89 protein-coding genes, 4 tRNA genes, 3 rRNA genes and 1 pseudogene (2 of these 97 running past the window's edge) are annotated in these 115,343 nt (G+C 58.9%); 50 read left to right on the plus strand and 47 right to left on the minus strand.

Annotation, left to right across the window (positions count from 1 at the left end; genetic code table 11):
* The 11 genes from HER32_RS04995 to HER32_RS05045 all read right to left on the minus strand — a co-directional run.
* Nucleotides 1-757, minus strand: partial view of a RagB/SusD family nutrient uptake outer membrane protein gene (locus HER32_RS04995; RefSeq protein WP_168680983.1) — the 5' portion only. The gene continues 734 nt to the left of window position 1, outside the view; only the first 757 of its 1,491 coding nucleotides appear in the window; its start codon is at nucleotides 755-757; its stop codon lies off the left edge, out of view.
* Nucleotides 758-787: 30 nt separating this feature from the next.
* Entirely contained in the window at nucleotides 788-3,961 is a 3,174-nt protein-coding gene (locus HER32_RS05000; protein ID WP_168680985.1) for a SusC/RagA family TonB-linked outer membrane protein, read from the minus strand.
* A gap of 606 nt (nucleotides 3,962-4,567) precedes the next feature.
* Complete coding sequence (locus HER32_RS05005; RefSeq protein ID WP_168680987.1) at nucleotides 4,568-6,562, minus strand: 7TM diverse intracellular signaling domain-containing protein; 1,995 nt, start codon at nucleotides 6,560-6,562, stop codon at nucleotides 4,568-4,570.
* Between the two features lie 81 nt (nucleotides 6,563-6,643).
* On the minus strand, nucleotides 6,644-8,476 hold the full coding sequence (locus HER32_RS05010; RefSeq protein ID WP_168680989.1) for a cellulase family glycosylhydrolase: 1,833 nt from the start codon (nucleotides 8,474-8,476) through the stop codon (nucleotides 6,644-6,646).
* Between the two features lie 460 nt (nucleotides 8,477-8,936).
* Nucleotides 8,937-9,872: a 1,4-dihydroxy-2-naphthoate polyprenyltransferase gene (locus HER32_RS05015; RefSeq protein WP_149072732.1), complete on the minus strand. Its 936-nt coding sequence runs from the start codon at nucleotides 9,870-9,872 to the stop codon at nucleotides 8,937-8,939.
* A 27-nt stretch (nucleotides 9,873-9,899) separates the two neighbouring features.
* The gene (locus tag HER32_RS05020) at nucleotides 9,900-10,571 is read right to left on the minus strand and encodes an HAD family hydrolase (protein ID WP_168680991.1); all 672 of its coding nucleotides are present in this window, start codon (nucleotides 10,569-10,571) and stop codon (nucleotides 9,900-9,902) included.
* A gap of 58 nt (nucleotides 10,572-10,629) precedes the next feature.
* Entirely contained in the window at nucleotides 10,630-11,133 is a 504-nt protein-coding gene (locus tag HER32_RS05025) for a glutathione peroxidase (protein ID WP_232066389.1), read from the minus strand.
* Between the two features lie 215 nt (nucleotides 11,134-11,348).
* A complete protein-coding gene (locus HER32_RS05030) occupies nucleotides 11,349-11,930 on the minus strand; it encodes a TIGR00730 family Rossman fold protein (RefSeq protein WP_168680993.1) in 582 nt (193 codons plus the stop codon).
* 140 nt (nucleotides 11,931-12,070) lie between these two features.
* Nucleotides 12,071-13,864 (minus strand): arginine--tRNA ligase, encoded by a 1,794-nt coding sequence (gene argS, locus HER32_RS05035; RefSeq protein ID WP_168680995.1) that lies wholly within the window; start codon nucleotides 13,862-13,864, stop codon nucleotides 12,071-12,073.
* A gap of 268 nt (nucleotides 13,865-14,132) precedes the next feature.
* Nucleotides 14,133-14,573 (minus strand): YbaY family lipoprotein, encoded by a 441-nt coding sequence (locus HER32_RS05040; RefSeq protein ID WP_168680997.1) that lies wholly within the window; start codon nucleotides 14,571-14,573, stop codon nucleotides 14,133-14,135.
* A gap of 109 nt (nucleotides 14,574-14,682) precedes the next feature.
* The gene (locus tag HER32_RS05045) at nucleotides 14,683-15,657 is read right to left on the minus strand and encodes an arginase (RefSeq protein WP_149072726.1); all 975 of its coding nucleotides are present in this window, start codon (nucleotides 15,655-15,657) and stop codon (nucleotides 14,683-14,685) included.
* Nucleotides 15,658-15,942: 285 nt separating this feature from the next.
* Here HER32_RS05045 and HER32_RS05050 point away from each other — a divergent pair, with 285 nt between their 5' ends.
* Both HER32_RS05050 and HER32_RS05055 read left to right on the plus strand, forming a co-directional pair.
* A complete protein-coding gene (locus HER32_RS05050) occupies nucleotides 15,943-17,346 on the plus strand; it encodes an arginine decarboxylase (RefSeq protein WP_168680999.1) in 1,404 nt (467 codons plus the stop codon).
* A gap of 91 nt (nucleotides 17,347-17,437) precedes the next feature.
* Nucleotides 17,438-17,590: a hypothetical protein gene (locus HER32_RS05055; protein WP_168681001.1), complete on the plus strand. Its 153-nt coding sequence runs from the start codon at nucleotides 17,438-17,440 to the stop codon at nucleotides 17,588-17,590.
* A 416-nt stretch (nucleotides 17,591-18,006) separates the two neighbouring features.
* Here HER32_RS05055 and HER32_RS05060 read toward each other — a convergent pair whose 3' ends face one another.
* Nucleotides 18,007-18,552 carry a D-glycero-alpha-D-manno-heptose-1,7-bisphosphate 7-phosphatase gene (locus HER32_RS05060; protein WP_168681003.1) on the minus strand — a complete coding sequence of 182 codons (546 nt, stop codon included), beginning with the start codon at nucleotides 18,550-18,552 and terminating at the stop codon, nucleotides 18,007-18,009.
* A gap of 67 nt (nucleotides 18,553-18,619) precedes the next feature.
* On the opposite strand from HER32_RS05060, the gene hemG reads away from it, so the two are divergent.
* The 3 genes from hemG to HER32_RS05075 all read left to right on the plus strand — a co-directional run bounded on the left by hemG (nucleotide 18,620) and on the right by HER32_RS05075 (nucleotide 21,775).
* On the plus strand, nucleotides 18,620-19,972 hold the full coding sequence (gene hemG, locus HER32_RS05065) for a protoporphyrinogen oxidase (protein ID WP_168681005.1): 1,353 nt from the start codon (nucleotides 18,620-18,622) through the stop codon (nucleotides 19,970-19,972).
* An 18-nt stretch (nucleotides 19,973-19,990) separates the two neighbouring features.
* Nucleotides 19,991-20,785, plus strand: coding sequence for a polyprenol monophosphomannose synthase (locus HER32_RS05070; RefSeq protein ID WP_168681007.1), 795 nt, complete (start codon nucleotides 19,991-19,993; stop codon nucleotides 20,783-20,785).
* A 63-nt stretch (nucleotides 20,786-20,848) separates the two neighbouring features.
* On the plus strand, nucleotides 20,849-21,775 hold the full coding sequence (locus HER32_RS05075) for a TerC family protein (RefSeq protein WP_168681009.1): 927 nt from the start codon (nucleotides 20,849-20,851) through the stop codon (nucleotides 21,773-21,775).
* An 81-nt stretch (nucleotides 21,776-21,856) separates the two neighbouring features.
* Here HER32_RS05075 and HER32_RS05080 read toward each other — a convergent pair whose 3' ends face one another.
* A complete protein-coding gene (locus HER32_RS05080; RefSeq protein WP_168681011.1) occupies nucleotides 21,857-23,992 on the minus strand; it encodes a biosynthetic peptidoglycan transglycosylase in 2,136 nt (711 codons plus the stop codon).
* A 159-nt stretch (nucleotides 23,993-24,151) separates the two neighbouring features.
* Between HER32_RS05080 and purB the strand changes: the two genes are divergently transcribed.
* From purB to HER32_RS05130, 10 genes are all read left to right on the plus strand, one after another.
* Entirely contained in the window at nucleotides 24,152-25,516 is a 1,365-nt protein-coding gene (purB, locus tag HER32_RS05085) for an adenylosuccinate lyase (RefSeq protein ID WP_168681013.1), read from the plus strand.
* 218 nt (nucleotides 25,517-25,734) lie between these two features.
* Nucleotides 25,735-26,841, plus strand: a complete 1,107-nt coding sequence (locus tag HER32_RS05090) for a glycosyltransferase family 9 protein (protein ID WP_149072718.1) — start codon at nucleotides 25,735-25,737, stop codon at nucleotides 26,839-26,841.
* Nucleotides 26,842-27,176: 335 nt separating this feature from the next.
* Nucleotides 27,177-27,659, plus strand: coding sequence for a hypothetical protein (locus tag HER32_RS05095; protein WP_168681015.1), 483 nt, complete (start codon nucleotides 27,177-27,179; stop codon nucleotides 27,657-27,659).
* A 246-nt stretch (nucleotides 27,660-27,905) separates the two neighbouring features.
* Entirely contained in the window at nucleotides 27,906-28,853 is a 948-nt protein-coding gene (locus HER32_RS05100) for a heavy metal-binding domain-containing protein (RefSeq protein ID WP_149072716.1), read from the plus strand.
* A 25-nt stretch (nucleotides 28,854-28,878) separates the two neighbouring features.
* A complete protein-coding gene (locus tag HER32_RS05105) occupies nucleotides 28,879-29,619 on the plus strand; it encodes a DUF305 domain-containing protein (RefSeq protein ID WP_168681017.1) in 741 nt (246 codons plus the stop codon).
* Nucleotides 29,620-29,686: 67 nt separating this feature from the next.
* Nucleotides 29,687-30,238: a heavy metal-binding domain-containing protein gene (locus HER32_RS05110; protein WP_149072714.1), complete on the plus strand. Its 552-nt coding sequence runs from the start codon at nucleotides 29,687-29,689 to the stop codon at nucleotides 30,236-30,238.
* Nucleotides 30,239-30,307: 69 nt separating this feature from the next.
* Nucleotides 30,308-31,549, plus strand: coding sequence for a TolC family protein (locus HER32_RS05115; protein WP_149072713.1), 1,242 nt, complete (start codon nucleotides 30,308-30,310; stop codon nucleotides 31,547-31,549).
* A gap of 12 nt (nucleotides 31,550-31,561) precedes the next feature.
* The gene (locus HER32_RS05120) at nucleotides 31,562-32,167 is read left to right on the plus strand and encodes a hypothetical protein (RefSeq protein WP_168681019.1); all 606 of its coding nucleotides are present in this window, start codon (nucleotides 31,562-31,564) and stop codon (nucleotides 32,165-32,167) included.
* Complete coding sequence (locus HER32_RS05125) at nucleotides 32,151-33,296, plus strand: efflux RND transporter periplasmic adaptor subunit (RefSeq protein WP_168681021.1); 1,146 nt, start codon at nucleotides 32,151-32,153, stop codon at nucleotides 33,294-33,296. Before HER32_RS05120 ends, HER32_RS05125 begins: the two co-directional genes overlap by 17 nt.
* A 106-nt stretch (nucleotides 33,297-33,402) precedes the next feature.
* Nucleotides 33,403-36,693, plus strand: coding sequence for an efflux RND transporter permease subunit (locus HER32_RS05130; protein ID WP_168681023.1), 3,291 nt, complete (start codon nucleotides 33,403-33,405; stop codon nucleotides 36,691-36,693).
* A gap of 152 nt (nucleotides 36,694-36,845) precedes the next feature.
* Here the strand turns inward: HER32_RS05130 and HER32_RS05135 are convergent, their stop codons facing one another.
* From HER32_RS05135 to HER32_RS05200, 15 genes and pseudogenes are all read right to left on the minus strand, one after another.
* Entirely contained in the window at nucleotides 36,846-37,970 is a 1,125-nt protein-coding gene (locus HER32_RS05135) for a glycosyltransferase (RefSeq protein WP_168681025.1), read from the minus strand.
* Between the two features lie 134 nt (nucleotides 37,971-38,104).
* Complete coding sequence (locus tag HER32_RS05140) at nucleotides 38,105-39,055, minus strand: glycosyltransferase family 2 protein (RefSeq protein WP_317169655.1); 951 nt, start codon at nucleotides 39,053-39,055, stop codon at nucleotides 38,105-38,107.
* Nucleotides 39,056-39,086: 31 nt separating this feature from the next.
* Nucleotides 39,087-39,617, minus strand: coding sequence for a DUF4199 domain-containing protein (locus tag HER32_RS05145; RefSeq protein ID WP_149072707.1), 531 nt, complete (start codon nucleotides 39,615-39,617; stop codon nucleotides 39,087-39,089).
* 51 nt (nucleotides 39,618-39,668) lie between these two features.
* On the minus strand, nucleotides 39,669-40,193 hold the full coding sequence (locus tag HER32_RS05150; RefSeq protein WP_168681027.1) for a DUF4199 domain-containing protein: 525 nt from the start codon (nucleotides 40,191-40,193) through the stop codon (nucleotides 39,669-39,671).
* Nucleotides 40,194-40,239: 46 nt separating this feature from the next.
* Nucleotides 40,240-41,361, minus strand: coding sequence for a hypothetical protein (locus HER32_RS20185; RefSeq protein WP_232066391.1), 1,122 nt, complete (start codon nucleotides 41,359-41,361; stop codon nucleotides 40,240-40,242).
* 753 nt (nucleotides 41,362-42,114) lie between these two features.
* Nucleotides 42,115-42,291 (minus strand): annotated as a pseudogene (locus HER32_RS20395) (BatA domain-containing protein); the annotation flags it as partial.
* A gap of 269 nt (nucleotides 42,292-42,560) precedes the next feature.
* Nucleotides 42,561-42,672: ribosomal RNA gene (rrf, locus tag HER32_RS05160) — 5S ribosomal RNA — on the minus strand.
* An 82-nt stretch (nucleotides 42,673-42,754) separates the two neighbouring features.
* A 23S ribosomal RNA gene (locus tag HER32_RS05165) occupies nucleotides 42,755-45,662 on the minus strand.
* A 194-nt stretch (nucleotides 45,663-45,856) separates the two neighbouring features.
* Nucleotides 45,857-45,933, minus strand: a tRNA-Ala gene (locus HER32_RS05170).
* A gap of 39 nt (nucleotides 45,934-45,972) precedes the next feature.
* Nucleotides 45,973-46,046 (minus strand) — tRNA-Ile (locus HER32_RS05175).
* Between the two features lie 140 nt (nucleotides 46,047-46,186).
* A 16S ribosomal RNA gene (locus HER32_RS05180) occupies nucleotides 46,187-47,701 on the minus strand.
* Together the 16S, 23S and 5S rRNA genes with 2 tRNA genes alongside form the textbook arrangement of a ribosomal RNA operon.
* 861 nt (nucleotides 47,702-48,562) lie before the next feature.
* The gene (locus tag HER32_RS05185; protein ID WP_149072982.1) at nucleotides 48,563-49,834 is read right to left on the minus strand and encodes an adenylosuccinate synthase; all 1,272 of its coding nucleotides are present in this window, start codon (nucleotides 49,832-49,834) and stop codon (nucleotides 48,563-48,565) included.
* A complete protein-coding gene (locus HER32_RS05190) occupies nucleotides 49,834-50,181 on the minus strand; it encodes an STAS domain-containing protein (RefSeq protein WP_149072981.1) in 348 nt (115 codons plus the stop codon). The genes HER32_RS05185 and HER32_RS05190 overlap by 1 nt, the downstream gene beginning before the upstream one ends.
* Nucleotides 50,178-50,651: a Fur family transcriptional regulator gene (locus tag HER32_RS05195; RefSeq protein WP_149072980.1), complete on the minus strand. Its 474-nt coding sequence runs from the start codon at nucleotides 50,649-50,651 to the stop codon at nucleotides 50,178-50,180. Before HER32_RS05195 ends, HER32_RS05190 begins: the two co-directional genes overlap by 4 nt.
* Nucleotides 50,652-50,789: 138 nt before the next feature.
* Entirely contained in the window at nucleotides 50,790-52,997 is a 2,208-nt protein-coding gene (locus HER32_RS05200) for a RelA/SpoT family protein (protein ID WP_168681030.1), read from the minus strand.
* Between the two features lie 257 nt (nucleotides 52,998-53,254).
* Between HER32_RS05200 and HER32_RS05205 the strand changes: the two genes are divergently transcribed.
* The 5 genes from HER32_RS05205 (at nucleotide 53,255) to HER32_RS05225 (ending at nucleotide 58,380) form a co-directional block, all read left to right on the plus strand.
* Nucleotides 53,255-53,336: transfer RNA gene (locus tag HER32_RS05205), tRNA-Leu, on the plus strand.
* Between the two features lie 161 nt (nucleotides 53,337-53,497).
* Nucleotides 53,498-54,829, plus strand: a complete 1,332-nt coding sequence (gene tig / locus HER32_RS05210; protein WP_168681032.1) for a trigger factor — start codon at nucleotides 53,498-53,500, stop codon at nucleotides 54,827-54,829.
* A gap of 178 nt (nucleotides 54,830-55,007) precedes the next feature.
* Complete coding sequence (locus HER32_RS05215) at nucleotides 55,008-55,715, plus strand: ClpP family protease (RefSeq protein ID WP_149072773.1); 708 nt, start codon at nucleotides 55,008-55,010, stop codon at nucleotides 55,713-55,715.
* Between the two features lie 309 nt (nucleotides 55,716-56,024).
* Nucleotides 56,025-57,248, plus strand: coding sequence for an ATP-dependent Clp protease ATP-binding subunit ClpX (clpX, locus tag HER32_RS05220; protein ID WP_149072772.1), 1,224 nt, complete (start codon nucleotides 56,025-56,027; stop codon nucleotides 57,246-57,248).
* A 181-nt stretch (nucleotides 57,249-57,429) separates the two neighbouring features.
* Nucleotides 57,430-58,380, plus strand: coding sequence for an aldo/keto reductase (locus HER32_RS05225; protein WP_168681034.1), 951 nt, complete (start codon nucleotides 57,430-57,432; stop codon nucleotides 58,378-58,380).
* Between the two features lie 78 nt (nucleotides 58,381-58,458).
* On the opposite strand, the gene HER32_RS05230 is transcribed toward HER32_RS05225, so the two are convergent.
* Entirely contained in the window at nucleotides 58,459-59,463 is a 1,005-nt protein-coding gene (locus HER32_RS05230) for a transglutaminase-like domain-containing protein (protein ID WP_232066393.1), read from the minus strand.
* A 168-nt stretch (nucleotides 59,464-59,631) separates the two neighbouring features.
* On the opposite strand from HER32_RS05230, the gene HER32_RS05235 reads away from it, so the two are divergent.
* The 4 genes from HER32_RS05235 to HER32_RS05250 all read left to right on the plus strand — a co-directional run bounded on the left by HER32_RS05235 (nucleotide 59,632) and on the right by HER32_RS05250 (nucleotide 63,555).
* Nucleotides 59,632-60,342: a DUF421 domain-containing protein gene (locus HER32_RS05235; protein WP_149072770.1), complete on the plus strand. Its 711-nt coding sequence runs from the start codon at nucleotides 59,632-59,634 to the stop codon at nucleotides 60,340-60,342.
* 33 nt (nucleotides 60,343-60,375) lie between these two features.
* Nucleotides 60,376-60,765, plus strand: coding sequence for a VOC family protein (locus HER32_RS05240; RefSeq protein WP_168681036.1), 390 nt, complete (start codon nucleotides 60,376-60,378; stop codon nucleotides 60,763-60,765).
* Between the two features lie 202 nt (nucleotides 60,766-60,967).
* Nucleotides 60,968-62,869 (plus strand): phosphoglycerate dehydrogenase, encoded by a 1,902-nt coding sequence (serA, locus tag HER32_RS05245; protein ID WP_197748874.1) that lies wholly within the window; start codon nucleotides 60,968-60,970, stop codon nucleotides 62,867-62,869.
* A gap of 185 nt (nucleotides 62,870-63,054) precedes the next feature.
* Nucleotides 63,055-63,555: an FG-GAP repeat protein gene (locus HER32_RS05250; RefSeq protein WP_168681038.1), complete on the plus strand. Its 501-nt coding sequence runs from the start codon at nucleotides 63,055-63,057 to the stop codon at nucleotides 63,553-63,555.
* Here HER32_RS05250 and HER32_RS05255 read toward each other — a convergent pair.
* The gene (locus HER32_RS05255) at nucleotides 63,552-64,904 is read right to left on the minus strand and encodes a D-alanyl-D-alanine carboxypeptidase/D-alanyl-D-alanine-endopeptidase (protein ID WP_168681040.1); all 1,353 of its coding nucleotides are present in this window, start codon (nucleotides 64,902-64,904) and stop codon (nucleotides 63,552-63,554) included. The genes HER32_RS05250 and HER32_RS05255 overlap by 4 nt on opposite strands.
* Before the next feature lie 456 nt (nucleotides 64,905-65,360).
* Between HER32_RS05255 and HER32_RS05260 the strand changes: the two genes are divergently transcribed.
* Nucleotides 65,361-66,800 carry a Gfo/Idh/MocA family protein gene (locus HER32_RS05260; protein WP_168683221.1) on the plus strand — a complete coding sequence of 480 codons (1,440 nt, stop codon included), beginning with the start codon at nucleotides 65,361-65,363 and terminating at the stop codon, nucleotides 66,798-66,800.
* Between the two features lie 209 nt (nucleotides 66,801-67,009).
* On the opposite strand, the gene HER32_RS05265 is transcribed toward HER32_RS05260, so the two are convergent.
* A complete protein-coding gene (locus HER32_RS05265; RefSeq protein WP_168681042.1) occupies nucleotides 67,010-67,444 on the minus strand; it encodes an SMI1/KNR4 family protein in 435 nt (144 codons plus the stop codon).
* 344 nt (nucleotides 67,445-67,788) lie between these two features.
* On the opposite strand from HER32_RS05265, the gene HER32_RS05270 reads away from it, so the two are divergent.
* From HER32_RS05270 to HER32_RS05280, 3 genes are all read left to right on the plus strand, one after another.
* Nucleotides 67,789-69,432 (plus strand): CTP synthase, encoded by a 1,644-nt coding sequence (locus tag HER32_RS05270; protein WP_168681044.1) that lies wholly within the window; start codon nucleotides 67,789-67,791, stop codon nucleotides 69,430-69,432.
* 384 nt (nucleotides 69,433-69,816) lie between these two features.
* Nucleotides 69,817-71,631 carry a membrane protein insertase YidC gene (gene yidC, locus HER32_RS05275; protein WP_168681046.1) on the plus strand — a complete coding sequence of 605 codons (1,815 nt, stop codon included), beginning with the start codon at nucleotides 69,817-69,819 and terminating at the stop codon, nucleotides 71,629-71,631.
* Between the two features lie 183 nt (nucleotides 71,632-71,814).
* Nucleotides 71,815-72,303, plus strand: coding sequence for a DUF6438 domain-containing protein (locus HER32_RS05280; protein WP_168681048.1), 489 nt, complete (start codon nucleotides 71,815-71,817; stop codon nucleotides 72,301-72,303).
* A 75-nt stretch (nucleotides 72,304-72,378) separates the two neighbouring features.
* Here HER32_RS05280 and HER32_RS05285 read toward each other — a convergent pair whose 3' ends face one another.
* Nucleotides 72,379-74,046 carry an ABC transporter substrate-binding protein gene (locus HER32_RS05285; RefSeq protein ID WP_149072760.1) on the minus strand — a complete coding sequence of 556 codons (1,668 nt, stop codon included), beginning with the start codon at nucleotides 74,044-74,046 and terminating at the stop codon, nucleotides 72,379-72,381.
* An 87-nt stretch (nucleotides 74,047-74,133) separates the two neighbouring features.
* Between HER32_RS05285 and HER32_RS05290 the strand changes: the two genes are divergently transcribed.
* From HER32_RS05290 to lepB, 7 genes are all read left to right on the plus strand, one after another.
* Nucleotides 74,134-74,814 (plus strand): metal-dependent hydrolase, encoded by a 681-nt coding sequence (locus HER32_RS05290; protein WP_149072759.1) that lies wholly within the window; start codon nucleotides 74,134-74,136, stop codon nucleotides 74,812-74,814.
* Between the two features lie 96 nt (nucleotides 74,815-74,910).
* Complete coding sequence (locus HER32_RS05295) at nucleotides 74,911-75,717, plus strand: ParA family protein (RefSeq protein ID WP_149072758.1); 807 nt, start codon at nucleotides 74,911-74,913, stop codon at nucleotides 75,715-75,717.
* 247 nt (nucleotides 75,718-75,964) lie between these two features.
* The gene (locus HER32_RS05300) at nucleotides 75,965-77,545 is read left to right on the plus strand and encodes a PA14 domain-containing protein (protein WP_168681050.1); all 1,581 of its coding nucleotides are present in this window, start codon (nucleotides 75,965-75,967) and stop codon (nucleotides 77,543-77,545) included.
* A gap of 193 nt (nucleotides 77,546-77,738) precedes the next feature.
* Nucleotides 77,739-78,689 (plus strand): ParB/RepB/Spo0J family partition protein, encoded by a 951-nt coding sequence (locus HER32_RS05305; protein ID WP_168681052.1) that lies wholly within the window; start codon nucleotides 77,739-77,741, stop codon nucleotides 78,687-78,689.
* Between the two features lie 16 nt (nucleotides 78,690-78,705).
* The gene (locus tag HER32_RS05310; RefSeq protein ID WP_168681054.1) at nucleotides 78,706-79,344 is read left to right on the plus strand and encodes a DUF5683 domain-containing protein; all 639 of its coding nucleotides are present in this window, start codon (nucleotides 78,706-78,708) and stop codon (nucleotides 79,342-79,344) included.
* Nucleotides 79,345-79,347: 3 nt separating this feature from the next.
* Nucleotides 79,348-80,067: a 4-hydroxy-tetrahydrodipicolinate reductase gene (dapB, locus tag HER32_RS05315; RefSeq protein WP_149072754.1), complete on the plus strand. Its 720-nt coding sequence runs from the start codon at nucleotides 79,348-79,350 to the stop codon at nucleotides 80,065-80,067.
* Between the two features lie 165 nt (nucleotides 80,068-80,232).
* On the plus strand, nucleotides 80,233-81,402 hold the full coding sequence (lepB, locus tag HER32_RS05320) for a signal peptidase I (RefSeq protein WP_168681056.1): 1,170 nt from the start codon (nucleotides 80,233-80,235) through the stop codon (nucleotides 81,400-81,402).
* 269 nt (nucleotides 81,403-81,671) lie between these two features.
* On the opposite strand, the gene HER32_RS05325 is transcribed toward lepB, so the two are convergent.
* Nucleotides 81,672-82,337: a uracil-DNA glycosylase gene (locus HER32_RS05325; RefSeq protein ID WP_168681058.1), complete on the minus strand. Its 666-nt coding sequence runs from the start codon at nucleotides 82,335-82,337 to the stop codon at nucleotides 81,672-81,674.
* A 111-nt stretch (nucleotides 82,338-82,448) separates the two neighbouring features.
* Here HER32_RS05325 and apaG point away from each other — a divergent pair, with 111 nt between their 5' ends.
* Both apaG and HER32_RS05335 read left to right on the plus strand, forming a co-directional pair.
* Nucleotides 82,449-82,835 (plus strand): Co2+/Mg2+ efflux protein ApaG, encoded by a 387-nt coding sequence (gene apaG / locus HER32_RS05330; protein WP_149072751.1) that lies wholly within the window; start codon nucleotides 82,449-82,451, stop codon nucleotides 82,833-82,835.
* 91 nt (nucleotides 82,836-82,926) lie between these two features.
* Nucleotides 82,927-83,757: an O-methyltransferase gene (locus HER32_RS05335; RefSeq protein ID WP_168681060.1), complete on the plus strand. Its 831-nt coding sequence runs from the start codon at nucleotides 82,927-82,929 to the stop codon at nucleotides 83,755-83,757.
* 175 nt (nucleotides 83,758-83,932) lie between these two features.
* Here the strand turns inward: HER32_RS05335 and kdsA are convergent, their stop codons facing one another.
* Nucleotides 83,933-84,757 (minus strand): 3-deoxy-8-phosphooctulonate synthase, encoded by an 825-nt coding sequence (gene kdsA / locus HER32_RS05340; RefSeq protein ID WP_149072749.1) that lies wholly within the window; start codon nucleotides 84,755-84,757, stop codon nucleotides 83,933-83,935.
* Nucleotides 84,758-84,790: 33 nt separating this feature from the next.
* Nucleotides 84,791-85,393: a methyltransferase domain-containing protein gene (locus HER32_RS05345; protein ID WP_168681062.1), complete on the minus strand. Its 603-nt coding sequence runs from the start codon at nucleotides 85,391-85,393 to the stop codon at nucleotides 84,791-84,793.
* Nucleotides 85,394-85,503: 110 nt separating this feature from the next.
* Here HER32_RS05345 and HER32_RS05350 point away from each other — a divergent pair, with 110 nt between their 5' ends.
* Complete coding sequence (locus HER32_RS05350; RefSeq protein WP_149072747.1) at nucleotides 85,504-86,451, plus strand: hypothetical protein; 948 nt, start codon at nucleotides 85,504-85,506, stop codon at nucleotides 86,449-86,451.
* 279 nt (nucleotides 86,452-86,730) lie between these two features.
* Here the strand turns inward: HER32_RS05350 and cphA are convergent, their stop codons facing one another.
* The 7 genes from cphA to HER32_RS05385 form a co-directional block, all read right to left on the minus strand.
* Nucleotides 86,731-89,364, minus strand: coding sequence for a cyanophycin synthetase (gene cphA / locus HER32_RS05355; protein ID WP_168681064.1), 2,634 nt, complete (start codon nucleotides 89,362-89,364; stop codon nucleotides 86,731-86,733).
* Between the two features lie 254 nt (nucleotides 89,365-89,618).
* A tRNA-Cys gene (locus HER32_RS05360) sits at nucleotides 89,619-89,689 on the minus strand.
* Between the two features lie 153 nt (nucleotides 89,690-89,842).
* Nucleotides 89,843-91,924 (minus strand): 30S ribosomal protein S1, encoded by a 2,082-nt coding sequence (gene rpsA, locus HER32_RS05365; RefSeq protein WP_232066394.1) that lies wholly within the window; start codon nucleotides 91,922-91,924, stop codon nucleotides 89,843-89,845.
* A 244-nt stretch (nucleotides 91,925-92,168) separates the two neighbouring features.
* Entirely contained in the window at nucleotides 92,169-92,981 is an 813-nt protein-coding gene (locus HER32_RS05370) for a helix-turn-helix transcriptional regulator (RefSeq protein WP_168681066.1), read from the minus strand.
* Nucleotides 92,982-93,418: 437 nt separating this feature from the next.
* On the minus strand, nucleotides 93,419-93,973 hold the full coding sequence (locus tag HER32_RS05375; protein WP_168681068.1) for a cupin domain-containing protein: 555 nt from the start codon (nucleotides 93,971-93,973) through the stop codon (nucleotides 93,419-93,421).
* 196 nt (nucleotides 93,974-94,169) lie between these two features.
* The gene (locus HER32_RS05380) at nucleotides 94,170-95,234 is read right to left on the minus strand and encodes a fatty acid desaturase family protein (protein WP_168681070.1); all 1,065 of its coding nucleotides are present in this window, start codon (nucleotides 95,232-95,234) and stop codon (nucleotides 94,170-94,172) included.
* Between the two features lie 213 nt (nucleotides 95,235-95,447).
* Nucleotides 95,448-96,686 carry a DUF3298 and DUF4163 domain-containing protein gene (locus HER32_RS05385; RefSeq protein WP_168681071.1) on the minus strand — a complete coding sequence of 413 codons (1,239 nt, stop codon included), beginning with the start codon at nucleotides 96,684-96,686 and terminating at the stop codon, nucleotides 95,448-95,450.
* 142 nt (nucleotides 96,687-96,828) lie between these two features.
* Between HER32_RS05385 and HER32_RS05390 the strand changes: the two genes are divergently transcribed.
* On the plus strand, nucleotides 96,829-97,698 hold the full coding sequence (locus tag HER32_RS05390; RefSeq protein WP_168681072.1) for an alpha/beta fold hydrolase: 870 nt from the start codon (nucleotides 96,829-96,831) through the stop codon (nucleotides 97,696-97,698).
* Between the two features lie 172 nt (nucleotides 97,699-97,870).
* Here the strand turns inward: HER32_RS05390 and HER32_RS05395 are convergent, their stop codons facing one another.
* From HER32_RS05395 to tsaD, 5 genes are all read right to left on the minus strand, one after another.
* On the minus strand, nucleotides 97,871-98,365 hold the full coding sequence (locus tag HER32_RS05395) for an HNH endonuclease (protein WP_149071384.1): 495 nt from the start codon (nucleotides 98,363-98,365) through the stop codon (nucleotides 97,871-97,873).
* 226 nt (nucleotides 98,366-98,591) lie between these two features.
* Entirely contained in the window at nucleotides 98,592-99,395 is an 804-nt protein-coding gene (locus HER32_RS05400) for a C40 family peptidase (RefSeq protein WP_232066395.1), read from the minus strand.
* A gap of 142 nt (nucleotides 99,396-99,537) precedes the next feature.
* Nucleotides 99,538-100,011 carry an SsrA-binding protein SmpB gene (gene smpB, locus HER32_RS05405; RefSeq protein ID WP_168681076.1) on the minus strand — a complete coding sequence of 158 codons (474 nt, stop codon included), beginning with the start codon at nucleotides 100,009-100,011 and terminating at the stop codon, nucleotides 99,538-99,540.
* Between the two features lie 56 nt (nucleotides 100,012-100,067).
* Nucleotides 100,068-100,493 carry a thioesterase family protein gene (locus HER32_RS05410; protein ID WP_168681078.1) on the minus strand — a complete coding sequence of 142 codons (426 nt, stop codon included), beginning with the start codon at nucleotides 100,491-100,493 and terminating at the stop codon, nucleotides 100,068-100,070.
* Nucleotides 100,494-100,608: 115 nt separating this feature from the next.
* Nucleotides 100,609-101,610 (minus strand): tRNA (adenosine(37)-N6)-threonylcarbamoyltransferase complex transferase subunit TsaD, encoded by a 1,002-nt coding sequence (tsaD, locus tag HER32_RS05415; RefSeq protein ID WP_168681080.1) that lies wholly within the window; start codon nucleotides 101,608-101,610, stop codon nucleotides 100,609-100,611.
* A 293-nt stretch (nucleotides 101,611-101,903) separates the two neighbouring features.
* On the opposite strand from tsaD, the gene HER32_RS05420 reads away from it, so the two are divergent.
* From HER32_RS05420 to HER32_RS05470, 11 genes are all read left to right on the plus strand, one after another.
* Nucleotides 101,904-106,487 (plus strand): translocation/assembly module TamB domain-containing protein, encoded by a 4,584-nt coding sequence (locus HER32_RS05420; protein ID WP_168681082.1) that lies wholly within the window; start codon nucleotides 101,904-101,906, stop codon nucleotides 106,485-106,487.
* 226 nt (nucleotides 106,488-106,713) lie between these two features.
* Nucleotides 106,714-107,607, plus strand: a complete 894-nt coding sequence (locus HER32_RS05425; protein WP_149071380.1) for a cell division protein FtsX — start codon at nucleotides 106,714-106,716, stop codon at nucleotides 107,605-107,607.
* A 79-nt stretch (nucleotides 107,608-107,686) separates the two neighbouring features.
* Complete coding sequence (locus HER32_RS05430; protein ID WP_149071379.1) at nucleotides 107,687-108,007, plus strand: DUF3098 domain-containing protein; 321 nt, start codon at nucleotides 107,687-107,689, stop codon at nucleotides 108,005-108,007.
* Nucleotides 108,008-108,811: an undecaprenyl-diphosphate phosphatase gene (locus HER32_RS05435; protein ID WP_149071378.1), complete on the plus strand. Its 804-nt coding sequence runs from the start codon at nucleotides 108,008-108,010 to the stop codon at nucleotides 108,809-108,811.
* A complete protein-coding gene (gene truB / locus HER32_RS05440; protein WP_168681084.1) occupies nucleotides 108,808-109,701 on the plus strand; it encodes a tRNA pseudouridine(55) synthase TruB in 894 nt (297 codons plus the stop codon). Before HER32_RS05435 ends, truB begins: the two co-directional genes overlap by 4 nt.
* Before the next feature lie 77 nt (nucleotides 109,702-109,778).
* Nucleotides 109,779-110,711: a DUF2268 domain-containing putative Zn-dependent protease gene (locus HER32_RS05445; protein WP_168681086.1), complete on the plus strand. Its 933-nt coding sequence runs from the start codon at nucleotides 109,779-109,781 to the stop codon at nucleotides 110,709-110,711.
* A gap of 18 nt (nucleotides 110,712-110,729) precedes the next feature.
* Nucleotides 110,730-111,683: a bifunctional riboflavin kinase/FAD synthetase gene (locus tag HER32_RS05450; protein WP_149071375.1), complete on the plus strand. Its 954-nt coding sequence runs from the start codon at nucleotides 110,730-110,732 to the stop codon at nucleotides 111,681-111,683.
* 114 nt (nucleotides 111,684-111,797) lie between these two features.
* Entirely contained in the window at nucleotides 111,798-112,496 is a 699-nt protein-coding gene (locus HER32_RS05455; protein WP_168681088.1) for a CoA transferase subunit A, read from the plus strand.
* A 118-nt stretch (nucleotides 112,497-112,614) separates the two neighbouring features.
* Nucleotides 112,615-113,271 carry a CoA transferase subunit B gene (locus HER32_RS05460; protein ID WP_168681090.1) on the plus strand — a complete coding sequence of 219 codons (657 nt, stop codon included), beginning with the start codon at nucleotides 112,615-112,617 and terminating at the stop codon, nucleotides 113,269-113,271.
* A 210-nt stretch (nucleotides 113,272-113,481) separates the two neighbouring features.
* A complete protein-coding gene (locus HER32_RS05465; protein WP_149071393.1) occupies nucleotides 113,482-115,104 on the plus strand; it encodes a bifunctional GNAT family N-acetyltransferase/carbon-nitrogen hydrolase family protein in 1,623 nt (540 codons plus the stop codon).
* Between the two features lie 139 nt (nucleotides 115,105-115,243).
* Nucleotides 115,244-115,343 carry the start of an RDD family protein gene (locus HER32_RS05470; RefSeq protein ID WP_149071372.1) on the plus strand. 335 nt of this gene lie beyond the right edge of the window, so only the first 100 of its 435 coding nucleotides appear in the window; the start codon lies at nucleotides 115,244-115,246; its stop codon lies beyond the right edge, outside the window.

Here is a 115,343-nt window from a genome sequence, read left to right on the forward strand (position 1 = left end):
CCCACAGCGTTTTGCCGCTGGAGTTGATGACGGAGCGGGCCTGCGTGGCCGCGTCGGCCAGCTTGCCGCGCGTCAGGTATACCTTCGCCAGCAGCCCCGTAGCCGACCATTTGGTGGCGCGGCCGATGTCCGCGGCGCTGTGCGAGGGCGGCAGCTTGGTAATGGCGTCCTTCAGATCGGCTTCGATCTGGGCGTATACCTGATCTACCGGCGTACGCGGAATGTTTACCTCGGCCAGCGTTTTGGGCAGCTTGGTCAACAGGGGCACATCCCCGTAGAGACGTACCAGGTCGAAGTAGTACTTGGCCCGCAGGAAAGCGGCCTCGCCGAGGCAGCGCTGCTGAACGGCCGGATTAATGGCGGTTATAGCCGGCACTTTTTCCAGCACGATGTTGGCGCGGCCGATGCCTACGAAGCAGGAGCCCCAGAGGCGGTTAACCAGCGGGTTGGTGGTGGCAATGTTGAAGTTATCCAGCTGCTGGTACTCGAAACCGTCCTGGCCGCCGCCCCCACCCGTGGTAGACAGGTCCGACATAATGTCGCCAAATCCCCAGAGGGCCGCGTTGTACTGCCCCGTCGTCAGCAGCTCGCCGTAGGCCGCGTTGGTGGCCTGAATGGCATCCGTCTCGGTTTTGTAGAAGTTTGCTTCGGTCACGCTGTCGTTGGGAGCCTCCGACAGGAAGTCTTTACCACAGCTGCTGAGCAGCCCCAGCGTGAGTAGCCAGGCCCCGCAAGTGTATTTTGTGATGGTTGCCATCGTCTTGTGTAGTAGCTAGTAAGGGGGGAATTAGAAACCGAAGTTGATGCCAGCCAAGAACGTTCTCGGCTGCGGATAGATTCCGAGGTCAACGCCGCGCGAACCAACCTCGGGGTCAAACCCGGTGTACTTGGTCAGCGTCAGCAGGTTTTGAGCCGAGGCATATACGCGCAACTGCTTGGCACTGAGGCGACCCATGATGGACTCGGGCAGGGTGTAGCCCAGCGTCAGCACTTTGATGCGCATGTAGGAGCCATCCTCCAGGAAGTACGACGACACGCGCAGGTTACGGTTGGGGTCGGAGTTAGCGCCGCTATAGGCGCGGGGCACGTCGTTGCTGGTGCCGGGGCCCGTCCAGCGGCCGAGCACGCGGGTGCTGCCGTTGCTGCTGTTGTACAGGGCGCTTTCCAGGATAACGCGGTTGTCGTTGTAGATCTTGTTGCCCTGGGAGCCTTGCAGGAACACGTTCAGGTCGAAGCCCATCCACGTAACCGTGTTGTTCAGGCCGTACGTGAACTTGGGGTTCGGATTGCCAATGAACGTGCGGTCTTTGTCGTCGATGACCTTGTCGCCGTTCACGTCCTTGAAGCGGATGTCGCCGGGGGCCGCGCCGGGCTGGGTGGCGTGGCTGGCCACGTCTTCCGGCGTCTGGAACAGGCCGTCGGCCACGAAGCCGTAGAAGGAGCCGAAGGCTACGCCTTCGTCGTAGCGCAGAATGTTGCCACTCAAGCCGGCCAGGTCGCTGTAAGGCTCCCCTGCCCCCAGCTTCTCGAGCTTGGTTTTGTAGGCCGTGAGCGTGAGGTTGGACGTCCAGTTCAGGCCCCGACCCGCGTTCTGTACGTTGCGGGAGGTCAGGGCAAAGTCGATGCCGCGGTTGTAGGCCGAAGCAGCGTTGCGCCGTACCGACTCGTAGGTACCGGATACCAGCGACACGGGCACGCCCGCAATCAGGTTGGGCGAGTTCCGGTTGTAGAGGTCGATGATGGCCTCGAAGCGGTTATCGAGGAAGCCTACGTCCACCCCGACGTTAATCTGGTCGTTAGTCTCCCAGCGGAGTTCTGGGTTCGACAAGCGGGTGGGTGCCGCGCCGTTCTGCGGGCTTTGCACTGCTCCCAGGGGGTAGCTGATGTTAGGGTTAACGACGAACAGGTACTGGAAGCGGTCTGCGTTGTTGGGGTTGCCTACCCGGCCGTAACCGGCGCGCAGCTTCAGGTTGCTGATCACGCGGTTGTCCTTCATGAAGTCCTCTTCCGAGATACGCCAGCCGGCCGAAACGCCGGGGAAGAAGCCGAACTGCTTGCCGGGTGCGAAGGCGCTGGAGCCGTCGTAGCGGGCAACGGCCTGGAACAGGTACTTACCGGCAAACTCGTAATTGAGGCGACCGAAGTAACTGGCCAGGTGCGAAGGTACCTGGATGCGACCTGCCGTGGAGCCAAACAGGGGGTCGCGGGGACCCGAGTTAATACCCTGCAGGTCGTTGCGTGCGTAGTTCCGGCGGTAGGCCTCTACGTTGCTGTAGTTGAACTCCTGAGCCGACTGCCCCAGCAGCACCGTTACCTGGTGCTTGTCGCCAAACAGGTGGTCGTAGTTGAGGGTGTTTTCAATCAGGTAGCTGGGCGCGTAAGAGGCAGTTGCCGAGGCCCCAGACGTAGCCTGGGCGTAGCGCGTGGTAAACGTTTCAGGTGTGCCGTCAGGCTTCGTCACTATCAGGACGGGTACGCCGGGCCGGAAGGCGTTGTACTGGTCGAAGATAAAGTCGGCGCCCACGTTGGTGCGGAAGCGCAAACCTTTGATGGGTTCCAGCTCGGCGAAGAACGTGGTGAGGGCCCGGTTGCGCTTGAAGCGCTGGTTAGTAATGGTAGCCGAGGCCAGTGGGTTTTCCTCAATGAAGTTGTCCTGCGTAGCCCGGGGCTCGTAGTAGTAGCCGTCGGGGCGGTACACTGGGATGATTGCGGGAATCCGAATGGCCTGCTGCACCGTGCCGTAGTTACCGCTATTGGAGGTAATCTGCCGGTCGTTGAGGTGAGTGAGCGAGATGCTGTTGCCAATCTTCAGAATGCGGTTCACTTGTAGGTCGCCGTTGGCCCGCAGCGTAAACCGCTCGAAGTCCGAGCCCACGATGGTACCATCCTGCTGGAAGTAGCTACCCGAAACGGCAAACCGGGCAACGTCGCTACCGCCCGTAGCCGATAGTGAGTAGTTCTGGATGGCCGCACGACGGAACACCTCGTCCTGCCAGTCGGTACCCTCGCCCAAGGCCGCCGGATTCTTCAACCGGTCTACCACGATCGGCTCGCCGGCTGCCAGGCGCCCCTCATTGTTGATAACGGCATACTCCTCGGCGTTGAGCAGGCTGAGCTTGCGCCACACCTGCTGCACCCCGCGGTAGGCATCTAGGTTGATGCTGGACACGCCGGCTTTGCCGCGCTTGGTGGTGATAATAACTACCCCGTTGGCTGCGCGCACCCCGTAAATGGCGGTGGCCGAAGCATCTTTCAGGATGTCAATGGTTTCAATGTCGTTGGGGCTGATGGCGTTCAGCTGGTTTTCGCCGCCTTCCGGCAACGGGAAACCGTCTACTACATACAGGGGGTTGTTGTTGCCCGCCGACGTAATACCACGCACCCGTACCGACGTACCGGCGGCCCCACCCGGGGCGCCCCCGTTGGAGGTAACCGTTACACCAGCTGCCCGGCCCTGCAGGGCTTGCGTAGCATCGGCTACGGGCTGGGAAGCAATTTCCCTGGCCGTTACGGAAGCTACGGCGCCTGTTACGCTGGTACGCTCCTGCGTACCATAGCCCACTACCACTACCTCACTCAGCGCCTGGGTGTCTTCCATGAGCGTCACGTTCAGGCTGGTAGAGCCTCCCGCGGGCATGGTCACCTCTCTCCGCACGAACCCAACAAAGCTGAACACCAGCGTGCTGTTTTCGGGTGCCGTAATCAGGTAGGTGCCATCGGAATTGGTGGTGGTACCCATGGTAGTACCCTTCACAACCACCGTAACGCCGGGTAGTGGGGTACCATTTTCCTGTAATACCTTACCGGATACCGTTACATCGGCTAAACGGGAAGGAAAAGTGGCGGCCAGCGGAGCTGACAGCCCTGGGCTGCCCACCGCCGATAGTGCCAGAGCCGGCCACCCTAGAACGGTCAGAAACGCCGCCCTCTGAAGTAGTTGTGCGTAAGAGTGTTGGGTCATGAAGGTAGGTTTTGGGAAGGGTAAGTTCAGGAGGAATTTAGGCCAATGAACACTCCGTTCAGCCAGCCATGGATCAAGTCATTGCAGCTACCCGCCATCGATTGCGGGCCATCAGGAGAGCAGAGGGAAAGCAGATAGTAAAGCTTCCCGCGGGTACCATACTTGGCGTTGTCTCCGCTGAACAGCAGGCCCTACTCTTCCTATTTCTTGGAACTACCAGCTGATAGGCAGCGGACAGTGTGTAAACCAGAAGATAGCGTAGTGGCGGCCGGAAGAAACAGGTGCGGAGCGCTGAGAGAGTGGGTCAAATATTCAGTGATTGTTTGGCAAATGCAAGCGTCAAAACCCGCCCAAAACGCTCCAAATGAGGTTTTTTACCTTACAACACAAAAAACCGTTACGCTTACAACACACGCTTAGCCCACACTTATATAGCCTGTATAGCCTGCAAATGCCTTTTATTCGTCCAAGTATACTCGGCTAAAAAACAACAAAAAAAATGCGGGCTTAGCCCGCATTTTCTATCTTTTTTTCCTCCGTTCCATTTTGATCGGGCACAACTACCCTAAACCCGAGTAAGTAATTACTTACCTAAGCAGCCCAGCCTTAGTCCTGCTCTTCTTCCACAGGCACCGTATCATCCAGTAGTACGTGGGTCCAGCCCTCGTTTTCGTCGTAGTCGGGGGCCTGGCGACGGCGCTGCATAGCCTCCAACACCTTCTGCATAAAGCTCCAGCAGGTTGCTTGGCGCAGCTCCAGCACGCGGGAAAGCTCCTGGGAAGAGTACGTGCCCTTGTGCGTATGAATCAGGAAGACAGCGTACAATGCCTTCACGATAGAGAACTTACACTTCTGGAAAAGCGTGTAGGCCGTGGCCGACTCGACGTAGCGGCAGCGGGTGCACCGCCGGGAATGCGGCTCCCGCCCGTCGCAGTACTTTTCGTGCCCGCATTTACGGCAACGGTACCCATGCGCCCACTTCAAGTCAGCCAGGTACACCAGGCAGGCCTCTTTATCAGGATAAATCCGGCTGAACTCCCCGAAATCAACTTCCTTGGAAAGCACCCGGGCAGTCTGCGTCTGGTGTAAGTCGCGCTGCAGGTCGGTATTGAGCTTCTCGATGGCAGCCGACTGCAAAGCCAGCAGGCCATTGGCCTGCAGCAGCTCCCGGTTTTGGGCCACAATCGTTTCGCTTTGCTGGCGCAGCTCCTCGGTGCGTTTGGCGACCAGCTCTTCTAGCTCAGTATTGAGCTGATCCTTCAGTTCCTGGTTTTGGCGAAGCTGCTCTACCAATTGGTCCTGGGCCTGGTGACGTTTGCGGAGCTGCTTTACCAGCTTTTCCTGGGCCCGGATAGTGGCATCCTTAATGGCTTTGATTTTGTCACCTAACGCGTACGACAGCACCGCTACCTCGAGAATGAGGGCCATGTTCATGCTGTAGACGGTGAAAGCGTTGGTAAAGAAGTTGATACCCAGCTTACGCGTAATCAGGAAAAGGACGCTGATAGCCACTAAGGCGTGGGCCAGCAGAAAATAGCGTGCCGGCCGAAAGCCTTTCCAGTATACCTGCAGGGCAGCATAGTAAATCATGCCATAAGGCAGCAGGTACAGCCAAAAGCCGAAGCCTGTTTCCAAGAATAGCATGTCCAACAGCAGCAGGCCCACGCTTGTCAGCACTACCAGGCGGGTGAGCCGGTCGTAGCGCGGGAGCTGCTGGGGCGCATCCAGAAACATGCGGGCATAGTAGCTGAACGTAAGCAGCAGCAGTACCGGTGTGCCCGTATTCACCAGGGAGTTCAGCCAGGGCCAGTTGGGCCAAAGAAATTGAAAGCCCAGACCGTCTTCTGACAGAAACAGCAGGCTGCAGCTCAGCACATAAAGCACATACCGCAGGTATGTCTGCTCACCAATGAAGAGGTAGATGCACAGATTGTACACCACCATAATAAACAGAATGCCATAGAAGCCACCCAGCAGGCCATATTCCGTTTGGGTGTGGGCCGCCAGCAGCTGCTCATTCCGCACCCGCGACAGGAAGCTGGTTTTGGAAGAGGATTTAAACTTCAGGTAGTACGTCTGCGTCTGGCTTGGGGGCAGCGGCAGCGGAAACAAATAGTTTTTGTAAGGATACTGGCGAGAGGCAAACGGCAGATTGGCCCCCGTCTGTATACTGTCGTAGGTGCCGGTGCCGTTGGGCCGGTAAAACGTTAAGGCCCCAATGTGGGAGTCGAAAGTTTCCAGGTACCAGTGCTGCCCGGCCCCACGGTTGGTGTTGTACAGGGTCACGCGCATCCAATAAGTAGAACTGGTGTTGCGGATGGCCCGACTATCCGGATGCAGCGCATTGAAGCGGCTACTCCAAGGCTCCTGGCTTACCTGGTTTACGGTAAGCGTATTGGAGGCATCTTCCAGAATACTGTAGAATCCGGGGTCGATGAACAGCTCCCCCAGTCCCTTCTGCAGGCGCAGGGTATCTTCGCGGCTTACCGGCGGGGCAGCCTGGACGCGCACTAGGCCACTGCCCAGCAGCATTCCTAAAACGACCAGGAGCCGGGCGGTAAACGAGGACTGGTAAAACCAAGTGTACATAGTGGGAATCATAAGAGGCACCCAATTTACTAAACCCAACGTTGTTGCCACTGCGGCCGGGCACTGCCAGCCGGGCGGATAAACCGCTCCCGCCTATTGCATCGTTCCGGAAACGGGCGCAGAGGCCTTGGGCAATGGTACCCGCTCAAACAGCACCCAACTGATGCGGGCACCGGGTTCTTTGGTTACCAGACGTAACTGGTGGGCGCCAGCGGGCAGGTTTTTGGCAGGCAGCGTTAGCGTTGTCCAGACGTCGCCGGGACCCGTGGGCGGCACCACCAGCTCGGCCAGCGGCTGTCCATCCAGCAGCAGCTGGAGCCGGGCCACTGTAGCCGTAGCATTGGCCACCCGCGCCTGCAGCTGGCAGAAGCCCGGCTGCGTCACCTCAACCGAGTATTGCACCCACTCGTTGGGTTCCAGCATGTCTACGGCCACGTTATGGGCTTTGGGGTCGGCCACCGGGCTTATGTCCACGCCATCGTTGCGATACTGACGGCCCTGGTTCCAGCTTTCCGGCTGCCCAAACTCCGTGCGCTGCGCGTAGGTGTCATGGTAAGCTGAGCCGGCCCGGCCCATGTCGTAGTCGGCGGCAACCAGGCGGCCGGGCAGTTGCTGCGGGGCAAAGGCCCGCCCCCCTTCCGCCGGCCGCAGCAGGGCCTGTACTACATCCCAGTTCACCTTGCTGTGCCTGACCTGAACATTGCGCAGCAGGGTCTTACGACCCGCCGAGGTCAGAATGCTGCCGTAGGCAGGCACGGAGAAGATGCCCGTAGTGGCATCTACCCGCTTAATGTTCCAGTGGCACCAACCAATGCCCAGGTTATTCAGCTCCGTTACGGCGGCGGCAAACCACTCGTTGGCATTTTCCCCCGTCTCCCCTACCCATACCGGCACCTGCCACTTGTCGCGGAAAGCGGCCAGATTCTGGAACGTGTTGATTTGATTGGGGTTTGGGTCGCTGGATGTGGGTTCGTTGCTGCACCAGTAGCGGTGCGCGTTGTAAACCAGATTGGTCCGCAGCGGCTCGGGGAGCTTATCCGGGGTGAGGTTTGTGTATTCGTTGCCGTAGCCATTTCCTTCCAGCATCAGCAAGTGCTGGTCGTTCTGGCTCCGGACGGCCTCCAGCAGGCGCACGTAGAGGGCGCGCAGTTCCTGGTTGTCGGCGCTCAGGCCGTTCTGCGGGGTTAAGCCGTGCGGCTCATTGATCAGGTCGTAGAAGGCAATGCTGGCGTTTTGCCGGTAGCGGGCCGCCAGCTGCTTCCAGAGCTGTACGGTAGCATCCTGGTACACCAGCCGGCCTTTTGCATCCCGGCGCTTCCAAAGGTCCAGGGGCACTAGGTTGTCGTTGATGTTGCGGTCGACGCCCTGGCCGCCGGGAGCGGCGTGCAGGTCGAGTACGACGTAGAGGTTGCGGGCCTGGCACCAGCGGAGCACCTCATCCAGGTGCCGGAAGCCCTCCAAGCTCTGACCGGTAAATAACAGTCCCCGGTCATTCCAGGCCGCCAGGGAATCGGCGTAGGCTGTAAGCTGCCCGGGATCCTGCAAGGCTTTGTAGCGTAACCGGCGCTGAGTAGAGGTCAGGAACAGATCATAGTGAAAAGGCACGCGCACGCAGTTAAAGCCCTGATCTGCCAGGAAGTCAATGTCGGCCTTGGTCACAAAGTTTTTCCGGTACTGGCGGTAGAAATCCTCTACTTGCTGCACCGGCATAGTGCGCAGCAAAGCTGCCTGTATTTGCCCCTGGGAGTTCAGAGAACCGGTGCGGAGAATGTAGCTTTCCTGTAGCAGCCACCCGCCCACATTTACGCCGCGCAATACTACTTTATCGCCCCGCCCATTTACCATATCGGGGCCCTGGGCCCGCAACAGTTGCCCTGCGGCGGGCCGGGCCCCGAGGCTCAGCAGCCCGCCCAGCAGTAAGGCCACGCTACCGCGAGCCACCGGGCTCCACCTGCTTATCTTAATCATAATACTGCCTCTCTCCGAGGATATAGTTTTCCCAACCCGACGCCGGCGGCGCCCAGGACTGGAAAAAGACCAGGAATACGGGGAGACTCCTAAAGGTTACTTAATCGATTGCAGGATACTGGAAAAAATACGCACCCAGTATCCCACAAGTCGGCAAGCAGCCGAAAGGCAGCAGATCAAAATAAAGCTTCGTGTGCGGAAAAAGCAAATCTATATCCGCGTTTGCGGCCCGATAGCACGGGTTTACGCTTACTACCCACCCCGCAGCTATACTGTTAGCCCACACGCAAACTACCCGTCAGGCTACTGACGGCAGGCAATATGGCCTGCCCGGGCGCTTTCCATACCGGCCAAAAAAACAATGTGTGGACCGACAAAAAAATGTGGCCACTCAGCCATCCGCAGGAAGGCAAGGAGGTTACAGCAACTGCCCTACCCCAAACAGTAAGGTAAACACGAGGGTAGTCAACGCCATTTGCTTTAGCAGAGGGTCTAGTTCCCGGGAGTTCTGACGCTGCCACACCTGCCAGGCATTACGCAGCAGTAGCGGTGCGGCGGCCACAAACAGCCACTGCCACGGCGAATGGTACGTAAGCGCCACGTATACTACTGCGCAGCCAAAGCCCAGCAGCAACAGCAGCCAGTGGTAACGGCGGGCATGGCGTGCCCCTAGGCGCACGGGGATGGTAATCTTGCCTGCCAGTTCATCTGAGCGAATATCCCGGATGTTGTTCACGTTGAGCACGGCCGTTGCGAAACAGCCCAGCGCAGCTGCCGGGAGTAGTACTGGCCAAGGCAAGGTACGTACCTGCAGAAAATACGTACCACACACGCCCACCAAGCCGAAGAAGATAAACACCGACAGGTCGCCAAGGCCCGCGTATCCGTAAGGCCTGGCACCAGCCGTGTAGTTTACGGCCGCCCAGATAGCAGCCAGTCCCAGCAACAAAAACGCGCCCGAAATCCAGAGGCCGGCCGTGCCCAGGGCTACCCAGAGCAACGCCAGCCCACTCAGCAAAGAAAGTACTCCGAACACGGTCATGCCGCGCTTCATCTGCGCCGGGCTGATGGCGCCACTTTGCACGGCCCGCAGCGGGCCCTCCCGGTGGACGCTGTCGGCCCCGTTCTGAGAGTCGCCGTAGTCGTTGGCCAGGTTACTCAGAATCTGCAGCAGTACGGTAGTCAGCGCGGCCAGGCCTACCACCGAGCCCCGGAACTGCCCGGTGCTGGCAGCCAGAAAGCCCCCCGCCATGATGCTGGCCAGCGCCAAAGGCAAGGTCCGGGGTCGAAAAGCAGAAAGCCAGGCTTTGGCAGGTGTACCCGAAACAGCGGAAGCAGAAGAAGGAGAGGTCATGAAAAATGAAACTGCAACGGGGGCTTGCTAGGGCATCAGCGCGGGCTGTAGGGCCGCCACTTTGGAGGCCGACAACTCGTTGAAATGCTCAATTACCAGGTCGGCTTGGCTTAAGTCCTGCAAATTGGAATGCTCACTGCGGTAGCCAATGCAGAAAAGCCCGGCGGCTTTGGCCGCCGCCACGCCGTTGGTTGAGTCCTCAATGACCACGCACTCCGCCTTTGGCCCGGTTGCCAGGCTGGCGGCGTGTTCAAAAATAGCGGGGTCGGGTTTGGAGCGGGTAAACTCCTCCCCGCTCACTAAGTGCGCGAAGTAGGAACCCAGATTGAACCGGCGCATCACCCGGTCGATGGTAGAGCGGGAAGCCGAGGAAGCCAGAATCAGCTGCATTCCGTGGGCATGCAGGTCTTCAATCAGGGCATGTACCCCAGCCAGCAGTTCCAGGCCCGGCTGCTCATCAAAAGCCTGGTTGAACCGGGCCCGCTTGGCCAGCACCAGCTCTTCCACCGCATGAGGCAGCGCAAAGCGTTGCTGAAGCTGCTGGTACACGTTTTTGGTAGAAGCGCCCGTGAACTGAGCGTACTCCTCATCCGTCAGGGTGAAACCGAGGTCGGCGAAGTGCTGAAAGTAGGCATAGCGGTGGACGGGCTCCGTATCGACGATAACCCCGTCCATATCAAAAATGACAGTACGAATCATGTAAGGTGCAGACTGGCCGGCGGTGTGCTACGGCAATGCACGGCCAGATAAGGAAAAGCTACTTTAGAATGGCGGCCACCAGCTCGTCGCTCATGGGCTTTACTTTGGACGGGTAGAAGGCTACTACCTGCCCCTGCTCATTCACTAAGTACTTGCAGAAATTCCAGGTGGGAGCGTCACTCACGGCGCCGTTTTTCGACTTATCGGCCAGAAAGCGGTACAAAGGAGCCGTGTCGTCGCCGGTTACGGATACTTTGGCAAACAGCGGGAAGCTTACCCCGTAGTTTTTCTCGCAGAAGGTGGCAATCTGCTCGTTGGTGCCGGGTTCCTGCCCGCCAAAGTTATTGGCCGGAAACCCTAGCACCACCACCCGGTCGCTGTACTTGTTGTAGAGCTCCTCCAGCTCTTTGTACTGTGGGGTGTAGCCGCACTCCGAAGCCGTGTTCACGATCAGCAGCTTTTTGCCGCGGTACTGGCTAAGCTGCAAGGGCTTACCCTCAATGGTTTGTACCGTGAAATCGTAAACGGAGCCAGGGGTGGCGGTTTCGGTGGTAGGGTTCATGGGAGCGTCTGCCGGTTTCTGAGAAGAGGTGGAAGATGACAGCCCGCAGGCGGCCAACGAGAGCAATAGGACGGGTAGAGTAAATTTCATACAAGAACGGTGGAGAGGGCGGATGTGTGTTGCAGCCGCTAAGATACTACCCCTGGCAGGGTGCCGGCTGCATTACCCGAAGATAAGGCTTTTCTCTCTACCCAAGTCTTTACCAGCCAGCTAGGTTAGCTGGTACGCGGCGTAAGCCATTTTTCTACATCGATAGGCTGCCAGCGGTCCATCTGATCCAATAGTGTGGCAGGGTCGGCAGCTTGCAGGAGCTGGCTCCGGTTTTCGCGGCGCAGCAGCTCCTCGTCGGCCATATGGTCGAGGGCGCGGAGCAGGTGGTCGTAGTAGCCAGCCACGTTGAGCACAGCTACGGGCTTCTTGTGCAAACCCAGCTGCCCCCAGGTAAGCACCTCAAACAGCTCTTCCAGCGTGCCGTAGCCCCCGGGCATGGCCACGAAGCCCTCGGCTAACTCGGCCATTTTCAGTTTCCGCTCGTGCATACTGGTTACCACGTGCAGCTGCGTGAGGCCGGTATGAGCCAGCTCCTTATCGGCCAGGAAATCGGGAATCACGCCTATGGCCTGTCCGCCGTGCTCCAGCACGCTGTCGGCAATGGTGCCCATCAGCCCTACGCGGCCACCCCCGTACACCAGGGTCAGGTTACGCTCGGCCAGGATGCGCCCCATCAGCCGGGCTTGGTCGGTAAACAATTGGTTGCTGCCACTGCTGGCGCCACAATACACGGCTACACTTTTCATCTTCGGTGATTAGGGAGAAGCAAAACCAGACCATGCGCCGGCCCGCTGCTCTCCGTTACATAAACAAACAATAAGTCCCTGGCGTGAGGTTTACGCCAAGGACTTATTCGGTCAAAATTCACTGCTCGGCCGGTGCTAAACTACATCCGCTCCGGCACCTCAATGCCCAGCAGGCCCATGCTGGCTTTGATGGCCTGCGCCGTCTGAGCCGACAGGGCCACCCGGAAGGCCTTTTTGGCAGCGTCGTTTTCGCGGAAGACTTCTACTTCGGTGTACACCCGGTTATAGGCCTTAGCTACGTCGTAGGCGTACTGCGCTACCACGGCAGGCGACTGGGTGCGGGCGGCTTCGGCTACCACGGCGGCGTAGCGGGCCAGCTCCTGCACCAACTCCCGCTCGGTAGCATGCAGCTCGGTGATGCTAGCCAGCGGGGCGTCTTCGGCAATGCCCAGCTCCGCGGCTTTGCGCCGGATGGCGGAAATACGGGCGTGCGAGTACTGAATGAACGGCCCCGTGTGCCCTTCCAGGCTCACCGACTCCTCGGGGTTGAAGAGCATACGCTTCTTGGGGTCTACTTTGAGCAGGTAATACTTCAGCGCACCCAGCCCCAGCATGTGGTAGAGCCGCGCCGCTTCCTGCTCGGTGAGGCCTTCGGTTTTGCCTTTCTCCAGGGTGGCCGCCTTGGCCGCTTCCACTACTTCGCGCACCAGCTCATCGGCGTCCACCACGGTGCCTTCCCGGCTTTTCATCTTGCCCGAGGGCAGATCTACCATGCCGTAGCTAAGATGGTAGATGGCGTCGGCGTAGGGCTTGCCCAGCTTTTTCAGCACGGCCTTCAGCACCTGCATGTGGTAGTTCTGCTCGTCGGCAATGACGTACACGCTCAGGTCGTAGTGGAAATCCTGGTACTTGAGCTCGGCCGTGCCCAAGTCCTGGGTCATGTACACGGAGGTGCCGTCGGCGCGGAGCAGCAGCTTCTCGTCGAGGCCTTCTTCCTTCAGGTCTACCCACACCGAGCCATCTTCCTTGCGGAAGAACACACCCTTCTGCAGGCCTTCCTCTACCCGCTCCTTGCCTAGCAGGTAGGTGCCCGACTCGTAGTAGTACTTGTCAAAATCGACACCGATGGTTTGGTAGGTTTCATTGAAACCCTCGTACACCCAGCCATTCATCTGCTTCCACAGGCTCACCACTTCTTCGTCGCCGGCTTCCCAGGCGCGCAGCATGTCCTGGGCTTCCAGCATCATGGGAGCCTGGCGCTTGGCTACCTCCGGCAGTACACCTTCGGCTTCGAGTTGCTTGATTTGCTCCCGATAGTGCTTCTCAAACAGCACGTAGTACTTACCGGCCAGATGGTCGCCCTTGATGCCGGCACTCTGCGGGGTTTCGCCCTGCCCGTAGTGCTGGTAGGCCAGCATCGACTTGCAGATGTGAATGCCCCGGTCGTTGACGAGGTTGGCTTTGGTAACGGTAGCGCCGGTAGCCTTCAGAATCTCAGCCACGGAGTACCCCAGGAAGTTGTTGCGTAGGTGGCCCAGGTGCAGGGGCTTGTTGGTGTTGGGCGAGGAGTATTCCACCACCACGTTCTGGGGGCCGCCCGTGGCTACCGGCGTGCCCGCCGGCAGCTGCCGGAGCTGGTCGAATACCTTCACCCACTCGGCATCGGCAATTTCAAGGTTCAGAAAGCCTTTCACCACGTTGTAGCCTTGCACGAGCGGGGCATTGGCTACCAGCCACTCCCCTACTGCCTGGCCTATCTGCTCGGGGCCCTTGCCGAGCGTTTTGGTGAAGGGAAACGTGACCAGGGTAAACTGGCCGGCAAACTCCTTGCGCGTGGGCTGCAACGTGAGCTGGCTGGCGGGTACTTCCTGACCGAAAACATGTTGAATGGCTGCCCCCAGGGCGGCTTTGAGCGTTTGTTCGAGTTGTTGCACGGAAAAAGCGAAATGCGAAGATGAAGCGGGGCCGCCAGCAGGTCAGTCCCCCCGAAAAAGTAGCAAGCAGACCAAGCGTAACCCGCGGCCACCGGGCACCGGAGCAATCCGGCCGGGGGCGCAGCTTACGCTAGAATCGTCGTTGGAGCTGAATTTGGGGGCGTGGCTTCATGAGAGGATGGGCAGCGACGGACGTTGGCTGCTGCCGTCGCAAAGGTAGAAAGCCCAGCCGGATGGCCGCCAAAAAGTTGCAGCTGAGCCCCGCAGGCTAGCGGCTGGCCCGGCGCAGCATGAGCTGCACTTGCTTGGGGTTGCCCCGCGTGAGCACCGGGTAAGCTACATCGGTGCGGAACATCAGCTGCCCGGCGTCCTCAATCCGGGCTTCTACCGCGTAGGTCATGTTTTCCTGAATGCGGCTGGGGTCGAAGCGCAGCACAAAATCCAGGGGTACCTGCCGGCCCTGGGGCCGCAGCGTAACCGAGTCGATAACGGTAGCCGCCACGCCCGGCTGGGACACATCCTGCAGCTGCAGCCGCACGACAGCCGTGGGCGACAGGGCCATCCGCTCCCGGTACGTTACGGTGCCGGTAATGGAGTCCTTGGCCACCGCCGCAGTAGGCTTGCCGCCGCTGCCGGCCGCGGGCGGCATGGTCGTGCAGGAAGCCAACAATAGCAGGGCGAACAAGGACAAGAGCAGGCAGTTTTTCATGGAGACAACCAGTAGGCGGATACAGCCGCAGCGCTAGGCACGAATGTATCCGCTTTTTCCTGTTTGCCAAGAAATCAAGCTTCTGACTAAGCCGGGCCAGCTAGTTTATTTAGCGGCTCACGACTTCCTCCAGCCGCAGGCGCCGCTGAATGGCGTCGGTGGCGGCTTCCAGAATATCAAAGGCATTGGTAGCCATGGTATTCTCCGAGTCCAGGGTGGGGTTGATTTCCACCATCTCAAAGCACACCACCCGGTCGTTGTCGAGCAGGGCACGGCACAGGCTGATGGCTTCTTCCACGTTGAGGCCTTCTTCTACGGGGGTGCCGGTGCCTTTCGAGAAGCGGGAGTCCAGGGAGTCCACATCGAAGCTCACGTACACCATGTCGCAAAAGCGCAGCCGCTCATAGATTTCGCGGGCCACGCGGCGGGTGCCTTTGGCTTTTACTTCGTCGAGCTTATAGTTTTTGATGCCGAGCCGCTCGATGATGGCGTTTTCCTCGGCCTCCGTATCGCGCACCACCACGTACACCAGGTGGTCGGGGGTGATTTTGGGGCCTGGTTCGCCCAGATTCTTCAGGCGCTGCCAGAAAAACTCGGTTTCGGGCTCGGGCTGGTTGCGCTGGCACTGGCGGTTATCATCGCCCAGGCTGATGGCCAGCGGCATGCCGTGCATGTTGCCGGAGGGCGTAGTATACGGCGAGTGAATGTCGGCGTGGGCATCTACCCACACTACGCCCAGGGTTTTGTGGGGATAAGCCGCCTTGATGCCCGCAATGGTGGCGGAGGCGTTGCTATGGTCGCCGGCCAAGACCAGCGGAAACTCCCCAAAGCGCAGGGTTTGCTCCACCGCGCCGGCAATGCCCTTCTGCACGGTATAAATGGAGTCGATGTGCTTGGCCTTCGGAAAATGGGTTTTGTCGAAGAGCACGTGGTTCAGGTCCGGCACTTGCACGGAGTTGAACCGACGGAAGTAATCGGAGCCCTTGTTGAGGCAGGCTACCTTCAGGGCATCAATGCCCAGACTGGCACCACGGGTTCCGGCGCCGAGTTCGGACCGTACTTCCAGAAGCTTAATGCGTCGCATATTACATTGGCAGGAAAGAGGTTAGGTGGTTTAGATGCTTGCCGATTGAGCGGGTGGGGTCCTCTCAGGCTTGACGCGCGCGGACCTTCCGGCGCAACCAACGAACAAAGCACAACCAAAACCCCGCAGGCGGGGTATCTTTGCCCACGCAAGATAATAGGGTCTTGGGGTCTTAGGGTCTTGGGGGCTTGGATAATTGTAGAGCTTTCCGGCTCCACCCTATTCAACACCCTATTCAACACCCTGAATCTAAGACCCCAAGACCCCAAGACCCCAAGACCCCACATGGATACTTACCACGACCTGATTTCCCAGACCTTTGATTTTCCCACCGAGGAGTTCCGCGTAGAGCAAAACGAGCTGCGCTTCCACGACATCGACCTGATGGCCCTGGTGGAAAAGCACGGCACTCCCCTGCGCCTGACGTACCTGCCCAAGATTTCTTCTCAGATCCAGCGCGCCAAGGAGTGGTTCCGGGTGGGCATCGAGAAAACCGGTTACCAGGGCAAGTACTCCTACGCCTACTGCACCAAAGCTTCGCACTTTAGCTTTGTAGTGGAAGAAGCCCTGAAAAACGGGGTTCATATCGAAACCTCGTCCTGGTTTGATACCAACATCATCCGGGCCATGCACGCCAAAGGCAAAGTCTCGAAAGACACCTTTATCATCTGCAACGGCTTCAAAACCGACGAGTACAAGCACGAAATCACGCGCCTCATCAACGACGGATTCGTGAACTGCATGCCCATTCTTGACTCGCCCAACGAAGTGGATTACTACCACGACAACGTGCGGGAGAAGTGCAGCGTGGGCATGCGCCTGGCGTCCGACGAGGAGCCACGGTTTCAGTTCTACACCTCGCGCCTGGGCATCCGCTACGCCGACGCCATTCCGCTTTACGAGCAAAAAATCAAGCACGACCCGCGCTTTGAGCTCACCATGCTGCACTACTTCATCAACACCGGCATCAAGGACACCAGCTACTACTGGTCGGAGCTGAGCCGCTTTGTGCACCAGTACTGCGAGCTGCGCAAGGTCTGCGACACGCTGACGACCATCGACATTGGGGGCGGCTTGCCCATCCAGACGTCCATCCAGAAGGAGTACGACTACCCCTACATGATTGAGGAGGTGCTGCGCACCATTCAGCGCATCTGCCAGGAAGAAGGCGTGCCCGAGCCCGACATTTTCACGGAGTTCGGCATTTTCACGGTGGGCGAGTCCGGGGCGACTATCTACTCCATTCTCGATGAGAAGCTACAGAACGACAAGGAGCTGTGGTACATGATTGATGGCTCGTTCATCACTAACCTGCCGGATACCTGGGCCCTCAACCAGCGCTTTATTATGCTGGCATTGAATGGCTGGAACAAGCAGTACAAGAAAATCCAACTGGGCGGCCTCACCTGCGACTCTCAGGACTACTACAACGCCGAAAAGCACATCTATCAGGTGTTTCTGCCCGAGCGCAAACCGGCCAAAGACCCCAAGCCATTGTACGTCGGCTTTTTCCATACTGGCGCCTACCAGGAAAGCCTGTCGGGCTACGGCGGCATCAAGCACTGCCTGATTCCGGCCCCCAAAATGGTGATTCTGGACCGGGACGCCGATGGTACCCTCACCGACTACGTGTTTGCCGAGCAGCAGAGCGGAGAGTCGATGATGCGTATTCTGGGGTATCAGGCCTAAGGTATTTGCGGTAAATGCTTGCCGCACCGGCCGCTGAATTGTACTTTTGGTTTCGGACTTGCTCTTCTACTATAACTTTTCTGCCCGCACGATGAAAAAATTACTGATTCTCGCCTCGGTGGCGCTGGTAGGCCTGGGCGCCTGCAACCGCACCAAGTGCCCCGCTTACACCAGCACGAAGGAAGCCAACCGCGTTTCCTCCACTATTTCCGCCAGCACCGCTACGAGCACCGAGCGTCAGTAAGTTTTCCAGCCCCAGGGCTATAGGATAAAAGCCGGTTTCTGCTAGAGCAGGAACCGGCTTTTTGCGTTTGCCATTTTTCTGCTTGATTAAAGATTACCGGGCAACCGGGAACATTTAGCGCAGGATTTGCCTTCAGCGACAAGAAGGCATTCGCCATTTGCTCAATTTCCCCTCTTTGCATTTAATCATGAAGAAGCTGCTTTTCATGGCTTGTATTGGACTTGCCGGCCTGGCCTCGTGCCGTACCAAATGCCCCGCGTACTCCTCTACAAAGCCCGCTACGCACTCCGCCACCGCCGTGCTGGCCAGCACTGCTGCCCCTACTCCCCAGCAGTAGCGTTTATCGCTCCTAAAACAGCACGTCCCCCTACTGCACCGAGCAGAAAGGGGACGTGCTGTTTCCGCTTAGTCGTTAGCTATACTGCCGATACTTCCAGAATAAGCCTGGCGGCGGCCAGCAGGTCGGGGGCCTGCCGGGCATAGTCCACCGGCTCCGTAGCACCGACGAGGATACCGGGCACGCCTACTTTGGCTCCGGCCTCCATATCGCGCAGCCGGTCGCCTACTATCCAGCAGGAGGCAGGGTTGAGGTGGAACCGGGCCATGGCTTTTTCCAGCATCAGCGAATCCGGCTTGCGTAGCAATGATTCCGAGACGGACGGATGCGCCGGGGCAAAGTACAGGGCATCCAACACCCCGCCGCAGGCTGCCTGCAGCTTGGCGTGGCAGGCCTGCACGTCGGCGGCGGTGTAGAGTTGCTTGGCAATACCCGCCTGGTTGGTAACCACGATAAGATAATAGCCAGCGGCCTTCAATAGCTGAAGCGCCTCGGGCACGCCGGGTAGCACCTCAAACTCGGCCGGGCGCCACACGTAGTCGCCCATTTCACGGTTCAGCACCCCGTCGCGGTCCAGAAAAACGGCTTTGCCCGCGGGCGGCGCCAAGGAATTACCAGGAATCATGGGGCAAAACTACGGATTCCTGGTGCAGGCGGGCGTACTTTTGCACCGTATCCTATCTGCACACCCAATGCCTACACCGACGCGCATTGCCATTCTGGGGGGCGGCATCACGGGCCTCACCGCCGCTTATTACCTCAACCAGGCCGGCGTGGACGTTGACTTGTTTGAAGCGGCCGACGAGCCGGGCGGCAACATGCGCAGCCGGCGCGAAGGCAGCTACACCACCGAGCTGGGCCCAAACTCCCTCCTACTCTCGCCCGAGCTGGAAGAGCTGATAGGCGAGCTGGACTTAACCGGCCAGATTCAGGATCCGCCGCCGGGCGTGGGGGCCAACCGCTACATCCTTCGCGGGGGACAGTACCGTAAGCTGCCGGCCTCGCCGCCCGGGCTGCTGGCGTCCGGCTTCTTTAGCTGGAAAACCAAGCTTAGCATTCTGCGTGAGCTGACCCGGCCCGCCGCGCCCCCCGATGCTACGGAAACTGTAGCTGCTTTTTTCCGTCGCCGCTTCAACCAGGAGGTAGTCGACTATGCCGTTAACCCCTTTGTGGCGGGTATTTATGCCGGCGACCCAACCCAGCTGCGGGTGCAGGAGGCTTTTCCCAAGCTGGTAGAGCTGGAGCAGCAGCACGGCTCGGTGCTGCGCGGCCTGGCCAAAGCCGGCGTAGGGCAGCGCCGCCGTACCGTTTCCTTGCGCGGTGGCCTGCAGGCCCTACCCGATGCGCTGGCGGCCCGGCTAGCCGGAAACGTGTATTTCCATCAGCCCGTAACGGCGCTTACCCGTACTGCCGAGGGCGGCTTTCAAGTGAGTACGCCCAGCGGTGCCTTTCAGGATCGGACCTATTCCCAAGTGCTGATAGCCCTGCCGGCTCACGTCGCGGCCGAACTGCTGCAGCCTCTGTTTCCGGCCCAGGCAGCCCTTATAGGGGCCGTTTACTACCCACCAATGACGGCCGTACACACGGCCTACCGGCGGGCCGATGTGCAGCACGCGCTCCACGGCTTCGGGGCGTTGCACCCGCAAGTAGAAGGCACGTATGCGGCCGGCAGCATCTGGAGCAGCTCCCTCTACCCCGACCGCTGCCCCGCCGATGAAGTGCTGTTCACGACGTTTGTAGGCGGCGCGCAGTCCCCCGGCAAAGCCCACGATGCCGAGGCGGTTATGTTGCCCCGCGTGCACGAGGAACTATGTCGGCTCTACGGCATTTCGGCCCCGGCTCCGCAGTGGCAGCGCCGCTACGTGTGGGAGCGGGCTATACCCCAGGCCGATGCCAACCTGGCTCCGGCCCGGGCGGCCGCGGCCGAGCTGGCAACCCAAGGTCTGCAAGTGGTGTCTAATTGGCAGGCAGGCATCTCCGTCCCCGATTGTGTGCGATATGCGCGGCAGATTGCCGGAAAAATTTCGGCGGCTTCCACCGCCTGACTTAGTATATTTGGCCAAATGAACGATTCGCTCGTCCTTATACCAACTTACAACGAGCGAGAAAACGCCGAGCTCATCATTCGCAAAGTGTTTTCGCTGGCGAAGCCGTTTGATGTCCTGATTATCGACGACGGCTCACCCGATGGCACGGCACAGATAGTGCGCGACCTGATGCCGGAGTTTTCTGGCCGCTTGTTTCTGGAGCAGCGCGCAGGCAAGCTCGGGCTGGGCACGGCGTACCTGCACGGCTTTAAGTGGGGGCTGGCCCGCGGCTACAGCTACCTGTTCGAAATGGACGCCGACTTCTCGCATAACCCCGAGGATCTGCTCAAGCTCTACGATGCCTGCGCCACCCAAGGCTACGACATGGCCATTGGCTCCCGCTACATCCACGGGGTGAATGTAGTGAACTGGCCCATGAGCCGGGTACTCATGTCGTACTTCGCCTCGGCCTACGTGCGGCTGGTTACGGGCATGCCCATCATGGATGCTACAGCCGGCTTTAAATGCTATACGGCCCGGGTGCTGCGCACCATCCCGCTCGAAAAAATCCGCTTTATCGGCTACGCCTTCCAGATTGAGATGAAGTGGCTGGCCTTCAAATATGGCTTCCGCATCAAGGAAGTGGCCATTATTTTCACCGACCGGACCCGCGGTGCGTCTAAGATGAGCAAGGGCATATTCAAGGAAGCCTTGCTGGGCGTGGTGCAAATGAAGCTGAGCAGCCTGTTCCGGCGCTTCGACCGGGCCGAAACGCAGGCGCCACTGCCTGTTGCAACGCCTCCCTTGTCCTCGGCTTCCGAAACCCGCTAAGATTTTCTGCTACCTTCAACTTCGCCCGGCCGCACATAGCAGTTGGGCGTAGCTTGTTGCTGCATGGAAAATACTCCTTTGTTCTGGGCGGCTTTTACGGCCTTTGTGCTGGCTATGCTGCTCCTCGACCTGCTGGTTTTCAACCGCAAGGCCCACGTGGTGCAAATGCGCGAGGCCTTGGGCTGGAGCGCCTTCTGGATTGTACTGTCCCTGTGTTTCAACTACCTGGTGCTACGCACCATGGGCCGGCAACCGGCCCTGGAATTTCTCACGGGTTACCTCATCGAGAAGTCCCTGAGCGTCGATAACCTGTTCGTTTTTCTGCTGATTTTCACCTACTTCCGGGTGCCGCAGGAATACCAGCATAAAATCCTGTTCTGGGGAATTATTGGGGCCCTGGTGCTGCGGGCGGTGTTTATTCTGGTGGGCGCGGCCCTGCTGGCCAAATTTCACTTTCTGCTGTACCTGCTGGGTGCCTTCCTGGTCTATACCGGGGTAAAAATGGCCGCTTCGGCCGGGGAGCCGGAAATTGACCCCGACGCCAACCCCGTAGTAAAGTTTCTGAGCCGTCACCTGCCCATCACCAGCAAGCTGGAAGGCGGCAAGTTTTTCGTGCGCAAGGAAAAGCTGCTGTTTGCTACCCCGCTCTTTGTTGTGCTGGTGATGGTGGAAACCACCGACGTCGTCTTTGCCGCCGACTCCATTCCGGCTATTCTGGCGGTTTCCCGCAACACGTTCATCGTGTTTACCTCCAACGTATTTGCGCTGCTGGGCTTGCGGGCCTTGTATTTCGCCCTGGCCGGCCTGATGCAGCTGTTTCACTACCTGCACTACGGACTGGCCCTGATTCTCGTCTTTATCGGCGGTAAGCTGCTGGTTTCGGAGTTTGTGCACGTGCCCATGAGTATTTCGCTGGGCGTGGTCGGTGTTTTGCTGCTGGGCTCGGTGGTGCTGTCCTTGTTGCGCCCCCTGCCGAAGAAAGAAGAGTAAATGCCTTAGCCGTATAACGCACTAAAAAAGGCCCCTTCTGGATCAGCAGAAGGGGCCTTTTTTACAGCACACAGTAGCTGCTTAGTTTTTGGTGGGAGCCTGCGCGGGTGCGGCGCCACCTTCTTCAGCGGGCGTGTTGGTGTTCACGCCCTCATCGGCGCCTCCACCGAGCAGGTCTATCAAATTCAGGGGCTGGTACTGGGCGGAGTCGGCGGCCACCACGGTGCGGGTCGTATCGGGGCGGGGGACGAAGCCCATGCGGCTGGGGTTGCTGAAGTTCACGGAGTAGCCCAAGCCCTCATACTCGGCCTGTGAGATGTAGCCTTTGCGGGCCATCAGTTGGGCGATAAGCCGGTGGAAATACCGGGCGCTCCGACGCATTTCGCCATAATTGTTGAAGCCAAGTCGGTAGCGTTTCGGGCGCGGAATAATGCTGGCCAGGTACAGGCTTTCGGACAGGTTCAGCTCATTGGGCTCCTTGCTGAAGTAGAACTGCGCGGCTTCTTTCACCCCGTAGATTTTTGGACCCCACTCAATGATGTTAAGGTACACTTCCATCATCCGCTCCTTGGTGGCCACGCGGGTATTCTCAATCAGCCACACAATGAGGGCTTCCTCAATCTTGCGCGTCACGGTTTTTTGCCGGGTCAGAAACACGTTCTTCACCAGCTGCATGGAAATGGTACTGCCGCCCCGGGCAAACCGCTTTTCCTTGATATTCTGAATAATGGACTTCACAAAAGCCTTGGCCATAAACCCTTTGTGCGTGAAGAAACGCGGGTCTTCAGCCGTCAGGATGGCGTATTTCAGGTAAGGAGCCACCTGGTCGAAGGGCACGAACTTAGGGTTCGGCGGCCCCACCTGGAAGGTTTTAATGGAGTCGCCCTTGTCGTTGTAGGCGGTGTACTCGAAAGGCGTATTTAGCTTGCTCAGGTCTTCGCGGCCAAAGCGCGTGAGGCGAAAATTCTTGCCCGTGAGGGAGGAGCTGAACTTGAGGCTGTCGAGCTGGTTCATGTCCAGGTCGGCCAGGAGGCGGTAGGTGAGCGTGCCTTCGCCCTGGGTGCCTTCCAGCGTGCTGAACATGCCCTGGGGCAGGGCGGAGAAGAAGTCGTTGGCCTTGGTTTCGCCCGAAACGATGTTAGCCTTCACCTGCAGGCCCGCCAGCATCTCATCCGGCGACTCTACCCCATTGGCTTCGTTCATGACGCGTTGCTGCCGAGGCAGCTTGCGCACGGATACCTCCGGAAAAAACTCCATCTGGTTGAGCGTAACCTTGGTACCTTTCTCTACGGCCCCGTAGGCCTTGCCCAACGTCAGCACGTAGTCGATGCCACTGCGCGGGAAGCGCACGTCGTGGTCGGCCAGCTTGGGGTGGTTTACCACAAAGTTACGGGCCCAGGCCGTGCCCCGCACCGTCAGCTGGTCGTCGTCCAAGTCTTTGTCGGACAAGCTCACGCGCACCGTGTCAAACTGCACGCGGGCCCCGTAGCGGCGCTGCACGTAGGGCAACACCACCGGCCGACCTTCCAGGCCGTATACCTTGGCATCCAGGGCATAGTCGCCGGGCTCAATGTGGCCCTGCAGCCCGAAGGTGTTTACTACGGAGTCAATGTCGGCCGTGAGCTGCCCGGTCAGGTCGCCGTCTTCAATAGCGAAGCGCGGCATGGTGAGCGTGGCGTTGTGCTCAGGGCTGCGGTACGTTACCAGGAAGCTGCGAAAGTCGGCCTCGCCGGGCACGTTGTCGAAAGCCGTTTCCAGCAGCTGGTTTAGCAGCAGGCCGTAGTTTGCTCCCTGCGTAGTATCGCGCTTGACTGTGGGCTTCTTCTTGGCGAAGAAAAACGCGTAGTTGTTGGTTGTAGCGGTTTTCTGAGCAGTTACGCGGGCCGAGTCAATTTGCAGGTCGCTGAACACCGGACGACGCGCAAACAGGGTTTTCAGGGAGATGGAGGCGTTGATGCGCCGGGCCTGCAGGAGCGTATCCTGGCCGGTGGGCACCAGCGTCACCCCGTCGATGCGCACCGTGTTCAGGTCGGTAAAGCGGGCCGGCCCCAGCGTGAGGGTCACGGGGTACTTCTTCTCCACCTTGGCTTTCACCTCACGCAGGGCATACTGCAGCAACTCCTGGCGCTTGAGCAGAAACACGGCCAGGGCAATACCCAGCAGGGCCACTACCGCACCTACACCAATACCTATTTTTTTCTTCGTTGCTGGATTCACGCGCACAAACAGAGGGGGACAGTCGCGGCCGGGCCTTGCCAGATTCGTGCCGAACCCGCCGCCGCTCGGAACACAAAGGTAGGGAAAAGCGCCGCGTGGGCTACCCGGGCGCCAAGGCCATTGTGTACCTTTGGCGCGTCAGGTCTTTTTCGTATACGCATGTCTGCCTCAACCGATACTACCTCTTTCTCTGCTCTCACCGCCGTGTCGCCGCTGGATGGGCGCTACCGCCGCCAAACCGTGCCCCTGGCCGCCTTCTTCTCGGAGCTGGCCCTCATTCGCTACCGCGTGCTGGTGGAAGTAGAGTACTTCGTGGCCTTGTGCCAGCTGCCCCTGCCCCAGCTGGCGGAGGTATCCAAGGACATTTTCACGGACCTGCGTCAGATCTACCTCGACTTCTCGGCCGAAGACGCCGAAGCCGTGAAGGCCCACGAAAAGGTAACGAACCACGACGTGAAAGCCGTGGAGTACTTCCTGCGCGACAAGTTCACGGCCCTGGGTCTGGGCCAGTACCTGGAGTTCATTCACTTCGGCCTCACTTCCCAGGATATCAACAACACCGCCATTCCGCTCAGCCTGCAGCACGCCGTGGTGAAGGTGCTGCTGCCCGCCTACGCGCAGGTGCGCAACCAGCTGGCCAGCCGCGCTAAGGACTGGGAGGCCGTGCCCATGCTGGCTCGCACCCACGGGCAGCCCGCCTCCCCCACCCGTCTGGGCAAGGAAATTCAGGTGTTTGTGGCCCGCCTCGATGCCCAGGTGGAACTGCTGAGCCAGGTACCCTTCGCGGCCAAATTCGGGGGAGCTACCGGCAACTTCAACGCCCACCACGTGGCGTATCCGCAGGTGAACTGGCACGAGTTCGGGCAGCACTTCGTGCAGGACCGGCTGGGGCTGCACCGCTCCTTTCCTACCACCCAGATTGAGCACTACGACCACCTCGCGGCCCTCTGCGACGGAGTGAAGCGCCTCAACACCATCCTTACGGACCTGGCCCGGGACGTGTGGCAGTACATTTCCCTGGGTTATTTCCGCCAGACCATTAAGGCCGGCGAAGTGGGCTCCTCAGCCATGCCGCACAAGGTTAACCCCATCGACTTTGAAAACGCTGAGGGCAACTTGGGATTGGCCAACGCCGTGCTGGAGCACCTTTCGGCCAAGCTGCCTATCAGCCGCCTGCAGCGTGACCTGACGGACTCCACCGTGCTGCGCAACCTGGGCGTGCCCCTGGGCCACACGCTCATTGCCCTCACCGCCCTGCAGCGCGGCCTCGATAAGCTGGCCCTCGACGAGGCCGCCCTGCGCCGCGACCTGGACGACAACTGGGCCGTAGTAGCCGAAGCCGTGCAAACCATCCTGCGCCGCGAAAACTACCCCGACCCCTATAACGCCCTCAAGGCCCTCACCCGCACCGGGGGCGCCATCACCCAGCAAACCATCCGGGAATTTATCGAGACCCTGAACGTGAGCGAAGCGGTGAAGCAGGAACTGCGGGTTATTTCACCCAGCAACTACGTAGGCGTGTAGCCCTTGTTTCTTTACCATCCTGAGCACAGCGAAGGACCTTATCATGCTTTAAGAACGAGCATGGTGAGGTTCTTCGTTGCATTTAGGCATGATTACCTTCTCTGCCAACTCGCCCGTTAGCTGCCAGATTTTAGCGGCCTCGCCCATTTAGGCCTTACTAGCTCACTCTGTCCCTAGTCGGGCGGGCTCTTTATCTTCGCGCCTCTTAACCGCGCCCCATGGCCTCTCTTTCCGGTATTACCGTTCATCCCGACTGCCGCCATTTTCGCGGTGATATTCCCTGCCGCCCCAATAAGGAGCACGGCTACCAGTGCCAGGACTGCCCCGTGTACGCGCCGGTGCACCAGCGCCTGCTCATCATCAAGCTCGGGGCCATTGGGGATGTTATCCGGACTACCCCCCTGCTGCGGCGGCTGCGGCAGGAGTACCCGCAGGCCAAAATCACCTGGCTCACGCTCACGCCGGCCATCCTGCCCCAGGGCGAGATTGATGAAGTCCTGAAGCTGGATCTGGCCTCCGTACTGCACCTGCAGCAGCGGGCGTTCGACGTACTCTTCAACCTCGACAAAGACAAGGAAGCCTGCGCCCTGGCCGACTCGGTGCACGCCACGGAGAAGTTTGGCTACCGCCTGCACCCCCAGTACGGGGTGGCCTGGCCCGGCAACGACCTGGCCGCGCACAAGTACCTCACCGGCGTGTTCGACCAGCTCAGCCAGCAAAACCAGAAGCCCTACGTGCAGGAAATCTTTGAGCTGTGCGGCTACGAGTTCCGGGGCGAGGAGTACGTGTTCGACACCCACGAAGACAAGGGCTACAACTGGCGCCAGCTGCCCACGGGTAAGCCCCGCATTGGCCTGAACACCGGCTGCGGCGACCGGTGGACTACGCGCCTGTGGAGCGACGAGAAGTGGACCCAGCTGATCGGGCAGCTCCAGCAAGCCGGCTACGCCCCCGTGCTGCTGGGCGGCGAAGCCGAGGATGAGCGCAACCGCCGCCTGCAGGCCGTCACGGGCGCGGCCTACCCTGGTACCTTCCCCCTGCCCCAGTTCATCAACCTCATGTACCAGATGGACGGCATTGTGACGCAGGTGACTATGGCCATGCACATCAGCATTGCCCTGCGCAAGCCCACCATCCTGATGAACAACATCTTTAATCCTTACGAATTCGACCTATACGGCCGGGGGCAGCTGGTGCAGCCCGATAAGCAGTGCGTGTGCTTTTACCGGGGTTCCTGCCAGCTCGGCACCAGCTGCATGGAGGATTTGCCCGCTGAGAAGGTATTCGAGGCCGTGCGGGCGAGTGTGCCAAGGCAGGAACGCTGAGGCGCAGGGCGCTGGATAGCCTACTTTGCCGTTTGGAATTGACTCGACCAAGCCGATAGTCCGGCCAAAATGAAGCAGCACCTATTAACGCTGCCGGGCAACCACGGGCTTATATAATCTCGCCGTGGGCTTGCATTATTCGGCCCTTGGTGGCAAGGGCTGCTCGGTAGGGTGTAGCCTAAATCAGGTTCCTGAGGCCACTTTTTGGCAACTTTTCCCGGGCGAAGCAGCAGCAGCCCTAAACTACCCGGCAACTCCCTGGTTAGAAATGGGGTAAGCATACGGTACCGCCTTCTCGCGGAGAAGCCTATTTTTGCCGTTGTTTAGTCCCCGGTATGTTCCGTAGCCTGTTCCCTGTTCGCCGTTTGCTGGCGACGAGCTTCCTGCTCGTCTTCGTCAACGTGTTCGTAGGGCAGTGCTGGTGCGCAACGATAACCCCGGCCGCGGCCGCGCCGGTAGCCCAGGCCTCCGCGTTGCAGAAGCCCACGCACCCGGGCTGCCACGGTCACGGCAAAGCCCAGGCCCAGCAGAAGCCGGTTCAGGCCAAGCAGGCTCCCGGCCATTGCGGCTCTAAGCCCGCGAGCAAGGAAAACTGCTGCAAAAACAAGTCCGCGGCCATTCTGAAGGCGCTGACAACACCAGGTGAGAAGCAGCTGTTCTCGCCCGCCCCGGCTTTGCTCCCGGCCAGCACCGGGGTCTTTTGCCGGCCCTCTGCCGGCGCGTGGGACCGTACGCACTCAGTCGTGCTGGTGCTGCGCCGGCACCTGCCCCCCAAAATACCCGACATCCGCATCTTTATTCAGTCCCTGACGGTCTGATTGAGTTGGCGTGCCCAAGGCTCGCCCTGGCATAGCTGTGCTATGTCCGGGGCGGGCCTTGGCGTTGGTGCATGATGTCCGGCCGTTGCCCGCGCCACTTTACCTCCGTTTCCTGGCGTTACCCCGCTCCACCGCTCCGCGCCGATGGCCGGAAGGCAAAGGCTTGCCCGCCAGCCGGCCCCTGCGGCCCCAACCCACTTGGGCGGCTGCATTCGGTTTTCTTCCTTCAACCTCCCCCTTCTTTTTATGTACCGCTTTCCCCTTTCCCTGCTCGCGCTGGCCGGCCTGCTCACTATCAGCAGCTGCTCCTCCGAATCGGAATCCAGCAGCGCTGCCGACACCGTCACTACGCCCACCAACGGCCCGGCCGAAGGCACCGCCGACCACGCCGGCGGCCACACCTACGCCTGCCCCATGCACCCCGAGGTGACCAGCACCCAGGACGGCGAGACGTGCCCCAAATGCGGCATGAAGCTGGAACACAACGACGCCGTGTCCAACGGCAAAACCTACGAGATGAAGCTCGTGCCCACGCCCATGCAGGTGACGGCCGGGCAGCCCACCACGCTGGCCTTTACCCCGCGTGAAACCGGCAACGAATCGGCCCCTGTGCCGCTGGCCGTGGTGCACGAGAAGAAGATTCACCTCATCATCGTGAGCAAGGACCTGGGCCAGTTCTACCACGAGCACCCCGAGTACACCGCGGCCGGCGACTACAAAGTGCAGTACACCTTCCCGAAGGGTGGGGAGTACGTGCTGTTTCAGGACTACACGCCCACCGGTGCGGGCCACCAGTTGGGCCGCCAGCCCCTCACGGTAAAAGGCCCGGCCTACTCGCCCGTCCGGTTCAAGAATGATGATATGCAGTGGGAAAAAGACGGCTACCAGGCCACGCTTTCCTTTGACAAGGAGTTGAAAACGGGGCAGCTGCTGGGCATGAAAATCACCATCCGCAAAGACGGGCAGCCCGTCACGGACCTGGCCAACTACCTCGGCGCGCTGGGCCACGTGGTGGTCATCAGCGAGGACACGGAAAACTACCTGCACGTGCACCCCAACGAACAAGCTGATAAAGGCCCCAGCATCGGCTTCAACACCAACTTCGAGAAGCCGGGCCTCTACCGCGTGTTCCTGCAGTTCAACCACGCGGGCAAAATCCACACCGGCGACTTCACCATCAACGTGAAGGCCTAGATTTCCCACTTTCCAACATCAACCCATGAAAAAGTCCGCTTATTTCCTGGCTGCCCTCCTTTCGGGCTCCCTGCTGGTAGCTAGCTGCACCAACGACAAGGCCGCCGATTCGACGGTTACGACCACGGAAGACTCCGCAACCGATGCGGCCTCCGGCGACATGGCCGGCATGGACCACTCAGCCATGGACCACTCGGCCATGGGGCATGATACCGCGGCCCCGGCCGGCAGCTCGCCGCAGCTGGTGGCCATGAACGAGATGATGCAGAAAATGCACGCTACCAAGCCCAAAGGCAACACCGACCACGACTTCGCCCATCACATGCTGGAGCACCACCGGGGCGCGGTAGTGATGGCCGACCTCGAGCTGCGCGACGGCAAGGACGCCACCATGCGCCGGATGGCTGAGCAAATCAAAGCCGACCAGCAGCGGGAAATTGCCGCGCTGGAAGCCGCCGCCACCCGCCTCGACAACGCCCCCACCAACTACCAGCCCAACAACCCGGCCGATCCGTTCACCAGCAAGATGCAGGCCTCAATGGACGGCATGATGCGCAACCTGCCCAAAACGGTAGCCGACCCGGACATGAACTTCAACATGCTTATGACGGTGCACCACCAGAGCGCTGTGGACATGGCCCGGGCCGAGCTGGCCCACGGCAAGGACACTAAGCTCAAAGAGCTGGCGCAGCAGATGATTACTGCCCAGGAAAAGGAAATAGCCGACTTCAAAGCCTGGCACAACCAGAACGCCGACAAGATGTAAGCCCCCGGCCGGCCCCGCTGCTGGCGCGGGGCCGGCCGCCTGATTCACTCCTCGCACCCGGTTTTTTATGAAGACTTCCTCCGTTCTCGCCGCGGCCCTGCTGCTGGCCGCTCCCCTCACCGCTGCCGCCCAGCACAGCCACACGCCCGGCACGGCCGCCCACGGCCACAAAGCCGCCGGCGAAACCCACGCCCACGCTTCTCCCCACGGCGGCGTGGTGCGCACGGCCGGCCAGTACCACCTGGAGCTGGTGCAGCAGGCCGGCCAGCTGCAGGTGTATCTGCTTGATGGCAACGAGAAGACGCTGCCCGTGACCCGCGCCACCGGCACGGCCCTGCTGCTGAGTGCGGCGGGCAAAACCAGTTCCGTTAAGCTGCTGCCCACGGGCAACCACCTGGGGGCCACCGTGCCGGCCGGCTTCACGCTGCGCACGGCCATCGTGAGTGTTAAGGCCAACGGCAATTCGCTTAGCGCCCGGTTTGAAAAGCTCGAGGCAGCCGCCAAAGCCGGGAAGTCGGTTTCCGCTGCGTACGCCTGCCCGATGAGCTGCCCCGGCAGTGTCAGCGCCAAGCCCGGCAGCTGCCCGAAGTGCGGCATGGCCCTCGTGAAAAAGTCGTAGGCGGGCGCCGCTTGGGCCGCTGGCTGCGGCAACCGCGGGCAGCCCAACGGCTGGTTTTAACCTGATTGTATGAATTTCTTAAACATAAAAAGCGGAGGCTGCTGGCTGCTGACCCTGGTAATGCTGGCTCTTTGCTCCGGCGCGGCGCGGGCGCAAACGGTCATCAGCCTGGACAGCGCCGAGGCCCGGACCCTGCGCCGCCACCCCCGGCTGCGGCAGTCGGCCCAGGAGATTGAGGAGCAGCGTGCCCTTCGGCGCGGCGCGTTCGCGCCGGCCAACCCGGATTTCCTGTTTTCGGCCCCCACCGGCGAAATGTGGGCCCCGGGCGTGGTGCAGACCCTGGACCTGCCCAACGTGTACCGGCGGCAGCGGCAGGTAGCCGAGGCCGGCATCAGCCTGGCCGAGCGCAACCGTGACGTGAGCCGCGCCTCCGTGCTGCGCGATACCCGCCTGGCTTACCTGAGCCTGCAGTTTGCCGAGGCCCAGGTGCGCCAGCTCACCTACCAGGACAGCCTGTTTCGGGGACTGCGCCTGGCCACGGAGCGCCTGTTTACGGCCGGCGAAGTCACCTCTTTGCAGCGCATCAGCACCGACGCCGAGGCCCGGCAGGTAACCGTGTTGCTGCAGCAGGCCACCGCCGACCGGCAGGCGGCCCAGCGCCGGCTGGGGCTGCTGCTGGGTAGCCCCACCGAGCCGCTGGCTACCAGTACCGACTTAAGCCGTACCGGCGCGGAGCTGGCCCAGACGGCCCCGGCCCTGCTCGGCGGGCTGCCCACCAACGACAGCACTGCCCTGGCGGGCAGCCCCGCGCTGGCCGCCGCTGCCCAGAACGTGACCCTGAGCCAGTCGGGCATCAGTCTGGTGCGGGCCCGGCGTACCCCGGCCCTCACGGTGGGCTACCAGAACCAGGCGTTTGAAAACTCGGCCCTGCGCTACCGCTTTCAGTTTGGCGTTTCGCTGCCCATCTGGTTCTGGACCTACCGCTCGCAGCTGCAGGCGGCCACGGCCCGCGCCCGGGCAGCCAGCTATCAGCTGCAAACCCAGCAGCTGGAGCTGAGCACTCAGTACGCGCAGGCCCTGGCCGATACGCGCAAATTCGCCGCTTCTCTGGCCTATTACGAGCAAACCGGGCTGCCCCAGTCGCGGGCCATCATCAGCCAGTCGCAGCGCCTGTTCCGGGCCGGCGAAGCCAGCTACCTGCAGCTCATTCTGAGTCTGAACCAGGCCTTTGCCATTCAGAATACCTACCTGACCACCATCCGCGACTACCGCCAGGCGGTGGTCGAGCTGAATTACCTGCGGGGCGAATAACCGTCAACTCTCATGAAACAACTCCTGATTTTGCTGCTGAGCGTGCTGCTGGCCGGCCCGGCCCTGGCCCACGGCGGCGAAGACCACGGCGACGGGCCCAAGGCCGCCACGCCGGCGGGCGCCACCTCGTTTTCGGTGGCCGCCCTGTCCGAGCAGTTCGAGGTGCTGCTGCGCTACGAGCCGCTGGAAGGCGGCCAGCCCGCCGACCTGCGCCTGTTCCTCTCCGATTACGCCACCAACGCCCCCATCCGAGGCGCGAAACTCACGCTCACCAACCCGGAAGATGCCGCACTGAAATGGGCCGTAACCGAGCAGGAACCCGGCATCTACCTGGTCGAAGGGGAGTTTCCGGCCAACAAACCCTACAGCTTCGCCCTCAACATCGTGGCCGGGGAGCGGGCCGACCTGGTGCTGCTCGAAGGCATCCGCGTGGGGGAAAAGCTGCCCGTGGCCGAGGCGCCACCCGCTGCCGCCGGACTCTTTTCGTCCTGGCAAACCATTGCCGCCCTGCTCGGGGCCTTCGGGCTGGGCATTGGCCTGACGGTTCTGCTGCTGCGCCGCCGCCCGGCTGCGCCCATTTCCACCTCCACTTCCGCTACCCATGAAAACCACGCCTAAACTTTTGGCCGCCACGGCCGCTGCCGCACTGGTGCTGGCCGTGCTGCTGCCCCCACCCGGCCGGGTGCAGGCCCACGGCGGCGAAGACCACGGCGGCGAGGCCAAAGCCAGCACCGGCGTGGCCCTCACCGACGAAGTGCTGCTGCCCAAGGAAAGCCAGTTTCTGTTCGAGGTGCGTACCCAGCTGGCGGGTTACTCCACCACCTACAGCCGGGCTACGCTCTACGGCACGGTGTCGGCCGCGGCCGGGGGCGAGGGCCGGGTGGTGGTGCCCCAGACCGGGCGCATCGTCAGCCTGAGCGCACGGGTGGGCCAGCCGGTGCGGGCCGGGCAGACGCTGGCCGTCATCGAGCAAACCCTGGACGCCACCCAGCAAATCGGCCTCAGCACCGAGCGCGCCAACGCCCAGGCCGAACTGCGGGCCGCCCAGCAGGACTACGCCCGCTTGCAGAGCATCGCCGATATTGCCGCCCGCAAGGATGTGGTAGCCGCCGAGCTGCGCCTGCGCCAGGCCCGCCAGAATGCAGCCATCTACAACGGGCAGGCCCGGCAGCGGCGCGTGAGCATCACGGCGCCCGTGAGCGGCACCGTGGATGTGTTCAACTTGGCCGTGGGCCAGCAGGTCAATCAGGGCGAGGAGCTGCTGCGGGTTATCAACCCCGGCAAGCTGCGCGTGGAAGCCCAGGTGTTTGCCCAGGATCTGGCCAACGTCACGCCCGGCACGCAGTTTCGGGTGGAAGGCCTGCAGGGGCAGGTGGGCGTGCCGGCCCGGCTGGTGGTGTTCAGCAACGTAGTGAACCCCGTGAACCAGGCCCGGCAGCTAGTGCTGGAGCTGGACGATGCCGCCGGCAGCCCCTACCGCGCCGGCCAGGCCGTGAACGTGCAGGTGGTGGGCCCGGCCGGCGGCGGCCGGCCCCAGCTGGTGGTGCCCACCTCGGCCATTACCGACCTCAATGGCAAGCCCGTGGTGTTCGTGCACACCGAACCCGAGCGGTTCAAGATTCGCTACGTGCAGCCGGGGGCCGTGAATGGCCAGCAAACCGTGCTGGCCGAGGGCCAGGTCAACGAAAATGACCGGGTGGTCACCCAAGGCACCTACCAGCTCAAATCCATTTACCTGAACCAATGAGCTTTTTTCTGACCGGCACCTAACCGCCAGTGGCTGTCAGCCCAGCTAATGACTGCTTTGAACAGAAGCTAACAGCCAACAGCTGTCAGCTAGTAGCTTAAAAAATATGCTCGATAAGATAATTCGCTTTGCTCTGCAGAACCGGCTGCTGATGCTGGCCTTCGCCGTGGGCCTCCTCATGGCGGGTACTTACACCGCTAGCCAGCTGCCGGTGGATGTGCTGCCCGACCTGGACCGGCCCCGGGTAACCGTGTTTCTGGAAGCGCCCGGCATGGCCCCCGAGGAAGTGGAGGCCCTGGTGACGCTGCCCGTGGAAACGGCCCTGAACGGGGCCACCGGCGTGTCGGCGGTGCGCTCCAACTCGGCCATCGGGCTGGGTATGGTGTTCGTGGAGTTCGACTACGGCACCGACATCTTCACGGCCCGCCAGATTGTGAGCGAGAAGCTGCAGACTACCGGCGAGCAGCTGCCGCAGGGCATTACGCCGGTGCTGGGGCCTATTTCCTCGGTGATGGGCCAGATCATGCTGGTGGGGCTGTCTACATCAAGTAAAAATGACTCGTTGTCCGCTGGCAATTTACCGGAAGCTAACAGCCAGCCGCTAACCGCTAACCGCTCAAAAACAAGCGCCGCCGACTTGCGTACCCTGGCCAACTACACCGTGCGCCAGCGCCTGCTGTCCATTCCGGGCGTGGCCCAGGTAATTCCCATCGGCGGCGACAACCTGCAGTACCAGGTGCTGCTGGACATGCCTCGCTTGAACGCCACCGGCCTCACCGTCAATCAGGTGGAAGACGCGTTGCGGCAGTCCAACCTAAACACTACCGGCAACTTCTTCGACCGCAACGGCTCGGAAGTGCTCATCCGCAACCTAGGCCGCCTGCGCTCGGTGCAGGACATTGAGAACATCATTGTCGGTTACCGAGCGCAGTCGCCCATAAGGGTGGCCGACGTGGCCCGGGTGGAGTTCGGGGCCCGCTTCAAGCGCGGCGACGGCAGCGTAAACGGCCGGCCGGCCGTAATTCTGAGCATCGAGAAGCAGCCCGGCGCCGCCACCGTGGGCCTGACCGAAGCCGTGGAAAAAGCCCTGGTCGAGCTTCAGCCCTCCTTGCCCAAAGACGTGCAGGTGAACACCCGTTTGTTTAAGCAGGCGGAGTTCATTGAGTCCTCCATCAGCAACGTGGAGGAAGCCCTGCGCGACGGGGCCATTCTGGTGGTCATCGTGCTGTTTGCCTTCCTGCTGAACGTGCGCACCACGTTTATCTCCCTGGTGGCCATTCCGCTGTCGTTGCTGGTGACGGCCCTGGTGTTTCGCCTGGCCGGTATCAGCATCAACACCATGACGCTGGGCGGGCTGGCCATTGCCATCGGCGAGCTGGTCGACGACGCCATCGTGGACGTGGAAAACGTGTACCGCCGCCTGCGCGAAAACCAGCAGCGGCCCAACCCGCAGCCGGTGCTGCGCGTCATCTACGCGGCCTCGTCGGAGGTGCGCAACTCCATCGTGTACGCCACTATTATTGTGGTACTGGTGTTTTTGCCGCTGTTTGCCCTTGAGGGCATGGAAGGCCGCATTTTCGCGCCCCTGGGCATTGCCTACATCACCAGCATCGTGGCCTCGCTGTTCGTCTCGCTGACCGTGACGCCGGTGCTCTGCTACTACCTGCTGCCCCGCATGAAGCAGATGGGCCACCCCGAAACCGATGGCCCCCTGGTGCGCTGGCTCAAAAAGAAGGATACCCGCCTGCTCACCTGGGGCCTGCAGCATCCCCGGCTGGTACTCACTTCCACGGCCCTGTTGTTTGTGATGGCCGCCACGATGGTCCCCTTCTTCGGCACGGAGTTTCTGCCGCCTTTCAACGAAGGCTCCCTGACGGTGAACTTCTCGGCCCCGGCCGGCACCTCCCTCACCGAAAGCAACCGCCTGGGCACGCTGGGCGAGCAGCAGATGCTCCGGATTCCGGAAGTGGCCTACACCGCCCGCCGCACCGGCCGCGCCGAGCTGGACGAGCACGCCGAATCGGTGAACAATTCGGAAATCGAAGTGGCCTTCAAGACCGAGGAGGAGCTGGAGAAAGAAGGCCGGACCATGCGCAGCCGCGACGAAATCCTGGCCGACATGCGCCAGAAGCTCAGCCTGATTACGGGCGTGAACGTGAACATCGGCCAGCCCATTTCCCACCGCCTTGACCACCTGCTCTCGGGCGTGCGGGCCCAGGTGGCCATCAAGGTGTTCGGCAACGATTTGCTGGAGCTGCGCCGCTACGCGGGCGAGGTGCGCGATGCTGCCGCCGCCGTGCCGGGCGTGGTGGACCTGCAGGTGGAAAAGCAGGTGCAGATTCCGCAGCTGCTCATCCGGCCCCGCGACGAGGCCCTGCGCTCCTACGGCATGGGCCGGGGTGAGGTGGTGCGCGACCTGGAAACTCTGTTTCAGGGGGCCGTGGTGTCGCAGATGCTCGATGGCCAGAAGCGCTTCGATTTGGTGGTGAAGCTGCCCGAGGCCCAGCGCAACAACCTAGAAGCCATTCGGCAGACCCGCATCGAAACGCCCACCGGGGCCCTGATTCCGGTGAGCCAGGTGGCCGACGTGGTATATGAGCCCGGCCCCAACACCGTCAACCACGAAAACACCCAGCGCCGCATCATCCTCTCCCTGAACGTGGCCGAGCGGGATCTGGGCTCCACGGTGCAGGAAATTCAGGCCAAAGTCAGCCAGCAGGTCAAGCTGCCGCCGGGCTACTACCTCACCTACGGCGGGCAGTTCGAAAGCCAGCAGTCGGCCTCGCGGAAGATTCTGTGGCTGAGCTTGTTTTCCCTGGCCGGTATCTTCCTGGTGCTGTTCTCCCACTTCAAATCCTGGCTGATGGTGGGGCAGATTATGCTCAACATTCCGCTGGCCCTGATTGGCTCGGTGGTGGCGGTGCTGCTCACGGGCGGGACGTTCAGCATTGCCTCCCTGGTGGGCTTCATCACCCTCACCGGTATTGCCTCCCGCAACGGCATCATGATGATTTCGCACTACATCCACCTGGTGGAGCATGAGGGCGAGAAGTTCGGCCTCCCGATGATTATCCGTGGCTCCCTGGAGCGCCTGGTGCCGGTGCTGATGACGGCCCTGGTGGCGGCCCTGGCCCTGGTGCCGCTCACGCTGGCCCAGGACGCACCGGGCAAGGAAATCCTGTATCCGGTGGCCACCGTTATCCTTGGCGGGCTGCTTTCGTCCACTTTCCTCGATATCATCGTAACGCCGGTGGTGTTCTGGCTGGTGGGCGAAAAGGCGCTAACCCAATACTTCGCCTCCCACCAGGAAACGGGCCTCGATGACCACCCGCAGGAGCTCGACGCGCCACTGCTCACCCCGCCATCGGATCTGAACCCGGTGCCGCCCACCCAGTAGATTGTACCAGACAAGCGGCCCCTGGGCTTTGGCCTATCCCGGACGGCTCATTCAGTGCCTGGGCGAGGCGACATATACTACAGGCGGGGCCAGGGTTTATATTTTCCCCGGGCGGGATATTTTGTTTGCTGTCTGCGCACGAACCTCCTGTTTTATCCCGCTACCTCCTTTAGTGCCTTCACCATCTCGCTCCAGGAGAAATCTTTTTTGCGGGCCCACACGCCGGCCGTGAGTTCTTCTTCGCGCTGATGCTCGTAGAAATCGACCAAGGCATCGGCAATGGCCTGGGGCGTGGGGGGCACCACATAGCCCACTTCGCCGTTCGGAATCAGCTCGGCCAGGCCGCCCACGTCAGTTACCAGCATGGGGCGGCTGAAGTGATAGGCAATCTGCGAAACGCCGCTCTGGGTGGCATTTTTGTAGGGCTGCACCACGATGTCGGCGGCACAGAAATAGTCGGCCACTTTTTCGTTGGGAATAAAGTCGGTGGCGCGGACGAGGCGGTTTTCCAGGTTGTACCGCCGGATGATTTCCTCGTAGGGCGCGGCGTCTTCGTAGTACTCGCCGGCTATAATCAGCTTGACGGGCAATTCCGCTAGTCGAACATCGGCAAAGGCTTCCAGTAGAATATCCAACCCTTTATAGGCGCGGATAAAGCCGAAAAACAGCAGGTACCCGAACTGCGGATCGAGGCCCAGGGCGCTAAGTGCGGCTGGTTTGGGCTTAATAGGGCCGAAGTTGTCGTAGAGCGGGTGCGGGCGGTAGAGGGCCGGCTGCTTGAAGTGCAGACGGCGCAGGTCAGCCAGCACGGCGCGGCTCATCGTCACGAAACCATGACAAGCCGAGAGGAAATAGCGCGTGAGCGGCCGGTCGCCGGGGCGCTTTTCGTGGGGGATGACGTTGTCGGTAATGGCGACCACGCGGGTGTGGCCATTGCGACGGATGCGCCGGGCAATAAACCCCAGCGCGGGGCCCATAAACGGCAGCCAGAACCGGAATATCACCAGATCGGGCTTCTGGCGGCGCAGCTTCTCCCCTACTGACCACCAACTCAGCGGATTCACGGAGTTGATGCTCACATCAATGGCGAGGTCAGCGGGGCCGGGCTCGGTGCTGAACTGGGTCTGGCCGGGGAACAGGAAATTGGGGTACTGCAGCGAAAACGTCACCAGTCGCACGTCGTCGCCGGCTTCGCGGAAAGCGCGGGCCAGCCGCTCGTTGTACGTGGCCAGCCCGCCCCGCAGCGGGTACGCCGGCCCGATAATGACGACGTTCATAGGAAATGTATTGTGTGCCTATCGCCTACTACAGCCTGTCATCCTGAGCGGAGCGAAGGACCTCATCACGCTAGGACAAACTGCTCAATCGTGACAAGGTCCTTCGCTCCGCTCAGGATGACAACCGGTGGCTATTAACTCAAATTTAGCTTTTCCCGAATCAGGTACTGGTTTTTGCGGGAGCCGCTCAAGGACACCATTTCGGCCAGGAAGCCCGCGACAAATACCTGCACGCCGACAATCACGGCCACCAGCGCCAGGAAAAACAGCGGCTGGTCAGTCACGCTTCGGGCTTTCAAGTTGTGAGCCGCTAAGTACAGTTTCTCCCCAACCAGCCAGAGCGTGATGAGCATACCCACCAAAAAGGAAAGCGTGCCGACCGTGCCGAAAAAGTGCATGGGGCGCTTGCGGAAGCGGCTCACGAAGGTGATGCTCAGCAGATCCAGAAAGCCGTACACGAAGCGCTCCAGCCCGAACTTGGTGGTACCGTACTTACGCTCCTGGTGCTGCACTACTTTCTCGCCAATCTTGCGGAAGCCGGCCCACTTGGCTATGACGGGAATGTAACGGTGCATCTCCCCGTACACTTCCACGGCCTTCACCACGCGGTGGTTATAGGCTTTCAGGCCGCAGTTGAAATCGTGCAGCTGAATGCCCGACAGCCAGCGCGTGACACCGTTGAAGAGTTTGGTAGGAATGGTTTTACTGATGGGGTCGAAGCGCTTTTTCTTCCAGCCGCTCACCAGGTCGTAGCCGTCCTGGGTGATCATGCGGTAGAGTTCGGGCAACTCTTCGGGCGAGTCCTGCAGGTCCGCATCCATGGTGCATACCACCCGGCCCTGCGCCGCCCGGAAGCCCGTGTCCAACGCCGCCGACTTGCCGTAGTTGCGGTTGAAGCGGATGCCGCGCAGATGCACGTCGTCCTGAGCGAGGTCTTCAATTACCTCCCAGGAGTCATCCGTGGAGCCGTCGTCAATCAGTAGCACCTCGTAGGTGAGGCCGTGTTGGGTGAGCACACGGTGAATCCAGCGCGTGAGTTCCGGCAACGACTCGGCTTCGTTGAGCAGTGGAATAACGATGGACAACTCAACGGGAAAATGCTGCGGCAAACGCTTACTACTCAAACTGTGGGCGATTATGCTTGGTAATGGCGGAAATGATAAGGGACAGTAGGAAGGCGAAGAATGCCGTGGCCAGAATTCCCCATACAATGCTCAGAGGGCCAGTGGGCATCATTTTAGCCGTCCACTGCATAGCTGTTTCAACTTGCTCGTCGCTCATGTTGCCATCGGCTTCTAGCTTAGCCCGGGCAATGTCCAGCGCCTTTTGGGTGTAGCCGGAGTCAATGAAATTGACATAGACATAACGAAATATTCCGCTCAGAGCGCCTATCACGGCTCCCGCAACGGTGGCTATGCCAAGCCCTTGCCCATAACTCATAAAACCGCCGTTATGCTGCTTGTAGTAGCGGTGTGCCATCACGATACCACCGATTAGAATAGCAAACGTCACAAAGCCCAGTGCGGCCTGCTGCTCTAGGCCAGTGGCCATTAGCACGAAAGAATAGATAACCGTGACCAGACCCGTAATCAGACCATAGCGGATACCGGCATTGACGGGCGTGACGAGCGTAGTTGTGTTTTCCATGTGGTTGTGAAGGTAAAAGTGAGTGCGAGCCTAAAGGAACAAAATCCTATCTTATTTCCGTAGAAATATCCCACCCGGAATACCAACGACAAACCCCAGCAGTATCTTTTTCAGAAATTCATCCTGCGCAAAGGCTTGTGGCGTACGGGCCAGGTTGCGCAATGTAGCCTCATACTGCTGCAGCCCATTCGATTCTTTGGCATAGAGGGGCTTGGCAGCAGCCAGCATTTTATGGGCCTCGGCCAAGTGCTGCTCTATTAAGCCCGGACCGGCACTCTGGGCAAACAAATACAACCCCGTAGCAGCTACGGCCGCTGCCAGCAGGGTAGTCAACAGCCCCACGCCAACCGCCTTCAGCAGGCCCGGTCCGTTGGCGTACTGCCGGCGCAACAGCAGCTGACTAACAATTGCCGCCAGCGGCGGAAAAAAGTCGGACAGGGTGCGCTTGGGGCCATATGGGTTGTTTCCGGTTTTATACAGAAACAATACCCAGCAGATGCACAAAACACCCGTAATAACGCCGCAGACAGCGGCAACGCGCAGTACAGGACGGGAGGAAACAGCAGTGGACTCCAAACTAGCTACAGCATGATAAGGCGGCAAGATACGAGTACTTCCGCAGCTAACCCGCAGTTACAGGCGCCACCGCTGGGCTTCGGGTTCCGCCAAAACGTAACAGGAGTACCTCGGCGAGTAAGCACAACAAAGCCACTGCCACGCAATATTTCCAAAGTGGGGTACCTACCCGCTCAGCGCGGTAGCGCGCCGCAATAGAAGTGCCTTCACTGGCTTCGTACACGTGGATATTTGGCTTGCCTGCCCACATCTGGCGTAGCTCTGGTGCGGAGTAGTGGGCCAACTCTGATTCCTTCTTATCCACGTTGAAAGCCAACGTAGCTATTTTTCGGCCCGCCCGCTCCAAGGTGTAGAAGCCGGGCTCACGCATACCGGGGGGCACTTCCAGCCGCAGGTCGCCCGCCAAGCTGCGCTGCGTGGGAATAAGCGTAAGACTGTCTTTCACCAGCTTTACCACTTGCTCACCATCCCCACTGCCCGCCGCGCCTGGTATGGTAATCAGTCCTTGATTTAATCGATACGCCGGCAGTTCCGTGCTCTTGTAGCTCTGCATGGCCAGGCGGTACATCACCGGCACAAATAACGGGTGGCTGGTGAAGTTGGAATACTCACCCGTAAACGGAGCCGAGAATACGTAAACCATTCCTCTGCCACTCCTGAAACCTGATAAGTACCCTTCCCCATCTCGCAGGCGCAGAATATCCGTGGTAGACCGCGCCCAATGAACAACCGGCGCAACAGTAGGCATCGTAACCTGCCGTTGTTGCGCGCCGAATACGTCCCGAAAAAACGTGTTTTGGCGGTTCGGCAACGCCACTTCTTTTCGCTGGGGAAGGCGCCCTGCCTGAGGCTGCTCCCAGGTAACTGGCCCTACGCCTAGCTCCTGGAACAACTCGGCGTAGGAGCCCTGTACCTCCACAGCAGCCGAGGGTACAATGACTACTGAACCACCGCGCTGTACGACCTGCTTTAATTGCTCGCGCAGCTGCGGATCTATTCTTGGCAGCTCCTGGACTAACACTAGCTGCGCAGCTGCCAGCCCTTCTGTAGCTTTTCCTCCTACACGGTGCGAGTAAGCAAAAAGCGCTTCGTTACTGTACAGGCGCTGCGTAGCAGGCAGGTCGCGACTGGTTATATCGACAACGGGAATCTGGGGGGAAGGAGTCAAAGTAAAGTAAAAGGTATTGTCAAATGTCACGGGGTAATCCTCTACCTCTACCCGACATAAATGGGCCCGCGTACCGGTTACCTGCACGCGCGCTGTCACAGTCTCCTGGCCGTTGGCAGGCACAGGAACCCGAAATGCGGCTGCCTGCCGGTTGTCAAGCAGCAACTTTACCTGGGTGTTTTCAGCCGCCATATTGCCGCCGTTGCGTAGCCTGATGCGCAACGTCATATCAGTGCCGCTCCGAATGAAGGCGTCATCAAGCCATACACTGTCTACATAGATATTATGAGTACTGGCCCCAGCTACGGGTATCAGGAATACCTGCGTTGCGCTATCTATATTTTGTAATTGCTCCCGGCTGTAGTCATTCTTCTGAAAGTCAGAAAAAATGAATAGCTGCTGATTGGTAGTCCCTCCGTCCTGCACCAACGCCGATGCTACTGACCGACTGCTTCCGGTGAGTTGCAACTGATCTACTGCACTCCGGAAAGCAGTGCCAGAAACAGAGTACCTTGAGGAGTTTAGCAACTGAAAGCGGGCTGCAGTGGGATAAGCCGTCGGCAGTTGGCGCGCTTCCTCTACGCCTTTTTCGAAAGCGGTTTGTGCATCAGCCGGCCCCGCCTGCATACTTGGCGTTGTATCTACTACTACTCGGATTGCTTCATTCGGCAGTATCGTCGTCAGCGGAGCCGGGATAAAAGGCTGAGCAAACAAAAGCACCAAGCTGCCAATAAGCCCTATCCGGGTAAACAGCACGAGCAGGTGTTTCACCTTGCGCTGCCGGGCCGTGACCAATTTTACTTCACGGAGAAACTCAACGTTGGTAAATGCTACCCGCTTGGGTTGCCGGAGTTCAAACAAGTGTAAAGCAATCGGCAGTACTACTGCAAGCAAGCCCCACAAAAACCATGGATAAGTAAATGCCATCATCTGCTAAAGTACAATGAATGATAGACACAATTATTGAAGCTGAGCCGCATCAACGCCTAGGATAGAATCAACCCACGAAATACGCATAACTATCACCCAAAAGCAGATTCATACGAGTCATACTACGGGCTCAGATGCCAAGGCTATTGGGGACTCTAAGGCCCCTAGGGCCCATGGGGGCTTTAAACGGCGACACCCCCCGCGGGGCGGGCCACCTGACGATCAGGTGGGTGTCCGCACGCGGGGGGTGTTGCTCGAAAAAACCAGAAGGTTGGCGGCGACCTACTCTCCCGCCGGTGAAGGCAGTACCATGGGCGCAACGGGGCTTAACGACTCTGTTCGGAATGGGAAGAGGTGAACACCCGTGCTAAAGCCACCATTTCAGGTGCGCAGGACTAGCACAGTCCTGGCGATAACGTTGACGCAGTGAACGGGTAAGAAAGGGAAAACGGTGAGCTTCATCGACAGAAGCGTTCGAGTCATTAGTACACCTCGGCTGTGGTATTTCGACCTCTACACCTAGTGCCTATCAACGTGGTCATCTTCCACGACTCTTATTAAACGGATATCTCATCTTCAGGTGAGTTTCGCACTTAGATGCTTTCAGCGCTTATCTCATCCCAGCGTCGCTACCCGGCGCTGCAACTGGCGTCACAACCGGTGCACGAGCGGCTGGTCCAACTCGGTCCTCTCGTACTAAAGTCAGGTCCTGTCAAATATCCAACGCCCACCACAGATAGGGACCGAACTGTCTCACGACGTTCTGAACCCAGCTCGCGTGCCACTTTAATCGGCGAACAGCCGAACCCTTGGGACCTTCTCCAGCCCCAGGACGTGACGAGCCGACATCGAGGCGCCAAACCTCCCCGTCGATATGAGCTCTTGGGGGAGATCAGCCTGTTATCCCCGGCGTACCTTTTATCCTTTGAGCGATGGCCCTTCCATGCGGAACCACCGGATCACTATATCCGTCTTTCGACCCTGCTCGGCTTGTAGGCCTCACAGTCAAGCCCGCTTCTGCTATTGCGCTCTGCGTACGGTTACCAAGCGTACTGAGCGGACCTTTGAAAGCCTCCGATACTTTTTTGGAGGCGACCACCCCAGTCAAACTACCCACCAGACACGGTCTCCGTTTCCGGATTAGGCGCCAAGCAACACAAGGGTGGTATTTCAACGTTGACTCCACGATACCTGGCGGCACCGCTTCATAGTCTCCCACCTATCCTACACATGTGTTACCCAGCGTCAATGTCAAGCTATAGTAAAGGTGCACGGGGTCTTTCCGTCCCGTGGCGGGTACTCGGCATCTTCACCGAGACTACAATTTCACCGAGCTCACGGCTGAGACAGCGCCCAGATCGTTACACCATTCGTGCAGGTCGGAACTTACCCGACAAGGAATTTCGCTACCTTAGGACCGTTATAGTTACGGCCGCCGTTTACCGGGGCTTCGATTCAAACCTTCGCCTTGCGACTAAGTTCCCCTCTTAACCTTCCGGCACCGGGCAGGTGTCAGGCCTTATACGTCCGCTTGCGCGTTTGCAAAGCCATGTGTTTTTGTTAAACAGTCGCCTGGGCCTTTTCACTGCGGCTTCTTGCATTGCTGCAAGGAAGCGTCCCTTCTCCCGAAGTTACAGGACCATTTTGCCGAGTTCCTTGGCCGTGATTCACTCGAGCGCCTCAGGATACTCTCCTTGACTACCTGTGTCGGTTTGCGGTACGGGTTATTCAGCAGTAAACGCTTAGCAGGTTTTCTTGGCAGTCTGATTAGGATGACTATCCCCGTGGCCGAAGCCGTAGGGTACTATCGTGGTTCGGCAAGATGGGCGTACTTAACTACCCTTCCTATACCTACGCACTTTAACGGGCACTTCCGTCCGCCCGCGCATCTTTCACTTCTGCGTCACTGCATCACTCCACTGAATAAGTGCTGGAATATCAACCAGCTGTCCATCGGGTCGCGCCCTTCGGCTGCCCCTTAGGTCCCGACTAACCCTGCTCCGATTAGCGTTGAGCAGGAAACCTTAGTCTATCGGCGGGCAGGTTTCTCACCTGCCTTATCGTTACTCATGCCTACATTTGCTTTTCCAGCCGCTCCAGCACCCCTGACAGGATACCTTCACCGCTGCTGGAATGCTCCCCTACCACTTGCACATAGTGCAAATCCATCGCTTCGGTACCGGACTTGATGCCCGCGTATTATCGATGCCCTGTCGCTCGACCAGTGAGCTGTTACGCACTCTTTAAATGCATGGCTGCTTCCAAGCCAACATCCTGGCTGTCAAGGCAACTGGACCTCCTTTGTTCAACTTAGTCCGAATTTAGGGACCTTAGCGGATGGTCTGGGTTCTTTCCCTCTCGGCCTGGGACCTTAGCACCCCAAGCCTCACTGCCGGCTATATCAACGGGCATTCGGAGTTCGTCAGGATTCGGTAGGCTGTGACACCCCCTAGTCCTATCGGTAGCTCTACCTCCCGCTGACTCCACGCCGACGCTGTACCTAAATACATTTCGGGGAGTACGAGCTATTTCTCAGTTTGATTGGCCTTTCACCCCTACCCTCAAGTCATCCAAATCCTTTTCAACGGAAACTGGTTCGGTCCTCCAGTTGGTGTTACCCAACCTTCAACCTGCTCAAGGGTAGATCACAAAGTTTCGCGTCTACCCCCTCTGACTCTGCGCCCTATTCAGACTCGCTTTCGCTGCGGCTCCGTGCATCTATACACTTAACCTTGCCAGAGAGGAGTAACTCGTAGGCTCATTATGCAAAAGGCACGCTATCAGGGCACAAAACCCCTCTAACTGCTTGTAAGCACACGGTTTCAGGTTCTTTTCACTCCGGTATTCCCGGTTCTTTTCACCTTTCCCTCACGGTACTAGTTCACTATCGGTCTCTCAGGAGTATGTAGCCTTAGCGGATGGTGCCGCTGGATTCAGACGGGGTTTCTCCGGCCCCGCCCTACTCAGGAATCCTCTACCGTGATCTACAAGGTCGCTTACCGGACTCTCACCGTCTGTGGTTGGCTTTCCCATGCCATTCAGCTAATGTAAATCAATCAGATGTTGAGGTCCTACAACCCCGGACTGGCCGTAACCAACCCGGTTTGGGCTCCTCCCCGTTCGCTCGCCACTACTTGGGGAATCATATGTTATTTTCTGTTCCTCCGGGTACTTAGATGTTTCAGTTCCCCGGGTTTGCCCTTGGTAGCAAATGCTACGAAGTCTCTACTCTTCAAGTAGAGGGGTTGCCCCATTCGGAAATGCCAGGATCACCTTATATGTGCTAATCCCCTGGCCTTATCGCAGCTTATCACGTCCTTCATCGCCTCTGAGAGCCTAGGCATCCCCCGTGTGCCCTTGCTTACTTCTTGTAGCTCCAACCCGAAGGCTGGAGGGCTCGGGTGATACACAAGGTGTATCACTCTTTGTTTTCTTTCTTACTCGTTACACTACGTCAAAGAACATTTGTCTTCCTGTTGAAGACAATGCGGAATGTGAAGGATGAGCTTCACATTCCTTATACTATGTATTCTCACCCAAACGACCCGATTGGCCAGTTTGTGAATGGTGGAGAATAACGGATTCGAACCGTTGACCCCCTGCGTGCAAGGCAGGTGCTCTAGCCAGCTGAGCTAATCCCCCGTTCTGCTCTAGTCCACACGGCAACCCCGCTGTGACCAGTGGGCCTGCCTGGACTCGAACCAGGGACCTCTACATTATCAGTGTAGCGCTCTAACCACCTGAGCTACAAGCCCGGGTCTTCGAGTGACACCGCCAACGGTAGTGCCTCGAATCCGAATCAATATCTTGAATGAAGGGATTGACAAATCCAGGTTACAAAACCAAAGTGTACTTATTAGCGAACATTCCACGTCAACGAGTCGAACCGCTCCAGAAAGGAGGTGATCCAGCCGCACCTTCCGGTACGGCTACCTTGTTACGACTTAGCCCCAGTTACTTGTTCTACCCTAACTGGCTTCTGTGACGAGCACCAGCTTCAGGTCTACCAAACTTCCATGGCTTGACGGGCGGTGTGTACAAGGCCCGGGAACGTATTCACCGCGTCATTGCTGATACGCGATTACTAGTGATTCCAGCTTCACGGAGTCGAGTTGCAGACTCCGATCCGAACTGAGAACGGCTTTGTGAGATTGGCATCACATCACTGTGTAGCGACCCTCTGTACCGTCCATTGTAGCACGTGTGTAGCCCTAGGCGTAAGGGCCATGATGACCTGACGTCGTCCCCGCCTTCCTCACTGCTTGCGCAGGCAGTCTGTCTAGAGTCCCCGGCATAATCCGCTGGCAACTAAACATAGGGGTTGCGCTCGTTGCGGGACTTAACCCAACACCTCACGGCACGAGCTGACGACGGCCATGCAGCACCTTGCTTTGTGTCCCGAAGGAAAGGTTCATCTCTGAACCGGTCACGCGCATTCTAGCCTAGGTAAGGTTCCTCGCGTATCATCGAATTAAACCACATGCTCCACCACTTGTGCGGGCCCCCGTCAATTCCTTTGAGTTTCACTCTTGCGAGCGTACTCCCCAGGTGGGATACTTACCGCTTTCGCTAAGCCAGCAACAGTGTATCGCTGCCAGCGAGTATCCATCGTTTACGGCGTGGACTACCAGGGTATCTAATCCTGTTCGCTCCCCACGCTTTCGTGCCTCAGTGTCAGTACCAGCCTAGTCAGCTGCCTACGCAATCGGGGTTCTAGAAGGTATCTATGCATTTCACCGCTACACCTTCTATTCCGCCAACCTCGTCTGGACTCAAGCCCGCCAGTATCCAGGGCAGTTCTCTTGTTGAGCAAGAGGCTTTCACCCCGGACTTAACGGGCCACCTACGCACCCTTTAAACCCAATAAATCCGGACAACGCTTGCACCCTCCGTATTACCGCGGCTGCTGGCACGGAGTTAGCCGGTGCTTATTCCTCAGGTACCGTCAGTTTAGGACGCATCCTCTTTTTCTTCCCTGAGAAAAGCCGTTTACAACCCAGAAGGCCTTCATCCGGCACGCGGCATGGCTGGGTCAGGCTCTCGCCCATTGCCCAATATTCCCTACTGCTGCCTCCCGTAGGAGTCTGGCCCGTATCTCAGTGCCAGTGTGGGGGATCACCCTCTCAGGTCCCCTAAGCATCGTCGCCTTGGTGGGCCGTTACCCCGCCAACTAGCTAATGCTACGCAACCCCATCTGAATCCAATAAATCTTTACCAAAAAAGCGATGCCGCTCTCGTGGCTTATGCGGTATTAATCCGCCTTTCGGCGGGCTATCCCCCAGATCCAGGCAGGTTGGTTACGCGTTACGCACCCGTGCGCCACTAACGGTATTGCTACCGTCCGTTCGACTTGCATGTATTAGGCCTGCCGCTAGCGTTCATCCTGAGCCAGGATCAAACTCTCCATTGTATAAATTTCTACACCCTAGCGAACTAGGGCTGATGTCAAGTGCTGATCCGACTCGTATGTTTGACGTGTCTGTTCGTTCTGTTACGCTTGGTCTTGCTGCTGCTGTAGTCGCCTACAACAGCCTCACCCAAATTTGTCAATTCCAGTCATTCAAAGAACGTCCGTCCTTCCCTGTTGGAAGAACCTGGTGGGCTAGTTAGCCCGGGTACTGTGCCCCTTCCGGTCGAAGCGGGCTGCAAAGGTAAGAACCTTTTTGCTTTCTGCAAGGCTCCCGAAGAAAAAAAGTTTTTCGTTCGACAAGCACTTGTGACGAGCAATTCCCCCTTCCGGTTGAAGCGGGCTGCAAAGGTAACAACACCTCAGCGCCTTTTGCAAGTTTCCACAAAAATAAATTTTTGTGTTATTCTCACTTCGTTCCGCCGCGCGATTCGCGTTGGGAGGACAAAGGTACGAAACCCGCAACCGCTTTTGCAACCCCGTTGGCAAACTTTTTTTTCAGCGACTGGCTAAACCCAGTGCCTGAAAGCAGTAGCTCCTATATAGGACTATTTCTGCGTTTGCCGGAAGATCCTCCCTACCGCGTTCCGGTTTGGGAGTGCAAAAGTGGGGCTTCCTTTTTGCTTTTCCAAACTCACGCAAAGATTTATTGAGCTCTGTGTTGAAGAAATCAACCCTTAGCGCTAGAAGAGCTCTGGTGGTTAACTACTTATTACTGATACAAAGTTCACAACCTAAACAAAAAATCACTCCATGTAAACCGACATGTCTTACCGGTGCGTGCTTGAGGGCTGTTGCTTTGCCACATCAAACAAAACGAGCGAGGACTCTAGCGCCTCGCTCGTTTTGTTTGGCATTTACTATTTAGCCTCTATGCAGTGTACTCACGCGGTCAGGGCCTACGCTAACTATGCGGATGGGCACCTGCAAGTGCTCCTCAAGAAACTCAAGGTAGGTTTGCAACTCCTGGGGTAGCTTAGCAGGGTCGGTAATAGCAGGTAATGAGGTCCGCCAACCAGCCATGGTCTTGTAAACAGGCGTCATGGTTTGTAAGGTGGCGTAGTCAGGTAGCTGGTCGGTTTCGGTACCATCGGCGGCGCGGTAGTGCGTACACACTTGGATTTCCTCAAACTCATCCAGCACATCAGCCTTCATCAGGTGAATTTCGGTGACGCCATTGAGCATAATGCTATAGCGTAGGGCAGGTAGGTCAATCCAGCCACAGCGGCGCGGGCGCCCCGTGGTTGCGCCAAACTCACGGCCAGCTGCCCGGATCTGCTCCCCTACTTCGTCGTGTAGCTCGGTTGGGAAAGGGCCACTGCCAACTCGCGTGCAGTAGGCTTTGCTGATACCGTATACCTTATCTATATGGCGCGGGGCAATACCCAGGCCCGTGCAAGCTCCAGCCACGATGGTGCTGGAAGAAGTTACGAACGGATACGTCCCGAAATCAATGTCGAGCATGGAGCCTTGCGCTCCTTCGGCCAGAATACTCTTACCCTGTTTCAGGTGGTCGTTCAGCAAGTATTCGGTGTCAACTACCTGGAGGGTGCGCAGAAACTCTACGGCGGAGAAGAAGTCGGCTTCGAAGGGTTCGATTTCCAGCTCCTTATTATGGAAAGCCGCCAACGTAGCGTGGCGGGCTACGGCATCCTGGTAGCGCTGGCGGAAATCAGGTAGCAGGACATCGCCGACGCGCAGGCCGGTGCGGCCTATCTTATCCTGATACGTGGGGCCAATACCTTTTAAAGTAGAGCCGATTTTGTCGCCGCCGCGGGCTTCTTCGCTGATGCGGTCGAGGGCACGGTGCGAGGGCAGGATGAGTTGAGCCTTGCGGGAAATAAAGAGGTTCTTGCCCCAGTCTATTCCACGGTCGGTTAGCTTCTGCAGCTCCTGGCGAAAAACAACCGGGTCAAGCACAACGCCATTGCCAACGACGTTGATGATGTGCGGGTGAAAGATGCCCGAAGGAACTTGATGCAGTACATGCTTCACGCCATCGAAGAAGAGCGTGTGGCCAGCGTTAGGCCCTCCCTGGAAACGGGCAACTACATCGTAGGTTGGCGCAAGTACGTCTACAATTTTTCCTTTCCCTTCATCTCCCCACTGTAATCCGACGAGTACGTCAACAGGCATTAGCGTATGGCTTTCAGATGTTCAGCCGCTTCCGTATCGTTGGCGGCAATTGTAAAAATGGCATTGAGCTTGGTGATGACCAACAGCTTGCGGATATGGTCCGAAGGGTTGATCAGCACAAGCTCGCCGCCTTGGTTGCGAAATTTGGTGAGAATGGACACCAGCACACCGATACCGGTGCTATTGATGAACCGCACGCTGGAGAGGTCAATGGCGCAAAGCATGACATCTTCCCCCAGCTGGGTGTTTACGGTATGCAACAGCTGTTGCGAGTCGGGGCTGCCAATCAGGTCGCCGGCCAGGCGCACGTACAGGATGCCGTTCTGGACGGCGGCTTCGGTTTTCATTCGGCTTGAGAGCGGGCGGCGGCTTTGGCACGGCAGTCGCCGCACACGCCGTACAGGTTCAAAGAGTGGTGCAAGATATGGAAGTTGAGTAACTCCCCGACCATGGTTTGGATACCGTGAATGCGCGGGTCGCAGAACTCGACCACCTTATGACACTCCGTACAGATGACGTGGTCATGCTGGCGGTAGCCGTAGCTTTTCTCGTACTGCGCGAGGTTGCGGCCAAACTGGTGCTTGCTTACCAAGCCATGTTCCACCAGTAAATCGAGGGTGTTGTAGACCGTGGCGCGGCTTACCTGCAGGCCCTGCTGCTTCATGCCGGCGTAAAGCTCCTCGACATCAAAGTGGCCGGTACGCGAGTAGATTTCCTCCAGTATAGCGTAGCGCTCCGACGTTTTGCGCAGGCCCTTGTTTTCTAAATACGCGGTGAAGATTTTCTTTACCTCGTCAAATTTCTCCTGATCCAGCATTCGGGTTCTTCCTTATCTATAAGGAGTAACAAAGGTAGGCACCCAATGGCTTATCTGCTTGTACAGGTTTCGGCAATTCACCGGCAGGCCTCTTACACCTCTCTGTATACCTCTTTGTGCGCTATATACTTTTTTGTGCTACGAGGCGAATCGTTCCACCTGCAGAACGCCATTTACCCTCGATAGGCGCTGAATTAGCTTGTTTAAGTGGTCGGTGTCGTTGACGAATACCATGATCTGACCTTCGAACATACCGTCGTTTGAATCAATGGTGATGGAGCGCATGTTCACCTTGAGAGCGTTGGAGATAATGCGGGTTACATCGTTCACCAGCCCTACTCTATCCGAACCTTTAATGCGCAGGCCAGCCAGGAAAGCTAGCTCCAGCTGATCCGTCCACTTCGCCCGCACAATGCGGTTGCCGTAGTTCGACATCAGATCCACGCCTTTTGGGCAGGAGGTGCGGTGAATGACGATGCCATTTTCGGTTTCGAAGCCAAACACATCATCGCCGGGAATGGGGTTACAACACGGCGCAATGGTGTAGTCGAACTTCTCGGTCTGCTCCCCTATCACCAGCATGTTGGCATTTACGCCCCGAATTTTCTGCACTTCATGGTCGAAAGCTTTGGGCTCGAGCATGGAGGGCATTTTTGGCGGCTCGTTGGCCGGATCGAAGATGCTTTCCTTGATTTCGCGGCCGTCAATCTGCCCAATGGCTAGCCGGTAATAGAAATCCTGGGGGTTGTACACATTAAAGTGTGCCAGCAGGCGGTTCACATTGTCGGGCGAAAACTCCACACCCAGCAGTTCAAGCCTTTTCTCCACCAGGTAGCGGCCATCTTCGGCTTTTGTGCGCTTGTCGTCGCGCAGATACTCGCGGATGCGGCCTCGGGCTTTGGACGTAATGACGTAGTTGAGCCATTCCTCGGTGGGCCGCTGCTTCTGCGAGGTCAGGATTTCCACCTGGTCACCATTGCGGAGCTGGTAGCTGAGCGGCTCCAGCTTCTGGTTTACCTTGGCGCCGAGACACTGCAGGCCAATCTGGGAGTGAATTTCGAAGGCGAAATCCAGAGCCGTCGACTTATCCGGTAGTATGACCAGCTTGCCTTTGGGGGTGAAGGCGTATACTTCCTTCACGAATAAGTTCTGGCGGAACTCATCCATAAACTCCAGGGCGCTGGAGTTATTGGTTTCGAGCATCTCGCGCACCTTATTGATCCAGGCTTCGAGGCTGGACTCCGCGGGGCTGGTTCCCGAGTCCTTGTACTTCCAGTGCGCTGCGTAGCCTTTCTCAGCAATGTCGTCCATGCGGCGGGACCGGATCTGCACTTCCACCCACTGCCCGGCCCGCGACATCACGGTGGTGTGCAGGCTTTCGTAGCCGTTGGCTTTAGGCGTGCTTACCCAGTCGCGCAGGCGGTCGGGATTGGGCTGGTAGAAGTCCGTAACGATAGAGTACACCTGCCAGCAGGCCGCCTTCTCCTGTTCGTAGGGCACATCCAGAATGATGCGAATTGCAAACAGGTCGTACACCTCCTCAAAGGTGATATTCTGCTTGCGCATCTTCTTCAGGATTGAATAGATGCTTTTGGGGCGGCCCTTGATTTCGTAGTCGAAGCCCTGCACCTGCAGCTCTTCGTCGATAGGCGTAACGAACTCCTTAATAAAGCGGTTGCGGGCGCTGCGGCTCTGGCGAACCTTGTTCACCAACTCCTTATATATCTCGGTGTCGGTGTATTTCAGATAAAGATCCTCCAGCTCGCTCTTAATGGCGTAGAGGCCCAGGCGGTGGGCCAGCGGAGCGTAGAGGTAAATGGTTTCCGAGGCAATCTTGAGCTGCTTGTGGCGCGGCATTGAGTCGAGCGTGCGCATGTTGTGCAGGCGGTCGGCCAGCTTGATGAGAATCACGCGCACATCCTCGGAGAGCGTGAACAGCATTTTGCGGAAGTTCTCGGCCTGCTCGGAGGTGCCGTACTCAAAAACGCCCGAAATCTTGGTAAGCCCATCCACGATGCGGGCCACCTTCTGGCCAAACTCGCGCTCTACGTCGGCCACCTCCCAGGGCGTGTCCTCCACCACATCGTGCAGCAGTGCGGCCACAATGCCCGTGGTACCCAAGCCGATTTCCTCCACCACAATCTGAGCCACCGCTAGCGGGTGCAGAATGTACGGCTCGCCCGACTTACGGCGCATCTCCTTGTGGGCCTCCAACGACGTGTTGAAGGCTTTTTTGATGAGCTTGGCATCGTTGCCCTGCAGGAAGGGCTTAGCGGTGCGGAGCAGACGGCGGTAGTGGCGCAGGATTTCGTTGCGTTCTACCTCGGGGTCGATGTGAGTTGCCATGGGTGCGCCAGCCTACCAGAGGCTGGAAAAGTACGGATACTACGAAAGTACGAAGCCGGCGCTGGGTTTGCGGTGCCGCCCGACAGAAAGCCCCCGATTCGCCGCTAACCGCCGAATACGCCCGTTCAATGGCCCGAAACCTTCCTTACTCCACGCCGTCGACGACCAGCTAACATCTTTCAGGCGGTTTTTGCTCAGCAATTTGAAAATCTCATTGCCTTTTGTAGCTTTGCGCCCCCGAGGCAAACGGCCTTCAGGCGGATGTGGCGAAATTGGTAGACGTGCCAGACTTAGGATCTGGTGCCGCAAGGCGTGTGGGTTCGAGTCCCTCCATCCGCACATATTGGTTTAAGCTGTAGTACCCGAACCGTTCCCTTTCGCCCTCAACCCAACGGTTGGGGGTTTATTTTTCCCGGGCGTCCGCCACGTAAGTGTTCGGGCGCCTTTTGGCTGGCAGCCCCAACGCTACCTTTTCTTTACTTCCTAACCGACGACCCGTTTTGGATATTACCCTCGACAAAAACGACGAACAGCTGAGTGCCATCCTGACAGTAAAGCTGGCCGAAGCCGACTACAGCCCGGCCGTAGAAAGCAAGCTGAAGGAATATAGCAAGAAAGCGCAGATCAAAGGGTTCCGCCCGGGCAAAGTGCCCACCACCCTGGTGCGCAAGATGTACGGCAAAGGCATTCTGGTTGATGAAATCAACGCCCTGCTCAGCAAAGCCGTGGATGGCTACATCAAGGAAAACAGCGTGAAGATCCTGGGCGAGCCGCTGCCCGTGCCTTCCGACGTAAACTTTGACACCCAGAAAGACTACGAATTCCAGTTTGAGCTGGGCCTGCTGCCCGACTTCGAACTGCCCGCCGACCAGGCTATTTCCGTGGACCGCCACCAGGTAGAGCTCGACGAAAACACACTGAACGAAACCTACGAGCAGATTGGCCGCCAGTTTGGCGAAACCACCAACCCCGAAACCTCCGAAGCGGGCGACTACCTGTTTGGCAAGCTGAAGAAGGCCGACGAGGAAGGCGAAGGCCGCACCGTGCTGCTGCCCACCAATAAAGTAAAGAATGGCGCCGAGCAGTTTGTGGGCGTGAAAGCCAACGACACGCTGACCTTCGACCTGAGCAAGGCGTTTGATGGCGACGCTTCGGCCATTGCCAACTTCTCGGGCCTGAGCAAGGACGAAGCCGCCAAAGTAAGCGGCGACTACACGCTGGCCGTGGAGAAAATTACCCGCACCGCCCACGCCGAGCACAACCAGGACCTGTTCGACAAGGTGTTTGGCAAAGATGCCGTATCGTCGAAGGAAGAGTTTGACGCTAAAATCCGCTCGACGGTACAGGACAACTACGACCGCGAGGCTGACAACCTGATTAATCGGCAGATCATTGACAAAGTGGTAGACGCCACCGAAATCAAAGTGCCGACGGAGTTCTTCAAGAAGTGGCTGGTGCGCGCCAACGAAGGCAAGCTGACCGCTGAGCAGGTAGAAGAGCACTACAACGACTATGTAAAGGAGCTGAAGTGGTCGATGATCCGCAACAAAGTAGTTGAGGAGCAAGGCTTAAAGGTGTCGAACGATGAAATCGTGGACCGCACCATTGAGAAGATCATGGGCCAGTTTAACCTGCCCGAGGTAAGCGAAGAGATGCGCGAATCGGTGCGCGGCTTTGCTGATAACTACCTCAAGCAGGAAAACGGCAAGAACTACATTCAGGAGTATGAAGCCATTCTGGCAGAGAAAGTACTCGAAAACCTGCGCGGCAAAATTGTTGTTAACGATACTCCGATTTCGGCCGAGGACTTCCGCAATCAGGCAGCCAGCTAACCGCTAGCTTGCCCGGTTTTCAAACCAACAAAAAAGCCCTTACTTGCCGTTGGGGCTTTTTTGTGTTTAGAACTGAGAAGATAGAGGTGAGAACCTAGCTTGTTCGGCATTTTGATTCTCAGTTCTGTATTCTTCTTTCTAAGTTCTCAGATCTAACTTCTAACATTTTTCTCCCTCCATGCTGAATAAACAAGAGTTCCGCAAGTTCGCCGTGAAAGGCCAGGGCCTGAGCGGTCTGGGCGTTGATCAATACCTGCAGCACGTGGAAGGCCAGGTGCGCTCTGGAATGATGCTGCCCACGGGCATGACGCGTTCCGTGATTGAGGAGCGCCCCACGCGCTTTGCCGAAATTGACGTGTTTTCGCGCCTGATCATGGACCGCATTGTGTTCCTGGGCACGGCCGTCGACGATTATATTGCCAACATCATCACCGCTCAGCTGCTGTTTCTGGAGTCGGCTGATGCCAAGAAGGACATTCTGCTGTACATCAACTCGCCTGGCGGCTCGGTGTACGCTGGTCTCGGTATTTACGACACCATGCAGTATGTGAACCCCGATGTGGCGACCATCTGCACCGGCCTGGCTGCCTCCATGGGCGCAGTACTGCTGGCTGGCGGCGCCAAAGACAAGCGCTCTGCTCTGCCCCACGCCCGCGTCATGATTCACCAGCCTTCGGGCGGGGCCCAAGGCCAGTCGACGGACATTGAAATCACGGCCCGTGAGATTCTGAAGCTGAAAAAGGAGCTGTATGACATCTTGGCCAAGCACAGCGGCAAGTCGTACCAGGAAATCCACGACAACTCGGAACGGGACTACTGGATGCGCGCCGATGAGGCCAAAGAGTATGGCCTGATTGACGAAGTGCTCGAAAAGAAAACCGCCTAAGCTACTTTTCCAGTAGAACGTCATTCCGAGCACAGTCGAGGAATCTTGTGTGCTGATGTTGCGTGGTAATTTAAGTTACCACTCCAGCGAGATTCCCCGTCTTCGCTCGGAATGACAAGAATATTATCTGGCAACTGCGAAAAAGCCCGCTATTGATCTGAAAATCAGTAGTGGGCTTTTCCGTGTTAAAGTAGGAACCTCCGCCATTGGCACTTTTTCCCGTGCGCGGGGCGTTGGCCTTTTCGTACCTTTGCGAGCTGCCGGGCTATTGCCTGGCAACCCCTCCCCTTTTTCGAGAGTCTTCTATCCATGGCAGATATTACGTGCTCCTTCTGCGGCAAGAGCAAAAAAGACGTTACCGTGATGATTTCGGGCATCAATGCCCACATCTGCGAGCGGTGCGTGGGCCAGGCCCAGCAAATCCTCAACGAGGAAAACAAGATTCGCTCGAGTTCGAAGACCCCCAAGTTCAACCTCGTGAAACCCCGCGAGATGAAGGAGTACCTCGATCAGTACGTGGTGGGCCAGGACGAAGCCAAGAAAGTAATGTCGGTGGCCGTGTACAACCACTACAAGCGCCTGATGCAGAAACCGCAGAAGGACGACGTGGTGATTGAGAAGTCGAACATCATCATGGTGGGCGAAACCGGCACGGGCAAAACCTTCCTCACGCGCATGCTGGCCAACATCCTGCAGGTGCCTTTCTGCATTGCCGATGCCACCGTACTCACGGAGGCCGGCTACGTGGGCGAAGACGTGGAAAGCATCCTCACGCGCCTGCTGCAAGCCGCCGACTATAACGTGGAAGCGGCCGAGCGTGGCATCGTCTACATCGACGAAATCGACAAGATTGCCCGCAAAAGCGACAACCCCAGCATCACCCGCGACGTGAGCGGCGAAGGCGTGCAGCAAGCCATGCTGAAGCTACTGGAAGGCACCACCGTGAATGTGCCCCCACACGGCGGCCGCAAGCACCCCGAGCAGAAGATGATTACGGTGAACACCGAAAACATCCTGTTCATCTGCGGTGGCGCCTTCGTAGGCATTGAGCGCATCATCAAGAGCCGGCTCAACACCAAGCCCATGGGCTTTGCCAAAACGCAGCTGGAAGAAAAGATTGACACCCAGAACTTCCTGCGCTACGTAACGGCCATGGACCTGAAGCAGTTCGGCCTCATCCCCGAGCTTATTGGCCGTCTGCCGGTGCTTACCCACCTCAACCCGCTCGACCACGCTACCCTGCGCAAGATTCTCACCGAGCCCAAGAACTCGATTGTAAAGCAGTATCAGCGCCTGTTTGAGATGGAAGACATTCGGCTTTCCTTCTCGGAGGGTGCCCTGGAGTACATTGTGGTGAAAGCCGACGAGTACCGCCTGGGGGCCCGCGGCTTGCGCAGCATCTGCGAAAGCATCATGACGGACGCCATGTTTGACATGCCCTCCGAAGAAGGCGCGCAGGAGCTCATCATCGATGAGGAATATGCCCGCAGCAAGTTTGAAAGCTCCCCGCTAAAGCAGCTGCGCGCGGCGTAAGTCCTCTCCTACAACCTCTACAAGCAGGCCCTGGAATAGCTATTTCAGGGCCTGCTTGTTTGATGAGCCTGAGCATGGTTCGCAGCCTGCGTTCTGCCTTTGGCTTTTGTCCATGGCAATAACCTTCTGCTTCTTCTGGCAGTTTAGGACAGATTACGCAACCTATCTGCTGTAAAAAATCATGCAACACCGCGAACTAGGCCGCTCAGGCCTGCATATTGCCCCGCTCATGCTGGGCGGCAACGTCTTTGGCTGGACGGCCGATGAAGCCACCTCCTTTCGTATTCTAGACACTTTTGTAGCGGGGGGCGGCAACGCCATCGATACCGCCGATGGCTACTCGGTGTGGGTACCCGGCCACGTGGGCGGCGAATCCGAAACCATTATCGGCAAGTGGCTGAAGCAGCGCGGCCGCCGCGACGACGTGGTCATTGCCACCAAAGTAGGCTGGGAAGTAAACCCCGAAAACAAGGGTCTGAAGAAGGACTACATCCTGCGCGCCGTGGAAGGCTCCCTCAAGCGCCTGCAAACCGACTACATCGACCTGTACCAGTCGCACCGCGACGACCCGACCACTCCAGTTGCGGAAACATTGGAAGCCTACGCCCAATTGGTGAAAGAGGGCAAGGTGCGCGCCATTGGCGCTTCTAACTTCTCGGCGGCCCGTCTGCGCGAATCCCTCGAAGCCAGTGCGCAGCACGGCTTCCCGCGCTACGAGAGCCTGCAGCCGCTCTACAACCTCTACGACCGCGCCGAGTTTGAGCGGGACCTGCTGCCCTTACTGCAGGAGCAGCACATTGGCGTTATTCCCTACTACGGGCTGGCGGCCGGCTTCCTTACCGGCAAGTACCGCTCCGAAGCCGATTTGCAGAAAAGTCCGCGCGGGGGCGGCGTTGGCCAGAAGTACCTGAACGAAAAAGGCCTGCGTATCCTCAAGGCTCTGGATGAAGTAGCAGACCGCCTGCAGGCCACCCCCGCCCAGGTAGCTTTGGCTTGGATTATGGCCCAGCCCGGCCTTACGGCGCCCATTGCCAGCGCCACCAGCCCCGAGCAGGTTACGGAGCTGCTCCGCGCCACCGATTTGACATTGACTGCCGAAGACGTACGGACCCTCAATCAAGCCGGCGAGTAAATAACGAAGGCGAAAAAAGCCCGTCATGCTTTGCTTTTTGCTTGGCATGACGGGCTTTTTCTGCTGCAGCTAGGCTAATTATAGCTCATCGGCCAGCACATCCTGATAGCGGAAGGAGTGCTGCACGCCCTCTAGCGGCTTGCCATCGGCTTCGGCGTGGGGATAGATAAAATAGTTAAGCGGCAGAGCCTGCTGAACGGGTTCGAGGGTAAGGTCGCGGCCGCGGGTGAATTCCACGCGGTTTTCATCGTGCGCCCCGAAGTAGTACTCCCGGCGGTCCGGGTTCTTGGCGGCTTCGGAGGCATCGATGGGTACCCAGCCGGTTTGGGGAGTGTAGAACTCCGCCCAGCAGTGGTAGCCCTTCACCTCGCCCGTGCCGCGCTCCGGCGGGAGCGGAAAGCCGATGCTGAAGCGGGCCGGAATACCCAGGGCACGGCAGTAGCCGATAAACAGGGCGTGAAAATCGGTGCAGTTGCCGTGGCGGGCGTCGCAGGCGTAGTAAATGTCGCCGCGCCCCCAGCCCTGGCCGGTTTTATCGTACTTGACGGTGGCCACCACGTGGTTGTAGATAGCCCGGGCCTGGTCGAGTGGCATTTCGGCGCGGGCTTCACGTACCACCTCCCGGGCCCAGCTTCGGATCTGGTCGTCGAGGGGCACGAGGCGGTCGGGGGCCAGCCAGCGAGCCGAGTCAGGGTCTTGCATGGGTATCCGGCCTTTGGCTGGCTGAGGTGCCCGGTGTTCCCGGCGTGTCACCTGGTAGCGCACCAGCACCGTGGTGGGCGCTTTGGGCTGGCGCAGACGCAAGTGTAAGAGCTGATTACCATGCTGACCTTCCGTCGCTTTATGCTTGCCGGGTGCGTCAATCTGCAGGATCTGCACATCTTGGGCGGCATCGGAGTGCGCTACGGGCAGCCATAGATCTACCTGCCGGGTTTTGGCTGGCGCAACGGGAACGGTAGCTTGGTACTCGAAAATAAAGGTGCGCGCACGCGCCGTCGACTGAGCGGTAGTAAGCTGCGGGAGGGTCATCAACCAAAGCAGCGCCGCGAGCAGGCCGCGCCACTGAAAGCAAAGTGAATGCATAAGAAAATGGAAACGGGGCCGGCCGCTGAAGTACAGTGGCATCGACCGCGCAAAGGTACGGCCATCCAAGCTTCACAGCCGCGGCAGCCTTCTGTAACTCAACAGTAACCCCACCTGCTACGTTAGCATAGTTTTACGCTATTCCCGCTTTCCGCCTTATTGCTGCTTATGGCCTCTCCTTCCGTTCACCCATTCGATTGGCAGCGCATCTTATTTTCCGAGGAAGCGCCTCCCCTGTTTCTGCTGGAAGTAGGGCTGCGCTGCCTGATTGTCTACCTACTCATACTGGCGGCCCTGCGTGTAACGGGGCGCCGGGGCGTGCGGCAGCTTTCCATTTTTGAGCTAAGCATTATCCTGGCGCTGGGCTCGGCCGCGGGGGACGCCATGCTTTACCACGACACGCCGCTGCTGCATACGGTCGTGGTCTTCGGCGTGGTTTCAGCCCTATACTTGCTGTTTAACCGGCTTACCGAGAAGTTCCCCGCTTTTTCTGACTGGCTGGAGGGCGCCCCGGTGCTGCTGGTAGAAAACGGCGAAATCAACCTTCCAAACTTCCAGAAGCAGAACCTGACGCAGAAAGAGCTTTTCGGGGAGCTACGCCAGCTCCAGGTAGAGCACCTGGGGCAAGTGCGCCGGGCTTATATTGAAGCCACCGGCAACGTCAGCGTTTTTTACTTTGCCGACGATGATGTGCGCCCCGGCTTGTCTATCTGGCCGGAGCGGCTGCAGCAGGTACGTCGCCGCGCTGAGGAAGCCGGCAAGCATGCCTGCTGCCAGTGCGGGCACGTGCAGGAACTAGCCAAAGGCAGCCTTGCCCAGTGCGCCGTATGCCAGCACGAAACCTGGATTCCTGCCTGTGACGACCCGCGGATAGCGTAATTTCCCGCTTTCCTCGCCTGCACTTATTTGCTTATGGTGCCATTGCTCCACGTTCACCACATTGCCATTATCGGCTCTGATTATGGTCGGTCCAAACACTTCTACACCGAGGTACTTGGCTTGCGCGTCTTGCGGGAAGTATACCGGGCTGAGCGGGAATCCTGGAAGCTGGATCTGGTTTTGGGCAGCCAGTACATCATCGAGCTGTTTTCCTTCCCTGAAACGCCGGCGCGCCTTTCCCACCCCGAAGCGGCCGGCATACGGCATCTGGCTTTTGCCGTAGCGGATATAGAAGCTACCGTGCAGCACCTGGCGGCCCACGGCGTAGTAGCCGAGCCCGTGCGCATAGATGAGTTTACCGGCCGGCGCTTCACCTTTATTCAGGACCCCGACGGCCTGCCGCTGGAGTTTTATGAGGCGTAACCGGGCGGCTCGCTCCTGTTGGCACGAAGGTTTCAGGAGCGGCCCCGATAACGACGCAGGCTCGCCGCTTACCATCCACGCTGCAGCTGGCTACGCTACTAGTGAGGCAGCAAGCCCAGAGGCTATTTTCCGTTTGAAATCGTAGAACGCGCCGTGGCAGGCTTGCCCGCATTTGCTGGTTGCGTTCTACCTTGCCGGCATTATGCCAAGACCTGATTCGACGCTGCCCTACCTGATCATCGACTTTGATAGCACGTTTACCCAAGTAGAAGGCCTGGACGAGCTAGCCGACATAGCCCTTGCGGGCCAGCCTAACCGCCAGGAAGTAGTTGGTGCCATTCGTGCTCTTACCGACCGGGGCATGAGCGGGGAGCTGAACTTCTCGGAGTCCCTGAAGCAGCGGCTGGCTTTGCTGCCGGCCCGGCGCGAGCATATTGACCTGCTGGTCGAGCGGCTGAAAGGCAAAGTTTCGGAGAGCATCCGGCGCAACCGCGGCTTCTTCGAGCAGTTTCCGGGGCGGGTGTACATCGTAAGCAGTGGCTTCCGCGAGTTCATCGAGCCGGTCGTGGCCGAGTTTGGCATCGACGCCGACCACGTGCTGGCCAACACCTTCACCTTCGATGCCCACGGCCGCATCACGGGCTTCGACACGGAAAACGTGCTCAGCCGCGACGGAGGTAAAATCCTGCAGCTGCGTCAGCTCGACCTCGACGGTGACGTGTACGCCCTCGGCGACGGGTACACCGACTATCAGATTCGCGAGGCCGGTCTGGCCAACCGTTTCTACGCCTTCACCGAAAACGTGCACCGCGAGGCCGTAGTAGCCCGCGCCGACGAGGTGCTTCCTTCCTTCGACGAATTTCTTTACCAGAACAAGCTTCCGATGACCCTCTCGTACCCCAAAAACCGCATCAGAGTCCTGCTCCTCGAAAACCCCGATCCGCGCGCTGCCGAGCTGTTCCGCCAGGAAGGCTATCAGGTAGACACCGTGCCCGGCGGCCTCGACGAGGAAGAGCTGATTCAGCAGATTGAGGGCGTGAGCATTCTGGGCATCCGCTCCAAGACTCAGGTAACCCAACGCGTGCTCGACGCCGCCAACCGCCTTATCAGCATTGGCGCGTTCTGCATCGGCACCAACCAGATTGACCTGGCGGGCTGCATGAAAAAAGGCGTGGCGGTATTTAACGCCCCCTTCTCAAACACTCGCTCGGTGGTGGAACTGGCCCTGGGCGAAATCATCATGCTGGCCCGCCGCATCCCCGAAAAGAACCCCAAGATGCACCAAGGCACTTGGGATAAGTCGGCCGGGGGCTCGTTTGAAATCCGGGGAAAGAAGCTAGGTATTATCGGCTACGGTAACATTGGCTCCCAGCTTTCGGTGGTAGCCGAGGCCGTAGGCATGCAGGTGCTCTACTACGACGTGGCCGAAAAGCTGCAGCTCGGCAACGCCGTGAAGGTGCGCACCCTGCAGGAGCTGCTTCAGCAGGCCGATATTGTGACCCTGCACGTAGACGGCCGCCCCGCCAATACCAACCTCATCGGGGCCGCTGAGCTGGCTTTGATGAAGCCCGGCGCCCTGCTGCTCAACAACAGCCGCGGCCACGTGGTAGATGTGCCGGCTTTGGCGGCCGTGCTGCGCTCGGGCCACCTGGGCGGGGCGGCCGTGGACGTATTTCCCTACGAGCCCAAAACCAACCAGGAAAGCTTCGAGAGCGAACTGCGCGGCCTGCCCAACGTGCTGCTCACGCCCCACATCGGCGGCAGTACGGCCGAGGCTCAGCGCAACATTGCTGAGTTTGTGCCGGAGCGCATCATGCAGTACGTGAATACTGGCAACACCCAGCAGAGCGTCAACTTCCCCAACATCCAGCTGCCCGAGCAGCAGGCCCACCGCCTCATCCACATTCACCACAACGTGCCCGGCGTGCTGGCCCGCATCAACAATGTGCTGGCCCAGCACCACGTGAACATTCTCGGCCAGTACCTGAAAACCAACGAGCACATCGGCTACGTTATCACCGACATCGACAAAGAATACGAGCAGGAAGTAATCGGCGAGCTGCGCAAAGTGGAGCACACCATCAAGTTCCGGGTACTGTACTAATGGCGGTCTTGGGGGCTTAGGGGCTTAGGGGCTTAGAAAGAAGAACGTCATTCCGAGCGCAGCCGAGGAATCTTGCGTGCTGATGGTGTAATGCCATTAAGACAACATCAAGCAAGATTCCTCGGCTGCGCTCGGAATGACGCTTCTGATCTGATATACTACCTTCTATCTCGCCATTCCTTCCTGTGGCACCCGCCATCCTGCTTCTCAGCCTGCCTCTACTGATTGCTAAGCCGCCACACACGGCCTTACCCGCGTGGGCGCAAGCTCAGTGGCAGCAGCAAAAGCTTGAGCAAACATTCAGCCGCCGCAACTATCTGCACGGTGCGTTCCTACAGGCTGACTTCAACGGCGACGGAAAGGTGGATGTAGCCATACCCGCGGCTCGGCGCACTACCGGCAGCCAAGGCGTTATTATCTTTCACCAGGGCCAGCCGACGCCGTTTATCATTGGTACCACCAGTAACCCGGTTGATGAACTTCCGAAAGGAAACTTAGCCTGGACTAATCAGTGGCGGCTTTTTACCAAGCAGAAGACGTACGAGGTATACCTGGACAAGCAGGAAACGCTGCGGGAGCGTCCTATTACCTTACGCTACCCGGCCATTGAGTTTTCAGACGGAGAAAAAGGCGGCGTGCTTTATTGGACGGGCACCCACTACCGCTGGCTGTACCAGAGCTGCTAAAGCCGGTCTCGCACCTGGGTTAGAATCCGCTCCATTTCGTTGCGCACGGCGGTATCGTCGCCGGGGATGTTGTTGTTCAGGAAGCTGAAGGCCAGTACGCGGCCCTTGCGGGTGCGCAAGTAGCCCGTCAGGTTATGGATGTTGGTGAGGGTGCCGGTTTTGCCCCAAAGCCAGAGGCCGCGCGGGTCGCGGTAGCGGCGGCGCAGGGTACCCTGGCGCCCGCCCGCGGCTAACAGGTCGAACAGGCGCTTTTCAGGTACTTCGCGGTGCAGCTTTAGGAGCAGGGCCGTGAGGGTGCGGGGCGTAGTCAGGTTCAGGCGCGACAACCCAGAGCCATCCACCCAGCGCAGCGTGTCGGGTAAATCCGTGAGGAGTTGGCGCTGTACTTGGCGGATAACCCGCTCCGTGCTCAAGGAATCAGTGCCCAGGCGCGTGGAGCACATCAGCAGCAGCTGCTCGGCCAGAAAGTTGTCGGATACCCGCAGCATGCGTCGGTACAGGGAGTCCACGCGCAGGCCATTTACGGTTTGCAGGTCGGCTCCAACCACGCTTGGCTGCCAGGGCAGCTGTCCTACGGCCTTACGCAGAGTATCCTGCAGGAGCGAGGTCAGCAGACCAGTACTGGTACGGAAAGGCGTTTCGTCAATCCAGTTTTTCTGGCTGGGCAGCACAAAAAAGCGGTTTTCCAGCACGGCCCGCCGCACGTGGTCGGTGCTGTTGAGGTATTGGGCCGGGGCTGGCTCCACACTGGCCGTAAACACGGCCGGCAGCACGCGGGGACGGCTCTGGCCAGCCCGGGCGTAGAAGCGCACGGTGTTGCCGTAAATGGGAAAAGGCCCACGCTCCGGCTGGTAGTAGTAGTTGTAGTCGTCCCAGCTCCAGCCCGGCCCAAAAGTATCCACGCAGGGAATAGGCATGTAGAACAGCTTTTCGGGGCGGCTTTTTAGGAACCGAAAAGCCCGGCTAGAGGGCACGTCGCCGTGGAGCAGGGTAGGGTCGCCGGTGCCCCAGAAGATAAGCGAGTCGTGGCGCACCACGTAGCGCAGGCTAGGCAAGGAATCGGGTAGTAGGTGCAAGCCCGCGTAGAAGCTGAACAGCTTCATGGTACTGGCCGGCACGAAGTAATCTTCCTCGTTGAGTTGGTATACCCGCTCCCCTGTGGCTACATCCACCAGGCTCACGCCTACGTGGTGCTGCTGCAGTACCGGCGAGCGGCTGATGAGCTTATGCAACCAGTGCGGACCGCGCCGTAAGGCCACCTCGGCCTCGGCGTTTTCGTTACCAGAGGCTCTGGCCAGACTACAGGTAACGCCCAATAAGAACAGGATCAGTAGGGTCAGGCGGCTCATGGCAGAGTGCGCCCATTTATAAGCTTAGGCGCTGGCTTTTTGTGCATTCAGCACGCCTAATTAAAGCTTTACTTTAATATAATGTCAAGTATTCATTTGGCAATACTAGTTATTATAACTGTATATCAGCTAGTTAAGAAGCAAAATAATTTTCAAAATCACAGCATCACTTGCTGCAAAGACTATAACAGCATTGTCTGAAGCCTAGCGGTTGCTGCTGCAGTAGCTACTTCCCCTACTCCCCTACCCTGCTGCTACAGTAGCTATAGGGTACCCTGGTTGGGGATACCAATCCAACCTTTTCCAGACGGGCCGGGTAAACCGATGCGTAATGTTCAGCGGATAATCACCTGGCTAATCGGGTAAAAGATGTCGTACTCTGGACGACAAGCCTTCTTCCTGCTGCCTGCTTACCCTAGCCATATACAATACTTCACCCCAACGCCCTTCTGCCCCATGGCCCTCACCAACGAACTATTGAATACCGTCCTGCGCCACGCCAGCCAGGAAGTGTCGCGTAAGGAGTTTCTGAGTCTGGCCGGGCGGGGGCTAGCCGTGGGGGTAGCGGCCACCACGCTGGCCAGCTGCCAGTCGGGCACTCCGGATGCCAAAGCGGCCGACGCCACGCCCACTACCGGCACCCCAGCCTCGGAGGTGGACGCTGCCACCACCTACACCGCGCCGGGTGGGCAAAAGGTACCGTCATCAGAGGCCGTTTCGCCGCCAGCCAAGGTGCCAGCCGACGAGAGCAAGCCCATTGAGCTGGAAGCGTGGAAATCGGACGTGGACCCCAAATCGGGGCCGGTACCTACGCCGATGCCGCCGGATAAGCGAGTGGGCTATGCCTTGGTGGGCCTGGGGCACCTCACGCTGGAAGAGCTGCTGCCGGCCTTTGGGGAGTGCAAGAAGTCGAAGCCGGTGGCGCTGGTGAGCGGCTCGCCGGAGAAGCTGAAGAAAGTGGCCGCCCAGTACGGCATCAAGCCCGAAAGCTGCTACAGCTACCAGGACTACGAAAAGCTGAAGGACAACCCCGAGGTGCAGGCCATCTACATCGTGCTGCCCAACTCCCTGCACGCCGAGTACGTGATTCGCGGGGCCAAAACCGGCAAGCACATTCTCTGCGAAAAGCCCATGGCCAACTCGGCGCGGGAGTGCGAGCTGATGATTGACGCCTGCAAAAAAGCCAACGTGAAGCTGATGGTGGCCTACCGCATCCAGTACGAGCCCTACAACCGGCAGGTGCGCGACATGGTGCGCGACGAGAAGTTCGGCAAGCCCAAGTACATCGAGGCCCAGAACAGCCAAAGCTCGGCCAACCCCGACCACTGGCGCCACAAGAAAGCCCTAGCCGGCGGCGGCGCCCTACCTGATATTGGCCTCTACTGCCTGAACACTTCCCGCTTCCTGCTGGGCACCGAGCCCACCGAGGTATTTGCCTACATGCACAGCACGCCCGGCAACCCGCTGTTCAAGGAAGTGGAGGAAATGATGAGCTGGCAGATGCGCTTCCCCGACGGCGTCATCGTCAACTGCGTCACCCACTACAACACCCACGACTCGCGCTTCTACCGTGTGAGTGCCGAGCGCGGCTGGCTCCACCTCGACAACGCCTACGCCTACCAAGGCCAGCGCCTGCAAACCTCCCACGCCGAGGGCAAGGCCAAACTGCAGAACCAGATTACCATCCCCACCAAAAACCAGTTTGCCGCCGAAATGGACCATTTTTCGGAGTGTATTCTAGAAAACAAACAACCCCACACGCCCGGGGAAGAGGGCCTGCAGGACCACCGCATCATGGAAGCCATTTACCAGTCGGCGCGGGAAGGGCGGCCGGTGAAGCTCACTGCCGTGAAAGGCGTGGATGCCTTCCGCGGCCCCGAGCCCAAAGAGGCGTAGCCGCAGCTCAAGAACGGCTGGCGCGAGTTTAGCTCAGCGTAACTCGTGCCTAGCTATGGCGTGGAGGTTGCACCTCCACTGCCGCGCCAACGGCAAGCCGGAGCCGCGCCGTTTGGGTTAGCGTGTATGTTCTGGCGGGGGAGGCACAGCCTCCCGGTAAAGTTAGGCACGAGTTACGCTACGCCAAACTCGCGCCAGTTAGGTGATGATCAATTAATAGTTTCTAAATAAACATCGTTAATAAATTCACTAAATGACGAATAAATAATCTCAAATTCGTCTTCTCCGCACTCATTGTAATAATATATTTTTGGATCATTATTTTCGCCTAACTTGAAAAACATAAATTGATAACCGTGATGATATAAGAAAACAAAATCTTTTTCAGTCAAAATATTTTTTGAATTGTTCCTAACCAGAATTTTATTCGCATATTCTTTAAAATATGGAATATTATCATAAATAACATATGTCCCTTGAAATAAACGACCTGTTTTTCTCCCCATGAGTAACAAAAACTCCTTGTATGACTCTGGCAATGCAAAGCCGATATTTTTCTCAATAGCTACTATATCAGAATCATTACAAGGAATGATTTCGCCTAATTTTTCAATTGATGCCTGTAAAAAGGGAAAGTACTTCATTTTTTATTTTTGCGCTCCAGACTTATTGGACAATCTTGTAGTATTAACCTAATATTCCTAATTTCCCGTAACACGCACATAACAGCACAATAAACTAATACAAGGACTTATAAATGGAGTGAAAATATATAATATATTTTCACTCCATTTATAATTTTCATATCTCACACAGGTGGTATTTTTTGTATTTACGAAGAATGTTGAATTGCCAGCACCGTTGGCCCTTCCGTAATACTACTACATAAATCCAGCTCCTACAACCATACCGCCTTCCCCACTTTCCTACCAAACTCCGCCCCACATAGCTCGCCGCCCAACTCTTTCCCGTACCTTTGGCTCCCGTTATGCCAGACCGAAATACCACTCTCCCGGCTGCAACGGCCAAATTCATTTTCGTAACGGGCGGGGTGACCTCGTCGCTGGGCAAAGGCATCATCTCGGCCTCCCTGGCCAAGCTGCTGCAAGCCCGCGGCTTCCGCGTCACCATCCAGAAGTTCGACCCCTACATCAACATCGACCCCGGCACGCTCAACCCCTACGAACACGGGGAATGCTACGTGACCGACGACGGGGCCGAAACCGACCTCGACCTGGGCCACTACGAGCGGTTCCTGAACACGCCCACCTCCCAGGCCAACAACGTCACCACCGGCCGCATCTACGACACCGTGATTCGGCGGGAGCGGGAAGGCGCGTTCCTGGGTAAAACGGTGCAGGTAGTGCCCCACATCACCGACGAAATCAAGCGCCGGATGCTGCTGCTGGGCCACGGCAACCAGTTCGACGTGGTGATTACCGAAATCGGGGGCTGCATCGGCGACATCGAGAGTCTGCCCTTCGTGGAAGCCGTGCGCCAGTTGCGCTGGGAGCTGCCGCCCAACGATTCGCTGGTAATTCACCTCACCCTGCTGCCTTACCTGAAAGCGGCCGGGGAGTTGAAAACCAAGCCCACCCAGCACTCGGTGCGCGACCTGCGCGAGGCCGGCCTCCAGCCCGACATTCTGGTATGCCGCTCCGAGCACCCCATTCCGCCCGACATGCGCCGCAAGATTGCGCTGTTCTGCAACGTCAAGATTAACTCCGTCATCGAAAGCCTCGATGCCGATTCTATCTACTCGGTGCCGCTGCTCATGCTGAAAGAGCAGCTGGATGAGCGGGTTATCAAGAAGCTGAAGCTGACCGGCGGGGCCGTGCATCCCGATCTGGAAGCATGGAAAGACTTTCTCGGTCGCCTCAAAAACCCCACCGAGGAAGTGACCATTGCCCTGGTAGGTAAGTACGTGGAGCTGCCCGATGCCTACAAGAGCATCAACGAGGCCTTTGTGCACGCCGGCGCCCACAACGAGTGCAAAGTGACGGTGCGCAGCATTCAGAGCGACCATATCAACCCCGACAACATTGCCCAGCTCCTGCACGGCGTGGATGGGGTGCTGGTGGCGCCCGGCTTTGGTGAGCGAGGCTTCGAGGGCAAGATTGAGGCGGTGCGCTACGTGCGCGAAAACCAGATTCCCTTCTTCGGCATTTGCCTAGGCATGCAGGTAGCGGTGGTAGAGTACGGCCGCCACGTGCTGAATTTGCCCGGTGCCAACTCCACCGAGATGGACGCGCAGACGCCCAACCCCGTCATTGCCATGATGGAAGAGCAGAAAAACGTGACTCAAAAGGGCGGCACCATGCGCCTGGGCGCCTACGACTGCGAGCTGCGCAAGGGCTCGAAGGCGGCCAAAGCCTACGCCCGCAACCACATCAGCGAGCGGCACCGCCACCGCTACGAGTTCAACAACGCCTACCTGGAGCAGTACGAAGCCGCCGGCATGGTGGCCTCGGGCCGCAACCCCGAAACCGGCCTGGTAGAGGTGATTGAGCTACCCAACCACCCTTGGTTTGTGGCCGGCCAGTTTCACCCCGAGCTGAAGAGCACCGTGCAGAACCCGCACCCGCTGTTTGTGCGCTTCGTGAAAGCCGCCATCCAGCACCGGAAGATCTGAGTTAATGTGCTAATGTGGGAAATGTGCTGAGGTGCTAATGCTGATGTGCAAATGCTCATAGGCTAGCAAGAACTGTCATCCTGAGCATTTCGCGCATCAAGCGAAGACGAAGGACCTTATCACGCTTGAGCGAAATCGGTAACAACGACTCGTCTAGCGGTGATAAGGTCCTTCGCGCTGCTATAGGATGACAGCCTTTTTTGTTAAATACCCAATTCCCCTGCCCGCTAGCATTGGCACCTCAACACATTCTTCACATTACCCACATTAGCACATTAACTCACATTCCCTAAAATATTCGGCCGACAACTACGACCTTTGCGGAAGATTCGCCGGGCATTGTCCGGGCGGGCCTGACTACTTTTTTGCCTTACCCTCTTCCTGATGGATAGAAATTCAGCAACCGGCGCCTTTCTGATTGCGGCCGTGCTCCTCGTGTACCTGTTTTTCTTTAAGCCCACACCGCCCGCCGAAAAACCTGCCGCTACGGCCGCAAAAGCGGCGGCCGCCGCTTCTGCCCCCCTCGACTCAGCCGCGGCCGCCCGCAAGCTTGGCGCCTTTGCCGCAGCAGCGGCTACCGATACGACCATAAGCCAGGCGCAGCTGCAAAACGACAACCTTACCGTTACGTTCAGCTCGAAAGGCGGCCGCGTGCAGGCCGTGCGCCTGAACAAGTACAAGACCTTCTTCGGTCAGCCGCTCGATTTGCTGGATGCCCGCAGCTCCTCGCTTGACGTGAGCTTCCGCACCCTCGACGGCAAAACCGTCAAGCTTTCCGACCTGAGCTTCCAGCCTTCGGCTGCGCAGGCCTTCACCGAGGGCGAAAAGCAGGGGCAGCGCCTCACCTTCACGGCCCAGGTAGCCGGCGGCCAGATTGAGCAAGTGTATTCCTTGCCCCAGGATTCCTACGAGGTAGGCTACGATCTGCGCTTCGTGAACCTGCAGAACGCCGTGGCCCAGCAGCCGCTCACGTTCACCTTCCTGGACAAGGTGCGCCAGACCGAGCAGGACGCCAAGCAGAACCGCAACCACACCACCATCAACCACTACCTGGCCACCGACGACCACGGCGCCCTGACCGAAGCGTCCGAGAGTCCGGAAGAGCTGGTAGTGAATGAGCCCGTGAAATGGGCCGCGCACAAGCACGACTTCTTCGTGGCCGGCCTCATTGCCGACGGCACCCCTTTCACCACCGGCAAGTTTGCCTCCACGGTAAACCTGGCCGACTCGACTTACCTTAAAACGCTGACGTCCACGCTTACCCTGCCCATTGCCGATGTGCAGAACGGCAAGGCGCACTTCCGCTACTTCTTCGGGCCCAACTCCTTTAGCCTGTTGAAGGAAGTGGCCCCGAGCTTCGACCGGAACGTGTACCTGGGCTGGGGACTTTTCCGCTGGGTAAACCGCTTCGTGGTGCTGCCGGTGTTTCACCTGCTGGAGCAGTTTATCAGCTCCTACGGTATCATCATTGCCATTCTGGTGGTGCTTATCAAGCTCGTTACCTGGCCCCTGACCTACAAAACCTACGAGTCGCAGGCGCGCATGAAGGTGCTGAAGCCGGAAATTGACGAAATCAAGGAGAAGTACCCCGAGGATCAGATGAAGCAGCAGTCGGAAACGATGAAGCTGTACCAGTCGGTGGGCGTCTCGCCGCTGAGTGGATGCGTGCCCATGCTGCTCACCATCCCGATTCTGTTTGCCATGTTCCAGTTTTTCCCCAACGCCATTGAGCTGCGCCAGCAGCCCTTCCTGTGGGCCCGAGACCTGAGCACCTACGACGACCTGATCAAGCTGCCGTTCGAAGTACCCTTCCTGGGCACGCACCTGAGCTTGTTCACCCTGCTGATGACGATTTCGACCCTGGCCATGACCTACCAGAGCAACCAGACGAACACGGCCATGCAGGGCCCCATGAAGTTCTACAGCTACCTGATGCCGGTTATCTTCCTGTTCGTGCTGAACAGCTTCTCAGCCGGTCTGACGTGGTATTACCTCGTCTCAAACGTGGTGACGCTGGCCCAGCAGGCCATTACCCGCCGCTTCGTGGACGACAAGAAAATCCGGGCCCAACTCGAAGCCAACAAAACCAAGAACAAAGACAAGAAGCCCGGTGGCTTCCAGGCCCGCCTGGCCGAAGCCATGAAGTCGGCCCAGGAAAAGGAGTCGGAAGCAAAGAAACCGACGCGCCGCGGCAAGTAAATGCCCGCTGCTTGGCCTAGAAAAGCCTTTCTGCCCCGGCAGAAAGGCTTTTTTATTTTACTTCCGCCCCAGACCGCTAGCTTGCCCTTCGTACAGCTCAGGTAAGTCGGTCTGGTTTTTGAAACCTGGGCGGCTATCCTCCTTTTCTTCTCTCCTATGCGCCTTCTTGCCTGCCTGCTTCTTATGAGCCTCTTGAATAGCTGCTCTACGGCCCGCCCCGATGCTCCCACGGCCAATGCCACCAGCAACGCCACACCGGCGGTAGTTACGGCTCAGCTAACGGCCGACCAGCAAACTACAGAACCTGTTCTGCTCTTCGAAAAAACGCCTTGCTTTGGCCCTTGCCCGGTATACAAGGCCACTATCTACGCCGATGGCCGTGTGCAGTACGAAGGCGAACAAAATGTGCCCCTGATTGGCAAGCACACCCTGCGCCTGCCCGCCGATACCGTTACCTACATCCGTCGCCAAGCCGAAAGCATGGGCTTTGGCAGCCTGCGGAGCGCGTACTCCCAGAACGTTACCGACTTGCCTTCCACCTACCTCACCCTGCGTCAGCCCGATGGCAGCCTGAAGGAAGTACGGGTAGAGGGCGGCGCCCCGGCCGAGCTGGAGAAGCTGCTGGCTTATATTCATCGGCACATCAAGCAAATAGCCGTTGCCAAAAACTAGCTTTCCCGTGCCACGCCCTTTAAGCTAGGACGTGGTATGGAAAATCCGAACTCGCTGGGCTGCTTTTGAAGTAAGTTAGTCTTTGCGCACGCGCTCCAGCACCAGCTGGTTCATGGGGTTGGGCGTGAGGCCTTGCACATTGTTTTGAGTTAGCCGCACCACTTCGTCGTAGTACACGGCAATAACCGGGCTTTCCTCCACAATGATGCGGTCCATCTGACGGTACAGCTCGTAGCGTTTCGCTACATCCTGCTCCAGCTTGGCGCGCTCGTACAGCTGGTCGTAGGCGGCATTTTTGAAGTGGGTTTTGTTGGGCCCCGCCGGCGCGAAGTTCTTGCTGTAGAACAAGGCCAGGTAGTTTTCAGCGTCGGGGTAGTCGCCCAGCCAGCTGCGGGTGAAGAAGGCGGCCCGGCCATTGTCCACCATTTCGCCGTGAGCCGCGCCCTGGTTTACGTCTATCTGCACCTGCACCCCCACTTCGGCCCATTTCTTCTGGTAGTACTCGCAAAATTCCTTGGTCTCGGCCACCGTGTTCAGCCGCAGCTGCAGGGGTCGGCCCGGACCGTAACCCGCCGCCGCCAGCAGCTCCCGGGCTTTCCGGGGCTGGTAGGTGTAGCCGGGCACCAGCTGCTGGCTGAATGACGGGAGAGAAGCTGGTACAAAACCTGAGGTACCGGGCTTGCCCACGTTGTTGAGGAAATACGCCAGAAACTCCGGCTTGTTCAGAGCATAGTTGAGGGCCTGGCGTACCCGTTTATCCCGCAAAGCTGGGTTGGCGCCTTCCCCGCGCAGGTTGGTAGGGTCCTGCTGAATGCCCAAGTACTCCGTGTTCAGGTAAGGCACCTTCTGCAGGCGGAATTTGCCCTTAAAGTCTTCCCGAACGGTTCCATCGGGGTACATGATCAAGTCACGGGAGCCGGAGCGGATGCCGCTCAGAAAGTCCAGCTTTCCCTGCATAAACGTCAGGAACTCGGTTTTGCGGTCCTGGATAAAGCTGATCTGCACCGCATCAAGGTAAGGCAGGCGGCGGCCCTGGCGGTCCTTTTTCCAGTACGTGGGGTTGCGGTGGTAGATGATGGCGTTGCCCTCGTCCCACTCCTGAAACCGGAAAGGCCCCGTGCCCACCGGGTGTTCCCGGAAGTCCTTGCCGTAGCGCTGCACCGCCTCGCGCGGCACTACATAGGCGTAGGGCATGGTAAGAATACCCAGAAAGGGAATAAACGGCTCCTTGAGGTGAATGCGCAGCACCGAGTCGTTTACGGCCACAAAAGCCGTATCCCGCGGTTCGCCCTGGGCGTCTTCAATCACCTTGCCCCGGAAGATCCAGCCCCCGGAGCTAGCCGTGGCTTTGTCCAGCAGCCGCTTAAAGCTGTAGACAAAGTCGGCGGCCACCACGCGGCGGCCTTTGCCCCCGGCAAATACGTCCGAATCATGGAAATACACATCGGGCCGCAGCCAGAAGGTGTAGGTTTTGCCGTCGGGGGAAATGGCGTAGCGCCGGGCCACGCTGGGACCGGGCTTCAGGCTGTCGTCGAGCTCCACTAAGCCGTTGTAGAGCTGGGTGGTGGCCCAGGTATTGGCTTGGTTGCGGGCAAACGCCGGGTCCAGCGAGGTCAGGCTTTCGGGCTGGTTGTAGCGAAAAACGCGGCGGCCGTCGGTGGGCTGCCCGGGGCCGGAGCAGCTGCCCAGGGCAGTAACTAGCACGAATACAGAACCGGAGGCCAGGCGCGAAATCGAAAGCATGAGAAAGGCGGAATCACGTATATTTGTAGCAAAGGTACCCGGTCTGGCTTATGCACTCGGCACCCGGGTCAGCTCTTTCCCTCCTCTATGCAGCTTACTTATTTCGGCCACTCGTGCTTTTTACTGGAAACCGGTGGTAGCCGCGTCCTCTTCGACCCGTTTATTCGCCCGAATCCATTGGCCAAGGCCGTAAACGTAGAGGCTATTGCGGCCGACTACATCCTGCTCAGCCACGGCCACGCCGACCACGTAGCCGATGTGGAGGAAATCGGCAAGCGCACCGGGGCGGCGCTGGTGGGCATGTTTGAAGTGCTCAGCTGGTTTGAAGCCAAGGGCCTGAACGCCGACCTGAAAATGAACATCGGTGGCGCCGTGCAGCTCCCGTTTGGCTCGGTGAAAATGGTGCCTGCCCTGCACTCCAGCTCCATGCCCGATGGCTCCTACGGAGGGCTGGCCGCAGGCTTCATCCTCGAGTCGGAAGGCAAGACCCTGTACTTCGCCGGCGACACCGCCCTGAGCTACGAAATGAAGCTGCTGGCCGAGCAGCACGCCATCGACGTGGCACTGCTGCCCATCGGCGACCATTTCACCATGGGCGTTGCAGATGCGCTGACGGCGGCCGCCTGGGTACAGGCCCCCAAAGTGGTGGGCATGCACTACGACACGTTCCCGCCCATTGCCATCAACCACGCCGACGCCCAGCAGCAAGCCCAGCGCGCCGGTCGGCAACTGGTGCTAATGCAGGTGGGGGAAACCATTACCTTGTAGCAACCCGCCAACTACGATTTACTGGCTAATTGCTACAAGCCACATTTACTTTGATGAGTTGCCAGCCAAGCGCTGACAGCTAACAGTTTTAACCTCATGGGAAAAATCATTGCGGTAGCCAATCAGAAGGGCGGGGTGGGCAAAACCACCTCCTCGATTAACCTCGCGGCCTCCCTGGCAGCGCTGGAGTATCGGACCCTGCTCGTGGATGCCGACCCGCAAGCCAATGCCACCTCCGGCGTGGGCTTCGACCCGAAGGATATTCAGAACAGCATCTACGAGTGCATGGTGGATGGCATCAACGCCCAGGATATCATCCTGCAAACCAATGTGCTGCCCCACCTCGACCTGATGCCCTCCCACATCGACCTGGTAGGCGCAGAGGTGGAAATGATCAACCTGCCGAACCGGGAAGAGAAGATGAAGGACGCCCTGCGGCCCCTGGCCGATCAGTACGACTTCATCATTATCGACTGCTCGCCTTCCCTGGGTTTGATTACGGTAAATGCCCTCACGGCCGCGCACTCCGTCATCATTCCGGTGCAGTGCGAGTATTTCGCCCTCGAAGGGCTGGGCAAGCTGCTCAACACCGTCAAGATTATCCAGAGCCGCCTGAACGAGGAGCTGGAAATAGAAGGCATTCTGCTGACGATGTACGACGTGCGGTTGCGCCTGAGCAACCAGGTGGTAGAGGAAGTAAAGCTGCACTTTCAGCAGCTGGTGTTCGACACCATTATTCCGCGCAACGTGAAGCTCTCGGAGTCGCCGAGCTTCGGCATTCCCGTCATTCTGCACGACGCCGAAAGCAAGGGCTCGATCAGCTACCTGAACCTGGCCCGCGAAATCGTCGAGAAGAACTCGGTGGACGCTACGCCGGAAGCGGCGGAAGACAACGCGGCTTAGCTTTCAACGAAAAGCCCCGGCACACGTCGGGGCTTTTTTATGGTTGAGCTTGCGCACTAAAATCTCCGGTCCCAACTGCCGGCAAAAAACAGAATAGCAATCTGTTTTGCCCGGTTTATACGCCATTCACTGGCTATTTCCCCAACTTCCTGTTCCAGAAAGTTGGCCTGACTGCTTGATAAGCAGTAAATTCAAGTCTTCATCAGGCCATTTTTGGCTTTATCACCCTTCCAAACGTTTCCCTGCTGTGCGTTATTTATTACTCTTTTCGTTGGCTACCGGGCTGTGCGTTGCCGATGCTGCGGCCGCGGGCGGCGCACCCGGGGCTTCGGCTGCCGCCCCGGCTCAGGGCGCGGGCACGGGGCTCACGGCCAGCTACTACAACAATGGCACCCTGGCCGGCTCTCCGGCAATGCGCCGCATCGATAAGTCCATTGATTTCCGCTGGGGGCTTAATCCACCGGCATTTGGCATTCCGGCCGATTATTTCTCCATTCGCTGGGAAGGCCTGCTGGCTGCGCCTTCCACCGGCACCTACCGTTTTGTGGCCAATACCACTGATGAAGTGCGCCTGTGGGTGAACGGCCGGAAAGTACTCGATACCTGGGGTGGGCGCAAAGCCGATGGCAGCGAAGGGTTCATTCAGCTGGCCGCTAACGAAAAAACCAGCTTCAAGCTCGAATACGCCGCCGGCGAAGGCGAGGCCAGGCTGCAGTTGCAGTGGATTCCCCCGGGCCGTGCCCCCCAAACGATACCGACAGCCAATCTGTACCCGGCTGGCTCCACGCTGATGCCTGATCCGGAAACCGGGGCGCCGGCCGCAGTAGCAGCGGCTCCGGCCCCTGCCCCCGCCGCGCCGGCTCCCGCCAAGAAAAAGGAAAAAGTAGAGCGCAAGCCCCCGGCGCCCAAGCAGCCAGCGGTGGCCGCCACCAAGCCGGCCCCTGCCCCGGAGAAACCAGTAGCCGCGGCCAAGCCCGCTGAGAAGCCGGCTAAGCCTGCAAAACCAGCAAAGCCGGTGGAACCAGTAGTAGCGCCGGCCCCACCCGTGGCCCTCGAGCCCGCCGTGTACATCCTCACTTCTCGCACCACCGGCCGGCCCCTGCAGGTAGATGACCCGGCCCGGCCCAATATGCAGGCCTACCAGCCTTTGCCCGTGGGTACCAGCGTGCCGCCCAGTGCTACGCCCCAGTGGCGTATAGAGAGCCTGAACAACGGGTACTACCGCCTCGTGGTGCCCGGCAACAACCGCGTGCTGGAAGTATTGGGCAGCGCCACGTCCAACGGCACTCCCATGAACCTCTGGCCTTACTACAGCGGCAACAACCAGATCTGGCGCATCGAGCCCGTAGAAGGTGGGTTCTATAAGATTATTGCCAAGCACAGCAACAAGGCCCTCACCGCCCGCGACTCTACCGACAGCGGCGTGCAGCAGTGGCGCTACCGGGACAATGAAAACCAGCACTGGAAGCTGGAGAAAGTAGCCCCGCCCAAAGCCGAGCTGGCCCGTACGGCCGTGGCCCGCCCGGGCATCGGAGCCAACAACATGAGCATCTACCCCAACCCCAGCAACGGCGTAGCACAGCTGACTTACACGCTGAAGGAAGAAACCCCCGTGGGCTGGGTGCTCTACAGCCAGCGCGGCGCCGTGGTGCGCGTATCGGACTACCGCCGCCGTCCCTTGGGTAGCCAGCTTCAGACCCTGGAGTTCACCGATCTGCCGCCGGGAGATTATTCCCTCCATCTCACGGTAGGAACTTCCACCACGCGCCACCAGCTTTCCATTCGCCAGCCTAGTGCCACCGCTACCGGGGCCAGCGCCGAAGAATAGTTAAGGTACCCTTTTCCCACCGGGCCCGGTCGTCAGCAGATGACCGGGCCCGGTTTTTGTTGAGCAAGCGCCTAGCAAGCCAGGCTACGGCAGACTTCTGGCATTCCCCAACAAAATTTCCCGCGCTTCCCCGGCGTTTATGTATTTTTGAATCCTGCTTTTGCCCGAAGTTGGGCGAAAGCGCATTGCAGGTATGTCAGAGAAACCCGAAGAGAAGTCGACGCCGGCGGCGGCCCCGAAGCGTAAAATTGGTGGCCTGGGCCGGGGCCTGAATGCCCTTATTGAAGGCAGCTACGAGAAGAAGAGCGAACGGCTCGTCTCGCACCCGGTGAACTCCGTGGGGCTGATTGCGGTGGGACAGATTCAGGCCAACCCCTACCAGCCCCGCACCCACTTCGACCAGGAAGCATTGCAGGAGCTGGCCGAGAGCATTAAAGTGCAGGGCATTATCCAGCCCGTGACGGTGCGCCAGACGGGCACCAACACCTACCAGCTCATCAGTGGGGAACGGCGCTTGCAGGCTTCGAAGCTGGCCGGCCTGGAGGCTATTCCGGCCTACATCCGCAAGGCCGACGACCAGCAGATGCTGGAAATGGCACTGATTGAGAACATCCAGCGCGAAAACCTTAATGCTATTGAAATTGCCCTCAGCTACCAGCGGCTGGTAAGTGAGTGTAATCTGAAGCAGGAAGAGCTGGGCGACCGGGTAGGCAAAAACCGCTCGACGGTGACCAACTACCTACGCCTGCTTAAGCTTCCGCCGGATATCCAGATTGGCTTGCGCGACGCCGTCATTTCCATGGGGCATGCCCGCGCCCTGATCAATATTGAAGACACAGAGCAGCAGCTGGCTTTGTTTCGCCGCATTGTGGCCGAAGAGTTATCGGTGCGGCGCGTGGAGCAGCTGGTGCGCAACGGGGGCGGCTCGGCCTCCCGCCCCGATGCACCGGAAGCGCAGCCCGTGCACGACGAAAGCCTGCACGTGCCCGTAGCCGAACTGCGCCGCACCGAGCGGCATTTGTCGGAACGGTTTGGCTCCCGCGTACTCGTAAAGCCCGGACCACAGGGCCGGGGGGAAATCAAAATTGCCTTCGACTCCGTGGAGGACATGCAGCGAATCCTGCATATTCTGCAACCTGTCTAACGCTACCGTACCCCCTATGCCTTCGCACCTGCGTATTGCGCTGATTGGGCTTCTAGGCATGTGGCTGACGATTTTTTCGGCCCAAGCCCAGACGGTAACGGCCGGCCCCGACAGTACGCAGGTAGACACGCAAAAATCGGTAACAGACTCCAGCCGGCGTACCGAGAAGTTTCTGGGCTGGCGCGTTACGCGCCCGAAGAAGGCGGCGCTGCTTTCGGCCGTTCTGCCGGGCGCGGGTCAGATCTATAACCGCCGGTACTGGAAGCTCCCGCTCGTGTACGGGGCCATTGGGGCCGCCGTGGGCACGGAGGTCTTTTACCAGATGCGCTACAAAGAATACTCCCTGGGCTATAAAAACCGCACCGACGGGGTTGCGGCCACAGTAGATACCGGCCCCCGCTCTAGTCGCGAGGCTTCGGCCGCTAATGTACGCGTGGGGTTGGAGTTCTACCGTCGCAACCGCGACAAGTGGATAGCCTTTACCGCCGTAGCTTATACACTCAATATCGTAGATGCCCTGGTAGATGCCCACCTGCGCGACTTCGACATCAGCGACGACCTGAGCATGCAGTGGCAACCTGACGTCTTGCGCGTCCCTACGGCCCGCCTAACGCCCGGCGTAGCAATTTCTCTCACGTTGAAATCCCACAAGTAGTACATGAAAATTCTGCTGATTGGCTACGGCAAAATGGGCAAGGCGCTGGAAGCGCAGGCCCAGGCCCGCGGCCACCAGATTGTCGGCATCGTGGACCCTTCCCGCCCGGAAGTGCGCCTCACCGATTTCACGCCCGCTCAGGCCGACGTAGCCATTGAGTTTACCCATCCCGACGCGGCTTTTCAGAACGTGGTGACAACCCTGCGGCAGGGTATTCCGGTGGTGTGCGGCTCTACGGGCTGGCTGCATCATTTCGACGAAGCCCGGGCCGTAGCCCAGGAAACGGGCGTAGGCTTATTCTACGCGTCCAACTACAGTGTGGGGGTAAACCTGTTCTTTCACTTCAATGAGTACCTGGCGGCCAAAATGCACCAGTTTGGGGGCTACAATGTGCAGGTGCGGGAAATTCACCACGTGCACAAGGTTGATCAGCCGAGCGGTACGGCCCTGACAACGGCCCAGGGCATCATGCGCCATTTTCCCACCAAAACTACTTGGCGCAACGAGCCAACCACGGACGCGCACGAGCTGGCCGTGGTATCGGAGCGGGAAGGCGAGGTAGTGGGCACGCACGTCGTCACCTATTCCTCCACCCTCGATACGATTGAGCTACGCCACGAAGCCCATAGCCGCGACGCCTTCGCGCAGGGGGCCTTGCTGGCCGCCGAGTGGCTGCCGGGCAAAGCGGGCATTTTTGGCATGAATGATTTGTTGGGGCTGTAAACCAGTAGCAAGCTGGTCATTGGCCGCTTACCTTGGCGGCCTCTCGGGGCGGGCAGCCGTTAAACTTGCAGTGCTCCTAAAGGCCACAGTTCGGTACCTTTTTCGGATATTCCGGCGTTTATTGGCGGCCACGCTGGCTGCCTGCTTTGCTTTCTGACCTGATTTATGGCCGTAAAATTCTGGGAGAAACGTCCTGAGACGGAAACCCCCAAAAAACCCAAGAGTGCAGCCCGCGAGTGGGGCGACGCCATTCTGTTTGCTGTGGTAGCCGCTACGCTTATTCGTTGGGCCACCTTCGAGGCGTACACCATTCCGACGCCTTCCATGGAAAACTCCTTGCTCGTAGGCGACTACCTGTTTGTGAGCAAGCTGCACTACGGCCCCCGCACGCCCCAAACCCCGCTGCAGGTGCCGCTCACGCATCAAACCATCTGGGGCACCAACATCCCCAGCTACTCCGAAGCTATTCAGCTGACGGCGCGCCGTCTCCCCGGTTTTTCGGAGGTGAAGCGCAACGACGTAGTAGTGTTTAACGTGCCATTTGAGAAGCAGCATCCCGCCGACCTGCGCACCAACTACATCAAACGGTGCATAGGCGTAGCCGGCGACCAAATTGAGGTGCGCCAGTCGCAGGTGTACATCAATGGTAAGCCGGCCACCAACCCGCCGCACCTGCAAACCAGCTACTCGCTTTACACCGACGCGCCCATCCGGCCGGAGATATTTCAGGAGCAGGGCATCGTGGAGTACGACTCGCCCAACGGCGCCCCCATGCTGGGCTACGCCGGTGATACGGTGCTGTACAGCCCGGTGCATATGACCAAGGAAGCGGCCGACTTTATGCGCCAGCAACCTTACGTGAAGCGTTTGGTCGAGCAACGCTTGCCGGCCGGGGTGCCCGACCCCAGCGTGTTCCCGAACTCGGTAGACTTTCCGGCTCCCACCCCGCTCAGCGCCACTACCCGCCCCTGGAATGCCGACAACTACGGCCCGCTCCAGATTCCGAAGGAAGGCCAGACCGTGCAGATCACCCGGGAAAACGCTGGCATCTATTTCAAGATTGTGGGGCAGTACGAGCACACGCCCGGCATCACTTGGAAAGATGGCCTCATTTACCAGAATGGGCAGCCCCTCACGAGCTATACCTTTAAGCAGGACTACTACTTCATGATGGGCGACAACCGCCACAACTCCCAGGACTCCCGCTACTGGGGCTTTGTACCGGCCGACCACATTGTGGGCAAGGCCGTGCTCATCTGGCTTTCCGTAGACCCCAACGCGCCCAGCTTCTTCAGCAAGATTCGCTGGAACCGCCTGTTTCACCTGATCGACTAACGACGGAACCACGGATTCGCGCGGATTTTTCGGATTCCACGGATTTCGTGGACGATTCATTCCGCTCCTAAACACAAAAAAGCCTCGCATACTGCGAGGCTTTTTTTATTATGTGTCATCCTGAGCGCAGCGAAGGACCTTTTTACGTGGCAACAAGTCGTGCGGGCGTGAGAAGGTCCTTCGCTGTGCTCAGGATGACAAACTGAGTAGAGCAAATCGTCCCCAAAATCCGTGGAATCCGAAAAATCCGCGCGAATCCGTGGTTCCTCCTACCACACTATGGGCTCTTTGCCGTGCTGGGCGAGGTAGGCATTGGTTTGGTTGAAGGGGCGGGAACCGAAAAAGCCCCGGTCGGCAGCATAGGGCGACGGATGAGCCGCTTTCAATACCAAGTGCTTCTTGGCATCAATGATTTCGCCTTTCTTCTGGGCATAAGCGCCCCAGAGAATAAACACGACATGCTCCTTTTGCTCCGACACCTGTTGGATGGCGGCATCGGTAAATTGCTCCCACCCTTTCTTCTGGTGGGAGCCCGGCTCCCCGGCCCGCACGGTAAGTGTGGCATTCAGCAGTAGTACGCCTTGGCGGGCCCAGCGGTCCAGGTTGCCGTTGGGAGCCGGCGGGGTAGCCGGAATATCGTCCTGGAGTTCCTTAAAGATGTTTTGCAATGAGGGCGGGGTCCGCACGCCCTCGGCTACGGAGAACGACAAGCCATGCGCCTGGCCCCGGCCGTGGTAAGGGTCCTGGCCGAGAATCACCACCTTCACGGCGTTGAAGGGACAGGCCTCAAAAGCATGAAAAATCTGGGGGCCGGGCGGATACACGGTGGCCGTGGCGTACTCGCCCCGCAGGAAAGTGGTGAGGTGCTGAAAATATGGTTTTTCGAACTCCGGCTGCAAGGCCTTGCGCCAGCTTTCTTCTATCTTTACAGTCATTGGAAAAATCTTTCTGGGCGGATACGGTGGGCCGATGCGTTCGGACTTGCGTAAATAAACCAAATCCCGCATTCCAGTGTTATTTTCATTCCACCGAACCGCCTTGCCGTCATGAATACGATCAGTACGCAGGGAGTAACCGTGAGTGTTACGACCAACTACTTACCCGACTACTCCAGCCCCGGCCAGGAGCACTATGTGTTTGCGTACAAGATTGATATTCGCAACGATAGTGAGTACACCGTCAAGCTGCTGCGCCGCCATTGGTACATTTACGATGCCAACGGGGTAGTGCGCGAAGTGGAAGGCGAAGGCGTAGTAGGCCAGCAGCCGGTGCTGGAGCCCGGCGAGTCGCACCAGTACGTATCGGGGTGTAACCTCAAAACCGGCGTGGGCAAAATGCGGGGCACTTACCAGATGGAGCGCCTTGTGGATGGCAGCCACTTCGATGTGGATATTCCGGAGTTCACGCTCATCGTCCCGTTCCGGCTGAATTAGTTTAGTGGGGAATTAGGAACTTGGCTGACGTTTCCGGCAACGCGTCGTTGCCCGCCAGCCAACTACCGACGTTCTCAAGTCCCCGATTTCCTTGCTTTACCAGGTTCTCAGTTATTTCCGGTTCTACCTCCGCTCGGGGAATGCACATGGCCTGCATTCCCCGTTCGTTTTTGACCTCTACGCGCACGTCATCAACCACGATGGAGCGTTTGCAGCGTTTCCTGCCATCGAGCAGCGCCGCCGGGAGCTAAGCCAGAGTACGGAGGTACTTACCGTCCGGGATTTTGGAGCCGGGTCCCGCCTGGGCGCGGGCCGGCAGCGGCGCGTGCGCGATATTGCCCGCACCGCCGCCAAGCCACGCACACTAGCTCAGCTCCTATTTCGGTTGGTGAACTGGCGGCAGCCGCACACGGTGCTGGAGCTAGGCACTTCCTTAGGCCTTACCACCGCTTACCTGGCCGCCGCTTGTTCGCGGGCCCAGGTGCTGACCTTCGAAGGCTGCCCCGCCACGGCGTCGGTGGCCCGGCAAACGTTCCAGGAGCTCAAACTGAGCAATATTCAGCTTATCGAAGGCAACCTCGACGAAACCCTGGCCCCAGCCTTGGCCAAGCTAAGTGAGCCGCTGGATTTCGCTTTCTTCGACGGCAACCACCGCTTCGAGCCAACCATGCGCTACTTCGAGCAATGCCTTCAGCACCGCACCGATGAGAGCCTGTTTGTGCTGGACGATATTCATTGGTCCCAGGAAATGGAGCAGGCCTGGGCTGCTATCAAGCAGCATCCTGAGGTAACGCTCACCATTGACCTGTTTTACGTAGGCTTGGTTTTCTTTCGGAAGAAGCAGCCGAAGCAGCATTTCACGCTCCGCTTCAACCATGTAGTAGACAAGCTTCTGGAGCGCACGCGGCGGTTGTCGGCCTGAGAAACGTGTTATGGCGAGCTACGCGAAATCATCCGGCCAGAATCTACTTATCAAGTCTTCGAAATGAGAAAAGCCCCTACCGTCAGCATAGACGGTAGGGGCTTTCTGATTGTAGTAGCAGACTGAATTTGTTGAAAGCCGCTGGCTTTGCGTGGCTCACAACGAAGCGTACAACTTACCGTACAGCCTCCCGCACCCGCGTGAGCTTCACCAGCAAGTCTTCCAGCTGCTGCAGCGGGAGCATGTTGGCGCCGTCGGATTTGGCGGTGGCCGGCGTGGGGTGCGTTTCGATGAACAGCCCGTCAGCCCCTACGGCAATGGCGGCTTTGGCAATGGTTTCGATGAGCTGGGGCATGCCACCCGTCACGCCGCTGCTCTGGTTAGGCTTTTGCAGAGAGTGCGTCACATCCATTACTACGGGTACCCCGAAACTGCGCATGGCGGGCAGGTTGCGGAAGTCCACCACCAGATCGGAGTAGCCGAAGGAGTTGCCGCGGTCCGTCAGAATCACGTGCTCATTGCCCGACTGGCGCACTTTGTCCACCGCAAACTGCATGGCTTCCCCATTCAGGAACTGGCCTTTCTTGATGTTGACTACCTTCCCTGTCTGAGCGGCGGCAATCAGCAGGTCCGTCTGCCGGCACAAGAAGGCCGGGATTTGCAGCACGTCCACGTACTCGGCGGCCAGGGCAGCCTCATCCGACTCGTGAATATCGGTGACAGTGGGCACGCCGATTTCGCGGCCTACTTTCTGCAGAATCTTCAGCGCTTTTTCGTCGCCGATGCCCGTGAAGGAATCCAGGCGGGAACGGTTGGCCTTGCGGTAGGAGCCTTTGAAGATGTAGGGAATCTGCAGCTTATCGCAGAGCGTACGCACCTGCTCGGCAATCCGCAGGGCCATATCTTCCCCTTCAATTACGCAGGGCCCGGCCATCAGAAAAAACTGACCGGAGTTGGTATTGCGGAAGTGCGGCAGGGCGTTGGCGAGAGTTTCAATCATGGGTGCAGAAGCAAATGGGTAGTTTTCCAGCTATTATCTCTTCGTCAAACAAATAAACAGCTCCCGCCCTTGACGGGGTTTGAGCGAATTAGTGGCCGTTTCGAAATGCTTGAACTCGAAGTAGGGCGCAAAATACGACCGATACTCTTCCCGGGTGCCCCCGAAGGGTGGCCCGGGCTGACTGAACTCAGTATCGAAGAGCAAGCCCATGAGCGTGCCCCCGGGCCGGAGCAGGTGGGCGCACTGGCGGGCATAAGCAGGACGCAGAGCCGGATCCAGGGCGCAGAAGAACGTTTGCTCCACGATAAGATCGTAGGGCGGCAAGGGTTCCAGGGTAAAGAAGTCCTGCAACAGCAGATGGCCGGCCGGAAAGTCGGGGACGCGCTCCTGCAAGGCCTGCAGGGGCTCGGGCGCCACGTCGGCCACCACTACGTTGGGCCAGCCGTGCCGGTGCAGGTACTCGGCTTCGTAGGCGCGGCCCGCCCCGGGAATGAGGATACGACGCGCATCGGGCGGGCCCAGCTGGCTGAAATATTCCCGCAAAGGCGGCGTTATGGCTCCCGCATCCCAGCCGGTCTGGCCGAGGGCGTAACGCTGCTGCCAGTAAGCGGCATCAAGGACAGATTCAGTCGACATATTAGGGCAGGATTGTACCTTCGGACTTGCCCAGGTACAGAACTCCGTTATTTTTGCCTGAAGGTACTGCCCATCCCGGATTGTCCGGCCTCTCACCTAACTTCTTTCTAATGGAACAAAATCAAACCCCGGAGCCCAAGAACAACAGCCGCGTGCTGCTGATTGTCGCCCTTATTCTCGTGCTGCTGGGCATCAATGGCGTCCTTTTCTACATGAACCAGCAGAAAGGAAAACAGAATGAGCAACTCACGGCCGATGTGAAAGCCAAAGATGTAAAGCTGGAGGAGCAGATCAAGCAGTTTGAAGCCCTGAAAGCTGATTTTGAGCGCCAGAGCCAGGAAATGCAGGGCATGGGCTTAGCCAACGACTCCCTCAAGAACCGCATTGCCTCTATTAATGCCGACTTGCTGAAGCTGCGCTCCTTCCGGGCCGGTTCTTTCTCCATCACGGATCAGAAGCGCTTCCGTGACCGGGCCGCCAACTTCGAGCGCCAGCTGCGTGTGAAAGATGAGGAAATTGCCAAGCTGAAGGCCGACAACGAAGCCCTCTACACCGAAACAACGACGCTGAAAGAGCGTCAGAACAAGCTCACGGATACCATCAGCACTATTGCGCGCACCAACCAGGAGCTCAGCGAGAAAGTAAGCATTGCCTCGCGCCTGCAGGCTGAGAACATTCGGGTCAACGTCATCAACAGCCGCGGCAAGGAGAAAGACGATGAAAAGGATGAGTTTAAAGCCAAGCGCGTGGAGAAGGTGAAAATCAACTTCAACCTGGCCCGCAACGACGTAGCCCCCAAAGAAACCAAGCAGATTATGCTGCGCCTGATTGAGCCCGATGGCTCGGCGCTCTACAACCTGAGCACCGGCGGCGGCACTTTCATGGTAGATGGCGCCGAAGCCTTCTACACGTCCAAGCAGGAGTTGGTATTCGACAACACCAAGCAGAACATTCAGTTCGTGTACGCCAAAGGTGCAGAATACAAGCCCGGCCCCCACACCATCGAACTGTACGCCGACGGCTACCTGATTGGCACCACCAAATTCACGCTGAAGTAGGAGCCCCGGATTCGCGCGGATTTTGTAGCCGGCGCAATCTGCCAATAAAACAAAAAGCCTCGCACACTGCGAGGCTTTTTGTTTTGTAGCCCTGTCATCCTGAGCAGAGCCAAGGGCCTTCTTCCGTTGCAGCAAGTCGTGCGGGCGTGAGAAGGTCCTTCGCTTTGCTCAGGATGACAGATGATCAACAGGGCAGATGACCTACGCGAGCCTAACATTTGCGCCGGCTACAAAATCCGGGCAATCCGAAAAAGCCGCGCGAATCCGTGGTTCCATCGTTTAGCGGAACTGCTGTTCAAACTCGTCCAGCTTCTTGAGCGTGCCGCTGATATTTTCGGTGAACATCACCACGACCGAGCCATCGGGAGCCGTCTGCAAAGCGTGGTCAATGGCATCCATCTCATGTTCGATGTAGTTGATGGCCACGCCTGGGTTGTCGAGCTGCAGGCCGCGCGTCATCAACTCGCGCAATTCCTCTGCAGTTTTGCCGCGCAGGTCCCGGTCCTGGCGCAGAATGATTTCATCGAACATGCGGCCGGCTACACGGGCAAAGCTGAGCGTGTCTTCTTCGCGCCGGTCGCCCAGCCCTGATACCATCCCGATTTTACGCGTGGCGGGCGTTTCGCGCAGGAACTCCTCGAATTTCTCGATACCGTGCGCGTTGTGGGCGTAATCCACGATGACCTCAAACTTCGGGAACTTGTAGACGTTCATCCGGCCCGGGGTCTTCGTGCTGGAGGGCACAAACGTCCGCAGGGCAGTTTTGATTTCGTCCCGCTCGAAGCCGCACAAGTAGCCGGTAAGTGCCGTAGCCAGGGAGTTTTCGATGTTGAAGCGGGCCCGGCCACCAAAGGTCACGGGGAACTCCGCCGCGTGGTCGATGCGCAGCTTATACGAGTTCTTGTAAATGGTTACGTAGCCTTCCTCGTACACGGCAGCCACTCCCCCATTCTCCACGTGGTCAAGAATTCGCGGGTTGTTTTCGTCCATGCTGAACAAGGCGACGCGGCACTCCAGCTTTTCGCGCATGGCATACACCAGGTCGTCATCGGCATTGAGCACGGCCCAGCCGTTTTTGCGCACCGTGCGCGGCAGCACCCCCTTCACAGCCGCCATTTCCTCCACGGTGTGAATGTCGCGCATGCCCAGGTGGTCGGCGGCAACGTTGGTTACCACGGCAATGTCGCAGGTGTGGAAGCCCAGGCCGGAGCGTAGCATGCCGCCCCGAGCCGTTTCCAGCACGGCAAAGTTCACCGTGGGGTCTTTCAGCACAAACTCGGCACTCTGCCCACCGGTACAGTCACCTTTCTGCAGTTGCTTACCCTGAATGTAGATGCCGTCGGTAGTAGTGAAACCTACTTTATAGCCTTTAGAGGAAACCATGTGCGCAATGAGGCGCGTGGTAGTGGTTTTGCCGTTGGTGCCCGTAATGGCAATAATGGGAATACGGGCCGTACTACCCCGCGGGAACAGCATATCCACCACGGGGGCGGCTACGTTGCGCGGCAGCCCTTCGGTGGGCGCAATGTGCATCCGGAAGCCCGGGGCAGCATTTACCTCAATAACGGCCCCGCGCGTTTCATTCAGCGGAATGGCAATATCGTTGGTCAGCAGATCAATGCCGCAGATATCCAGGCCCACAATGCCGGCCACGCGCTCAGCCAGCAACACGTTGTAGGGGTCCACGATATCCGTCACGTCGGTGGCGGTGCCGCCCGTGCTGATATTGGCCGTGCTTTTCAGGTACAGCACCTGCCCGGCTGGCAGCACCGATTTTAAGGTCAGCCCCTGTCCTTTCAGGATATCCAGGGTGTGCTTGTCAGCCTTGATGCTCGTCAGCACCTTTTCGTGGCCTACCCCCCGGCGCGGGTCCTTGTTTACTTCTTCAATCAGCTGCTGAATGGTGCTGGTACCATCGCCTTTCACGGCGGCTGGGGTACGCTTGGCGGCGGCTACCAGCTTACCGTTCACCACCAGCAGACGGTAGTCGTCGCCCACGATGAACTGTTCCACAATCACGGCCCGGGAATACACCTGGGCGGCTTTCAGGCCGGCCACGGCGTCTTTCCAGTTGGTGATGTTGATGGTGGCCCCTTTGCCGTGGTTGCCATCCAGAGGCTTGGTTACGATAGGAAAGCCGAGGTCCTCAATGGCGTCGCGCAGGCCTGCCTCCGAGTATACAGTAGTGCCGTTGGGTACGGGTACGCCGGCGTTGCGGAGCAGGGCCTTGGTGCGGTTTTTATTGCCGGCCACTTCCACCCCGGCGTGTGAGGTGTAGCTGGTGGTGGTAGCCCAGATGCGCTTCTGGTTGCAGCCGTAGCCGAGCTGAATGATGCTGCTGTCCTGCAGCTGAATGTAGGGGATGTTGCGCGAGGCAGCTTCCGCAACAATGCTGTAGGTGCTGGGGCCGAAGAACTCTTCTTCCCGAATATCGTGCAGCTCGGCAATGATGGGCTTGATATCGACCTTCTGCTTACGACACAGGGCCTCTACAATTTCTACGGCGGCCTTGCCCGCCACGCGCCCGGCGCGCTCCTCCTGATAGGCAAATACCACGTAATCCACACCGGCTTCGTGCGCGGGGTACGACTTGCCCCAGTGTACCGTCATGCCCGCCAGGCGCTGCAGCTCCAGGGCTACGTGCTGCACGACGTGGCCCAGGGGCTCCCCATCGGCAAGCTGTTCCTGCGTGAGCGGAGGGTGCTTCAGTACTTGCTGGGAGGTGTAAGCCGTGAAAGTTTGGGGTTTGCCCAAGTCGGGCAGCAGTTTGGTGAGACGCTTATCGAGGCCCGGAAAAGCATTCGACCACTGATCGGCCAAATCTTCCAGGTCCACTTTCATCACAATAATCTTGTGGTGCTTCACCGACCAATAGCTCGGCCCGCGCATAGTGCGGAGGTCAACAATCTTCATATAAGCGAAAGAGGAAGAGAACAGGGTTTTGAGTGCCGTTGTACGGCCTACCGAAATGTAGGGATTCCCGTCCGAGAATCCTTCCTTCCTATTTTTTTCGCTTATTTTCTAATTAGCTGAGAGCAAGCAACCTTTATAAGACAAATAATTGATAGTGAACCTGCTAGCTTACTTGCAAAAAAAAGCCCCAACCGGGGCTAATCGGTTGGGGCACTCATCATAACTGCTGAAAACAGGAACAAGCAGGTAAGAAGAGGTGACGAGCGGATTCGAACCGCTGTAGGAGGTTTTGCAGACCTCTACCTAGCCACTCGGTCACGTCACCGGGCTTTGAGGTTGCAAACTTACAACCATAATGCGGCTTCTACCAAACCGCTACGCTGTTTTTCCGAGAGCGGGCGGTAAGTTATTGGCCGTGTGCCACAAAAAAAGCCCCGGCCTATGCCGGGGCTTTTCTTAAGCAGAGAAATAAGGCCGCTTAGGCGTTCTTCTTCTCGTCAGCCGTTTCGTCGGCTTTGTCGTCGCTCGACAGGGCATTTTTCACCGTGTCTACTACGTCGCCAGCTACTTCCTTAGCTTTCTCCACGATGCCAGAGTGCGAAGCGGCGTCTACTACGTCGCCAGCAACTTCGGTCACCTTGTCGAAAGCGGCCGAAGCGGCCACAGCCACAGCCGCCAGGATGCCACCTTCTTCGGCAGCGGGCGCCTTCTTGTCGGCCTGCGTCTTCAGCTTCTGCTCACCAGCCTCACGCTCGTTGCCCATCATCTTGTCGCGCAGGGCGCTCAAAGCATCCAGGTCGCCGAGGGTTGACTTCTCAGCAGCAGCGGGCTTCTTCAGGTCGCTTAGCTTGCCTTCGCCCTGAGCGGCAGCAGCGCCGGCAGCGGGCTTCTTCTTCGCGAACTTGGCGTTGCGGCTATCTTCTTCCGCCTGCTGGTTGTAAGCAGCCGAGTGCGACAGCACGATACGACGGTCGTCCTTGGAGAATTCCACCACGCGGAAGTCCAGCGTTTCGCCGTTCTCAGCCTGCGAGCCGTCTTCTTTGGCCAGCGACTTAGGATAAGCGAAGCCTTCGATGCCGTAGGGCAGCTCCAGCACGGCACCGCGGTCGGTTTTCTCCGTGATGGTAGCCTTGTGCACCGAGCCAGGAGTGAACACCGTCTGGAACGTATCCCAGGGGTTTTCTTCCAGCTGCTTGTGGCCCAGGGCCAGGCGGCGGTTGTTTACGTCCAGTTCCAGAACTACTACGTCCAGACGGTCGCCAACTTTCACCACTTCCGAAGGGTGTTTCACCTTCTTGGTCCACGACAGGTCGGAAACGTGCACGAGGCCGTCAACGCCTTCTTCCAGCTCTACGAACAGGCCGAAGTTGGTGAGGTTACGCACGAGGCCGTTGTGCTTGGTACCCACGGCGTACTTCGAGCCGAAGTCGCCACGCGTCCAAGGGTCTTCGCTCAGCTGCTTGATGCCGAGGCTCATCTTGCGGTCTTCGCGGTCGAGGGTCAGGATCTGCGCCTCTACTACGTCGCCCTGCTTGATGAAGTCCTGCGGGTTGCGCAGGTGCTGGCTCCAAGACATTTCCGAAACGTGGATCAGGCCTTCTACGCCGGGCACGATTTCCATGAACGCACCGTAGTCGGCCACGTTCACGATGCGACCCTGCACTTTCGAGCCGGGCTGCAGGTCCTGGGGCAGCGAATCCCATGGGTGGGGCGTCAGCTGCTTCAGGCCGAGGGAAATACGCTTCTTGGCTTCGTCGAAGTCCAGCACAACGATGTTGAGCTTCTGGTCGAGCTGCAGAACCTCCGAGGGGTGCGCAATGCGGCCCCACGAAATGTCGGTGATGTGCAGCAGGCCGTCTACGCCGCCGAGGTCGATGAACACACCGAAGTTGGTCATGTTCTTGATAACGCCCTCGAGGATCTGACCTTTCTCCAGGTTGTTGAGGATGGCTTCGCGCTGCTTCTCGAGGTCTTTCTCGATCAGGACTTTGTGCGAAACTACCACGTTGTCGAAAGCAGCGTTGATTTTCACCACTTTCACTTCCATGCGACGACCCACGTAGATGTCGAAGTCACGGATAGGCTTCACGTCAATCTGCGAGCCGGGCAGGAAGGCTTCTACGCCATCCAGGTCCATGATCAGACCACCTTTGGTACGACGCTTTACCACGCCTTCCAGCACGGTGTCGTTTTCCAGGGCATCGTAAATAGCCTTCCAAGCCTGCTTGATCTTCGCCTTCTTGCGCGACAGGATCAGCTGACCGTTCTGGTCTTCCTGGTCTTCAATGAACACCTCAACCTCGTCACCAACTTTGAGGTCGGTCAGGTCGCGGAATTCGGAGAGGGGCACCAGGCCATCGGATTTGAAGCCGATGTTGAGGATAACGTCGCGGTCGGTGATGCCCACCACGATGCCTTTTACTACTTCTTCTTCCTGTACCGTCGTGAGGGTCTCACCGTACATCTGCTCCATTTCGGCGCGCTGCTCGGCGGTATAGTTACCTCCGAAGCTATTCGCTCCGACGTTGTCCCAGTCGAAGTTGTCAACTACTTCTGCCATGATAGTATGCAGTGGCCCTCGTATACACGTCCAGCGCAGGGCCCGCCTCCGGAACGCGTTTTTGTTTGATACACAGCGCACTTACGCCGGCCCGCCACCCTGGCGGGGGCGCAAAGATACGGAATTTAGGGGAGAGTTACGACGCTGTTTACAAGACCAGACGTAGCGGCTGAGAACAAAAAAACCTCACTTTCCAGTGAGGCTTTACTGTGCCGGATTTTCCAGTCTTTCCCATGGTGTGAGTTTAACCCGCTGCTTGCGCAAACAAATGACTGGGGATGTGGCTTTTGTGCTGCCGATACTCCCGGGGCGACAGGTGCGAGAAGGTGCGAAAGGTCCTGCTAAAGTGAGCCTGATCGGTGAACTGGCAGGCATGCGCAATGGCGGTGAGTGAAAGCTCTGTGGTGTGCATCAGTTCCACGGAATACCGATATTTCTGGTACAGTAGGGTCTGCTCGGCGTTCATCCCCGTGAGGGCCTGCAGCTTGCGCGTGAGGTGCCGGGGCGAAAAGCACAGCTGGTCGGCTAGGGCGGGCACCGTGAGGCCGGAAGTAGCGGGCGTAGTGAGGTACTGGTTCAAAAACTGTTCCTGCGGCGTGACCTGGGGCAGGCGCGACAGGAGCCACTGCTGCCCGAGCGCCACCCGCCCGGCAAAGGAAGGCTGCACCATCAGCTGCTCCCACAAGTTGCGCACGTGCGGATGCACTAGCGTCAGGTCCAGGCACTGGTTCACAAAATCGGACGCTTCAACTCGGAACAGACTCATCGCCACTGTGGGGCTGAGCACCATTCCGAACATGGTGTGCCGTTGCGGAAGCTGCATCTGAATCGGCAGGGAGTTGAAGCCGCTCAGCATGCAGCTTGGTATTGGAAAGCGCTGGGCGTTAATCTGAGCGGTTAGCGGCGCCCAATCGTTTAGATTGAAGATGAGCTCTACCGTTCCTTTTGGGATAATAGTTTCGTGGCCTTCGGTCAACTCCTGCCGTTCTACCTGCCAGCAATTTTGCAGGGTACCATGCAGGGGCGAATGGGACGGAATCTGGTAGTAATACTCCATGACTAAGGGGAACCGCGCTGCCGCTGGCGGCTGAACTACATCTACAAAATACACCGTTTTCTTTCAGAATACTCTAGAGCCGGAGAATACCTCTCTATTGCTACAAACAGCCAGCCCTACACACGCGAAGCTGGCGGTTGGCGGGCTGGCCTTAGCCAAGCAGTCGGTCGACCAGTATCGAACTGAGCGCGCCCGCAGTCACTAGCCAAAAGAGTTGGTTAAACCGGGCCTGCTGGCGCAGTAGCTGGTCCGCCCGTGGAGAACAGCCCTGCACGCCAACGGGCGCCTCACACGCAAGCAGCCGGGCTAGTACCAGCAGCAGACGCCGCAGGTTAGCGGGGCGAGTGAGCGTAGTAAAAACAGCAGAAGGACGCATGATGTACCGGTGCAAGTCCAAGGAAAAACAGTTCAAGCTGGCCCACCACAGGGCCCGATTTTTACTTCCCCATTGGTGCGGGGGCATTGGCAAACTTGCGGTACTTGCCCATGAGTCTGCCCACGCGGTACGTGGTAGGAATGATGACCTTGCGCACGAAGGCGGGAATACTAGGTAGGCTGTACTCGCTGGCATAACGCGTGATCAGGAAAGCCGCATCAAACCGCTCGGGCTCTAGCTTTCCTACTTTGCGCTGAGCTGCATAAATGGCGGACAGAAAGAAGACGATGGTGTTGGCTGGCTTGACCCACCCCTGGCAGTTGAGAATGTCGTCGCCGGCGTTCCAGAAGCGGTGAGCTACGCCGCGCTTAAATATCACCGTTTCCCCGGCCTCGGCAAACTGCTCGGGCTCACCCAGGATCTGGTAGCCGATGCGGCCTTTAATTACGGTCAGGCCTTCGTCCTGCAGGTGGTGAACGTGCATCAGCGGCCCCATGCCGGGGGCCACAAAGTTTTCGACCAGGAGCCGGTCGCCATCGGGCTCGGGCACTAATTTTTGGAAGATTAGGGTTTCACCAAGGCCATTGTCGATGGTGAGGGGCAAGGAGGTTTTCATAGCACAGTAGGGTTGTAGAGTGGATGTGCTACAAAGGTCATCGACCAAGCTCCGGATTACTTGTATTTAACGGACATTCATTCTGTGTCATCCCGGAGAGTATCCCTACTAACCGATCTATACCGTTAGAACAGAAATAAAAAAGAGCGACAACCTGGGTTGTCGCTCTTTTTTGTTTCTGGGTTTCCAGAGGCGCTTACCGCCGCCCCAACTCCCGCAAATGGGCTACGTGCGAGGCTACGGCGTAGCGCATTTTGGGGTACTCGTGGTACTCGATGTTGAACTCCTCGCACATCTGGCGGATGATTTTATTCAGCGCCGGGTAATGCACGTGGGAGATGGTGGGGAACAAATGGTGCTCCACCTGGAAGTTGAGGCCGCCTACGAGCCAGCTGATGAGCTTGCTGTCGGTAGCAAAGTTGGCGGTGGTTTTGATCTGGTGGATGGCCCACTCGTCCTCAATCTTGCGGGTGGTTTCGTGGGGCACGACAAAGTCGGTGTGCTCAACGGTGTGGGCCAGCTGAAACACAATGCTGAGCGTGAAGCCCGCCACGCAGGCAAAGGCCACGAAGCCAATCAGCCAGCTCCAGAAACCTACGGTATAGATGGGCAGGGCTACAAACAGGCCCAAGTGCAGCACCTTAAAGCCCCAGAACACGCCCTGGTCGGTAGCTGACATTTTCTTGATGGGCATTTCGCCGATTTTGCCCTTGAAATACTTCTGGTAGTCCATGAAGAAAATCCAGGCAATGAACAGCAGGGCGTAGAAAAACCAGAAATACAGATGCTGAAAGCGGTGCAGAAAGCGGCGGGGCTGCTCGGGGCTGAGGCGCAGCCAGGGCTGGGCATCGAGGTCATCGTCCACGCCTTCCACGTTGGTGTACATGTGGTGGATGAGGTTGTGCTTCATGTTCCACATGAAAGAATTCCCCCCCATCACGTTCAACGTGAAGGCCGCAAACTGATTGATGAACTTCGACTTGCTAAAGGACCCGTGGGCCCCGTCGTGCATGACGTTGAAGCCAATAGCAGCTCCAATAAGACCCAGCAGAATGCACTCGCCAACGGCCAAAAGGGCGGGCGGTGTCCAGAATACCAAGTGCAGATATACAGCTACAAAAGCCGTAGTCAGCAACAGAGCTTTGAAGAACAGGGTTTTACCGCCGGTGGTCGATTTACCGGCTTCCTGGAAATAGGCGTTGGTGCGGCGCTTCAGCTCCTGATGAAAGGAGCGGGACGCAGAGAATTTGGGTGGCTGCATGAAAACAAAGGGAAAAGAAACGGCGGCAAAGGTACCGTCATCTACGGCGCCGACCTCGCCAAAGGATTGAAAGTGCCGGATTTTATAAAGGCTACTAGCTAGGCGCCGGAGTCTCTTGGTAGCTTACCGACAGGAATGGTGCCAGAATGGTTCAGCGGGGACTTTGGGCCTGGTGCTCCTGATCAGGATAAGAGCCGCTTTAGCTAGCGCTGGTTACTTTGCGGCTACTTCGCCCCCATTTGGTAGTGGCAGGCCCGGCCGTAGCAAACCCCGCAGTTCCCGGAGGGGCACAAACAGCCGGACTTCGCCAAATGCATACGCCGCTACTTCGTAGGGCACGTAGATAAACTCCGCGCCCCCGCTCGTGAGGTACACGTTGTGCGTGACGGGCAGAGTTTCGTCAAAAAGAACTTCAGAAAGCGAAGCGTCGGGGGCCAGATGGTAAGCCCGCCGCAACGCGGCCGCCAACAAAGGCTGCAGCTTGACCTCGGCGTCGGGCCGGAAAATGGCCTCGTAGGTAAGGCGGCGGCCCGTGCGTGTATCGAAACTGGCCGCGGTGGTACCGTAGTTGCCATGGGCGCCGCCCGTGAAGCTATAGGTGTAGAAACCCAGGCTCAGGAGTGGGGCTTGGTTCCAGAGCACGTGGGTGAGATGTTGCTCCTCGTAGTTCAGCCCAATACCAAACGCCGGATAATCAGTAGAGTCGCCGGGGGTGGGCTGCAGGGCGGCCATGTCCTGGCGGTAGTCCTGGGCGTGGGTGCGTCGCAACTCCTTCCAGTAAGCAGCCAGTGGAGGCACGGGTAAATCGGGCAAGGTGTCCCCGCGTAGGCCACGGACCACCTGCGCTGCTAAAGCCGGCGCCGCCTTCCCGGCTACAACAGGCTCCAAGGCCAGCACGCTCAGGCGGGCCCGGGGCGAGTTTTTCAGCTTCGGGAAGGCCACTACGGAATCCTGCAGGAAGATGCTGCGAAAGGCGAGGCTGCCAGCCGGGCGCGCCAGCCGCAGCCGCACGGGCTTTCCGTTCCACGTCCCGGTTAGTCCGTGGCCTTGCCGCCGCAGCCGCCATACAGGTCCATCGGCACCCAGCGTAGGCGCATGCTCAGGGCTGAAATCAACTAGTACTACGCTATCTGGCGAAGCGCTGCTCCGCCCGCCCAGCTGAAAGGGCTGGCCGTTGGAGCCGGCGTAGCAGCCTAGCATCCCTTCCGTTTCGGTGTCGCCAGGAAGGCTTGGCCAGGTGTGCAGGTGCAGGGTAATCGAGTCGGGTGAGCCGGGAAGCACGCCCCGATACTGAGCATACGTGGCTCCCGGGGTGTCGGCGGAGCTAGCAGAGCCGGGTGTAGTGGCCGCTGGGCGGGTAGTACTGGCTTGGTCGGTGTCGGTGGAGCGGGACCTGCAGGACAGTACAGCCAGACTCAGCGCCCCGAGCAGGGAAAAGCGGATAATTGCCATAGTCCTGCAAACGTACATAACCTGGATGTAGCGCCCGTAACCTCCACACTGTACAAAATACGGGGCTCAGCTGTCCAGCTCCGAGCTACCCTCGTATGTAGCAACACAAGTATCCTTTTTACACCTTTTTGCCAAGCACCTCATGAGCTATATCACCGCCGGCCGCGACGCCAATGGCCACGAAGTAAAACTCCACTACGTTGATCAGGGCCAGGGCGACCCGATAGTCCTGATTCACGGCTGGCCCGCTTCCCACGAAATGTGGGAGTACCAGCTGGCCGAACTACCCAAGCACGGCCACCGCGTGGTGGCCTACACCCGCCGCGGCTTTGGCAACTCCACCAAAACCTGGGAGGGCTACGATTACGATACCTTCGCCGATGACTTGAAAGCAGTGCTGGATGAGCTGGACCTGCAAAATGTGACGCTCGTGGGCTTTTCTATGGGTGGCGGCGAGGTAGCGCGCTACATGAGCCGCCACGGCGGGGCCCGGGTAGCGCGGGTAGCTTTTGTAGCGGCCGTAACGCCCTTCCTGCTGCAGACCGACGATAACCCTGACGGTGCCCCCAAAGCCAACTTCGATAAGATGGTGGATGGCATCCACAAGGACCGGTTCGACTTCCTGGCTACGTTCGGCAAGCAGTTTTTTGGGGTGGGCACCATCAGCCACCCCGTCAGCAATGCCACCCTGGACTGGATGCAGGCCATGTGTCAGATAGCCTCGCCCCGGGCTACCGAGCAGTGCGTGTACGCCTTTGCCGCTACTGACTTTCGTCAGGACTTAAAGACCATCAAGGTACCCGCCCTGGTTATTCACGGCAGCAGCGACGCCACGGTGCCACCCGCCGTAAGTGGGGAACGAATGACCCAGTTTGTCCCCCACGCCCAGTTTGTGGAGTACAGCGGTGCTCCACACGGCTTGTTTATCACGGAGAAAGACCGGCTCAACCACGACCTGCTGCAGTTCGTGGGCGGCACCAAGGTCACCAACTCTAATGCCTTCTCCCTGTAGTTAGCCCATCCTGCTGGCCCCTTAGCGCCGCCGGTGCCTGTTCGGGAGTCGGCGGCGCTTTTTTACGCGGGCAGCGCCAGTCGACTGGGTGCGCTTGGGCTGGGCGCACTGCCCGATGGCCGCAGCATAGTGCGCAACAAAAAACGGCAGCGAGGCGAAATGCCTGCTGCCGTTAGTTGAGGTACGCGTGCCAGTTTTCGTCGATGGAGCCGGCACTGAGTTTCAGGAAGCCGGAAAGCGTAGGCTTTTTGGGCTGTTGCCTGATGGTAAGGCCGGCTTCCTGCGGGGTGCGATGGCCCTTGGCGTGGTTGCAACGCGCGCAGGCCGTTAGCAGGTTGCTCCAACTGGAGTCGCCTCCCCTACTCCTGGGCATTACGTGGTCCAGCGTCAGGTTTTTGGTGGAGCCGCAATACTGGCACTCAAAATGGTCCCGCTTCATAATGTTGTGGCGGCTGAGGGCAATGCCCTTGTAGGGCACGCGCACATAGCGCTGCAACCGAATGATGCTGGGCTTCGGAAACGCCTGGGAAATGGTGCGCAGCACACCCTGATCGGATTTGGCAATCATCTCAGCCTTCTCCAGAAAAAGCAGCACAAACGCCTTTTGCACGCTGCACAGCGTGATGGCAGTATAATCGCCGTTTAGCACAAGCACTTTATGGTCCATACGCAACTGGTTGGAATCATCGGATACAGCGAAAGCTAGATGATTCTAAGCGTATTAACAACAGATACGCCGTTTCAGTTGCGCGTTTTATCAGTAGGCTTTTTGCTCAGCGCAGAGCCCATGCGTATGCTTCATTTCAGGCGTACTCTCATCAAAAAAGCCCTTGGCACCTATATGGGTGCAAGGGCTTTTCGTGGTTTCATCTTCTGCCTACCGCTGAAAATGCTTAATCCGCCAGCAGGCGCTTAATCAGGCGGAGCTTATGGGAGTACTTCTGCCGGTCGCGGTTGAAGATGCCGTTGTGGTCCAGCGGGTCGATGCGGACTTCGCCGTGAGCGTGCAGAATGGTTTGCTCATCCAGGACGATGCCGACATGTATGATGTTGCCCTCTGCGTTATCGAAGAAAGCCAGGTCGCCGGGGCGAGCCTGCGCCACAAAATGCACCGGCGCGCCAAAGTCAATCTGCTGCCGGGCATCGCGGGGCAGCTGGACGCCAATAAGGCCATAGAGCTGCTGCACCAGCCCCGAGCAGTCGAGGCCGAAAATGCTTTTGCCGCCCCAGACGTAAGGGGCCTTCAGGTACAGTTGGGCAACTTTCAGCAAAAGCCGGAGACGAGGCTCCACGGCTCCGTGCGGCCCGTGCCCGTTCTCGGGGTTGGTGGCCGGGCCATTGTAAAACAACTGCTGGTTGCCGAGGCGCAGGGTCATGCCATCAAAAAATGGTAGCCGGCAGCCCAGCGTAACCGGAATCCGCGTTTTGGCTTCGCTTACCACCTGCACTACATCTAGGCAGCGCGGGTGGTCCTGCTGCTGCCAGGCAGCCAGGTACTCGGCTGAAACGGGTGTGTGCTGCTTGAAATCAATCCAGCCCACATACTGATCGGCCGCCAGGCGCACCTGATGCCAGTTCCCTTGGGTGAGCAGCACAGAGTAGCATTCACCAAACATCAACTCGGTTACCAGTTCGGCCTTATCCGTGGGCTCGGCCCGTACCGGCACGGCGCTCAATGCGCAAATTCCGTGTTCCAAAGAGTGAATGAGTGAGTAAGTGAAGAAGTGCGGTGGGTGAGTAATGCTGCCCACCCGCCACAACTAGTCACGAAGCTCCCGCTTAAACCGCAATCAGCCAAACTTCCTTGCAGAAAACGGCTTATTTCCCTGTTCTCCGCGCTTAATAGTCGCGGGCCCGGTCCATCTCGCGCTTCTGGTCTTTGGCTTTCAGGTCTTCGCGCTTGTCGTAGAGCTTTTTGCCTTTGGCCAGGGCTATTTCCAGCTTGGCAAAGCCCCGGTCGCTCACAAACATGCGCACCGGAATGATGGTGAGGCCCTGCTCGGTGGATTTGTCGGCGAGCTGGCGCAGCTCCCGCTTGTTGAGTAGCAGCTTGCGCGGACGGGTAGGCTCGTGGTTGTTGTAGGTGCCTTCGGTGTACTTGGCAATAGTGACGTTGTGCACCCAGAGGCTACCATCGGGGTGAAAGGAGCAGAAACCGTCCTGCAGCTGCACGCTGCCATCCCGAATGCTCTTGATTTCGGTTCCCTGCAGCATCAGGCCGGCGTCGTACTGGGCCAGAAAGCTGTATTCGTGCCGGGCGCGGCGGTTTTGGATATTGACGCGCTTAGGCGCATCATCTTTTTGTTTGGCCATGGAAGAGTAGCTCGGAAGTTGGCAGAAACCGGTGAGTGGGCTCTACCAACAATACGTTATGATAGGGAGGCAGCGGAGGAGGTACCGGCTAAGCGTAGCGCCGCGAAACGGGCCTGCAGCCGGGCGCGGTCCACAATGCGCTGCCCCGTGCGGCCCGTGGCTACCAGCCGCTCGCCCACCCGGGCTTCTACGCGACACAGCAGCTCGGCGCCGTTGAGTTGCTCAAAAATAGCGCGAAATTCCACGGTTTCACCTTCAAAAGCCGGAGCGCAGTGCTCTACCGTCAGTGAGGTTCCGATGCCTTCCTCGCCTTCTTCCAGCATGTGCTCCACAAACTGGCGGCTCGCCCACTCCAGAGCCTGGCCCAGCGCAAACGTACTGAGCACCGGGTGAATCAGCTGCCCGTTGAGCACCGCAAAATGCGCGGCCGTCACAGTCAGTTGGTAGTGTTGCTCATCGCCGGGCCGGAAGGGATTCTTCATCGGGGTACTTTTTTACAACAGGTTTCGATTCTTAGCGTGCTACTCTGGCTGCAACTACGGATGGCAGACTTCTCCTAACCGCCCAAAACCAAACCACTACGCACGAAACCACGCCTCACAATTTCAGGCGGGGGTCTGAGCTGACGAGCTGGGTGGCAAAGTCGCCGGCTTCGTACTGGAAGTTGGCCGTCATGGCTACCATGCCCGCGTTGTCGGTGCAGAATTGAAACGCGGGAATAAACACCTGCCAGTTTTGCGCGGCAGCCTCGTCCTGCAGGGCCTGGCGCAAGCCGCTGTTGGCCGCTACGCCCCCGGCCAGGGCAATTTGCGTGAGGGTATTATCGGCGGCGGCCCGGCGCAGCTGGCGCAGGAGCGTTTGAATAATAGTGTATTGAATACTGGCGCAGAGGTCTGGGAGGTTTTCCTGCACGAATTCGGGATTCTGCGCGGTTTCTTTTTTCAGAAAATAGAGCACCGCCGTTTTCAGTCCGCTGAAGGAGAAATCATAGCCGGGCATGGCCCCCACGGGGAAGGGAAAGCGGTGGGGGTTGCCTTCCCGGGCCAGCTTATCGAGGTGAGGCCCGCCGGGGTAAGGCAAGCCCAGGAGCTTGGCGGTTTTGTCGAAAGCTTCCCCGGCCGCATCGTCGATGGTTTGCCCAATGATTTCCATGTCCAGGGCGCTGCGCACGATGACGAGCTGGGTATGGCCCCCACTTACCGTGAGGCACAGAAACGGAAATACGGGCCGCGGCTCCTCAATGAAGTGAGCCAGGATATGCGCCCGCATGTGGTTGACGGCAATCAGCGGCTTGCCCAGGGCCAAAGCCAGGGTTTTGGCAAACATGCCCCCTACCAGCAGGGAGCCCAGCAGCCCCGGCCCCTGGGTGAAGGCCACGGCGTCCAGGTCTTTCTTGGTGACGCCCGCCCGCTGCAGGGCGGCTTCTACCACGGGAATCAGGTGCTGCTGGTGGGCGCGCGAGGCCAGCTCGGGCACCACGCCGCCGTACTGCTCGTGCACCTGCTGGGTAGCTACCACGTTGGAGCGAATTTCGCCGTCGACCATAATGGCGGCCGAAGTATCGTCGCAGGAAGATTCTATGGCCAGAATAGTGGGCATCCTCTCGTTATTATGAATGAGGAATGAGGAATGAAGAGGAAGAAGTTGGGGAGCTTCTTACCGGGTACGCACGGGTAAAATTCAGAATGCTGCATTCCTCATTTCCCTTCTTCATTTCTAATTCACCGGCAAAGGTCGGAGCAAAACGCTAAACTGCCGCTTCCACCGTTTGTCGGGCTCAACCTCTGCCGCGGTTCTGCCGTTCTGAGCGAAAATTTCCCTTCAGGCAACGGTCCAGGCCAACCGTTTATCTTTGTTCCGATTAGCTGCCGCCTTTTTCTTTTTCTGCCCCCGTGCCCCGTTTCCTGACTGTTCTTCTTAAGGCACTGCTGGTGCTCTTGCTGCTGCTCGTTGTGGTGGTAGGCAGCACGCTGGTAGCCTTGCGGCTGCCGGGGGTACAAACGAACTTGGCGCACCGGGCCGCCACCATGCTTACGGCCCGCCTGGGCCACCGCGTGACGGTAGGCCGCGTAGATGTGCGCCCGTTCTCGCGGGTGCTGCTGGAACAAGTGCGGGTGCTCGACCGGCGCGGCAACGAGCTGTTCAACATTGGCCGCGCCGATGCCGACATCACCCTGTTTTCGGTGTTCGACCCCAGGCACCTGCACGTGGGCAAGCTCACGCTGGAAGAACCGCGCTTTTCGCTTATCACCTACCCTGGGCAGCCCGACAGCACCAACCTCACCGAGTTCCTGTCGGCGGTGCGCCGCCTGATTGGCCCCACCGACACTACCAAAGTTAGTCAGCCCTTCGACTTTAAGATTGACGCCATTGGCCTGCGCAACGGCCGCTTCGTGCTCGACGACCGAAACAAGCCGCGCGAGCCGTACTACGGGCGCACCATGGACTACGCCCATATGTACCTCGACAGTATCTACGGCGACCTGTCCGGCATTCAGCTCCACGGCGACACGATTTACACGCGCGTGCACAACCTGCGCACCGTGGATACGCCCTCCGGCACCCGCCTGCGCGAGCTGACGGCTGACATGACCTACGCCAGCAAGTTCTGGGAGTTTGACAAGCTGAACCTGCGCGTACAAAACAGCCAGCTGCACCACTACGTGCGCTTCGAGTACGACCACTTCCTCAACTTCACCGACTTCAACGACTCGGTGAAGGTTATTGCCCGCCTGAACCCTTCCCGGGTGTATTCCGACGACATTGCCAAGTTTGCGCCCCAGGATTTTCTGCAGACGCTCAACGAAACGGTCCTGCTCTCGGGCGAGGCCAAAGGCTACGTCCGGGACTTCACCACCAAAAATCTGGACGTGCGGTATGGGCGCAACACGCACGTAGTTGGGAACATCAACGTGCAGGGCCTGCCCAACCTCAAGGAAAGCTTCGTGGAGATGCGCCTGCAGCCTTCGGTGGTGGATGGGCGCGACATCCGGCGCTACATTCCGGCCCAGGGCTGGCCCTACGTGCAGCGGCTGGGGACCGTGAAGCTGAAAGGGCAGTTCCTGGGTTTCTACAACGACTTTGTGGCCAACGGCTCCTTCCAGACGGCTCTGGGCTCGGTGGTATCCGACGTAAACCTGAAGTTCAAGACTGACCCGCGCTATTCCAGCTACGAGGGCAACGTGAAAACCACGGCTTTTCAGCTGGGCAAGCTGCTGGGCGACGAATCCACCATCCGCGACGTGACCATGAACGGGCGCGTGGAGGGCGTGGGCTTTACGCCGGCCGGGGCCCGGGTGCAGGCCAATGCCACGGTGCAGAGCATCTGGCTGCAGGGCTACCGCTACCGCAATATCACCACCAACGGGCAGTTCCGCCGGCAGGCCTTTGCTGGCAAGCTCTCCATCGACGACCCCAACCTGCGCGCTACGGCCGATGGCACCGTGGATTTGAACGCCAACCGCCAGGCCTTCGACCTCAAGGCTACGGTGCGCCGCGCCAACCTGCGCACCCTGGGCCTTACCAAGCAGAACATTACGCTGGCCACCACCGCCGACGTGCGCTTCCAGGGGCTGCAGCTGGATAAGCTGCTGGGCAGCGTGGCCTTGCGCAACTCCCGCCTGGGCTTTAATAGCCGCACGGTGGCTGTTGATACGTTTGACGTGTTTTCGCGCCGTGACCCGGACGGCCAGCGCCGCCTGCTCGTGCGCTCCGAAGTAGCCGACCTGACAGCTGTAGGCAACTTCGACTTCTCCCGCGTGCTGCGCGACGTGCAGGTGCTGCTGACGGAATACCGCCTCAACTTTGAGAGCGACGATGCCGCTACGGCCGCCTACTACCGCCGCAAGCGCCGCTTGCCCACGCCCGACTACGCCATCAACCTGGATTTGCAGTTGAAGAAGCCCAACCCCGTGTTGCACCTGTTTGTGCCGGGCCTGACGGTGGCCGACAACTCGCGCATTGATGGCTCTTTCCGCAACGGCAACACCTCCATTTTTTCCCTGGGAGGGCACTTCGACACGCTGCAGTTCGACAGTGTGCGCACCTTCAACTCTGACTTCGACTTCACCACGTCCAAGCTGCCCTACCAGCCCGAGGTGCTGGCCCAGGCCAGCGTCACCTCGGCCCGGCAGCGGGTACCCGGCCTGGGCAACACCCAGGATTTCTACGTGGAAGGCGTGTGGGACCAGGAGCGCATCAACTTCTCTACTTCTTTGGCGCAGACGGGCACCACCAACCGCGCGCAGATCAACGGGGCGCTGTCGTTCCTGCCCCAGGCCGTGCAGGTGGTCTTCCGGCAGTCGGGCCTGAACCTGCTGGGCCGCGACTGGACTATTGCCGCCGAAAACTCGATTCTGATCAGCGGCGGCGGCCGGGAAATCGACGTGCAGAACCTCAACCTCTCCAATGGCGCGCAGAGCATCAGCGCCCAGGGGCAGATTTCGGAGGACCCCGCCAAGCTGCTACGCCTGGCCATGCAGAACTTTGAGCTGGGCACCCTCAACACGCTCACCCACCAGAACATTACGGGCCGCGTAAATGCCGTGGGCGACCTGCGCGGCCTTTATGGGCAGCTGATTGCTAGTGCCCGACTCGACGTGGATTCGCTGGTGTTTGACCAGGTGCTGATTGGTGACGTAGCCGGGGTGGCTGACTGGGACAACGCGGCGAAGCTGCTGCGCCTCTCGGCCAACGTGTTGCGCGACCAGCAGCGCCTGGTGGCCCTCAGTGGCACCTACAAGCCCAGCGAGCTAAACGACCAGCTCAACGTGACAGCCGTGCTGAACGACGCCCCGGTGAAGCTGGCGGAGCCGCTGCTCAACACCTTGTTTAGCAATATGAACGGCCTGGCCAACGGCACCCTGCGCCTGACCGGCCGGCTGGCGGCCCCCAACTTAATAGGGACCATTGACGTCACCGATGGGCAGCTCACCTTTGACTATCTGGGCACCACGTATACTTTCTCCGACCGAATCCGCTTTCAGGAAGACCGGATTGCCTTCCGCAACATTCGCCTCCGCGACCCGCTCGGCAACTACGGCACCCTCAACGGCAATATCTTCCACCAGGGCTTCCAGAACATGTCGTTGGCCCTCACGGCCTCCTTCCGCAAGCTGCAGGTGCTGAACACCACCCGTAAGGACAACGACCTGTATTTCGGTACGGCCTACGCTACCGGCGACGCCCGCATTACCGGGCCAACGGACAACCTGGTCGTGTTTGTGACGGCACGTAGCGAAGATGGCACCCGGTTTTCCCTGCCGCTCGACAACGCGGCCAAAGCCGAGCAGGCCAACTACATCAAGTTCGTAAACCGCAACTTGCCCGACACGGCCCGGACGGTGAAGATTCCAACCGAGGTAGAAAGCAAAGTCGACCTTTCCGGCATCCGGCTCAACTTCAACCTCGACATCACCCCGGACGCCTACATCGAGATTCTGCTCGACGAAAGCACCGGCGACGTTATCCGGGGAACGGCCAGCGGACAGCTGCGCCTCAACATTGACACCCGCGGAGAGTTCAACATGTACGGGCAGGTGGAGATTGTGCGCGGACTCTACAACTTCACGCTGCAGGGCCTGGTAAACAAAGAGTTTCAGGTGCGGCCGGGCGGCACCATCAGCTGGAACGGCAACCCCTTGGACGGGCAGATGAACGTGACGGCCACCTATACCCAGCGCACCTCGCTGGCGCCTATTATTGCCAACAGCACGGCCACTATCCCCGTCACGGCCGTGATGAACCTGACCGGGCCCCTGCTGCTGCCGGTTATTCAGCTTAGTTTGGAGTTCAACGATATTCCCTCGTCGGCCGAGGGCGAGCTGACCTCTTTCATCACCTCTCTGCGCAACGACGAGCAGGAGCTCAACCGCCAGGTTTTCAGCTTGATTGTGTTCCGCCAGCTCACGTCGCCGGGCTCTTTGTCGGGCGTAGGCAAGTTTGCGGGCTCCGACCTGGGCTTCGGCAATAGCCTGGGGCAGATTATTTCCACCCAGCTTGGCCTGCTCACGGCCCAGATTGACCCGAACCTGGAAATTGCTTTTAACATCAACGGCGTGACGCCGGAGGAGCTGCAGGCTCTACAATTGCGGCTTAGCTACAACCTGCTGGGTGGCCGCCTGCGCCTGACGCGTGAAGGCGGCTTCAGCAACGCCCCCGTCACGGGTACCGATGGCACCGTTATTCCAGGCGCGCAAAGCTCCTTGGTGGGCGACTGGAGCCTGGAGTACTTCCTGCGGGAAGATGGCAAGCTGCGCCTGCGCCTGCGCTACGAAACAACCCCGCGCGACTTTAGCCAAGCCATTGCAGCCAGCAACCAGAACCAGGCCCGGGCAGGCATGAGCGTGCTGCACACGGAGCAGTTCAACTCGGTGCGCGAACTGCTGGCCCGCAAGCGCCTGCGCCGCCGGGAGGAAGCCTCGCGCAAAGCCCGCGAGCTGAACATCGACGATGACCCGCGGACGGTGGTGAATTAAGCAATGAGAACGTGTCATTGCGAGCTTGTGGCGCATCAAGCCAGGGTCGAAACAATCCGTCTTGGGCAATGCCCAACCCATTCGGCTACCAGAAAGCCCTTACTCATAGCACATCAGGAAGGACTTTCTGACAGAGAAAAAGTGTCTGGTGCTGTATAGAACGGATTGCTTCGGCTGCGCCTCGCAATGACACTTCTTCAGTCTTAAATTGGTAGTTTTGCCCCCTATGCCTCCATCGCGCCCAACCCGAAAGAAAAAGCTTGGCTCCTACCCCCATACCATGGTGGTGTTCAGCATCACGCTGGCCTTGCTGGTGATTGGGCTGTTTGGGCTGCTGCTGCTGCACGCGCACAAGCTCTCGGAGGTGGTGAAGGAAAACCTGGAAATGCAGGTGTACCTGGAGCGCGACCTGCCCGAGGCCCAGCTGCTGCGCCTGCAGCAGACGTTTGCCGCCAAGCCTTTCATTGCTTTCCGCGACAACCAGCCCCAGGTACGTTTTCTTTCGAAAGAGGAAGGTGCCCGGCAGTTTGTGGACCAGACCGGGGAAGACTTCCAGCAGTTTCTGGGCGACAATCCATTGCGCGACGCCTACATCCTGAAAATCAACCCCGAGTACACCGATAAGGCGGGGCTGGCCCGCGTGGAGAAAGAGCTGCGCGCCGAAACCGGGGTGTACGAAGTGCAGTACGTACAGAGCCTGATTGACTCCATCAACCAGAACATCCGCAACATTAGCCTGGTGCTGCTGGGCTTCGCAGCCGTGCTGACCATTGTGGTAGTGGTGCTCATCAACAATACCATTAAGCTGGCTTTGTTCTCGCAGCGGTTTCTGATTCGCAGCATGCAGCTGGTGGGCGCCACATCTATGTTCATTCAGCGGCCGTTTTTGCGGCGAGCTACCTGGCAGGGCTTCGTGAGTGGGGTGCTGGCGGCCTTGCTGCTGCTGGCGTTGCTGCAGTACGCCTACCTGCGCGTGGAGGAGTTGCGCTTGCTTCGCGACGAGCGGCTGCTGGCCGTGCTGCTGGTGTTCCTGGTGGCGCTGGGTTCCTTCATTGGTTTTATCAGCTCTTTCCGGGCCGTGCGCAAGTACCTGGGCCTCTCCCTGGATGAGCTCTATTAATATTGAGCGGCTAGCTGTTCGCTCATAGCGAGGCGGCCCGCTGATTGAAAACAAAAAACAAACACCGAATAACGACTATATGGCAACTCAACGCTTCGCCTTCGGGCCGCGCAACTACCGGCTGATGTTTGTCGGCCTGGCTATGCTGGCCGCCGGTTTCATTACCATGACCCTCGACACGACCGAGTACGGAGAAGGTTTCCTGGGCATCACGCTAGGCCCCTTGCTGCTGGCGGCCGGGTTCGTCGTGGAGTTTTTTGCCATCATGGCAAAGTCGGGTAACACTACCGAAACGGCTGCTCCTACGGCCACCGCTGCCTACACCCCAACAACGTCCCCTACGCCAGTGGCTCCGGTGGCTCCCGTGGAGCCGGCTCGTCCTACCTACAAGCGCCCCTAAATGACTTATTGGCAAGCGTTGATTCTGGCTATTGTAGAGGGCATCACGGAGTTTTTGCCTGTTTCCAGCACAGGCCACATGATTATTGCTTCGGCCCTGCTGGGCATTCCGGCAACGGCTTTCACCAAGCTGTATCTGGTGGTTATTCAGTTGGGGGCCATTCTGTCGGTACTGGCCGTGTACTGGCGGCGCTTCTTGCAGAATTTCGACTTCTACCTGAAGCTGCTGGTAGCTTTCCTGCCGGTGGTGGTGGTAGGCCTCACCCTCAAGAAATACATTGATATCCTGCTCGAATCGGTGCTGGTAGTGGGGGTCATGCTGCTGCTGGGTGGCTTGGTGCTAATGTTTGTAGACCGGTGGTTTCCGCAGGAACAACCCGAAGAAGGCCACCCCGTTACCACGCCCAGTTTCCGCCAGGCGTTTGTGATTGGGGTGTTTCAGTGCCTGGCCGTGGTACCAGGCGTGAGCCGCTCGGCCGCTACCATCATTGGGGGCCTCACCCAGAGGCTTACTCGCAAAGCCGCCGCCGAGTTTGCGTTTTTTCTGGCCATGCCTACCATGGCCGCCGCCGCCGCCAAAGACCTGCTCGACTTCTACCAGGACGGCGGCCGCCTCACCGGAGCCGATGTCAAGCTGATCCTGTTCGGCAATGTGGTAGCCTTCGTGGTGGCGCTGCTGGCTATTCGGCTGTTTATTGGGTTTGTTACGCGGTTTGGGTTCCGCGCCTTCGGTATCTACCGCGTTATTGTAGGCGGCATTCTGCTGGTAATGATTGGCCTGGGTATCAACTTACAGCTACTATGAGCCCGGAAGAAAAAGACCCCACTGCCCAACAGCCCGCGGCCCTGCCGGCCCCGGAACTAGCCCATAACCAGGCGTCCGCAGAGCTGCTGGCGGCCTGGAATTCCGACGAAGGCGGCGTCCTGCTGCTGAATAAGCCCCTGACCTGGACCTCGTTTGACGTGGTGCGCAAAGTCAAGAACACGCTGCGTATCAAGAAAATCGGCCACGCCGGCACCCTCGACCCGCTGGCTACCGGCCTGCTCATTCTCTGCACCGGCAAGAAAACCAAGCAGATTGACTTGATTCAGGCCCAGGAAAAAGAGTACACCGGCACCTTCCGCCTGGGCCAGACCACGCCTTCCTTCGACCTGGAAACGCCCGTAGACGCCGAGCTGCCCTACGAGCATCTCACCGAGGAGCAGGTGCGCGCCGCTACCGCGCAGTTTATAGGGCTTATTGAGCAGACGCCCCCGCTGTTTTCGGCGGTGAAGGTGAACGGGGAGCGGGCCTACGAAGTGGCCCGGCGCGGCGGCGAGGCCGAAATCAAAAGCAAGCAGGTGACCATCCGGGCGTTTGAGCTTACCCGCATCGAGCTGCCCGAGGTGGATTTCCGCGTGACCTGCTCCAAAGGCACCTACATCCGCAGCCTGGCCCGCGACTTTGGCCTGGCCCTGGGCTGCGGCGCCCACCTCACCAAGCTCGTGCGCACCCGCATCGGGGAGTACGCGGTGGCCGATGCCTTGAGCATGGCGCAGCTGGAAGCCCTGCGGCCACCCCGCCCCGAGGGCGAGGGCGAGCAGCGGCCCCGCCGTCAGCGCCAGCCCGAGCGCCGGGCCGGGTTGGAATACTACAGCGCCACCACGCAGGCGGATAAGCCCGCCACGCCTGACCCGCTGGCGGCTGCGGAGTAAGGTCTGGCATTGGGGATTCGCTTAAAACGCACGTTGTTTATAGAGTAATTAGCCACCCACCCCTACCCTACTTGCTTATGGCTACGTACCGCCTGTTTTTGCTGCTGCCGTTTGCCCTGCTGCTGGCGGCCAGCCCGGGGGTGTGGGCACAGGCCGCCAAGACGCCACCTGCTCCGGCCCGCGAGCCTGACCCGCTGAAGGTGCGCTTCGAAACGCAGGACGTGGCGAATTTCTGGCGGGCCTTTGATGCCGACGCGGCCGGCGCCCCCGGCAACGCTTTTGCTACCCTGTACTGGCAGGCCGCCACCCCGGGCACCCGCATTTTGCTGGAGAAAAACGGCCTGCCCAACGCCGATTCGCTGCGGGCCGTAGTCCGGCGGCGCCGGGCCGATTACCTGCGCATCCGGGCTGGTTCCGAGCAAATAGCCTCCGCCGTACCCGCATGCCGCGCTACCTACCTGGCCCTGAAAAACCTGTACCCGGCGGCTACCTTTCCGCCCGTAATTTTTGGCGTGGGCACGTTTGGCGTGGGCGGCAATGCCCAGGCGGTGGGGCTGCTGCTGAGCACGGAAATGAACGCGCCGGCCGACATGGCCCCGCTGGCGGCCCACGAGGCCGTGCACTTGCAGCAGAATATTCCCTACAAATACCGCATCCTGCTGGAGCAGTGCCTGATTGAGGGCGGAGCCGACTTCGTAGCGGAGCTGATATCAGGCCGCATCGGCAAGACGGAGCCCTACGAGTATGCCCGGGGCCGGGAAAAGCAGCTCTGGCAGGAGTTTACGCGCGACCAGAACCTGGGGGAAAACGACAGCTTCGCCAACTGGCTCTACGGGGGCGAACGGCCCGCCGGCCGCCCCGCCGACCTGGGCTACTACATTGGCTACCAGATTTGCAAAGCCTACTATACCCGCGCTGCCGACAAGCGCCGGGCCGTACACGATATCCTTAACATTGCTGACTGCCGGCAGTTTCTGCAACAAAGCCACTACGCCGACCAGTTTCGGTAGCGGCCTTCCCCTTTCCTTATGCTGATTGTCCGCGACCCTGCCGCGTTTCCTTTCCTGACCAATGCCGTGGTCACCAGTGGCACCTTTGATGGGGTGCACCTGGGGCACCAGAAGATTCTGCAGCGCCTGCTGGAAGTGGCCCGGCAAAGCGGCGGCCCGGCTGTGGTCATCACCTTCTGGCCGCACCCGCGCCTGGTGCTGGCCCCGCCACCCACCCACCCCCAGCCTCAGGATCTGCACCTGCTGAACACCCTGGAAGAACGGGCCCAGAAGCTGGCGGACTTTGGCGTCGACTACCTGCTCATCGTGCCCTTCACCAAGGAGTTTGCTGCCCTCACCTCCGAGGAGTTTATTCAGCAGATTCTGCTCCGGACGGTGGGCACCGGCAAGCTGGTTATCGGCTACGACCACCGCTTCGGGCGCAACCGCGAAGGCGGCTTCGAGTACCTCAGCCAGCACGCCGACCGCTACGGCCTGACGGTGGAGGAAATTCCGCGCGAGGATGTGGACGCCGTGGGCGTGAGCAGCACCCGCATCCGCCGGGCCCTGGAAAGCGGCGACATTCTCACGGCCAACCGCTACCTGGGCTACCCCTACCCGCTCACGGGCACAGTGGTGCGCGGGCAGCAGCTGGGCCGCACCATCGGCTTTCCTACGGCCAACATCGTGTGCGACGAGCCCTTAAAGCTGATTCCGGCCCGCGGCGTGTACGCGGTGATGGTGACGACGGCCGCGGGCACAGTGCACCAGGGCATGCTCAACATCGGGGTGCGACCCACCGTGGGCGGGCAGCTCAGCCAGACCACCGAAGTACACCTGCTTGATTTCGACGGCGACCTGTACGACCAACTGCTGTCGGTGCAGTTTGTGGCCCGCCTGCGCGACGAGCAGAAGTTCAGCGGCCTCGATGCCCTGAAAGCCCAGTTGGCCCTTGACGCGGACAATGCGCGGCGGCAGCTGGTAGGCGGGTAAGCCCGAAGAATCAAGAAGAAGGATGGGCTGTTATTCTGCGCTTTGCCTAGGATGACAGCCTTTTTTCGTAGTTCTGTTTACCTTCCCGCTCCCAAACCCCACCCAATTCGTCCTATGATCAACAAAGTAGTGGCCGGCCCCCAGGCGGCCCTGGAAGGCCTCACCGATGGCATGACGCTCATGCTCGGTGGCTTCGGCCTGTGCGGCATTCCCGAAAACGCCATTGAGGAAATTCTGCGCCGCGGCGTACGCAACCTCACCTGCATCAGCAACAACGCCGGCGTCGATGACTTCGGCATCGGGCGCCTGCTCCAGACCAAGCAGGTACGCAAGATGATTTCCAGCTACGTGGGCGAAAACGCCGAGTTTGAGCGCCAATTGCTGAGCGGAGAGCTGGAAGTGGAGCTGATTCCGCAGGGCACCCTGGCTGAGCGGTGCCGGGCCGGTGGCGCGGGCATTCCGGCCTTCTACACGCCCGCGGGCTACGGCACAGAGGTAGGTGAAGGCAAGGAAAGCCGGGAGTTCAACGGTAAGATGTACCTGCTGGAAACCGCCCTGCACGCCGATTATGCCTTGGTAAAAGCCTGGAAGGGCGACACGGCCGGCAACCTTATCTATAAAGGCACGGCCCGCAACTTCAACCCCATGATGGCCACGGCCGGCAAAATCACGGTGGCCGAGGTAGAAGAACTGGTACCTGCCGGCGAGCTGGACCCTAACCAGATTCACACGCCCGGCATTTTCGTGCAGCGCATTTTCGAAGGCAAGAACTACGAGAAGCGCATTGAGCAACGCACCGTACGTCAATCTTAATGTGAGAAATGTGAAAAATGTGCTGATGTGCTAATGGTCGTTCCGTCGAATGCATTAGCACATGAGCACATACAAAGCACATGAGCACATTACCCCACATTTCTCACATTCGCACATCATGTTAGATAAACACGGCATTGCCAAGCGCATAGCCCAGGAAGTACAGAATAACTCTTACGTTAACTTGGGCATCGGCATTCCTACGCTGGTGGCCAACTACATACCCGCAGGCATCAACGTGGAGCTGCAAAGCGAAAACGGCCTGCTGGGCATGGGCCCCTTCCCCACCGAAGCGGAAGTGGACCCGGACCTCATCAATGCCGGCAAGCAGACGGTAACCACCCTTCCCGGCTCCAGCCTCTTCTCCTCGGCCGACTCTTTCGCCATGATTCGTGGGGAACACGTGGACCTCACCATCCTGGGGGCCATGGAGGTGTCGGAGAACGGGGATATTGCCAACTGGAAGATTCCCGGCAAAATGGTGAAGGGCATGGGCGGTGCCATGGACCTGGTAGCTTCGGCCAAGAACATCATCGTGGCCATGCAGCACGTGGCCCGCGACGGTAGCTCCAAGCTGCTGCCCGCCTGCACCCTGCCCATCACCGGCCTGCGCTGCGTGAAGAAGATTGTAACCGAGCTGGCCGTCCTCGACGTGACGCCCGACGGCTTTGTGCTGCGCGAGCGGGCCCCCGGCGTATCGGTAGAGCAGATCCAGGCCGCCACCGCCGGCAAGCTGGTAGTGCCCGCCGAGGTGCCCGAAATGCAGGGCGTGTAACTATTTACTTGCTTGACAGTTTAACAGGCTACCGCCCGATGCCCACCTGGACATCGGGCGGTTTGCGTTCCGCGGCTTTAAATCCAACGTAACGCCTGCCCAAGCCGTACCTTTGCGCTAAGACTTTTGCTTCGACCTATGCCTGCTTCGAATAATAAACCCGGCGGTAGCCACGCTAAAAAACAAACGGTACCCGCCGTAGCCGAGCGAATGACGCCCACGGCGGTGCCCGCGCACAAGCTGGTGCTGCGTACCCTGCGCAAGAGCGACTACAAAGCTGTGCGCGACATCATGGACAAGGTATACTCCAACATGGAAGGTGCCTGGGCCCAGGATGAGTACAACAACCTGCTGCGCAAATTCCCCGAAGGCCAGATCTGCATCGAGGACAACGGTATAGTGGTAGCGGCCGCACTGGCCATCATCGTGCAGTACTCCGACTTTGGCGACCGGCATACCTACTCCAAGATTACTGGCAACGGCAAGTTCAACACCCACAATGCCGACGGCGACACGCTGTATGGGGTGGACGTGTTTGTAGACCCCGAGTATCGCAGCCTGCGCCTGGGTCGCCGCCTCTACGATGCCCGCAAGGAGCTGTGCGAAAACCTGAACCTACGCGCCATGGTGGCCGGAGGCCGGATTCCCGGCTACGCGGCCTATGCCAATGAGATGACGCCGGCCAAGTACGTGGAGATGGTGCGCAACAAGGAAATTACCGACCCCATCCTCACCTTCCAGCTTTCCAACGAGTTTCACGTCCGCAAAATCATCCGCGGCTACCTGCCCTACGACTCCGAGTCGAAGGCGTTTGCCACGCTGCTGGAGTGGATTAACGTGTACTACGACGAGGACGTGGACAAGCTGATCGGTAACCAGAAAAGCAACGTGCGCCTGGGCATTGTGCAGTGGCAGATGCGCGCCACTCGCTCCCTGGAAGACCTGCTCCAGCAGATTGAGTTCTTCGTGGATACGGTGAGCGGCTACAAAGCCGACTGCGTGCTTTTCCCGGAGTTCTTCAACGCCCCGCTCATGGCCCTCACCAACGAGGACTCCCCAGCCGTGGCCATCCGGGCTATGGCGGCCTTTACTGAGCCCATCCGCACCAAAATGATGGAGCTGGCCGTGAGCTATAACATCAACATTGTGGCGGGCTCCATGCCGGTGTACGAGGATGGCAAGCTGCACAACGTGGCCTACCTCTGCCGCCGCGACGGCACCGTGGACGAGCAGTACAAGCTGCACGTAACCCCCGACGAGGCCTCCTACTGGGGCATGCGCGGCGGCGACAAGCTCAAGTGCTTCGACACGGACTTCGGCAAAATCGGCATCCTGGTGTGCTACGACGTGGAATTCCCCGAGCTGGCCCGCATGCTTTCGGATGAAGGCGTGAAAATTCTGTTCGTTCCTTTCTGGACGGACACGAAGAACGCCTACCAGCGGGTGCGTATCTGCGCCCAGGCCCGCGCCATCGAAAACGAGTGCTACGTGGCCATTACGGGCTCGGTGGGCAACCTGCCCCGGGTGGAAAACATGGACATTCAGTACTCGCAGAGTGCCGTGTTCAGCCCCTCCGACTTTGCCTTCCCCCACGACGCCATCGTGGCCGAGGCCACGCCCAACACCGAGATGACGCTGATTGCCGACCTGGACTTGGACTTGCTCAAGGACCTGAACACCAGCGGCGCGGTGCGCAACCTGCGCGACCGGCGCAAAGACCTGTACTCCCTGAGCTGGACGGTGAAGAAAGCCGAGCGCGACGACGAGCTGCTAGCCCAGGGCGAAGAGCGGGCTCCCCGCGTAACCAAACGCAAGGCCATTGCGGCTGGGTAAGCAACCTACTGATAAAACCCGCCGGATACCTAAAAAAGCCCTGCCTGATCGGCAGGGCTTTTTTGTTGGCAGCTAGGATATCCGACCAGCTTTTCAGAAGTTTCGGGAAGGTTTATTCTTCCTCTTTTATCCGTTTAGTATGACCTCATCTGTTACGCCTGATTTTCCTGAGTATCCGGAAATAGCCGGCCAGGGCCGCCGCTTGGCTAACTATCTGATTGATCTGGCCTGCGTGTTTT

The organism is Hymenobacter sp. BT18 (assembly GCF_012273015.1).
GTDB lineage: Bacteria > Bacteroidota > Bacteroidia > Cytophagales > Hymenobacteraceae > Hymenobacter > Hymenobacter lutimineralis.

Bases quoted from the DNA above. Each gene is read 5' to 3' on its own strand.
- HER32_RS05000 (WP_168680985.1), bottom strand. From the start codon at position 3,961: ATGACCCAACACTCTTACGCACAACTACTTCAGAGGGCGGCGTTTCTG.
- HER32_RS05005 (WP_168680987.1), bottom strand. From the start codon at position 6,562: ATGATTCCCACTATGTACACTTGGTTTTACCAGTCCTCGTTTACCGCC.
- HER32_RS05015 (WP_149072732.1), bottom strand. From the start codon at position 9,872: ATGACCTCTCCTTCTTCTGCTTCCGCTGTTTCGGGTACACCTGCCAAA.
- HER32_RS05020 (WP_168680991.1), bottom strand. From the start codon at position 10,571: ATGATTCGTACTGTCATTTTTGATATGGACGGGGTTATCGTCGATACG.
- HER32_RS05025 (WP_232066389.1), bottom strand. From the start codon at position 11,133: ATGAACCCTACCACCGAAACCGCCACCCCTGGCTCCGTTTACGATTTC.
- HER32_RS05030 (WP_168680993.1), bottom strand. From the start codon at position 11,930: ATGAAAAGTGTAGCCGTGTATTGTGGCGCCAGCAGTGGCAGCAACCAA.
- HER32_RS05040 (WP_168680997.1), bottom strand. From the start codon at position 14,573: ATGAAAAACTGCCTGCTCTTGTCCTTGTTCGCCCTGCTATTGTTGGCT.
- HER32_RS05045 (WP_149072726.1), bottom strand. From the start codon at position 15,657: ATGCGACGCATTAAGCTTCTGGAAGTACGGTCCGAACTCGGCGCCGGA.
- HER32_RS05050 (WP_168680999.1), top strand. From the start codon at position 15,943: ATGGATACTTACCACGACCTGATTTCCCAGACCTTTGATTTTCCCACC.
- HER32_RS05055 (WP_168681001.1), top strand. From the start codon at position 17,438: ATGAAAAAATTACTGATTCTCGCCTCGGTGGCGCTGGTAGGCCTGGGC.
- HER32_RS05060 (WP_168681003.1), bottom strand. From the start codon at position 18,552: ATGATTCCTGGTAATTCCTTGGCGCCGCCCGCGGGCAAAGCCGTTTTT.
- hemG (WP_168681005.1), top strand. From the start codon at position 18,620: ATGCCTACACCGACGCGCATTGCCATTCTGGGGGGCGGCATCACGGGC.
- HER32_RS05070 (WP_168681007.1), top strand. From the start codon at position 19,991: ATGAACGATTCGCTCGTCCTTATACCAACTTACAACGAGCGAGAAAAC.
- HER32_RS05075 (WP_168681009.1), top strand. From the start codon at position 20,849: ATGGAAAATACTCCTTTGTTCTGGGCGGCTTTTACGGCCTTTGTGCTG.
- purB (WP_168681013.1), top strand. From the start codon at position 24,152: ATGTCTGCCTCAACCGATACTACCTCTTTCTCTGCTCTCACCGCCGTG.
- HER32_RS05090 (WP_149072718.1), top strand. From the start codon at position 25,735: ATGGCCTCTCTTTCCGGTATTACCGTTCATCCCGACTGCCGCCATTTT.
- HER32_RS05095 (WP_168681015.1), top strand. From the start codon at position 27,177: ATGTTCCGTAGCCTGTTCCCTGTTCGCCGTTTGCTGGCGACGAGCTTC.
- HER32_RS05100 (WP_149072716.1), top strand. From the start codon at position 27,906: ATGTACCGCTTTCCCCTTTCCCTGCTCGCGCTGGCCGGCCTGCTCACT.
- HER32_RS05105 (WP_168681017.1), top strand. From the start codon at position 28,879: ATGAAAAAGTCCGCTTATTTCCTGGCTGCCCTCCTTTCGGGCTCCCTG.
- HER32_RS05110 (WP_149072714.1), top strand. From the start codon at position 29,687: ATGAAGACTTCCTCCGTTCTCGCCGCGGCCCTGCTGCTGGCCGCTCCC.
- HER32_RS05115 (WP_149072713.1), top strand. From the start codon at position 30,308: ATGAATTTCTTAAACATAAAAAGCGGAGGCTGCTGGCTGCTGACCCTG.
- HER32_RS05120 (WP_168681019.1), top strand. From the start codon at position 31,562: ATGAAACAACTCCTGATTTTGCTGCTGAGCGTGCTGCTGGCCGGCCCG.
- HER32_RS05125 (WP_168681021.1), top strand. From the start codon at position 32,151: ATGAAAACCACGCCTAAACTTTTGGCCGCCACGGCCGCTGCCGCACTG.
- HER32_RS05130 (WP_168681023.1), top strand. From the start codon at position 33,403: ATGCTCGATAAGATAATTCGCTTTGCTCTGCAGAACCGGCTGCTGATG.
- HER32_RS05135 (WP_168681025.1), bottom strand. From the start codon at position 37,970: ATGAACGTCGTCATTATCGGGCCGGCGTACCCGCTGCGGGGCGGGCTG.
- HER32_RS05145 (WP_149072707.1), bottom strand. From the start codon at position 39,617: ATGGAAAACACAACTACGCTCGTCACGCCCGTCAATGCCGGTATCCGC.
- HER32_RS05185 (WP_149072982.1), bottom strand. From the start codon at position 49,834: ATGCCTGTTGACGTACTCGTCGGATTACAGTGGGGAGATGAAGGGAAA.
- HER32_RS05190 (WP_149072981.1), bottom strand. From the start codon at position 50,181: ATGAAAACCGAAGCCGCCGTCCAGAACGGCATCCTGTACGTGCGCCTG.
- HER32_RS05195 (WP_149072980.1), bottom strand. From the start codon at position 50,651: ATGCTGGATCAGGAGAAATTTGACGAGGTAAAGAAAATCTTCACCGCG.
- HER32_RS05200 (WP_168681030.1), bottom strand. From the start codon at position 52,997: ATGGCAACTCACATCGACCCCGAGGTAGAACGCAACGAAATCCTGCGC.
- HER32_RS05215 (WP_149072773.1), top strand. From the start codon at position 55,008: ATGCTGAATAAACAAGAGTTCCGCAAGTTCGCCGTGAAAGGCCAGGGC.
- clpX (WP_149072772.1), top strand. From the start codon at position 56,025: ATGGCAGATATTACGTGCTCCTTCTGCGGCAAGAGCAAAAAAGACGTT.
- HER32_RS05225 (WP_168681034.1), top strand. From the start codon at position 57,430: ATGCAACACCGCGAACTAGGCCGCTCAGGCCTGCATATTGCCCCGCTC.
- HER32_RS05230 (WP_232066393.1), bottom strand. From the start codon at position 59,463: ATGCATTCACTTTGCTTTCAGTGGCGCGGCCTGCTCGCGGCGCTGCTT.
- HER32_RS05235 (WP_149072770.1), top strand. From the start codon at position 59,632: ATGGCCTCTCCTTCCGTTCACCCATTCGATTGGCAGCGCATCTTATTT.
- HER32_RS05240 (WP_168681036.1), top strand. From the start codon at position 60,376: ATGGTGCCATTGCTCCACGTTCACCACATTGCCATTATCGGCTCTGAT.
- serA (WP_197748874.1), top strand. From the start codon at position 60,968: ATGCCAAGACCTGATTCGACGCTGCCCTACCTGATCATCGACTTTGAT.
- HER32_RS05255 (WP_168681040.1), bottom strand. From the start codon at position 64,904: ATGAGCCGCCTGACCCTACTGATCCTGTTCTTATTGGGCGTTACCTGT.
- HER32_RS05260 (WP_168683221.1), top strand. From the start codon at position 65,361: ATGGCCCTCACCAACGAACTATTGAATACCGTCCTGCGCCACGCCAGC.
- HER32_RS05265 (WP_168681042.1), bottom strand. From the start codon at position 67,444: ATGAAGTACTTTCCCTTTTTACAGGCATCAATTGAAAAATTAGGCGAA.
- HER32_RS05270 (WP_168681044.1), top strand. From the start codon at position 67,789: ATGCCAGACCGAAATACCACTCTCCCGGCTGCAACGGCCAAATTCATT.
- yidC (WP_168681046.1), top strand. From the start codon at position 69,817: ATGGATAGAAATTCAGCAACCGGCGCCTTTCTGATTGCGGCCGTGCTC.
- HER32_RS05280 (WP_168681048.1), top strand. From the start codon at position 71,815: ATGAGCCTCTTGAATAGCTGCTCTACGGCCCGCCCCGATGCTCCCACG.
- HER32_RS05285 (WP_149072760.1), bottom strand. From the start codon at position 74,046: ATGCTTTCGATTTCGCGCCTGGCCTCCGGTTCTGTATTCGTGCTAGTT.
- HER32_RS05290 (WP_149072759.1), top strand. From the start codon at position 74,134: ATGCAGCTTACTTATTTCGGCCACTCGTGCTTTTTACTGGAAACCGGT.
- HER32_RS05295 (WP_149072758.1), top strand. From the start codon at position 74,911: ATGGGAAAAATCATTGCGGTAGCCAATCAGAAGGGCGGGGTGGGCAAA.
- HER32_RS05305 (WP_168681052.1), top strand. From the start codon at position 77,739: ATGTCAGAGAAACCCGAAGAGAAGTCGACGCCGGCGGCGGCCCCGAAG.
- HER32_RS05310 (WP_168681054.1), top strand. From the start codon at position 78,706: ATGCCTTCGCACCTGCGTATTGCGCTGATTGGGCTTCTAGGCATGTGG.
- dapB (WP_149072754.1), top strand. From the start codon at position 79,348: ATGAAAATTCTGCTGATTGGCTACGGCAAAATGGGCAAGGCGCTGGAA.
- lepB (WP_168681056.1), top strand. From the start codon at position 80,233: ATGGCCGTAAAATTCTGGGAGAAACGTCCTGAGACGGAAACCCCCAAA.
- HER32_RS05325 (WP_168681058.1), bottom strand. From the start codon at position 82,337: ATGACTGTAAAGATAGAAGAAAGCTGGCGCAAGGCCTTGCAGCCGGAG.
- apaG (WP_149072751.1), top strand. From the start codon at position 82,449: ATGAATACGATCAGTACGCAGGGAGTAACCGTGAGTGTTACGACCAAC.
- kdsA (WP_149072749.1), bottom strand. From the start codon at position 84,757: ATGATTGAAACTCTCGCCAACGCCCTGCCGCACTTCCGCAATACCAAC.
- HER32_RS05345 (WP_168681062.1), bottom strand. From the start codon at position 85,393: ATGTCGACTGAATCTGTCCTTGATGCCGCTTACTGGCAGCAGCGTTAC.
- HER32_RS05350 (WP_149072747.1), top strand. From the start codon at position 85,504: ATGGAACAAAATCAAACCCCGGAGCCCAAGAACAACAGCCGCGTGCTG.
- cphA (WP_168681064.1), bottom strand. From the start codon at position 89,364: ATGAAGATTGTTGACCTCCGCACTATGCGCGGGCCGAGCTATTGGTCG.
- rpsA (WP_232066394.1), bottom strand. From the start codon at position 91,924: ATGGCAGAAGTAGTTGACAACTTCGACTGGGACAACGTCGGAGCGAAT.
- HER32_RS05370 (WP_168681066.1), bottom strand. From the start codon at position 92,981: ATGGAGTATTACTACCAGATTCCGTCCCATTCGCCCCTGCATGGTACC.
- HER32_RS05375 (WP_168681068.1), bottom strand. From the start codon at position 93,973: ATGAAAACCTCCTTGCCCCTCACCATCGACAATGGCCTTGGTGAAACC.
- HER32_RS05380 (WP_168681070.1), bottom strand. From the start codon at position 95,234: ATGCAGCCACCCAAATTCTCTGCGTCCCGCTCCTTTCATCAGGAGCTG.
- HER32_RS05385 (WP_168681071.1), bottom strand. From the start codon at position 96,686: ATGGCAATTATCCGCTTTTCCCTGCTCGGGGCGCTGAGTCTGGCTGTA.
- HER32_RS05390 (WP_168681072.1), top strand. From the start codon at position 96,829: ATGAGCTATATCACCGCCGGCCGCGACGCCAATGGCCACGAAGTAAAA.
- HER32_RS05395 (WP_149071384.1), bottom strand. From the start codon at position 98,365: ATGGACCATAAAGTGCTTGTGCTAAACGGCGATTATACTGCCATCACG.
- smpB (WP_168681076.1), bottom strand. From the start codon at position 100,011: ATGGCCAAACAAAAAGATGATGCGCCTAAGCGCGTCAATATCCAAAAC.
- HER32_RS05410 (WP_168681078.1), bottom strand. From the start codon at position 100,493: ATGAAGAATCCCTTCCGGCCCGGCGATGAGCAACACTACCAACTGACT.
- tsaD (WP_168681080.1), bottom strand. From the start codon at position 101,610: ATGCCCACTATTCTGGCCATAGAATCTTCCTGCGACGATACTTCGGCC.
- HER32_RS05425 (WP_149071380.1), top strand. From the start codon at position 106,714: ATGCCTCCATCGCGCCCAACCCGAAAGAAAAAGCTTGGCTCCTACCCC.
- HER32_RS05430 (WP_149071379.1), top strand. From the start codon at position 107,687: ATGGCAACTCAACGCTTCGCCTTCGGGCCGCGCAACTACCGGCTGATG.
- HER32_RS05435 (WP_149071378.1), top strand. From the start codon at position 108,008: ATGACTTATTGGCAAGCGTTGATTCTGGCTATTGTAGAGGGCATCACG.
- truB (WP_168681084.1), top strand. From the start codon at position 108,808: ATGAGCCCGGAAGAAAAAGACCCCACTGCCCAACAGCCCGCGGCCCTG.
- HER32_RS05445 (WP_168681086.1), top strand. From the start codon at position 109,779: ATGGCTACGTACCGCCTGTTTTTGCTGCTGCCGTTTGCCCTGCTGCTG.
- HER32_RS05450 (WP_149071375.1), top strand. From the start codon at position 110,730: ATGCTGATTGTCCGCGACCCTGCCGCGTTTCCTTTCCTGACCAATGCC.
- HER32_RS05455 (WP_168681088.1), top strand. From the start codon at position 111,798: ATGATCAACAAAGTAGTGGCCGGCCCCCAGGCGGCCCTGGAAGGCCTC.
- HER32_RS05460 (WP_168681090.1), top strand. From the start codon at position 112,615: ATGTTAGATAAACACGGCATTGCCAAGCGCATAGCCCAGGAAGTACAG.
- HER32_RS05465 (WP_149071393.1), top strand. From the start codon at position 113,482: ATGACGCCCACGGCGGTGCCCGCGCACAAGCTGGTGCTGCGTACCCTG.